This window comes from Paenibacillus sp. FSL W7-1279 (assembly GCF_037969845.1).
Lineage (GTDB): Bacteria > Bacillota > Bacilli > Paenibacillales > Paenibacillaceae > Paenibacillus_AQ.
On the sequence record NZ_CP150215.1, the window covers coordinates 2,767,573 to 2,882,915 of the forward strand.

The window sequence follows — 115,343 nt, forward strand, 5'->3', positions numbered from 1 at the left end:
ACATTTCCGAACACATTGAAGGGAACTGGCAAAAAGTACTTACCGTAAACCAGGAAAAACTGCTGAAGGCATACAACGAGGCTGGAGATGCGGCGTATGGGACGTTTTTGAACCTGTTATTCTTACCGATTCATAAACAATTAAAGGAGATGGGAATACGTCCTGAACCTAATTTCCCGGGTAACTTCGACATCTCAAGAGAATGGGGAAGTCAGGAAGGGACAGACCAACAGCGCTGGATGTGGAGCACGGTTTATTCGCCGGTGAAGGAGCCGCTCGGCACCATCGTTACCGTTGTATATCATGACCATACACAGTTTCGCGTCCCAAGGCAGCCTCGGATCATAGCCTTGCATGAGAGAGGAAAAGAGGAAGTCGTCGCGGCCCTTTCGCTTAAATCCCCGGATTTTAGGGAAGCGCTCGAGTTTACGGTTGAATATGAAGCATATCTTCGGGGTGTACAGGAGTAAGGAAGGAAAGCTCTGTCAGCGCGATTATTCTACCCGCCGGGAGATGATTCGCGCTTGCGTAGAATATCAGACGGGTCATTAACCTATAAAAAGCGCCTTGAGCAGGATGAAAATATCCTGGCACAAGGCGCTTTTAACATTTAGATTGAAGCCAGCTGATCGATCGTTAGGTCTAACCAGTCTAATTCTTCCCTCGTCAGCTGGATGGTTGAACCCTCATCACAGGATTTTAATTCTTCCGCAGACTGCGCACCGATCAGCGCACAGGTCGGGAAGGGCTGGTTCAGCACGTAAGCGAGCGCAATCTGTATGGCCGTCGCATTCTTCGAAGCGGCCAGCTGCTTGGCACGCTCTAACCGTTCCCAGTTCGCATCGCTATAAAATACCCGCACAAGATCCGCATTGTCCCGAATTTCCGGTGTGAACCGGCCGGTGAAGAATCCTCTCGCTTGGGAAGACCAGGAGAGCAGCGGAAACTGCTCAGCTTCATGCCACGCAATCGTCTCTGCATCGGCTGAGACGCAGCCTTTCCAGAACGGCTCGTTTGGTTTGGCCAGACTGAGATTCGGGCTGCTAAAGGAGAAACCGACCAGTCCATTCGCTTCGGCATAGGCATTGGCATCCCGGATGCGCTCCCACGTCCAGTTGGATACCCCAATGGCGCCAACGCTCCCATCGGCAATGTACTCATTCAGAGCTTCAATAACTTCACCTGCCGGAACCTCCGGGTCGTCACGGTGAAGAGCATACAGATCGATGAAATTCGTCTTCAGTCTCTCAAAACTCGTTGTGATGTCGCTCTTGATGTCTTTTTTATTTACGCGCGGACCATTCTGGTCATGATGGGCACCTTTGGTCAATATGACGATCTGATCCCGGTTACCTCTTTCCTGCATGTATCTGCCGATCACTTCTTCGCTTTGACCTCCACAGTAGATGTGGGCGGTATCAACGGAATTGCCGCCGATAGCCAGGTATGCATCCATATTCGCGGCTGCTTTCTCATACGAATCATGATAAAAGTAGTCCGTTCCTTTCATTAGCGCAGAGACAGGTTTGTTTAATCCCTTGATTGATATATATTTCATATTCATATCCTCCTTGGGTGTAATTACAACACAATTCGCTTCCGTTCATGGGCAGATTGCAGACAGGCGTCTATGACTTTCATATTGTGAACGGCATCCTCTGCAGAGTAGCGGAGAGGCTTGTTGTTCAAAATAGCTTCGGCCATATGGTCGCCTTGTTCACTGTATGCGTTTGCACGAGGGACCTCGATTTCTTTGCGTCCGTCGCCGGTCGTTAAGAAGAAGTTCGCTCCGTCCTCAGGCAGGCTATAGGCGTAAGGGACTTCAATCAGGCCATCCGTGCCCACAATTTCAAGAGGATTGCGATACGCCGCCCACATTCCGCAATCAAATGTCAGCGCTACATTTCCTCCAAATTCGATTAATCCGGATGCCATCATGTCGACATGATCATGCTCAGGGGAGAAGAAAGCTTGAACGGTAACAGCTTCCGGCTCTTTATCCAGCAGGATGCGCGCGGCGTTGATCGGATAACAGCCGATATCATAAATCGAGCCGCCGCCCCAATCCTTGCGAAAGCGGACATTCCCGTGATTGGCGGAACTGTTGAAGGTAAACGCGCTGCGTATGCCCCGAATGTCCCCGATGGCACCAGCGTTGATCATTTCCTTCAACAAGTCATACCGTGGGTGATACCGATACATAAAGGCTTCGGCCAGCACTACCCCGGCTTTAGCTGCTGCTTCCGCCATTTCAGCTGCTTCTGCTTCCGTAAGCGCAAGCGGTTTTTCGCATAGAATGTGTTTACCGGCTTCCGCCGCACGGATGCTCCATTCTTTATGTAGATGGTTTGGGAGCGGAATATAGATCGCATCTATGGAAGAATCCTCGAGCAAGGACTCGTAACTGCCGTATGCAGTCGGGATATTCAGTTCCTCTGCCGTTTGCGCTGCTTTTGCCTGATCGCGGCTGGCAATGGCAACGACTTCATTGAGACGGGATTGCTGTAAACCAGGTATGACCGAGCGTTTGGCAATGCTGGCGCAGCCAAGGATTCCCCAACGAAGTTTTTGAGTCATGTTCATCAGCTCCTATACAACTTTTTAAGATTATATTGCGATTATAAAAGACAAGAAATAAAATTGATATAATATTATTTTGTAGTACAATACAACAATATTGTCATTCGAGGAGTATTATGATGAAACGACAAAGTCATCTGCTGACCCTACCGCAAATGCCATTCTTCTGCCTGCCTGAGTCGGTTGGGATATACCGGGATGAACCGGACCATACCGTTACGCGGGCAGCCGGGTCTCTGAACAATTTCAATATTCATTATGTGGCTTCCGGTAAAGGGTATGTTGAAATCGAAAACGTAGTCCATACGCTTGGCCCAGGTGAAGCCGTGCTGTATTTTCCAATGCAGGCTCAGCGTTATTACACCAGCGAGGACGATCCGTGGGATGTGCGTTGGTTCCACTTTTATGGCAGCGGTCTGCAGAACTATTTCATCGAACGCGGATTTCATAAAAGCCAGCTGTGGAGCATTCGGCAGCCATCAGCCTTTGAGGAAGCGCACGAAGCGCTGTTATATGAGGCGGAGACCCATCGGATGCTCAAGCCTGCGCAGCTGTCCACGCTAACGTATTCCTTGTTAGCCGTATTCGTGGAGCAGGCATCCGCTTTATCGGACAATAAATCAAACAACTCGGCCAACCGGATTCTTGAACTGCTGCCGATTATGCAGCAGGAAGCGGCACAACCGTTTATTTTGGAGGAGTGGGCGGACAGACTCGGCGTTACCACTTACTATTTCTGTAAATTATTCCGCAATGTCATGGAGATGACCCCAATGGATTTTGTAACGCGCTGCCGGCTTCAGATGGCAAAGCAGTGGCTGCTCGACCATAAAGAAAAAACCATCGGACAGATTGCAGTGGAAGCGGGCTATCCGAGCGTCAGTTATTTTAACAAGCGATTTATGGAGCATGAAGGCATGACGCCATCTTCCTATCGTCGCTTATATGGGGTATAGTTATGGGTATCACGTCGCCAGGTCAGTTGAGAACTCGACTTAGGTCTAGGTCTTATTCACACCTATAGTCGGTTATGGAAACGGCTTGCCTCTACTACAATGGAATTAACGAAGGATTTGACGAAATCCGGCTTCAATGAAATATGTAATTAAGTATGTGGGGGAAAGCAAATGTCCGATAACCAAAATATATATGTTCTTCTGACTGATACGGGTACGATGTTTACCAAACTGATTAAACGAATTACGGCAGCGCCCTATAATCATGCTTCGCTGGCGCTGGATGAGAACTTGAATGAAGTGTTCAGCTTCGGCCGGAAATGCGCCAACAATCCCTGGATAGGGGGATTTGTTGAGGAGGATGTATACGAAGGAACCTTCCGTCACTTTCCCGGCACGCGCTGCGCTCTGCTCCGTCTCAAGGTCACGCGGGAGCAATTTGAGGCAGCGAGACGCGTGATTCAAAGCTATAAGGATGAAGAGGATGCTTACGGCTACAATCTTATCGGCATGTTTGGCGTGCTAATGAGACTTGATATTACGAGGGAAAGATCGTACTTCTGCTCACAATTCGTAGCGGAGGCAATGAAGCAAAGCAGAATTCATCTATGGGATCGCCCTTCCTCCGCAGTAACCCCGAATGATTTCTTTCAGCATCCGGCATTCGAGGTTATATACGAAGGCATGTTATATGACTATCCATTACTTGATCAATCCAAGTTGGCTGGATTCCAATACCCGTTACAAACAGCTTCAAGTTGAGTTGATTTTTGATCTAATTTGTTGCATATCGAACCCTAACTTCTGCCCGCGGCAGAAGTTATTTTTATAGCGGGATTCTTAAAAACGTTATTTAAATTGGGCATTTGCGCGCGCGATGATCGACTCGATTTTTTGTTCGTGACTGTAGATGCTTTTCTTTTTCGTCAGGATCTGACCGGAGAGTGTCAGCAGCCTGGACAGGGCATCGCTGGTTCGGGCCGATTCATTGCTCTTTACTGCGGCTTTGAAATTCTTCCACTCGGTTGCCATCAGTTTATTCGGCGTGGAGATTGCGCTTTTATCGCCTTTGATTTTGCTTTTGTAGGATTCAATCTCGGACAGGATGGAACGGACTTTAGCCGCTTTGGAAGCTTTCTCTTTCTTGGCCGCCGTAAGCGCCGCCTGCTTAGTTCGAATATCATCACGTCCCAAGGATACCAGGATCTTCATGCCACTGGCCTGTGACTGCAGTATCTTGGAGAGCGATTTGTCTTTGAGTTTTTTGGCTGCGGCGATTTGTTTATTGAGCGCGGAATAGGTATTAAACAGCGGCTGGTACTTGGTTTTGGCTGCTTGCAGCTGATCCTCCAGCTTGCGGATTTTATCCTTATCGATTTCGCTGATTTTTTTGCGGGTTTCTGAAGCTTTGGCTTCATTGGCATAGCGAAGGGAAGAGATTCGATCATCCAAATCCATTACCTGGTTTCGTTCGGATTTGAACTCATCAAACTGTTTGATGAGTGTGGTACGTACGGATCCGCCAGCCCGGTCCGCCGTGGCTTTCAATTGGGCTTGAACCGTATCGGTGAACTCGATCGCGGCTGCATTCGCGAAAGGCATGGGGATGAAAGAGAGTAAAAGTGCCATCACAAGTGATGAGGTGAGTAATCTTCTAAACATAAACATCGCTCCTTAAATAACTAATAATTATCATTAGCGGTATTCGCATCATGACAGAATGGCCGGACCCACGACAAAAAGCACCCGTTAGAAAGGCGCATTCAACGCCAGACTTACGGGTGCTTCCTTCGTAAGAGTTCCGATTCACTTTTTGTAAATATACAGGTAAATTTTGGATTTGTCAAACACTTATTCCCCTGAACTGAGCGAAAATTCTCTAAGAATGGTCATCCAAGCCTCCGAATCTCCTTCCCATGTGGGCCCTTTCGGTATTTGCTTGATGAGAACCCGATCCGAGAACGAAGGGAGATTTACAATTTGGGGACTGCTGCTGAGCATAATAAATAACAGGTTTACGTCCGCTTTGGGATAGGCTTCGCGTATTGCTTGATCAATCGTCTCGGCATCCTTGGTATTCGCGATGATCCGCACGAGCAGAGTCTTCTGTTCAGAATTCAAGCAGCGGTTAAAGCGTTCGATTCTTCGATCCAGCCGCTCGCGAAACGCGGGGTAGTCATATAACGGAGGCTCCTCTGGATTGTTCTTGAAATCATGAAAGGATAAACAGGAAGATCGTTTATCACGCACATAGTAACAGTTCACGGATTTGCCGTATATGTCGAGATTATCCCGTAGCATGAAATCGCTGAATTGACGTTTAATGACTTTACAAAATTCATGGGTCGAAGCGAAGTTGAACCAGTCCAACGGGCCAGCTGCATGACGCAGCTGGTTTCTTCTTAACTGGGCGGCAACCTGACAGTTGTGACCCAGACTGAAAATGGCATCAAACTCCACAGGGGTTGTCATGCTACCAGACCTCCTTGAATCTATCATTAGATATCATATGCAGATCGATAGAGTTGGTATGGAGCAGTGACCAAGGGTGGGTGTGGAGTGCGGTTCATAGCCACCGTGCAGCATAATCGGAGGTGGGCCGGATTTGAGGGGAACGGAGTGGTGGGAAAATTACGGACCCGACCCTCAAGGACTCAAGCTATATTTTGAATGAAGCTGCCATATTAATTCCCTCCGGCTGTTGACGCCGGTTTTAACAAATATGGACTTTAGATGATCCTGAATCGTGTAGGGGGAGATAAACAGGGATTGAGCAAGCTCCTTGGTGGATAATCCTCGCAGAATTCCGCTGATCACTTCGTTCTCGCGCTCCGTTAATCCCAACGCATCCGAGATAAGCGGCAGCATATCCGTTGTATTGGCAGGCTCAAGCGTGACTGCAAGCTTGGCAAGAGAATCGGGACCATACAGAAGGCATGCCCGTATGCTGGCAAAGGAGCCATTACTTAGCCTGACGCGAGTATGAGCGCCCGTCGAATAGGCCGTACCTCGGGAGCTCTCGGACAAAGCTCGGAAGCAGACTGCCCGCAGCGGGCGAGGGAGCGAAGCGGCATCCATACCCTCTGCATCCTGGAGCAATGACATCCACTGCCGTGCAGAAGCATTATATGAAAGAATATCGAGCGTTTCGGATAACACCAATAAACCAGGCTCAGGCATGTGATCCATTCCATCCATAGGGGATCGCGGAAGACTTCGATCACGCAGCATGGACGCCATGAATGGCGCCAGGGAAGAGAGCAGCTGCCGTTCCTCCTCGCTAAAAAAGGGCTGGCCCTCCTTACGGAATATCGTCAGATATCCCCAACACATGCCGTCCGCTACCAATGCGGCACGCATCTCATCATGAAAGCCTGCCGGCTGCAGGACGTTCAGATAACGAGGGCTTGTGTTCAGAGCCCCGTTCGTAGCTCCGCTTAGCGTAGCCACCTTCTCCATGGAGTTCGCCAGTTCATGAAAGTGATTGTAATCGCTGTGCAGATATTCATACTCGAACAGGCGATCATGGATTGCCTCAATGTCTTCATCCGTGATCGCACCCGTCGAGAGCAATGTACGTGGATCTACCGTCGTAAAGCAAGCCGATTCGAAAGGAATCCAGCAGCGCAATTGCTTCATGAGTTCGCTCCGGTAGGTTTGGGAATTTGATAAAGCCCCGCCAAGTGCCATTATTTTATTCAATAAGCTGTTAAGCTGTGTGCCCATATTCAGTCACCTTTTTCGTCGGTCTAAGGAAAACCCCACATTTCTGGGATAGGGTTATCGTTCTCCATCCTTATAATTGAGAATGATTCTTATTATGTCATGTATGTAGAAGGAATGAAAGAGACCCTGCATATTGTGCATCATGATGGAACAAGGGAGGTTTACCCATGGAAAAAGTGAAATCAGGGCTTGCTTCGCTGAGGATTTTCAAGTCTGAGCGGGGGCTCGTTACTTATATAGATTTTTTTAGAGATGGAGAGGAAGTATCATGAAGGAACGTATTGTGGTTGTAGGCGGATATGGGCATGTAGGAAGGATTATATGCGAGGAGTTAGGGGAGAAATATCCCGGTCTTGTGTACGCTGCAGGAAGAAGTTTGGAAAGAGCCGAGCGTTTCAGTCAGGAGACAAGCGGGAAGGTGCTCCCCATGCGATTGGATATGGGGCAGCCACTCATGGCGAGTGAGTGGGAACGGATCAAACTCGTGGTCATGTGTCTGGATCAGGCGGACGATGCCTGGGTCGGAGCTTGCATCCGGAGCGGGACCCACTATGTGGATATATCGGCAAAAGCCGAGTTTTTGAACCAAGTGTCGAAGTGGAAGGACGCAGCCGAGGAATCCGGGTCGTCAGCTATTCTGAGTGTAGGCCTGGCCCCGGGTTTAACCAATCTCATGGCAAGCTGGGCGAGCAAAGGTCTGGATGTAACAGAGTCGGTTGATATCTCGATTATGCTGGGATTAGGGGATCGGCACGGCAAGGCTGCCGTAGAGTGGACCGTGGACAATCTACTGTCCACCTTTCAGGTGATGGAGAACCATCGCGTTAAGACGGTTGCGAGTTTTTCGGATGGAAGGTCGGTTTTTTTTGGCGAAAAAATAGGACGTAAATCCGTGTATCGTTTCCCATTCTCGGATCAATCCACATTGCCCAACACCTTGGAAGTTCCCACCGTATCGACCCGGTTGGGTTTTGATTCTTCCCCTCTAACTACCATGCTTGCAGGATTCCGTGCATCCGGTCTGCATCATTTGCTTAAGGTTAAATGGATACGGAACGCTGCCGTGAAAGCTTTTATGAATATACGGATGGGATCCGATGATGTTGCTCTAAAAGTTGAAGCGCAGGGCAAGCGCCGTGGTAAAAACAGTACAGTTGAATTTTTGCTGGTCGGGCGGGATCAGTCCAGATTAACGGCTAAGGTAGCGGCGAGTGTTGCGGATGCTGTATACAGTGGGAATATCGCGTGCGGGGTGTTTCATATTGAACATGTGTTTGAATTAGCGAGTATGAAGGGGTGGCTTGAGAAAGAGGTTCGCATGGAGGTATGGCGGGATGGGAAGAGAGGGAGTATGTAGCCGCCTTCTAAAGGCGCAAACATCATGTGAATGCTCCTTTGCTTCTATATCATTATATTTTTCGTCTTCCTCATCCGTATGTTATATTAAGCCTTAGAATATTCAAAGGAGGATTATTGCATGCGGCAAAAAAGATGGATTTGGGTACAAAATTTGAGGGAAATCGCATCATTGACCCTATAAACTGCGTATTCCCCTAAATTTATGGGGGCACTACCAAGTGGAAGAGATTACTCAACCAAGTCAAAAATTACGGATCACAAATGTGAAAGGCGCGTTTGCCTGGCTGGGATTTTTGGTGTTTTTCAGCGTTTTGAATGAAACCGTGTTTAATGTGGCACTGCCGGATATCGCCAGGCAATTTCATGTGGAGCCATCGACGGCCAATTGGGTCAATACAGGCTTTATGCTGACGTTTGCCATAGGTTCATTTGTGTACGGAAAAATATCGGATCTGTACGGGATCAAAAAAATGCTCATGATAGGTATCGTAACGTACGGCAGCGGCTCTATGCTGGGATTAGCGGGACATGCCTATTTACCTGCTGTGATTGCGGCAAGATTTATTCAGGGGGCGGGAGCCTCTGCCATCCCTGCGCTGGTCATGGTCATGATTGTACGTTATTTCGATGCCAATCAACGCGGAAGAGCGTTTGGTCTTATAGGATCACTGGTTGCAACGGGCGAAGGCATCGGGCCTGTCATCGGAGGCGTCGTTGCCCATTATGTGCACTGGTCCATGTTGTTTGTTTTTCCTCTTATGACACTTGCCACGATTCCTTTCTTCTTAAAAGTGCTACCGGATGAAACTGAACAGAAAGGGACCATTGATGTTACGGGGGCAGTTCTGCTCTCGGTTGGCGTAGTGCTATTTACCTTGTTTACGACCAATGAACATTGGATGTATCTGGCTGGCTGTTTATCAGCGCTCGTATTATTCGCCTTACGTATCAAGCGGGCTTCCAATCCATTTATCGAACCGTATTTATTTGTAAGGAAGAAGTTCATCGCCGGGACGATCACGGGCTGCGTTATTTTGGGCATGGTAGCCGGATTTCTATCCATGGTGCCTTATATGATGAGAAGCGTCCACCATCTGTCAACGGGCATGATTGGCGCGGGGGTTATGTTTCCTGGTGCCATGAGTGTCATGCTGTTTGGCATATTAGGGGGCACACTCGTTGATAAGAAAGGTCATCATCTTGTGTTCTATATAGGCACCTTGATGATTATCGGTGGTTTTTTAACTATGGCGATGCTGAAGGATCAATCACCTTGGATTGTTACGGCCATGCTGATTTTTGTATTTGGAGGCCTTTCTTTTGTGAAGACGGTGATTTCAACCGTCGTTTCCGATTCTCTTGAAGAGAAGGAAGCGGGAGCAGGGATGGGAATGCTCAATTTTGCATGCTTCTTATCTGAGGGAATCGGAGTGGCAATTGTAGGAGGTTTGCTTTCCAGAGGATTGCTGGAATTCCCACTTCTTCCGATGTTACGGAATGCTGGGGCAGACTTATACAGCAACTTGCTGCTTCTGTTTTCGTTGGTTATCGTAGCTGGAAGTATGATCTATACATTGACTTATGTCGGAAAAAGAAGCAGACGAATCTAAAGCATAGAAGCATATTTGTGCTCCAAATCCCGATCTCTCTTGTAACAACGGAGAGAGCGGGATTTTTTTGGTAACAAGCTCTTCATACGCCATTGTGCCGCTTCTGTATTGATCATTGGGGGAGAATAGTCTGGATAGCTGTCGAAACGTCTTCGTCAAGTCCAGACTATCATGTTGCTCCGTTTAACAGCGGATTACGGTCATTTCCTGTGGCTTGCATTCGTTGACAGAACTCGGGTCTGGTGATATCCTCCAATCAAAGACGGGGTTTATCCGGGATCAAATGAATTAATCCGTATTGTCCCCTTGGCGAGGGAGTGAGCTCTCCCAAGCGACGGTTGCGGCAGCCATTTCTGAATACCGTAAGCCTAAAGCTCTTCGTTTGAAGAGTTTTTTTCTTTTATATTACAACGAAAAGAATGTGATGACAGATGTTGGTTCGATTACGAACCCAAATGAACGGTTTGCTTCAACATCATTTATCCGGGGAGTCGATGGACTACCGGCAGATTTTCGCTTTATTTTTTCCGATCTTGATTGATCAGGCATTCATCATCGGTTTGAATCTGGTCAACACCGCCATGATCAGTTCGTCGGGCGTATCGGCGGTCAGCGCCGTGAACATGGTGGATTCCCTGAATATTTTCCTGATCAATGTGTTCGTGGCGGTAGCAACCGGGGGCACCGTCGTCGTTGCACAATATAAGGGAAGCGGCAATGCCATGATGGTATCCCGGGCTTCTGCGGCTACTGTTACATCCGTGGCGATGATCGCTTTAGCGATCGCGCTGCTGATCATTGGGCTTCACCAGCCGGTGCTGAATCTGCTGTTCGGCTCAGCGTCACCCGAGGTGCTGGAGAGTGCGCGAGTATATCTGATCGGAAGCAGTACTTCCTTCATCGGAATTGCCATCGTGCAGGCGGTTTGCGGCGCGCTGCGGGGGATCGGCAAGACCCGGGCTTCACTGGCATTGTCGTTAATCATGAACCTGCTCTACGTTCTGCTCAACATCGTGTTCATCACCCTGCTGAATATGGGCGTTATGGGCATGACGCTGGCGATTAACATCGCCCGCTTTGCCGGTGCGGCCTGCGCGCTCTATTATCTGTTCAGAGTGGATGCCACGCTGCATATCCGCCTGAGAGATCTGTTTCATTTCCCGATATCCATGCTGCGCAAAATTATGTTTATCGGGCTTCCGTTTGCAGCCGAACAGATGTTTTTTAACGGGGGAAAGCTGTTAACCCAAGTGTTTATCGTCAGCTTGGGTACGTACGCCATAGCAACGAACGCGATCGGGTCTTCGCTTGCCGCCGTATTTCAAATTCCAGCCAGCGCGTTGTCCTTAACGATTGTGACCGTTGTCGGTCAATGCATCGGCCGCGGCAATATAGCGGATGCCCGCAAGTTCATCAAATCCTTTCTATGGCTTGGCGCAATCTCGCTGGCCCTGATGGGGCTGATATTGATGCCGCTCTACCGGCCGTTGGTAGGACTGTTCAACCCGCCTCCGGAAATCGTGAACGATCTGTTCGTGGTGCTGTTGATCAACACGCTCGTGCAGATTCCGTTGTGGTCGATAAGCTTTATTCTGCCTTCGGCGCTGCGTGCGGCAGGCGACTCGCGTTTTACCTCTATCACTTCGATGCTGACCATGTGGCTGTTCCGGGTGATTCTCGGTTATATTATGGGGATCGTTCTGGGCTGGAGCATCCTTGGCGTATGGCTGGCCATGAATTGTGAATGGGGAGTGCGGGGAGCGATTTTCCTATGGCGCTTCCGAGGCAAGAAATGGTATGCGCATAAACTGATTTAAGCCATTATCTTTTGCATATAAAGATGAAAAGCCCCGGATTTTCCGGGGCTTTTCTGCATGTTTTTTGATGTAACCAGCAAATCCATCGATTCCTGACAGATTTAATAAGGAGCGTTTATGATGGCTTATAAACCGCTGCGTATGTTTTCCAGCCGCCATCCAGGTTCTTCACCCGGAATCCATGCTCGGTCAATATCCGCGCCGCCAAATATCCGCGCAGCCCAACCTGGCATGTTACGTACAGCGTTTCATTCTCCGGCAATTCCTTCAGTCGGCTGCGCAGATCGTTAAGCGGAATGTTGATGGAACCTGGGATATAACCGGCTTCCCTTTCCTTAGGCTCACGGACGTCGATCAAGGTAGCCCCGTTTTCAACCAGATCGTCGATTTCGTGCCATTGTACCGTTTCCACCAAGCCATCCAAGATGTTGGTGGCAACATATCCGGCATAGTTTACCGGGTCTTTGGCGGAGGAATAAGGGGGCGCGTAGGAGAGCTCCAGTTCCGTCAAGTCCCATACGGTGAGATTCCCCTTGATCGCTGTAGCCATGACATCGATTCGCTTATCCACGCCATCTGCTCCAATCGCTTGCGCCCCATAGATTTGACCTGTTTCCGGATGGAATAACAGCTTCAAGGAAATGGGATACGCCCCGGGGTAGTACCCGGCATGCGACGAGGGGTGAATATGGATAGCTTGATAAGGTGCACGTATCTGCTTGAGACTTTTTTCATTGATACCCGTAGCCGCAACCGTCAGATCAAAGACTTTGGCGATCGACGAACCGAGTGTGCCCTTGTAGCTATTGTTTTTCCCATAGATATGATCTGCAACAAGCCGCCCCTGCCGGTTGGCAGGACCCGCGAGCGGAATAAAGGCCTGGCTCTGGAGAACGAAATCCTTCACTTCGATGGCATCGCCGATCGCATAGATGCTCGGGTCAGCAGTCTGCAAATACTCATTCACCTGAATTCCCCCGCGATTATTGACGGGGAGATCTGCGTCTACCGCGAGCGAATTTTCGGGACGGACGCCAATCGATAGCAAAATCATATCGGTTGATATTTGGTTGCCGCTGGAGAGTTCGATTCGTTGGCCGCCGTCATGAAAAGCTTGAACTCCGTCTTCCAGAATCAAACGAACGCCCTTTTCCTGAAGATGCGAGTGCACGATAGCGGCCATCTCATAGTCGAGCGGTGCCATAACTTGGTTCGCCATTTCAATGACTGTTACGTGAACGCCGCGATCGGTAAGATTCTCCGCCATCTCAAGGCCAATGAACCCGCCTCCAACAACAACGGCTTCCTTCGGGTTGTTATGGTCTATAAAATGTTTGATTCGGTCTGTGTCCGGGATATTCCGCAGCGTGAATACATTGCGGGCTTCGGACAAGCCGGGAATATCCGGCACCACGGGATTTGCGCCGGGCGACAGAATTAGATAATCATAACTCTCAGCGTAGGTTTCTCCGGTAGTAAGGTTTTTAATCGTAACCATTTTCTCATCACGCAGTATGGACGTAACTTCGCTAAGATTCCGTATATCCAGCTGATAGCGGCTGCTGAGACCGGGCACGGTCTGCACTAGCAGCTTATTGCGATCTTGTATTGTTTCACCTATATAGTAGGGGAGACCGCAGTTGGCAAACGAAATATATTCACCGCGTTCCACTATAATAATGGTAGAGCTCTCATCCAATCTCCGTAGTCTGGCAGCTGCCGAGGCCCCTCCAGCCACGCCGCCGACAATGACGATTTTTTTGCTCATAGTATATTCCTCCCTAAATTTGGAATTTATTATGGATTGATTAATATATACCCCATGGGGTATTATAACATGTATCAGCACCGAATGGTGTGACAAATATCAGACATGACATGTACACAGGCAGGAGGGATTCGAAATGAAATACGATGATCAGATGAAGAATCGGGTAAAACGTATTGAAGGTCAGCTGCGCGGCATTCTGAAGATGATGGAGGAGAACAAAGATTGCAAGGAGGTCATCACCCAACTGTCGGCAACCCGGTCGGCTATAGATCGGACGATTGGCGTTGTAGTCAGCTCCAATCTTGTCGAATGTGTACAGAAAGCCGCGGAGAGCGGGCAGGACACAGAGAAGCTGGTGATCGAAGCGGTAAATTTGCTCGTTAAAAGCAGATAACTATAGGAATGGTTCCTACACCTTCCTGAAAGGGAAAATGAACCAGATTGACATGATATTCGACATCGTTTAACATACCCCTGTGGGTATACAAAATATGAACGTCCATTAATCGAAGGAGGAATCATATCATGAACGCGGATAAAGTATTGGATGCAAAGGGCTTGGCATGTCCCATGCCAATCGTGAAAACCAAAAAAGAAATAAAAGAGATGGAGTCGGGTGAGATCCTGGAGATTCATACAACGGATCAAGGTGCAAAGAGCGATCTGACGGCATGGGCCAAATCGACAGGCAATGAATTGCTGGACTATCAGGAGGAAGGCGATGTACTGAAATTTTGGATTAGGAAAGGATAATTTTTTTGAAATGCAATATACCCTGTGGGGTATGCTAATTGTGTGATCCAAGAACGGAATTCATTATTTACTTTATAGGGGGAGATTTTAAGGTGACGGATACAAAAAAGACAACGATTGTTTTATTTAGCGGAGATTATGACAAAGCCATGGCTGCCTACATCATTGCAAACGGGGCGGCTGCTTACGATCATGAGGTCACGATCTTCCACACCTTCTGGGGATTGAACGCCCTGCGTAAGGACGAAGAGGTGCTGCTGCCCAAGAAGAAGAGTTTCATGGAAAAAATGTTCGGGAAGATGATGCCGCGCGGTTCCGATAAAATGGGACTTTCCAAAATGAATTTTGCCGGCATGGGTCCCAAAATGATCAAGGATGTGATTAAGAAGCACAATGCTGTTCCGCTTCCGCAGCTGATCGAGCTGGCGAAGGAGCAGGACGTGAAGCTGGTTGCTTGCACCATGACGATGGACCTTCTCGGTCTGCAAAAGGAAGAGCTGTTTGAAGATATTGAATATGCGGGTGTGGCAGGTTATTTGGGCGATGCCCAGGATGGAAATGTGAACTTATTTATCTAAAAGTGCCTGGTCTTAAATTTATTAGAAGGGGTGTTTATTCACATGAGAGAGATTTCACCAAAAGAAGTAGAGCAGAAACTGAATGATAGGATCGCCATAAATATTATCGATGTGCGGGAAACGGAAGAAGTTGCGGAAGGGAAAATTCCAGGCGCCGTCAACATTCCGCTCGGTTTGATTGAATTTCGCAAGCAGGATCTCGATCCATCGAAGGAATATGTTATGGTATGTCGTTCCGGTGGCCGCAGTAGCCGGGCAGCGAAATATTTGGAGGGTCAAGGCTATCAAGTCATCAATATGGAGGGTGGCATGCTCGCATGGGAAGGCCCAACAGAGTAGCTGCATGCACGTTGAGTAAGAATAGATGTATTTGATGCATCTTTTTTTGAAATGAAATATACCCCGGGTGGTATAAAAATATACAGGAGGTTCGATCTGATATGACAACAATGGATTCCAATGTAAAGCTTGACGCAAAAGGGCTGGCATGCCCGATGCCCATCGTCCGCACGAAAAAAGTGATGAAGGATCTGGAGGCCGGTCAAGTGCTGGAAGTCGAGGCGACCGACAAAGGGTCGAAAGCCGACATGAAGGCGTGGGCGGAAAGCACAGGGCACCAATATCTCGGAACGATTGAAGAGGGGGAGGTGCTGAAGCATTATCTGCGCAAATCTTCCGGCGAAGAAGCAGTAGAACGGACCTACCCGCATGTAGCGTCTAATGTGCAGCTGGAGGAAAAACTGCGGTCCTCCGACGTCTCTATCGTTGTTCTGGATGTGAGGGAAGCGGCGGAGTTTGCCTTTACGCATATTCCGAATGCGGTATCCATTCCGCTTGGCGAGCTGGATCAGCGTATGGATGAGCTGAACCGGGCAGACGAAATATACGTTATCTGCCGTACCGGAACCCGCAGTGACATGGCCGCGCATAAGCTTGCAGCTAACGGCTTTACCGGCGTTGTGAACGTTGTGCCCGGCATGAGCGATTGGAGAGGTCCAAGCGAAGGGCTGGGTTCATGAGCCTGATTTAAAATAGAAGGTCTGTCTGTAAAGATGCATGCGAGGCGATTCCAAGCCATTACAAATGAAGGCTGAAGAGTCTGTGAATCATAACTGAACTTACTAGGGAGGAAATACAACATGACAGTAAGAGTAATGCAAGCGCAAGAAGTGGCCATGAAGGCGATTCGCAAAGAGAGCCTGTTCATATTGGACGTGCGGAACCCATCGGATTACGAGGACTGGAAGATTGAAGGCGAAGGAATTCAGCATTTGAATATTCCCTACTTTGATTTGATTGACGGCGTGGAAGAAATTTTGGATCGACTCCCGAAGGATCAAGAAGTGCTCGTCGTATGCGCCAAGGAAGGCTCGTCGGTGATGGTGGCTGAGATGCTGGCCGAGCACGGCCGGCATGTGGCGTATTTGAAAGGCGGCATGAAGGCCTGGAGTGAACACCTTGTTCCCCTGAAGATCGGCAGTTTGGCAGATGGAGGCACGCTTTATCAGTTTGTTCGTATAGGCAAAGGCTGCTTGTCTTATATGGCGGTATCGAACGGTGAAGCGGCCTTGTTTGACGCAACCCGTATGACGGAGGTATATCTTGATTTCGCAAAAAGCCTGAATGCAAACATCAAGCATGTGTTTGATACCCATCTCCATGCGGACCATATTTCCGGAGGACGATTGATTGCTAGGCAGACAGGAGCCGTATACTGGCTTCCGCCAAAGGATGCCGGCGAGGTGGTGTTTAAGTACGAACCGCTCAAGAACGGAGGCGAAGTGGTGATCGGCGGAAGCACAATTCGCATTGAAGCGCTCCATTCTCCGGGCCATACCATCGGGTCCACCTCGTTTGTAATTGATGATCAATATTTGCTGACAGGCGATATTCTGTTTATCGATTCCATCGGCCGTCCGGATCTGGCGGGGCTGGCGGAGGATTGGGTTGGCGACTTGCGGGAAACGCTCTATGCCCGCTACACCCATCTATCGGAGGATCTGACCGTGCTGCCGGCGCATTTCATGGTCATGGACGAACTGAATGAGGACGGAACCGTCGCGAAGAAACTGGGCGAGCTTTACCGGGAAAACCATGGACTCAACATCGCCGATGAGGCAGAGTTCCGGACGTTGGTCACGCAAAATCTGCCGCCGCAGCCTAACAGCTATCAGGAAATCCGCCAAACGAACATGGGGAAAATGAATCCGGATGCGGAGCAGCAGCGAGAGATGGAGATCGGGCCGAACCGCTGCGCGGTACGTTAATCTTGACAATGGCGATCTGATGTTAAGAGGTAGAAATATGAATTATAAAGCGCTCATGTTAAGGATCGCTAATAAACGGATGAAACTAGAGAAAAAGAGATCAAGGGGAACCAGACAGGTTCCCTTTTCTAAAGAGAAATAAGGGGGCAACACGATGGAACTAAGTTTATCCTTCATCATTACGATATTTTTAATCGGGTTCATTGGCTCTTATATATCAGGAATGGTTGGCATTGGAGGCTCGATCATCAAATACCCGATGCTGCTGTATATCCCGCCGTTATTCGGCCTTGCGGCTTTCACGGCGCATGAAGTATCGGGCATAAGTGCCGTACAGGTATTCTTCGCCACGATCGGCGGCGTGTGGGCATACCGTAAGGGCGGATATCTGAACAAAACGCTCATTATCTATATGGGTTCGGCCATACTGCTGGGCAGCTTCATCGGCGGTTTCGGCTCCAAGATGATGAGCGAAGGCGGCATCAATCTCATCTACGGCATATTGGCGCTGATTGCGGCCATTATGATGTTCATTCCGAACAAAGGGGTGGACGATATTCCGCTGGATCAGGTCAAGTTCAATAAATGGCTGGCCGCTTCGCTGGCTCTTGTGGTCGGTATCGGAGCTGGCATCGTCGGGGCGGCCGGGGCGTTCCTGCTCGTTCCGATCATGCTGGTTGTATTGAAAATACCGACGCGAATGACCATTGCGTCCTCGCTCGCAATCACCTTCATCTCATCCATCGGTTCTACGGTAGGGAAGCTGACGACGGGACAAGTGGATTATATCCCGGCCCTTATTATGGTTGTTGCCAGCTTGATCGCTTCTCCACTGGGAGCGGCCGCGGGTAAGAAGATGAACACGAGGATCCTGCAGATCATGCTGGCCGTTTTGATCCTGGCAACGGCTATCAAAATTTGGCTGGATATTCTATGATGACGGACTCCAGAAATCACTATGGTTAATCCTGACCGAGCCCAGTGGAGATTACGCGCAAAGAGGCTAATTCCCGAACCATTCGGATGTCCCGCTAACATCGATGCGGCAGGAATGGTAAGATGGGGATGAGCTTTTGTGTGTACAGAATGGCGTTGATTTTAAAGAAAGAGGTGCTAAAACGATGAATCCATGGAATGAGCGGTTTCAGGGAGATGAATACGTGTTTGGAACGGACCCGAATGTATTTATTGCCGATATGCATAAGAAATTAGGCTTAACGGGAGACGCACTGGCTATCGCAGAGGGAGAAGGACGGAATGCGGTGTTCCTGGCCGGGGAAGGCATGAACGTTACCGTATGGGATTACGCGGAATCCGGCCTGAACAAAGCCATTCGACTGGCGGAAGCAAGCGGTGTGCAGATTCGCACGGAGCTTGTGGATCTCCACGATGCGTTGTGGAAGCAGGACCAATGGGATGAGATCATTTGCGTGTTTGGACATTTTCCCAAGGCATTGAGAACGAGGACTTTAGAAGGCGTGAAGACAGCGGTGAAGCCGGGAGGATATTTCCTCACTGAGGTATATTCACCGTACCAGATTCCTTATCGCAGCGGGGGACCGCAGGATCAGCAGTTTTTATACGTGCCTGAGGATTTCCTCGAGCCCTTTGCAGATTGGCGCATAGTCCACTTTTTTATGGGAGAGGTCGTTCGTCATGAGGGCCAGGGGCACCAGGGCTTGTCCCATGTCATCCAGTTTGCGGGGCAGAAGCCGTTAAAAACATGAATGAAGACGAGCGAGGATTAAGTGAACAGCATGGACATATCGGACCGATCGTCTTGCTGTACATAGTCGGAGGGCGACAGGCCGGTATGTTTTTTAAACATTCGATAAAAATAGGACGTGTCATAATAACCCAAATAGTGGGCGATATGAGCGATGGTCATGTCCGAATGAAGCAGCAGGCTGCACGCTTCCAGCACGCGCAGCTGATGCATATACCGGATCGGTGAAAGACCGTATACCTCTTTGAAGAGGGCTGCAGCATAACTCGTAGAGCGATGGATTAGTTTCGCTAACCGATCGATTTCGATAGGTTCGCGGTAATGCTCCAGCAGATACGATTTGATGGTATCCGCGTAGTTTCGTTTGCTGGGTGCCAGCTCATTCTTCTCGAGCTCGCGGGCCAGCATGCCGATGAGCTCCTGCATAATGCCCTGACAGATCATGGTACGGTAGCTTTTTCCACCCCGCATTTCCTCATACAGGCGCTCACAGCGCCGGTAAACATATTGGATATGAGAGAGATTGAATTTCATGAATCGACCCGCATCCAGAAATGGAATTCCTGTGGGTTCTTGACGATCCAATGTAAAGAGAATGGTATGCTTCTGATGTGAAGTGTCCTTCCAGTTGCCTCCGCTTCGTCTCGTCGACTGAGGGATATAGAGTACGTCTTCTTGCTCGGCAATGATGTCTTCCCCGTTGATTTCGTATCTCACCTTGCCTTCTCTAACCACAACAAGGACATTGTACTCAATCGTCTCCAGCTGGGTTCGCCAATTCGGTATGTAATCATCAAAATTCACGCTCATCAATTGGATCATAGGACAACACCCCGCAGTGATTTTATACCTATAGCCTAGCACAATAATGCTTCATTTGAGTACTCATTGATTCGATTATGTGATCCTGTTATTTCAAATCGGAGTAGAATCGTACAACATAGTGACAAAATGTACATCGACTCTGCAGGGATCGTGGCCTATAATTTCAAACAAATGCAGAAAAATTGTAAACGCTGACATGTGAAGTCTTGAGAAATATCAAGTGAATTCAGATGAGGAAGGAATCGATGAGGATATGAGAGTATTGTTGCTGGATTTGGATTCGACAAGGCCGGATCATTTAGGCTGTTATGGCTATCATCGGAATACGTCGCCGAATATTGACCGAATTGCGGCGGAAGGCGTGCGTTTTGACAATTACTATACCTCGGATGCTCCATGTTTTCCTTCAAGAACCGCATTGATGACAGGTAAGTTCGGCATTCATAACGGTGTCGTCGGTCATGGAGGCACGGCTGCCGATGTGCGCCATGAAGGTATCACCCGTGACTTCCGCGACAAGCTGGGGTCGGAGAGCTTTCCAGCTATATTCCGCAGGGCCGGCATGAAGACCGCTTTGATCAGTCCGTTCGGTGAACGTCATTCGGCTTGGACCTTCTACGCGGGCTTCAATGAAATGTATAATACGGGTAAGGGCGGGTTGGAGTCGGCAGAAGAAGTATCTCCGGTCGTGCTGGATTGGCTGGATCGCAACGCCGATGAAGATAACTGGATGCTCTATGTGAACTTCTGGGATCCGCACACACCGTATCGGGCACCCCAGTCGCTGGGAAATCCTTTCGAGCAGGAACCGCTTCCCGATTGGATTACCGAAGAAGTGCTTCAAGAGCATCAGAAGAAGGTCGGACCGCATGGGGTGAACGAAATTAACATGTATAATAGTGAAGTATCCCCCGATTATCCGCGTCATCCCGGAGAGATCAGGACGATGGAGGATCTGCGGACCATGGTGGACGGCTATGATTGCGGCATTCGCCATATGGACGAGCATATCGGTGCGATCTTCGAATTGCTGGAGAACAAGGGAGTAATGGATGATTTGGTTGTCATCATTACCGCGGATCATGGTGAGAACATGGGGGAGCTTGGCATTTATGGAGAACACGGAACAGCGGATCAGGGCACTTGCCGTATCCCGATGATCATTCGGGGGCCTGGCATCGTGAAGGGGGGAACGGATCCCGAGCTCCACTATCATCTGGATATTCTCCCTACGATGGCGGAATATTTGAACGTTGCGCCGGTACGTAGCTGGGATGGCATCAGTTATGCGGAGAGCCTGCGGACCGGTAAAGGCGGCGGCAGGGAGTATCTGGTGGTTTCTCAATGCGCCCATGTCTGTCAGCGAAGCGTGCGATTTGGAGAATGGCTCTACATTCGAACGTATCATGACGGCTATCATCTGTTCGACAAAGAAATGCTGTTCCATATCACCGAGGATGTCCACGAGCAGTACAATCGGGCAGCTGAAAGACCGGATCTGTGCAGGGAGGCTGTATACCTTCTGAATGAATGGCATGATCATATGATGTCAACGATGCCGTATGACGTGGACCCGTTGTGGACGGTCATGAAGGAGGGAGGACCTTACCATGCCAAAGGTCATCTGCCCCGGTATATCGAGCGTTTGAAGAATACAGGCCGAGGGGAAGCGGTGCCGGAATTGATGCGTCGCCATCCCCAGGAATTCGTATAAAATAAATAGTTAAAGTGAAGCAGGATAACCGCTCCGGTAGTGGTTGTCCTGTTCTCTGTATCTAGCATAGGAGGAACGAACATGGGAGAACAACATTCTTGCTGCGCCGGCGTGAGAGCGAAAGTACAGTTGGGAGAAGCCGATCCGAAGGATCATCAAGACAGTCTAAGTGAAGGCCAATATCATGACCAGTCTCATCTTGAGCTACATTCCAACATGATCACGATCCCTGGAGGGACGTTTACGATGGGCACGAATTCACATGAAGGGTTCCCGCGTGACGGCGAGGGTCCGGCTCGCAGCGTGACCATTTCCGGATTTGAAATCTCACCGTATGCGGTTACGAATGAACAGTTTCAACGGTTCGTGGAAGATACCGGTTATGTCACGGAAGCGGAGCATTTCGGATGGTCGTTTGTATTTGAACTGCTGGCTACGGAGGAGACCAAGGCAAGTGTTGCACAAGTTCCGCAGGAAGTGCCTTGGTGGCTGGTGGTCGAAGGCGCATACTGGGCTGCACCCGAGGGAGCGGATTCGAGCATCGAAGACCGAATGGACCATCCGGTTGTACATATATCCTGGAACGACGCGGTTGTTTATTGCCATTGGGCCGGTGTGCGGCTTCCCACAGAAGCGGAGTGGGAGTATGCTGCGCGCGGCGGTTTGGAGGGCAGGACCTATCCTTGGGGAGATCTGCTGAAGTTGGACGGAGAGCATCAATGCAACATATGGCAGGGTAAATTTCCAGTTAAAAATAACGCAAGTGATGGATTTATCGGTACCGCGCCGGTAGATGCCTATAAACCGAATGGTTACGGACTATATAACATGTCCGGCAACGTATGGGAATGGTGCGGCGATTGGTTTAGCCCGACTTATCATCAAATGACCTCGGCCATCAATCCGTTCTTTGGTGAGTCTACGGGTAGAAGGTCGATGCGCGGCGGTTCGTACCTGTGCCACAGATCCTATTGCAACCGTTATCGAGTCGCGGCACGCAGCGGGAATACGCCCGACAGCTCGACGGGCAATTGCGGTTTCCGTGTGGTGAGGGATAGAAAGTAGAATATGAAATATGTTGTATTATGATGATGATGCACATTCAGGATTATGCGCGAATGAGGACGCATATAAATTAATAAAACGGAAGAATATTACTTGAAAAGCGGAACATAAATGAATATAATCAAGCTGTGAAGTGGGAATAAAATGAATAAACGGGAGGATAATTGTATGGTGCAAGATCAATCAGGAATGTTTGCCGAGGAACGTCGTCAGAAAATTCTTGCTTTGCTGCATCAAGATAAACGGGTGATTGCCAAGGACTTGGCCGAGCGGTTTGAAATATCGATTGATTCGATTCGTCGGGATTTGACAATCATGGAGGAGCAAGGTTTACTCCAGAAAACGCACGGAGGCGCCATCCCCTCCATGAAAGTCAGGCAGCCGCCCTTGGCTCCGGAACAGCGGTATGGTGAAGGCTCTCCGGAAGGGTACGCCATTGCTCAATTAGCCGTTTCATACGTCCGAGAAAGAGATACCTTATTCATTGGCAGCAGCTCGCTTACCTACTTACTGCTGAAGTTTCTTCCGGAACAGATGCCCTTGACAATCGTGACCAACTGCATGCGTGTAGCGGATGCCCTGCGAGAGCGCGAATGGATTGACACTTATTTAATTGGCGGACGGGTGAAGCCTTCCGGAAATATCACGGACGTGCTGGCTAACGAATTTATCCGTCAATTTAAATTTGATATCAGTTTCGTTAGCGGAGGCGGTATTTCCGATGAGGGAATATTCGTCGCTACACCAGAAGTTGCCGCTTTTGGACGCGCGGTCTCTGCCGTATCCCGCCGCAGAATTGGCTTGGCAACGCATCGGATCCTTGGACAGGATGGTTTTGCCAGAGCTGGTGCCGTCGAAGATCTGGATGTGTTAATTACCGATCAGAAGGCGGATCAGGAGGTTATGGACCGGATTCAGGAGCTTGGCGTAAAGGTCATTGTGACGAAAACGGAAGAAGTTGCACAGACATGACGATCCATTCGATATAACTTTATATAAGATAAGATTTAACAGGTAAGCGAGGTAAAATCATGATTCAACAGCTTCTGCAAGCGAACTGGCCGGAGTGGGACGGTCAACTGGCTAAAGGTCCTACGGGTTGGAACAATACGACCCATTTTATTCATAATGAACAACGCCGTTCGGTCATGCGCATTTACAATACACATCGAGACAGGGCAAGAATCGAATTCGAGTTTGCGGTACTGGACTCGCTGCAGCGGGTGCCGCTGAGCTTTAAGATTCCGGCTCCTATTCCATCCATGTCTGGCGATAAGATGGTTCGGGTTCAGGACGGGAGTGAGCGTTACGCCTGCCTGTTTACCTACATTGAGGGAGTACGTCCGGAAGAAGGCAGCATTCAAGCAGCGTATTCCTTCGGGGAGAAGACGGGGGAACTGGTGAATGCCCTGGCGGTTTGTTCAATCGAAATGAAGCCGGTGTACCCGCCGTATTACGAGCTGCTTCAGTCTTATCCTGTGTGCAACAAGACGTTCATACTTGATTTTTGCATGCAGCCGCCACCGGCATTCAAGGATCAAGGAGAGGCACTCCATTTGCTAAAAGAAGCATACATCGATATATGCAGCAGCCTTGAATCGCTAAAAAATCTGCCGCAGCAGTTGGTTCATGGCGATCTGAACTTTTCGAACCTGCTGGTAGACGCAGAGCACCCGCATACGGTCACCGCTTTGCTTGATTTTGAATTTTGTACACAGGATGTAAGAGCGATGGAGCCTGCGGTCGTCATATCGGGGTTTATGGGAATGGCGGACGAGAGGGAGGCCATCAGGCGGTTTTGCGAAGGATTTGCCAAACGTGTACGGCTGAGCGCCGAGGAGATTGTCGCAATACCGATTCTCATGCGCTTGCGTATGGTGGATGTGTTTCTTCATTTTTTGAGCCGCTATCGGGAAGGGACCGATGAGTCTCATGTGTTAGTGGAACAAGTGGATATGCTGGCTGCCGGATTTAAGCGGATGGAATACAGCCAGGAGTGGCTGGATGATATGTTGTTTCAGTATTTGCTGTGAAAATCTCTCATACATCGGAAAAGCCCGGCTCTAAGAGACCGGGCTTTTCCGATGTATTCTGGAACATGCTATTGGGAAAGTAAGAGTTTCCAATCACGGTTATTTTTTCAGCAGATTAATATGGTCCAGCTCTGTGCTGCTGTTAAAGATGAACTCTAATTTGTACTCTCCCCGGTTGTAAGTGAGCTTGGTTTGTTTGATTTTTCCGGTTTTGAAAGTGGTTGTGGCATCCGGTGCAAACCAATTCTGCTTCAGCATTTTCATGGTGATGCCGCCGATGTTGGTCTGCCGTTCCACGTTCGTGCCAAAGTAACGCATTTCGCGGATTTTGTTCAGTTTATAGGAAAAGGCGTAGCCAGGATTCCCCATGTTTGCCCCGTATACATCGAAGGCATCGGCATGCTTGCCGGGCACGGAAGGCTCGCCAATGGCTTTGTACACGTCCTGCTTCGTGCTTTTGCCAATCGTTAAACCGCTGACGGCTCCAGGGAAATGTCCCTTTAAAGCGGGTTTATAGAAGCTGTTAAGTGTCTTGAGCGCTTGCTTTGCGGCATAATCGCCGGTATTTGCGGCCTGGGCGGCTTCTGCTTGCTGAAGCGGAAAAACAGCATGATTTACGCCGATTGCACTTACGCCGAAGACGCCTGCCATGGTCAAGGCGACGATTGCTTTTTTTGCTGGATGTTTCAAGTTCATGTTGCATCCTCTCCTTTGTAACAACTAATTACCACATGCACTGTGCATCAAACAAGTGTGTCAAACTTATCTTCCCATAATAGTGGAGGCGAAGCGGCATTGGGTTACGATTCTATGAAGATGAAATATCAGAATTGATACCCGGAGTGGATCGAGTTCTGCCCACCATGTATGTTTCATCGGGGAGAATGGGGTAATGATGCTTGAGGTGATATGAATTATTGGAAAAATCGTGTAATCTATATAGAACCGACTTTTTCAGGAGGAATTATGGAAACCGAATCATTACTCAAGGTGGAGCAGCTTGCTCTCAAAAAACACAAAATTTTCAAACAAAGCCATCTTCGTTACATCGCCCGCTCCATGCTTGCCAGCATGTTTATCGGCTTCGGTGTCATTGTTGCGTTTAAGACAGGCAACTTCTTTTATCTGGAACATTCCCCTCTGACTTACCCGATGGCCGCCATTACATTTGGCGCGGCGATCATTCTAATCGCATATGGGGGAGGGGATTTGTTTACGGGGAATACGTTCTACTACACGTATGCCGCTCTGCGCAAGAAACTAAGGTGGCTGGAGGTCGTCAAGCTGTGGGTATTCAGCTACGCGGGGAATATTTTGGGGGCGTGCACGTTTGCGCTGCTGATATTTTTGACCGGGCTTTTCATGGATTCATCCGTGAACGGTTTTCTGCTTGATGTGGTTGAGCACAAAATGACCACCCCGACGGTGCAGCTGTTTTTCAGGGCTATTCTCTGTAACTGGCTCGTGTGCCTTGCCTTTTTTATCCCGATGTCATTGAAGGGCGACGGGGCCAAAATGTTTGCCATGATGCTGTTTGTATTCTGCTTCTTCATTTCAGGATACGAGCACAGCATTGCCAATATGTGCACCTTTGCCATTGCGCTCGTACTGAACCATCCCGGCACGATTTCATTGGAAGGCGTACTGCATAACCTGATTCCGGTAACGATTGGCAATTTGATTGGCGGCGTGCTGCTGATGGGTTTTATGTATTATTTTGTGAACAAACCATTTCTGGATGCCAATGAATCCCCGGATGAATAATCTTCCGCGGTTTATGTACAACCTCTAACGCAAATGAAGCTGGTTCTTTAATAATGAGTACACCCGCGTATCGTGCGCCACGCCATTTTGATATATATACTGGCGAAGAATACCTTCTGCTTCAAAACCGAGTTTGGTCAGGAGGGCATGGGAAGCCTGGTTCTCGATAAAAACAACGGCACCGATGCGCGTCAGACCAAGCTCCTTAAAACCATATGCGATAACGGCAGAGGCGGCTTCGCTTGCATAACCTTGTCCCCAGAATGCAGGATGTAATTCATATCCGATCTCGGCCCTCTTATGCCGCGGGGACCATACGTTATACCCAATCGTGCCGATGAGACCCTGGGCATCTTTCCTTTCGATGCCCCATCGAATTCCGCGTTTCTCCCTGTAATTGTTAGCGAAGAGCTCAACGAAATGGAGAGCCTGCTCGAGGGTGGTCAGTGTGTCTTGTCCGTAATAGCGAGTCACGTCATCATTCGAGAAGCAGCTGTAGATAGCCCCGGCATCCTGATGCTGGATCTCCCGCAGTCTTAATCGTTGGGTCTCTAGTATTGGAAACATGTACATCCTCCCAAGTAGATAATAAAATATTATATAACAACGGGCTGGCCTTAAAAGGACCAGCCCATTTAAATTGCATTCATTTTAATGTTAGTCGTCCGCTTTAGGATTGCCCAGCACTTATCGTATCGGAATCCGACTTAAACTGCCTCCGTCTGCAAATAAACGCTTGATGCTGCGTTCGACCTCTTCATCCGGTATTAATGGCGGGGCCTGATGCGGCTTCGTACGGGCATCGATAATGACCGTATCACAGCCCCAATGCTTGTGCTCATAGCGGCTGTTCACACCGTGAATGTCATGGGAAGGATTGCTGCGCGTAAAGGTTGCCCACAGAAAATTATTCACGGTCGCACTCATGAATTCACTGTCATCGCACAGAATGATCATCGGACAAGACGGGAGCGAACCTCGCTCGCGAATTGCATCGCTTAGGCTAGCCATTTCCTGCTCCACTTCGGCATAACTCGCAAAAGGGACTCCCTGGATCGCAACAATGCCGGGCATGATCCATTTTGCTAGCGTGTATCCCGGGAGATCCTTTAGGGCTTCAGGCACCTCATGGCACAAATCCCTTTTTTTATCCCCGACTGCCGCGAATACGACCTTGCTGCCGGTGTTGAGTCCGGTCCCGGAATAATCGAGTGTATCGATCGTGGTATTGGTCTGAAAATGGATGTCCCGCTGCAGATCGATGCGTTCCAATATATAGGTCAAGAAGTCCTCGATGCGATGTGTGCTTAAAGGCTCTTTCTCTTCCGCCGCGATGAACAAATACTTGGCTAAGCTTAATTGACCCGTGCCCAGTATCCGATTGGCAATCGTGAGAAGCTCAGCCGGTTGTTTTACTTGTTGATAAGGGGTATATCGTTCGCTGCCGATGGCAAAGAGCAAGGGGTGTACTCCTGCAGCGTCCACTGCATGCACCTCTTTGACACCCGGGATTTCTTGCCGGATGGCACCGCCGGTCAGTTCATGAATCAGTTCGCCGAAGGACGTATCTTCCTGAGGCGGTCTTCCGACTACCGTAAATGGATAGATTGCCTGCTGTTTGGCGTAAACCTTGTGCACGCGCATGACGGGAAACGGATGGACCAGGCTGTAATAGCCCAGATGATCGCCAAAAGGTCCCTCGGGCTTGGTTTCGCCGGGATGGATCTCCCCTGTTATGACGAAATCCGCATCGTGGCTAATGCAGTAGCCGTCAACATAGCTGTACCGGAAATGGCGTCCGGACAGCAAGCCGGCAAAGGTTAGCTCGCTCATGCCTTCCGGCAGCGGCATAACCGCTGAAATCGTATGGGCAGGGGGGCCCCCGATGAAACAGCTTACTTTAAGCGGCTGCCCCAATTTATTAGCCTTCGCTTGATGAATGCCGATGCCCCGGTGGATCTGGTAATGGATGCCGACTTCCTTGTTCGTTTCATATTCGTTGCCTGTCAGCTGCACCCGGTACATGCCCAGATTCGAATTCATGACGCCGGGCTTCTCCGGATCTTCCGAATAGACTTGAGGCAGCGTGACAAAAGCACCGCCATCGTCCTTCCAGTGTTTAATTAGCGGCATATCAGAAATTTGGATTTCCTGAAACCCAGGTGGCAGCCCCCCCGTTTTTTTGATAGGTAACGCGGTTTTAGCTGCTAATCCTGTCCCGACATATTTGAACGGATTTTTGAGCGCCTTCATCGGATCGTTGCGCAGCGCAATGACGTCTTGCGTGGATGCAAAGGTTTCCCGAAAAATGAATTTACTGCGCTCGATCGTCCCGAACAGGTTGGAGACCGCGCGGAACCTCGAACCTTTTACATTTTCAAACAGCAGCGCCGGGCCGCCTGCAACATAAACCTTCATATGTATGGCTGCCATTTCCAAATGAGGATCAACCTCTTCATGTATACGAACCAAATGCCCATGTTTCTCCAGATCCATAATGCATTCTTCCAGATTATGATATTTCATTACATAGCTCCAATCCCTTGAAGATAGTGAACTTATTCTACTATCTACTATTATCGACAATCTCACAGCACAGGTCAATGACACCCGATATAGACTGGAAGAATGGGAAACGGATCTTGATAGAGTGCGGGGCAGGATTCATGCCCGTTGTTCTGCGCCCCCATAATGATCGACAGCGAAGCTGAACAATACTTTCAGCATAAACAGGGTGCCGGCCAATAACATGTAGGGCTGGATGTTGGACAGCAAGAACGTACCCCCTATGCCGATCGATAGGAGCAAGCCTCCTACAAAATGCTGCGATGATTTCCCGATCAGCGCATTCACGATCACAGCTCCAGCGATGGTATATGCCCATATTCCCACCGCATACACCATGTCGGTATCCAGCAATACGGCGACCAGGAGGATATGAACGTGAATGGCGATGAACACAATCCGCTGTTTTTTACGGGCTGCATAGAAATTACTGGTCGAGCGGGTGAAATTGGCGATACAGCCGCAGAAAATATCGAAAATAAGCAATAAAGCAAGGATACCTCGCCATAAAGGCAAAGAATGCAGGATATCCGGAAAAACAAGGCTTACCGCTAGGGTCAGACACCCGCCGAACGCCAAGATGACAAGAATCGTGCCAACGGATTGCTGTTCACCGAAAACCTCATGCAGAATCGAAGGAATCTTTATTGCTTTCATTTCTTACCGCCCTCATTTCTTCGTAATTTAATTTGAAGTTATGTAGTAAATAAAGCGATGTACTACAAAAAGAGTATAACTTCGAGTAGGTGAATGTCAATTGTTTTGTAGTGAGAATATTGAATCACTCTAAAACTTGGTTTATACTTCATTTGAGGTGGAGAACACATGAACGGGTATGAACGCAGAAAGCATAAAAAAATGGAACAAATCTACGCTGTCGCTTTCCAGCTTTTTTCGAGGCACGGTTACCAAAAGGTTAGCGTCAACGAAATCGCCCAACAGGCAGGCGTGTCGCCTGCTACGATATATAACTATTTTGGAACCAAAGATCAGCTCTATATGGATATGATCATGGATTGGACGGACAAGCAGTTGGCGCTGTATGAGCGCATTCTGGATTCCGGGCGCACATTTGCCGAAAAGACCCAAGAAATCATGCTGCTGGAGGCTAAAAATCTGACCTTTTTATCGGAAGAGTTTCGGAATTTCCAAACCTCCGAGGAGCGCGGCATAAGTCAGACCATCCAGCAGTATAGCGAGGAGAAGGTGAAAGATTTTTTTATGAAGTTTGTCGCGCTGGGGAAACAAGAAGGGTATATTCATAAGGACCAAACCAAAGAGGTCACGATGCTGTATTTCTCGATGTTCATGAATGAGCTGGGGCGGCGCTGGAATTCGGGGAACCGGGAATATGTCAGCGACACCATGGAGACCTTGATGGAGCTTTTCTTTTATGGTTTAGCCGGACAAAAACATGAAGGCAGTTGATACCGAGGGGGGAGCGGTTGAATAAGTCTGAGAAGGAATTTATTCGGCGCTGGGTCGATGACAAGAAAGGAGCCGTACATGAACGAATTAACGAAAGCGCAAATCGTTGATCTGGTGACAAGTCTGTATAATGGGGAAGGCAGCGAGGAAGAGGTGGGGGAATGGATCGAATTGCTGCAGCGGAATGTTCCCCACCCCGACATTAGCAATTTGATTTTTTGGCCGGAAAAAGATCTGACACCTGAGGAAATCGTTGATAAGGCATTGAATTATAAACCAATCGTACTATGAGCTCGTTGATGATCGTGCATTTGGTGCCTCGGCTGTACGCGAGTAGGGGGTATCATATGTACGAACTTATCTTAGGTAATCAAAAAAGCAGCCGCTTCGCATATTAGCGAAGCGGCTGCTTTACGATATATGGTATTATTGCTGAACGATTGCGATAATTTCGTCTTCCAGCTCAAGTCGTACTTGCTCACTGTAAGCGCGGATATTGTATTCGGAGTATAGGTAGCGGAGAATAGCTTCGATGAGGTTAGCCTCAATCAAATATTGCGTTCTTCCGCCGACCCATACTTCAGCTGTATATCCGGTATCTTCGTCCCAGCTAAGCTCAAGCGATACATCGGTTGGTTTGACGCCTCTGCGTTCCGCCTGATGAAGGCAGACCGCATTGACGATTTCGTCCATGCTTAGAACCATGGATTAGTACCGATTATTGTTATTGTTGTTGTCGCGAGGCTCGTTTTGTTTACGGCGATTCTTCACGGAGCGTACAACAGCCATAACGATCATAATCAAAGCCCAGATTGCGATCAGGTTAATGAGCAATCCCATGATTTCGCCCATGAAGCCCATGCCGGCGAACATGCTGCCGAAGAGCAAGCCAGCCAGACCACCGATCATAAGTCCTTTCATCAAGCTGCCGCCGCTGAAAAATCCTGGTTTTTTCGTGTTGCCGGCTGCCCCTGTATTGGAACGGTTGTTCGTTTGTTGAACATTATTAGTATCCTTTTTCGGAGTGCTGTTGTATGACTTGGTCCCGGATTTGAAACCTCCGCCACCTCTTCTGGCATCTGCGGAATCAGGCGTCAGCGCTACAAAGAACAGTGTAATCGCTACAAGAATCGTCAATACTTTTTTCATCGTGTTCTGTCGAACCTCCCAGTAAATTTAGAGTAATAAAGAGTAATACGGACGAGTCACGATAAGGTTTCAAAATTTGTGCGACCATGTTTTGAGGCTGTTGTGTGCTGCTGCTGTCTCAGTAATTCCAGTACCCAATCACACCATTTCAGCTCGGTTTCAGCCATCATCAGCCCTTTGGTAGCGAGTACATAATTGCTGAAAGCCTTGCTTCCAATCTCGCGGGTATCCTCCGGAATTCCCTCTAAAATCTGCTCATAATAACGTTTTTTCTCCAGATACCCGATTCTGCGGTCCTCGAAAATATCGACGGCGATGCCGATCTCCGTCAGCCACAGGCAAAAGGTTCGAAGAGAAAGTTCATCCTTGGTGACTGCAGGCGCGATTGGTTGGTACATCCATTCACGCAGCTTCTGCATGCCTTTTTCTGTAATCGCATAAATTTTCTTGTCCGGTTTATCACTTTGCTGAACCCAGTGCGAGGACAACAGCTGTTTCTCCTCCATGCTGGACAGCAGGGGATAGATTTGACTGTGTTTGGCCTGCCAAAAGGGCTGTATTCGAAGCATCAAATCATATCCTGATGATTCTCTTCTTGCTAGTAAGCCTAACAAGCCGTATGACAACGTATTCATGGACATAACTCCCTTTGAAACGCATATCGTGGACGCTAAGGCGTGGATGGTCATCCGCCTATCGGTCCGGTTGTTAAAAAGTGTACACTGAAACTGTATGGTTTGACAACTGGGGGAGGGGGCTTTCTCTCTGCTTTTGGCAAAATTGTGACTAAAAAAGCACAAACGCGTATGCGTTTGTGCTTCCATTTGACTTTGATTGAATTATTCGTTCTCGTATCCTTCTACGACCAGATCAAGCGCGCCGGTGTTAGGGTCGATGACCATGCCATGAACGGGAACGTTTGGAGGAAGAAGCGGGTGGTTTTTAATCAGGCTCACCGTATTTTTTACGCCGTCCGTAATGTTATCGAAACCGCGAAGCCATTTGGATAACCGGATGCCGGAGTTTTCCAGCGTGGATAACACTTCATCGGATATGCCGCGGTCTCTCATATGCTGGATCATATCATCCGCGTTCAAGGAAGCCATGCCGCATTCGTAGTGACCCACAACGATGACTTCTTCGGCGTGCAGCTCGTACAGTGCAACCATGACGCTTCGCATAACACTTCCGAAGGGCTGTGAAATGATCGCGCCGGCATTTTTAATGATTTTGACGTCGCCATTTTTGAAATTCATCGCTTTAGGGAGCAGTTCAACCAATCGTGTATCCATACAAGTAATAATGACGAGTTTCTTCTCAGGAAAACGCCCTGTCAGGTAGGATTCGTACTCTTTATTCTCTACAAAGCTGCGATTGTGTTCCAGTATGCTGTTAAGGTGTTTTTCCATCGATTTTCTCTCCTTTGTATCTATAATTTATTTGTTGTAGTTACGCTCTGGCATCTAATACTTGAATATTGGTGCCATAGTTCTGTCCGCTGCTGTCCAGCCGGAAGGAGTAAGTGGCTGGATCTGCATCGAGCCTCATCTTCTCTTCGAAAAAAACGGCCTGCTTGCGGTTTACGATAAACGGCACCGGGCTGCCTGTCTCGACAGCGATATCTTCCGTCGTCGGCTCATCTACAATACGCAGGCTTGGGACGCCGTTGACGGCACATCCGCATCCCTCCGTGTCATAGATCAGCCTGATTGCGCCCGGCTTGTCCCCGAGCTTGTCCTTCAGCTTCAGCTCGGCTTGCCGGGTGAGTTGAATATTCACGGCCTCCTGACACTCCTTTATATGTATGTTGTTATTTATTCTTTCTGGAAGTTGATTATATACCTTGTAAAAAGTATCATCAATAGAGTAAAGAAAAATCCTAATATAAAAAAAGAAGGTGTGCCGGAATGGCAGTACAACATTTACCACAATGGGAACAATTTGATCGATTGGTTCGCAAAATTATGAGTTATTACGAAGCTATTGGCCTACTTCATTGGGATTTACGGACGGGTGCTCCACGCAAGGGAACCGAAATCCGTTCAGAAACGATCGGGGTTTTATCTACAGAGGCATTTAAACTGCAAATATCGGAAGAGATGGGTCAGCTGTTATCATTTTTTTCGGAGCCGGAACAGGTGCAGCAGCTGGATGATCGCAAACGCCGCATGATTGCGGAAGTGCGGAAGGTGTACGATCAGAGCAAATCCATTCCGCCTGAACGCTTTCAGGAGTATTCCATTCTCGCCGCCCAATCGGAGACGAAGTGGGAGGAAGCGAAGAAGAACAGCGATTTTGAAGGTTTCGAACCTTACTTAACGAAGATCGTTGCGTTCAAGCAAGAGTTTATTGATTATTGGGGCGTGAAAAACACCAGATACGACACACTCCTTGATATGTATGAGCCGGATTTAACGGTGGAAAAGGTGGATGCTATCTTTGACCGTCTGAAAGCGCGCCTGGTACCGCTGGTTCATGCGATCCAGAAATCGCCCTACAAGCCGAGAACGGACTTCTTGAAGCAGCTGTTCCCGAAAGAACAGCAGGAGAAATTCAGTTTGTTCCTGCTGGAGCAGATGGGCTACGACTTTGAAGCGGGACGTTTGGACGAGAGTGTGCATCCATTTGCAACGGGCTTAAACCCTGGAGACGTGCGCATTACGACCATGTATCTTCCGGACGATGTGCTAAGTGCGGTATTCAGCTCTTTGCATGAGGGCGGGCATGCCCTTTATGAGCAAAATATCGATAAAGAGCTTGCAGGAACGCCGCTCTCCGGCGGTACCTCGATGGGCATCCATGAATCTCAATCCCGTCTGTGGGAAAATATGATTGGTCGCAGCCGTCCGTTCTGGCGCCGTTATTTCGCGGAATTGCAGCAGCACTTCCCAGAACAATTGAAGGACGTAGACATCGAGGATTTCTATTTGGCCGCGAACAAGGTAGAGAACTCTCTGATTCGAATTGAGGCGGATGAGCTTACTTATAACCTGCACATCATTATTCGTTATGAGATCGAGAAGAAACTCTTTAACGAAGGTTTGGCCGTGAAGGATCTGCCGGAGACCTGGAACGCGAAGTATAAAGAATACCTCGGCATTATGCCGCCAAATGACGGAATGGGCGTTCTGCAGGACGTTCACTGGTCCGGCGGGGATTTCGGATATTTCGCTTCGTATTCCCTTGGCAATATGTATGCGGCTCAGATGCTTCACACGATGCGTAAAGAACTGCCGCACCTCGACCAGCTTATCGAAGAGGGGAACCTCGCCCCGATCAAGGAATGGCTGACGGACAAGGTTTACAAGTACGGAAAGAGCGAGAAGCCGTCCGAGATCATCGTGCGCGTCACCGGAGAAGAATTGAATCCGGACTATTTGGCCGATTATCTCGAAGAGAAGTATAAAGAGATTTACAAACTTTGATCCACATTATAAACGCAGCCCAAGTGGCTGCGTTTTTTTTGTATTAAGACAGTATACAACTCTGAAGCTTCAATCCTTATCTCGCTAGAAAAGCTTCCACTAGCCGTGGTCTGTCTTCCGACAAAATACGTTGATAGACGGTTTACGATCGATCATGCCAAATGAATAGCCCCCAGCATATCTATCAGGCGTTTAACCTTTGGGCAGGCACATGCATATGCTGAAAAGAAACAAAGGGTCAATGGGAATGGAGGGTTACGATGAAGCGTCAAAAATGGTGGGGGCTGGCGTTAACCATGCTGCTTGTTTGCGGAGTGGCGCTTGCCGGGTGCCGTGGCGGCGGATCGGCTACGAAGGTCAAGATTGGCGAAGTGACGCGCTCGATCTTCTACGCGCCGCAGTATGTCGCATTGGAAAAAGGATTTTTTAAGGAAGAGGGGCTTGATGTCGAGCTGCAGACGACCCCTGGCGGAGACAAAACGATGACGGCCCTGCTGTCAGGAGCCATCGATGTGGCACTTGTCGGCTCGGAAACTTCGATTTACGTGTATCAACAGGGCTCTGAAGATCCGGTCATTAACTTCGGACAGGTGACGCAGACAGACGGGACATTTTTGATGGCCAGGGATGAGGGCGCTTTTGACTGGAACAACCTGCAGGGTAAAGTATTCCTTGGTCAGCGTAAAGGCGGAATGCCGCAGATGGCAGGCGAGTTTACGCTCCGTAAAAAAGGGATCGATCCGCACTCGGACCTGGAACTGATTCAGAATATCGATTTTGCGAATATCGCCTCTGCTTATGCTTCCGGCACCGGTGAATTTGTTCAGCTCTTTGAACCGCAGGCCTCCATCTTTGAAAAAGAAGGCCGTGGCAAAGTGGTGGCTTCCTTTGGCGTAGAAAGCGGACGACTGCCATATACCGTATTCATGACAAAACAGAGCTTTATCGACAAAAACGATGCCACGGTGCAGAAGTTTACGAATGCCCTGTACAAGGCACAGCAATGGGTGGATGCGAGCAGCCCCGAAGATATCGCGGATGCAATCATGCCTTATTTTAAGGATAGCGACCGCGACATCGTAGTGTCTTCCGTTAAACGCTACAAGGAGCAGGGCAGCTATGCGACCGATCCGATCGTGGACGAGGCGGAATGGAACAATCTGCTGGACGTGATGGAGCAGGCCGGGGAACTGAAAGAACGTGTAGCGCCTGAAACAATCGTCAACAACAGCTTTGCCGAGAAAGCGAAACAAGCCAAATGATGAAATAGCCTAATCCATAGAACGAAGGGAGAGAGCACCAATGGTACCGGTAGTTGAATTGAATGATATCGCTCACGTATATGTCACGGATCGGGAAGCCTCTCTGGCTGTGGAAGGGATTCAATTGAAGGTGGAACCGGGGGAGTTCATCAGCCTGGTTGGGCCTAGCGGCTGCGGCAAGACAACGATTTTGTCTGTCATTGCCGGCTTGCTGCAGCCATCCAAAGGAGCCGCTTATGTGAACGGCAAACCGGTAAACGGGCCGTCGCCGGCGGTCGGGTACATGCTGCAGCAGGACTATTTATTTCCTTGGCGCACCATTATGGATAACGCCTTAATCGGCTTGGAACTGACGGAGCGGTTGAATCCGGAAAGTCGCGGTATCGTACAGAGTTTGCTCAAGGAGATGGGCCTTGGGGACAGCGGCAACCTCTATCCCGCCCAGCTGTCAGGCGGAATGAGACAGCGGGTTGCACTTGTAAGGACCTTGGCGACGGATCCGGGCCTGCTATTGCTGGATGAACCTTTCTCCGCACTCGATTATCAGACGAAGCTGCAGCTTGAAGATCTGATCGTGGACACCTTGAAGGAGCGCGGGAAGACCGCCATCCTGGTGACCCATGATTTGTCCGAAGCCATTGCGATGAGCGATCGGGTCATTCTCCTGAACCGCAACCCGGGGAGGATTCACCGAATGTTCAATATTCCTGAGAACATACGTCAGGTACAGCCTTTTTATGCTCGTAAGGAGCCGGGGTTCAACGAATTGTTTCATGAGATCTGGGGCGAAATGCAAACGATCGGGAAGGAGTGAAGCCTATGACATCAAGGGATGAGCCTCATGCTTCTTCTTCGAAGGGCTGGCTCCAGGATATTTATGTAAAACACATGAAGCGCAAGAAAAGTTTACGCAGACGCGTGCTGACCGTCCAGCTTAGCATGCTGCTGCTATTCTTTATCTGGTGGGAAGCGGCGGGGAGATTCAAATGGATAGACGTGCTGCTCTTCAGCTATCCGACCAAAATTTTTGCCAACATATGGGGGAATATGATCAGCGGCGAGTTATGGGGGCACTTGGGGATCACGGTAGGGGAGACGGTTGTCGGATTCCTGCTCGGTACGCTGGTAGGCACGCTGCTCGCCGTATTCATCTGGTGGTCACCGTTTCTTAACAAGGTTCTGGATCCCTATATGGTTGTGTTCAACAGTATGCCGAAAGTAGCGCTGGGTCCGATATTTATCGTGATGTTTGGCGCAGGTTTTACGGCTATTGTTGTCACTACGTTATCCATCACGGTCATCGTGACCACGCTTGTTGTATACAACAGTTTTCATGAGGTGGATTCCAATCTGATCAAGGTCGTCCGGACGTTCGGCGGAACCAAGCGCCAGGTGTTTCAGCGGGTTATTTTGCCAGCTTCGTATCCGGCGATCGTATCAACGCTCAAGGTCAATGTGGGCATGGCGTGGGTCGGCGTTATCGTCGGCGAATTTCTGGTCGCCAAATCGGGTCTCGGTTACTTGATTATGTACGGGTTTCAGGTATTCAATTTCACGCTTGTGCTGTCGAGTCTGCTCATTATCGCCGTCGTGGCAACAGCCATGTATCAAATGGTGGTATATATAGAAAGGAAATTGCTGACTCATCGTTAATGGGCTTGGTCTATTGCCCCCAGGCATGGTTGTTTATGGCATAAAAATAAGCTAGGATGAAGATACCTTATATATGTGGTCATATAAAAAGAAACATATATAGTCATCATCAACTCGCCTGGAGGCTCTTCATCACATGGGATTTCGTGTCATCAAAACGGCTGCGGCAAGCCTGCTTGCCATCTTAATTACAGATGCCTTGAACATACCGGGGGCTACGTCCGCCGGTCTTCTTGCTATACTTGGCGTTGACGTCACGCGAAAACGGAGTGTGCGCTCCATATCGTCCAGATTGTTCGCTTCATTGCTGGGTCTGGTGCTGGCGTGTATTCTATTTTATTTTCTCGGATTTCATTATTGGGTATTGGCTCTATACATATTGCTTGCCTTTCCCGCGATTTCGAAGGCGAACTTCAAGGAAGGCATCGTAACCAGCTCGGTCGTGGTGTTTCGGGTGTTCCAGGGGGAAGAGATCGGGATGGACATTTTGCTCACCCAAATTGAACTGTTGATCATCGGTCTCGGATCGGCGATGCTTGTGAACCTGGTTTATATGCCGAACAGCGAGGGAGCGATGATGGAGATCCGCCAGAAGGTGGACGGGCTCTTCTCCGTCATTTTCCGTCACTTCTCGCTTACGCTTCGGGATCCTGAACATATATGGGACGGGAAAGAGCTGATTGAGGCCAACCGGCAGATTGAGAAAGGAATTGAGGAAGCGAAGCGGGCATCGGAGAACCAGATGATTCATCCAGACGGCTCCTGGAACATCTATTTTTATATGCGGAAGGAACAGATGGAGAATATCCAGAGCATGATGCATCAAATATCCCAGGTGTACGAGCGGCTTCCTCACGGTGTGCTGACGGCGGAAATATTCGATCAATTAAGCAAGGATGTCGTTGCCGAAGGATATACGGGCAAGTCCGAAGGATTGCTGATTGAGCTGGAGGACAGGTTCAAGGAGATGGAACTGCCGACGACTCGCGAAGAATTCGAGGTCCGTTCCGCGATCCTGCAGCTATGCCATGAGCTGGAATACTATTTGAATATTTCAAAGAAGTATAAGGCGCCCACGGCAAAAAAACCGCAGAAGCGCGCGGATTCGGCCGTATAGCTCTGGGATTTGCAAAAAAAAATCTGATATTTTTAGCATCATATGAATTTATTTGGACCACTTCATTCAACATTCGCCCATGTCTTGCATACACATGTATGGAATGATTGTATGGAGGAGGTTCGAAGATGTCATTGAGTCATAAACACCAATGTAGAGAAATCATCACGAAGGCGATCTGCGGCAAGGGTCGTAAATTCTCTACCGTAACACATACCGTGACTCCGCCTAATAATCCGACCAGTATTTTGGGGGCTTGGATTATAAACCATCAATACGAGGCGGTTGCCGCCGGAGACGGAATTGAAGTTATTGGTACTTACGATGTTAACATCTGGTATTCCTATGACAAAAATTCACAGACCGATGTGGCGAAAGAAACGGTATCGTATGTAGAACGCGTGCCTCTTTCCTATCTGGATCCGAAGCATCGTGCATCCACGGTGGAAGTGTCGGCTGAAGCGACACAGGAGCCGAGCTGCGTTGAGGCCAGCGTATCCTCGAATGGCACGAGTGTCATTCTGCGGGTAGAGAGAGAGTACGCGGTGGAGCTGATTGCCGAGACCAAGGTCGTTGTCAAAGTATGCAGCCATCATCATGGCGATTACGAGGACAAAGAATTCGATTACGTCCTGGGAGACGAAGTCGATGATTACGAAGACCTTGATTACGAAGGTCTGGAGGATGAACTGTAAGATAACCCTCCTGTAGGAATGATTCTAATCTTAGCATATGCAGTGAGGGCAGCTTTGCGGAGGGCGGATGCCCTCTTTTTTATTTTTTTTACAGGGGGACTAGGAGATGGCTCAATTTAAAGTAAAACCAGCTGCTGTAAAAGAATATGTACCCTTGAAGGGAGCTGCTGTGCTTCTCGCGCAGGCACGTCTGTCCAGATCCGGAATACCGTCCCTTCTGGGCTTGGGCTCGGTTGAGGAAAAGCATTACACGGCCAGGTTCGCGGTTCATGTTGAGCAGCTGTCCGTAGTCTCGATCCGCTCCTATCAGCTCGGCGGCGGTGAAGTCATGTTTAAGCCTGACCCCGAGACCGGGAGGTATGAGGATGGCCTGCATCGGCGATTGGAGAAAGCGGCCCTGCGGTCGCTGTATACGCTGGGCGTGGATGAAGGAGAGGTTATCATCATTGCCCGACCCGGGCGAAGATATGTAGTCGAGGACATCCGCATGAAAGCGGGCCGGATTAAAACCGTCATGAGTGCGAAGGGGATGCCGGCGGCAGGTTTTCCCGCGCATAACGAAGACAGTGAATCCTCTTTGGCTGCGCCGCTGCTCATGGGGATGGATCCCGAGTTTGTGCTGATGAAGGATAACGGGGAGATTGTGTTTGCATCCGAATTTATGGAGCGCGGCGGATCGGTCGGCAGTGACGCCGTTCGTTTTCGGGGGGAGGTCATTTACCCCATTGCCGAGCTCAGACCGTTACCGAGAGCGAATCCGAAGGCGTTAATGATTGAAATGCAAAAAGCTCTGCGTCAAGCCCAGAGCCTGATTACCGATCGTTCGCTGACATGGAGGGCAGGAGCGCTGCCTTATGGTGATTTCCCGCTAGGCGGTCATATTCATTTCAGCGGAGTACCGCTCTCCCTGTCCCTTCTTCAGACGCTGGACAATTATCTGGCTCTGCCGCTGGCGCTGCTCGAAGACCCCAAGGGACGTTCTCGCAGACCGCGTTATGGGTTCCTGGGGGATTTTCGGAGGCAGCCGTATGGCGGGTTTGAATACCGTACGCTCCCCAGCTTTCTCGTTTCCCCGCTTGTCGCGAAGGTGTCACTGTATGTTGCCTACCTGGCAGCTCGATACAGCGACCGTTTGCTGGCGAGGCCATTCAATACGGAGCGTTACCATCGCGCCTATTATGAAGGCGACAAGTCCGTGCTTAAAGAATGTATCGCAGGCTGGCACAGGGATTTATTAGCGCTGCCGGAATATTCGGACTTTGCCCGCGAAATCGAACTTGCGCTTGCTCACATGGAAGCGGGGCGGGCCTGGGATGAAAGCAGAGATATCAGGCCGCTGTGGAATATTCCCGTTTAAGAGGTTATTCAAAAAGTCCGATTTTGATAAGAAAACCAATCGAGGCCAATCAAGGATGAGCGACCGCGATTCAAAGGTAGGTTTTCTTGCGATATAGAATTTCATCAGCTCCGTTGATAACTTATAAATCCTATATCTAACACGAAGTGAATTAAGAAGCAACTCGGCATCGAATCTTGAATTCAGCCGGGCCTTCCGGTGCTCACGTACAAACTACGTACGCTCCGCTCCTCACTCCCTAGCTTCATCCAACTGAAGCGTTTTGAACAAACGCACATCGGAAGCATAAGCTTCGGTGCTGAAAACCGACCTTTTTGAACGCGCACGTTAAACCGTAATGCCTTGCGGTCAATTTCTGTTATAATGGAGGTCAAGCTAGAAGGTAATGGAGGTACGTCATGGCTAAATATACGCCGATGATTGAACAATATTTGAAGGTCAAAGAACAAGCGCGCGATGCGTTTCTTTTTTTCCGCTTAGGCGATTTTTACGAAATGTTTTTTGATGATGCAATCCTTGCATCGAAGGAATTGGAGATTACGCTGACCGGCCGCGAAGGCGGCGGTGCAGAGAAAATACCGATGTGCGGAGTCCCTTATCATTCCGCGGAGGGTTATATTCAGCGGTTGATTGAGAAGGGGTACAAAGTCGCCATCTGCGAACAGATGGAGGATGCTTCAGTCACCAAAGGCATGGTGCGGCGGGAAATCGTTCGGGTCGTCACGCCGGGGACCATCATGGACGGCAAGGTTGTGCACGACAAGTCGAACAATTACATGGTGTGTGTCACGGAAACGGGCGGCTTGATGTCTTTATCGGCATGCGATCTGTCAACCGGGGAGCTTTATGTGACGTCAGTTCCATCTTCGGAGGAATGGCTGCGGGATGAGATTGGCCTTTATGAGCCTTCCGAGATTATTGGGGACGCGGCGCTGCTTGATATCATTTCATCTCAGGCGCTTCCAGGCAGCCGCAACATCGTCTATACGGCATGGGATCGTAGGGAGGACGCATTGGTACGCACCCAGTTCGGTGAGCCGGCTTGGGCCCGCCTGGAAGAGGAGCGAAGAGCCTGCATATCCCTGCTAATCTCGTATTTAAGCGAGACGCAGAAGCGGTCGCTGGGGCAGCTGACGCAGATTGCTTCCTATGAACCGGGACAATACATGGTTCTGGATCCGTTCACCAGACGCAACCTGGAGCTGGTTGAGACGGTTCGTGAGCGTTCGAAGAAAGGTTCGCTCCTGTGGCTTCTGGATCGCACGGAAACCTCGATGGGAGCCAGACTCCTGCGGCGGAGAATCGATAAACCGCTGCTGTCCCGCAGCCGGATTGAAGAGCGGCTGGAGGCTGTTGAGCATTTGTATAACCAGTACATACTGCGTGAAGATTTGCGGATGGCGCTTAAAGAGATATACGATCTAGAGCGATTGGTCGGCCGGATTGCGTTCGGCAGCGCGAACGGACGGGATTTGAACGCGCTCAAGCTGTCATTAAGACAAATTCCTTCTCTGAAAGAGCTGTGTGCCGAGTCTGCTTCCGAGACGCTGCGCCGGGTGGCTGCGGATACGGATATTTGCGACGATCTGTGCGAACTGATCGAGAATGCGATTGTTGACGAACCGCCGGTATCCGTGCGTGACGGAGGCATCATCAAGCCGGGTTATCACGAGCGGCTGGATGAGTTTCGTGAAGCGAGCACCAGCGGCAAACGCTGGATCGCCGAGCTGGAAGCCAAGGAACGCGCCGCTACGGGGATCAAGTCGCTGAAGATCGGTTACAACAAGGTGTTCGGCTATTATATCGAGGTGACGAAGTCCAATCTGTCGTCCCTGCCGGAAGGCCGGTATGAGCGCAAACAGACGCTGGCGAACGCGGAGCGTTATGTCACGCCCGAGCTGAAGGAGAAGGAAGGATTGATCCTTGAGGCGCAGGAGAAGATGGTGGATCTGGAGTACGCTCTCTTTACCGAGCTCAGGGACAAGCTGAATACCCAAGTGAGCCGGCTCCAAAAGCTCGCGGAGCGCATTGCCGAGATTGACGTCTATCAATCCCTGGCCGCGGTCAGCGCGGAATACCGGTTCGTGAAGCCGGAGCTGAGCGAAGGGTATGATTATATCGTTGAAGGCGGTCGTCATCCTGTCGTGGAAGCCGTCATGAAGGATTCATCGTTTATCGCGAACGGGACGGATTTACGCAAGGACGGCTCCTCGATCCTGCTGATTACCGGTCCGAATATGGCTGGAAAAAGCACATACATGCGCCAGGTTGCCTTGTTATCGATTTTGGCCCAGATGGGCTGCTTTGTTCCGGCAGAGCGCGCGGTTATCCCGCTGGTGGACCGTATCTTTACCCGCATTGGAGCGGCAGACGATCTGATCGGCGGCCAGAGCACTTTTATGGTGGAAATGGCGGATATTCAGGTCATGACGGAAAAAGCAACGCCCCGCAGCCTGATTATCATCGACGAGCTGGGACGCGGTACGTCGACGAGTGAAGGCATGGCGATTGCGCAAGCCGTGATTGAGTATGTGCATGACCATATCGGCTGTAAGGCATTGGTATCCACGCATTTCCATGAGCTCGCCCATCTTCAGGAAAGCCTTGGCGGTCTCAAAAATTATTCCATGGCGGTTCAGGAAAGCGGAGACAAAGTGCATTTTCTCCGCAAGCTGATCCCTGGCGCGGCTGACAGCAGCTACGGCATTTACTGTGCGAGATTGGCAGGATTGCCCGGCAGCATCATTGACCGCGCCTATGGGCTCCTGCAGGGCCTGGAGATGGCCTCGCTGGCCGCGGTGGCATCGGAGCAAGGGATTGTGATTCAGCGCGAGCAGCCAGCTGCCGCAGCTCCTTCCGATGAGAGACGAAGCGGATCGGAAGCTGTATATGAGCATCGTGATGATAAGATGCCGTATACCGAAAGCTTGAGCGGCGCCGACCGGAAGGGCGGCGTGGTGCAGCTCTCCATTTTTGGCGAGGAGGAAGTGCCTGAACCGAGTGTTAAGCCTGGCAAGGATCAGCATTCCATGGCGCAGGAAACTTCTCAAGATCCTGCCGTCAAGAGCCTCATTGCTGCCGTTAAAGGCGCGGACGTGATGAATATGACGCCGCTTCAGGCCATGCAATTCCTGAACGACCTGAAGCTTCAAGCGAAGGATATGTGATTTTGGCATGGGGATGAAATGAAACGGAGGTAGGAACGATGGGGATTATTCGGATTTTGGACGAGCATATTGCAAACCAGATTGCTGCCGGTGAGGTGGTGGAGCGGCCTGCCTCCGTTGTGAAGGAGCTGGTCGAGAACGCCATTGATGCCGGGAGCACCAAGATTGACGTAACGGTCGAAGAAGGCGGACTGGACAGCATTCGCGTAACGGATAACGGCGCCGGCATTGATCCGGAGGATTGCGAGACGGCTTTTTACCGCCATGCGACAAGCAAAATCGCTGAAGGCCGCGATCTGTTTCAAATCACCAGCCTTGGATTCCGGGGCGAAGCCCTGCCATCCATCGCGGCCGTATCCAAGGTGCGTCTGGTTACGTCCAATGCTCAGGATGGCCGCGGACGGGTGCTCGAAATCGAAGGCGGTCATCTGCGCGTGAACGAAGAAACGGCTGCACCCCGAGGAACGGATTTTCTCGTGAAGGAATTGTTCTTCAATACGCCGGCAAGGCTGAAATATATGAAAACGATCCAAACCGAGCTGGGGCATATATCCGACTATATGTATCGTCTGGCCCTTTCCCGGCCGGATATTGCTTTTACGCTCAGGCACAATGGAAACTCGCTGCTGCAGACGCTGGGCAACGGCGATGCCCTTCAGGTCATTGCGGCCATATACGGTACCCAATCGGCCAAAGCGATGCTGCCGTTTGAAGCGGAGAATATGGACTACACGCTAAGCGGATATATCAGCCGCCCGGATTATACCCGGGCAAACCGTAACGGCATGTCGCTGATCATCAATGGGAGGTATATTCGGAACTACGGCTTGATGCAGGCGATTTTGAGAGGTTATCATACGCTGCTGCCAATCAACCGGTTTCCGCTCGTTGTCATTCAGTTGTCCATGCACCCCTCTTTGATTGATGTGAATGTGCATCCCTCCAAGCTGGAGGTGCGGTTCAGTAAAGAGCAGGAGCTGTTCGCTTTGGTGGAGGAAGAAATTCGCAAGGTGCTGCAGCAGGAAATCCTGATTCCACGCCCGGCCAAACAAAATATTGGCAAAAGCGACAACGCCTATATCCAGGAACAGCTGCAATTTTCTCCTGCGCAAAGCCATGCCTCGCCGAACGGCAGCAGCAGTGAACGGGATATCGCGATCCCCGGAAGCGGCGAGCCTTCAATTGGCGGAAACATGCCTCTCAAGGCGCCACCTGCAGCGACATGGCCGGAGGGGCAGGTCTTCACCCGGTCTGAGCCGGATATCAAGCGCGCTTATGGGTCCGGAGCAGCAGGTACATCCGCCACCTCGCAAATGCGGGAAACGGCAGCAGCTTCTTCTTATCGCAGTGAATACCGCAATGAGACCAGGGGGAATGCCGGAATTCCTGCCGTAACGAAAGAGTGGCTGCAGGCGGCCTCAGGACCAGCTCCAGAGATCCCGCCATTTCCGGAGCTCACGCTTATCGGCCAGCATCACGGTACTTATCTCATAGCGCAGAATGATACCGGGCTGTACCTGATTGATCAGCATGCCGCGCATGAGCGGATTAACTACGAGTATTACTACGAACAGTTTGGCAACCCGGCAGACGCATCCCAGGAGCTGCTGCTGCCGATTACGCTGGAATTTACGCCCTCGGAATCGGAAAAGGTGAAGGAACGGCTGCACTGGTTTGAAAAGGTTGGCGTGTATATGGAGTTTTTTGGCGGTCATACCTTCCTGGTGCGCTCCCATCCGTTCTGGTTCCCCAAGGGCGACGAGAAGGCCATTATCGAAGAGATGGCTGAATGGGTGCTGAGCGAACGCAATATCGATATCGCCAAGCTGAGAGAAACCTCGTCGATCATGTGTTCCTGCAAGGCTTCCATCAAAGCCAATCAGAAGCTGACGGAGCAGGAGGCGATGACGTTGATACAGCGTTTGGGCGCCTGCCGGCAGCCGTACACATGTCCGCATGGACGACCGATTGTGGTTTCGTTCTCGGCTTATGATTTGGAGAAAATGTTTAAGCGCGTTATGTAACAGCAAGGAGGACCTTCATGATTATAACAACTGGAGAAGCGGAAGCGCCGGACATTGTGGAGCGCGCGATAAGTTTAGCCCGGGAAACCGGCTGCCGTTATGTCCAGCGCGGCGGTCATTCATTGCGAAAATTAGCACGCAGGTCCGGAGATGACGACGTGTTGGTCGTACTCAACGGACATGTGCGTCTAAGCGGACCGGACGGATCGGTCATGGAATTTCATCCGAGTATGGGGTTTGTCCGATTGAAACGCGTACTGAGCGGAAAACCCGATCCCATGCTGGAGGCTTCCGGAATGGAGGAAGGGGATTCCGTACTGGATTGTACGGCGGGGCTTGGAGCCGACTCCCTGGTATTTTCGGGCAAGGGCGGCCCGAACAGTCGGATCACTGCTCTGGAAAGCTCGCTTCCCTTGTATGCGCTGCTGAAAGAAGGGCTTCGGACCTATGAAAGCCATCTGGAGGCCAGTGATCAGGCGATGAGGCGAATCGAGGTCAAGCACAGTCATCACCTGGAATATTTAAAGTCGCTGCCGGACCGAAGCGTAGACATTGTTTATTTTGATCCGATGTTCCGTGAACCGATCGCCGAATCGGCTTCCATCCATCCTTTGAGACATTATGCAAACGGGGAGCCGCTGGAAATGGAAAGTGTGAGAGAAGCGGTCAGGGTCGCGCGCAAAACCGTTGTCATGAAGGAAGCGCGATCCAGCGGAGAGTTTGAACGGCTTGGCTTTACATTGCCTGAACGGGGAAAATCGAAAATAACGTACGGAGTGATTTCCATTGACAGTTGAAACCAAACCGAAACTGCTCGTTCTTATTGGACCGACAGCTGTAGGTAAAACCAAAATGAGTATTGAAATTGCGAAGGAATTCGGATGTGAGATTATCTCCGGCGATTCGATGCAGGTATACCGGGGAATGGATATCGGAACAGCCAAAATTTCAGCCGAAGAAATGGAAGGCGTCCCCCACCATCTCATTGACATTCACGAGCCCGATCACCCCTATTCGGTAGCCGAATTTCAAGAGCAAAGCCAAAGGCTCATTACGGAGATCACGCAGCAGGGAAAACTTCCGTTCATTGTTGGCGGAACCGGCCTTTATGTGGAGTCGGTGTGCTACGGCTATCAGTTTAGCGAGACCGGAGCGGATGAAGTTTTTAGGGAAGCGCAGTTCCGCTATGCCAATGAACACGGAGCCGAGGCTCTTCATCAAAAATTGGCAGAGGTTGATCCTGAAACGGCCGAACGGCTTCACCCTAATGACCTACGTCGGGTCGTTCGTGCTTTGGAAGTATACCATATGACCGGCGTCCCACTTTCGGCCCAGCTGGCGCCCCAAACCAAGCAATCTCCCTATGACTTATGCTTGGTCGGTTTGACAATGGACAGGCAAATGCTATATAACCGTATTGAAGAGCGAATTGATCTTATGCTGAGCCAGGGACTTGTTGATGAGGTGGCGGCGCTCATGGACAAAGGGTTCGCTCCGGGACTTGTATCCATGCAAGGGTTGGGTTATAAGGAAATCGTTTCATACCTTAACGGAGAATTCAGCTACGAGGAGGCCGTCGTGCTGCTCAAGCGCGATACACGCCGATTCGCTAAGCGGCAGCTATCTTGGTTTCGCCACATGAAGGACATCGAGTGGGTAGACGTCACCGACTCGGGAAATTTTTCTGCAAACTATCAAAAAATCCGTGCTATAATAGCAGGAAAGTTTCACTGAAATCTTGAATATATTTTCAAAACAATCTAAATGAACCATTGGGGGTACGGCTAATGAACAAGTCCATTAACATCCAAGACACGTTCTTGAACCAACTGCGCAAAGAGAACATTCCGGCCACGGTATACCTTACAAACGGCTTTCAGATCCGTGGAACGATCAAAGCTTTTGACAATTTTACCATCGTGATTGACAGCGACGGCCGTCAGCAAATGGTGTACAAGCATGCTATCTCCACGTTCATGCCGCAGCGTAATGTGTCCCTGATGCAGGATAACAGCAGCGATCAATAGATTTTAGAATGGTTTTATAAAGAGCAGAATCATACCGTCAACTGATTAATTTGAAACTTTTTGGTTTATAATTCGTTTAGCTTATAAGGAGTGCAGAGAGCAACCTGAGAAGGTTGTTCTTTTCTTTCCGAGGCACGACTTAAAGTCAGAAGGCTTGATCCCGCAAGGGAGTAAGGAGGGGGACAAATGGCTGGAAAAGATAATCAGATGTCACGGTTGAATAAAAACAAAGACAACTCGAAGACATCCAAAACCACGAAACCGAATGCGAAGAAGAAAAAGGGCAAGGGAAAGCGAATCGCGTGGGCGTTGTTTTTCACGGCCGTCATTGCGATCTTCTGTGCGCTTGCAGGTTATTTGTTCATCCTGATCAGCGGTGAAAAGCTGCTGGAGCAGAATCAGGATAAGCTGACCGCATACGGTACTTCCAAGGTATATGACCGTAATGGCGCGCTGATGGGCGAACTATCCCTCCAGAAGAGTGATCCCGTGAAGTACGAGGATATTCCTGAGAAATTGATACAAGCATTCATTGCAACAGAAGATAAACGGTTCATGGAGCACAACGGCGTGGACATGTGGTCGATCGGCCGCGCAGCGGTAAAGGATATCATGGCCCGTTCCATGGTTGAAGGCGGAAGCACGATCACACAGCAGCTGGCGAAGAATATATTCTTGACCAGGGATAAAACCTTCTTCCGGAAGGCGACGGAAATGTCGATCGCGCTGGCGCTTGAGCGTCAGCACAGCAAACAGGAAATTATCGAGATGTATTTAAACCGGATTAACTTCGGAGGACCTTATTACGGCATCAAAGCCGCATCCGAGCGTTATTTCGGCAAGTCGGATCTGAACAAGCTGGATTTATGGGAAATGGCGACACTTGCGGCAATGCCGAAGGGACCGTCCCGATATAATCCGCTTAAGAATCCTGACCTCTCCAAAGAGCGTCGTGCGGTCGTATTGACCCTGATGGAACAGCAGGGGTATATCACGGCCGAAGAGGCAGCGGAAGCCAAAAAAGTGGACTATGCTTATACACCGCCTGAAAGACAGCAGAAATATACAGCGTTTATCGATTATGTCATGGAAGAGGCAGAAGAGAAGTGGGGCCTTACCGAGGACGACGTTAACATCGGCGGTTATCAGATTTACACCACGATGGACGTGAATGCCCAGACGGCAATGGAAGAAGAGTTCAAGAATCCGGAAAACTTTGAAGAAAGTCCGGACGACGTGCCGGTTGAAGGTTCTATGGTCATCATAAACCAGGAAACCGGCGGTATCGTCGCCATGTCCGGTGGACGGGAATATACGCGCGGCGGGTTCAGCCGGGCTACCGACAGCCGTCGTCAGCCGGGATCCGCCTTGAAGCCGATTGTATCGTATGCACCGGCGCTGGAATCCGGGAAGTTTACGAAGGACTCCAGATTAAGTAATAAAAAGCAATGTTTTGGCAGCAATTACTGTCCGAACAACCTGCACGGTTACTCGGAGACCATTGGCATGCCGGAAGCGATTCAGCGTTCCGAGAACATTCCGGCCGTATGGCTGTTGAACCAAATCGGCGTAAAAGCCGGATTCGAGTTTGCACAGAGTCTCGGCATCAAGATGACCGAAGGCGATGCGAACTTATCCCTGGCCCTCGGCGGAATGGATACAGGTACGAACACATTTGAGATGGCACAGGCTTTCAGCGCTTTTGCCAATGGCGGAGAATTTAAAGAGGCTTTTGCGATCAAACAGATTAAGGATAACAAAGGCAAGGTTGTGCATGAGAATAAAGGCAGCAAAGGGAAGCGCGTAATGAGTGCTTCGACGGCTTCGCAAATGACAGACATGATGAAGCGCGTCGTAGAGGACGGAACGGGTAGAAATGCTCGAATCAGCCGTCCGGTAGCCGGTAAGACCGGAACCACGCAGAGCGGCTATAAGGGCGTCAGCTCAAACCGCGACGTATGGTTTGTCGGATATACGCCGGAGTTAACGGCAGCTGTATGGATGGGTTATGACAACCCTGACCGGCAGCATCTGCTGAAACGAAGCAGTTCGATCTCGGCTTCCCTATGGGGCAAAGTAATGGAGAAGGCGGTTCAGGGATATGAAGCCAAGAGCTTCCCGAGTACCGAGCCGGTACAGCCGCCTGTAGAAGAAACGACATTAACTGCAGTCAGCGGTTTGACGGGCTCCTATAACGGGGAGACTCAGACTGTATCACTGAGCTGGAATCCGGTTCACGGCAACATTCAATACCGCGTGTACCGTAAGGAAACGTCGGAATCGGAATACACCCGCATTCTCGATTCCTTGGGAGGAACCGCTATCGAGGATATGAGTGCGATGGAAGGTTTGACTTACGATTATTATGTGACGGCCTTCGATCCATCAACCGGCGATGAGTCGGAACCTTCGAACATTTTACAAATCGTGGCTGTTTCCGAGGAATTGCCGCCTGAGGATCTGGAACCCGATCCGGGAGACATCCAGGAACCGCCTCCGGTTGATGAAGGTGACAACGGAGCAGGCAATGAGTTCCCTCCTGGAAATGAGAATGGCAACGGGAACGGAAACGGCAACGGTAATGGCGAGCCAGGCAATGGGAATGGTGAAGGCCCAGGCAATGGCAACGGAAATGGTAATGGTAACGGTAATGGAACGAATCCTCCTGACAATGGAAACGGGGCCGGGAATGGCCAAGATGGTCAATTTCCTGGCGATGGATCGGATGGCTCGGGAGATGGATCTAACAATGGCGACACAGGCACTGGAGGAACCGAAACCGATTCGGGCAATATTCCTACGGTACCGGGAACCATTGTGGAGCCGTCGGATCCGGTTGACGGATCTGACGAGTCTCAAGACAGCCCATAATGAATTTGAAAGCCTCCGCATGATTGCGGAGGCTTCTTTGTTTTGAGTGTGAAACCCAAATGTGGTAAGCTGGGAATACGAATGGGGAGGAAAAGTTCCATGAAACGTAAATTCGGAGATCGGGCGAATTGGCGCCGTATCACCCGCCGGCACTTCACTTCCCGGTATGTGGAATGTGAGCAATTTACAGGGTATCTCACGTTATATACCATATATGGCCTGAAAGAACCGTTGTGGAAGACGTATGGCCGTCATACTTACCGAATCGCGGACAAAGGTTATTCATGGCTGCAGTATTATCCGAAGGACAGCCATTTCATCGTGACAGCCATGTTTGATGACAAACGAAATATTGTTCAATGGTACATCGATATTTGCAAGAAACAAGGGGTAACGGATCAGGGTGTCCCTTGGTTTGATGATCTGTATTTGGACGTTGTTGTCGTCAAAAATGGTGAAGTGTTCTTGCTGGATGAAGATGAGCTTGAGGACGCCTTAGGGCGGAATGACATTACGCGGGATGATTACAGGCTTGCCAAGGTGACCGCGCGGAATCTGCTTCGGGCCATCGACGCGCATGAATTCCCTTACTTTATGATGTCTCTGAAGCATCGCGACCAGTTATTTCATAACGGAGAGTTCAGGAGGAAGAAATAATGCGTCAGGAAATACATAAGAGTCTGCCACGAGCAGGCACTAAGAAGAGAGCATGGTATCGGAGAGGGATGATTACCCTGCTCTCTCTCGTTGTTCTTGGAGTGCTATGGTCAGGTTATGCATATTGGAAGATCGAAAGCGCAGTCAGCAGTCCGTCGGAAAAGGCGGATGTCGGCATCATCTTGGGCGCTTCCATGTGGGGAGATCAGCCAAGTCCTGGGCTTCGCGAACGGCTTGAGCATGCACTGGTTGAATACCATGCAGGCCGTTTTGATACCTTTATCGTTTCAGGCGGCCTTGATAAGCCCGGGTATCCATTTACCGAAGCCGAAGGGATGAGAAATTTCTTGGTCGACGCGGGCGTACCCGAAGAACAAATCTTCCTGGAGAACGAAGCTACGAGCACTTACGAGAATTTGCTCTTCAGCCAAGCAATAATGGAGGAGCATGGGTGGAAGACCGCCATTATAGTAACCCATGACTATCACGGGACGAGGGCGATGGAGGTTGCGACAACCCTTGGTTATGATCGTCCTTCTATATCGCTGACGGAATCTACCGTTTTGCCAATGGCCAAACACAAGTCTAGGGAAGTGCTGGCGTATACGAAATGGACGGCCGATCGGCTGTTGATCGCCATGGGTGTCCTATGAGGACGAAACTTCTAATAAGCAGGCTGTAAATAGAATACATTGGAATAGATAGTCAGCCCTTTGGATAAAGAGGTGAGGAGCAATGAACGGGCGTGTAACGGCCGCTAACGGCCGATCTGAAGGACGGCCATCCAGGCAGATTAATGTCGTGCTCCGCAGCGCGGAACCTCCACTCATCAGCAGTGCGGTTCCAGAACGCGAACCGGCCCCTTCGCCAAACCCTGTTTCCCAGCACAGTCTATTCCAGGAAATACAGAAAGAGCTGGATCAACTGGTAGGTCTTGAACAAATCAAAGACCTGGTATTTGAAATCTATGCTTTGCTTCAAGTGGCCCAGATGCGTTCGGAAGCAGGCTTATTAAGCGGCGGTCATGTGTACCATATGATTTTTAAAGGAAATCCCGGAACAGGGAAAACAACAGTCGCCCGTATCGTGGCAAAGCTGTTTCAGAAGATGGGCGTGCTTAATAAGGGTCATCTGGTCGAAGTGGAACGGGCGGATCTCGTAGGTGAATATATCGGTCACACGGCACAAAAGACCAGAGAGCTGGTTAAAAAAGCGCTTGGAGGGATCCTGTTCATCGACGAGGCTTACAGTTTGGCGCGCGGCGGCGAGAAGGATTTTGGCAAGGAAGCGATCGATACGCTGGTCAAGGCGATGGAGGATCATAAAAACCAGTTCATTCTTATTCTGGCAGGCTACAGTGATGAGATTGATTTTTTTATGGATTCGAATCCCGGCCTGTATTCCCGTTTTCCGATCCAGATGGACTTCCCGGATTACAATCTGGATCAATTGATACAGATTTCGGAGCTGATGGCGAAGGAGAGGGATTATATCTTGATGCCACAGTCGCTGAGCAAGCTCAAGGAACACCTGCAGATGGAGAAGGATCACGGACTGCACGCCTTTAGTAATGCGCGTTATGTACGGAATGTCATCGAGAAATCGATAAGGAATCAATCGGTTCGGCTGCTGAATCAGTACGTAACCGGTAATCCCGGCAAGCTGGAGCTTATGACCCTGCGGCCGGAGGACTTTAAGTTAAACGGAAAAATACAATGATTTTAAGCTTGTCTTCGAACATAATGAAGGGGTAGCGCTGCTTTCTTTGGATCATAATGTTTATTGCGGGCAGCAGCGGTTAGTTAAATTAGGAGACGTAATGTTAGAAGGAGTTGGCTATATGACAAATATAACGCATGATACCCGGACAGAGATCGAAGATAAAGCCGTTTTGGTCAGTTTGGTGACGGATGCGGTTAAACGCTCGGGAATAAACCCGGAACACTCGCTCCAGGAGTTGGTTCAGCTTGCTGAAACCGCAGGAGTGGAGGTGCTGGATGTCATTACGCAGAATCGCGAAGTTCCGGATTCCAAGTGGTTTATCGGCAAAGGAAAGGTCGAAGAGCTGCGCATGGCAATTGAAGGCTTGGGCGCAACAACGGCCATATTTGATCAGGAATTATCCGGTGCGCAAGTTCGGAATCTGGAAGAAACGCTCGATGTAAAAATTATCGACCGGACTCAATTGATACTGGATATTTTCGCTCAGCGGGCGAAGACCCGTGAGGGGATTATCCAGGTGGAATTAGCGCAGCTTACTTATTTGCTCCCGCGGTTGTCGGGACATGGCAAGAACCTGTCCAGGCTAGGAGCAGGGATCGGGACACGCGGACCGGGGGAGAGCAAGCTTGAAACCGACCGCAGGCATATTCGGGACAGAATCAGCGACCTAAAGCGGCAGCTGGATGAAGTCACCCGGCACCGGACGCTCCATCGGGAGCGCCGGAAGAAGAGCGGGGCCGTGCAGGTTGCTCTCGTCGGTTATACCAATGCCGGGAAGTCGACATTGTTGAACCGTTTAACGGCAGCAGACGTATATATTGAAAATCAATTGTTTGCTACGCTGGATCCCACTTCGCGCGTGCTGGAGCTTCCGAGCGGCAAAGAAGTCGTCCTTACGGATACCGTAGGATTTATCCAGAACCTTCCTCATGATCTGGTAGCGGCGTTCCGTGCGACGCTGGAAGAAGCCAACGAAGCCGATCTGATCCTTCATGTGGTAGATGCTTCTTCGCCTATGCGGGACGAACAGATGGCTGTCGTTCAATCCATCCTCCAGGATCTGGGGGCAGCGGATAAACCGCAGATCGTTCTGTTTAACAAAAAGGATGCTTGTGAGCCGGGCCAGCTGGAAATGCTGCCGACGGGGGATGGACAATTAAAGATCAGCGCGTATGAGGATCAGGATTTGGAAACGGTACGCGAAGCGATTCAGGACCAGCTGTCCGGAGGGAACGTGACGTTCCGGATTCCGGCTGACCGCGGAGATCTGAATTCGGTTGTATACCGTGTCGGAGATGTACTGGAGCAGTCTTTTGATGAGAATGATATCCTCTATGAGGTTCGGATCAATAAAGCGGATTATGAGAAAATGGGTTATTTGCTCCATGATTACGTTCAGAATGGATCTTAGTCATAGGTAGGAAATGCAATATAAGCCCCTGTACAGGGGCTTATATTGCGTGTTCAGGGCGGCTCGAGGTGGATGAGTTCTATGCAACAAAAATATATGTTAAGATGTGAGACATCATGTGTATAAGAGGAGAGAGCAGTTAGTCATGGCAAGATTTTCGCAAGATATACTCGAATTGAGCAGTGAGATTGAGTCCAAAATCGGTCAGCGTATACGGGAGATCGACGCTATTGTTGATTTTAATCAGTGGAAGGTAATCGATGCTTTCCAGAAGTTTCAGGTGAGTGATTTTCATTTTGCGGCTTCCACCGGGTATGCATACAATGATCGCGGCCGTGAAGTGCTGGATGAAGTCTATGCGGACGTATTTGGAGCCGAATCTGCCCTGGTAAGGCCGCATTTTGCTTCCGGTACCCATACGATCTCAACAGCACTCTTTGGTGTGTTAAGGCCTGGAGATGAGCTGTTGTATATTTCGGGCCGTCCCTATGACACCCTCCATAAAGTGATTGGCGAACCCGGGGACGGCACCGGGTCCCTTCGAGATTTCGGAATCGGTTATCAGGAGGTTGCGCTAACCGAACAAGGGGAGATTGATTGGGAGCGGGTAGAGAGGGCCATCACGCCTTCAACTAAGGTGATCGGTATCCAGCGTTCCCGAGGTTATGATTGGCGTTCTTCGTTCACGGTATCGCAGATTGGTGACATGGTCAGCCGGATCAGGTCTATACGCAAGGGTTTGATCGTTTTCGTTGATAACTGTTACGGCGAGTTTACGGAGCGATTGGAGCCGACGGAGGTGGGCGTTGACCTGATGGCAGGTTCGCTTATCAAAAACCCTGGCGGCGGCATTGCTGAAACCGGCGGCTACATATGCGGTAAAGCAGCCTATGTCGATAAGGCGGCCTATCGGCTGACTGCTCCCGGCATCGGACGAGAAGTGGGGGCTATGCTGGGAACGACCAGAGGGATCTATCAGGGATTATTCCTGGCACCATCCACGGTTGGACAAGCGGTTAAGGGCAGCATTTATGCTGCCGCGATGTTTGAGGCGGTAGGATTCACAACCAAGCCGGGCTGGCAGGATGAGCGAACCGATTTGATTCAGGCTGTATCGTTTACCGGTGCGGATCATCTGATCGCTTTTGTTCAAGGGATTCAGCAGGCCGCGGCGGTCGATAGTCATGTGGTGCCTGAACCTTGGGATATGCCTGGGTATGAACATCCCGTAATCATGGCGGCAGGTACGTTCATTCAGGGAGGAAGCCTCGAATTATCAGCGGACGCGCCGATCCGATCACCTTATATCGGTTATATGCAAGGCGGCTTAACCTACTCCCATGTTAAATATGGTGTGCTTATGGCCCTCCAAAGCATGAAAGATCGTAAATTGTTGTGAGTTATCCTTACATGCGGTTGACGTGGTTGATCAGGAAATGTACAATAGGATCAGAATAGACCACTTGGAAGGTTGATGAGATATGGGTGATGAGATTCGGAGGAATATGGCGTTATTTCCGATAGGCATTGTTATGAAGCTTACGGATCTATCTGCCAGACAAATTCGCTATTATGAGCAGCATAACTTAATTGTCCCAGCCCGTACGTCGGGCAACCAACGCCTGTTTTCCTTCAATGATGTGGAGCGACTGCTAGAGATTAAGGCTTTGATTGAAAAAGGTGTTAATATCGCCGGCATTAAGCAAGTAATGAACCCTGTCACGAAGGAGTCAGAAGAGGCTACCGTCATTACTCCTGATACCGAGAACAGACGCCGTGAGATGTCTGAGTCCCAGTTGCGACGTTTGCTGAAGCAGGAATTGATTACCGCTAAAAGACCGGGTCAGGTTTCATTGATTCAAGGGGAATTATCCCGGTTTTTTAATAAATAAGGATTGCCATGCTGTAATTCATCATTCAATCTAGTTTTTATTTAAAAAGGAGAGGATAAAGTGAGTTATACCAGAGAGGACATTCTACGCATTGCCAAAGAAGAAAATGTTCGATTTATCCGCTTGCAATTTACAGATTTGCTTGGAACGATTAAAAACGTTGAAATTCCTGTCAGCCAGCTGCCTAAAGCGCTTGATAATAAAATGATGTTCGACGGTTCATCCATCGAAGGTTATGTACGGATCGAAGAATCCGATATGTACCTGTACCCGGACCTGGATACCTTCATGATTTTCCCTTGGGTATCCGAGGATCGCGTTGCGCGTCTGATCTGTGATGTCTACATGCCTGACGGCACACAGTTTGCAGGAGATCCGCGCGGCATTCTGAAGAGAGCGCTGAAAGAAGCCGAAGAGATGGGCTTCACTTCCATGAATGTCGGTCCGGAGCCTGAATTCTTCCTGTTCAAAACCGATGAAAAAGGCAACCCGACCATGGAGCTCAATGACCAAGGTGGATACTTTGACCTCGCGCCTACGGATCTTGGCGAGAACTGCCGCCGCGATATCGTATTGACACTGGAAGAGATGGGCTTCGAAATCGAAGCTTCTCACCATGAGGTTGCTCCCGGCCAGCACGAAATCGATTTCAAATATGCAGATGCGATTAAAGCAGCTGACCAGATTCAAACATTTAAATTGGTAGTGAAGACGATCGCTCGTCAGCATGGACTGATTGCAACATTTATGCCAAAACCGCTATTCGGTGTGAACGGCTCCGGCATGCACTGTAACCAATCGCTCTTCAAAGGCGGAGAGAACGCGTTTGTCGACGAGAGTGATGAGCTTGGCTTGAGCGTAACGGCTCGGCACTATATGGCGGGTATTCTTAAGCATGCACGCGCGTTTGCCGCGATCACGAACCCAACGGTTAACTCGTACAAGCGTCTCGTGCCTGGTTACGAAGCACCTTGCTACGTTGCATGGTCTGCAAGTAACCGCAGTCCGATGATTCGTATTCCTGCGTCCCGTGGTCTCAGCACGCGCATCGAAGTGCGTAACCCGGATCCGGCGGCTAACCCGTATCTGGCTCTGGCTGTCATGCTGAAAGCAGGCTTGGACGGCGTTAAGCGCGAGCTGTCGCTCCCGGCTCCAATTGACCGTAACATCTACGTGATGACGGAAGAAGAGCGCATTGAGGAAGGCATCCCTAGCTTGCCTGCAAACCTGAAGGAAGCACTCAACGAGTTGATCCGCAGCGAAGTCATCTCCGATGCACTCGGTGATCATGCGTTGGCTCACTTCTATGAGCTGAAAGAAATCGAATGGGACATGTACCGCACGCAAGTTCACCAATGGGAACGCGATCAGTACATTACGATGTATTAATAGAGGAATCCCTTGCGCCGTAAGGCGTGAGGGGTTTTTGTTTTTGGGGGCAGATGGTGGTGGAATGATAGTTATTCTTGTTTCACCCCCAAAATGCCCCTATTTTAGAATGGGTAGCTCATTAATAATAGTAATCATTTTGACTTATGGTTATGGAGAATCGTTCATAGAATGCAACTACTACAGAATCACCCTCTATAAGGGGAGATTCTTTTTTTTGTTTTTTTCGGAAGAGGGGAACCTTTGCTGACCTCCATGACTCTAATTAGATGAGGTGAATCGGTTGGAACTGGAATACTTGAAGCAGATGACGGTGATGGACACACAGACACTGGATAAAATCATGAGCTTGTACGGAAATGATATCTGGAATTACGCTTATTTTCTGACCAAACAGCAAGCACTGGCAGACGATATTGCTCAAGATGTGTTTATTAAAGCTTATTTTGGCATACATACATTTCGCGGTCAGGCGTCGTTAAAAACGTGGCTGCTCACGATCACACGACATACCGCGTTCCGGTACAAACAGGCTTTTTTCTTTCGGAAAGTGACCCTTAAGGACAGACTGCACATCGATGCGTCAAGTCGGTCCGCGGAACTGGAGTATCTGGACGGGCAGTACACGGATGAAATATGGGCCATGATTATGACTTTACCCAGGAAGTTTAGGGAGGTGCTCATCTTGGACCTTTACTATGAGATGTCAATCAATCAGATTGCGGAGTTCCTTAACCTAGCGGCGGGTACCGTAAAATCCAGACTGTATCGGGCAAGGAAAAAAGTGCAGAACCTGTTAAAGGAGAATGGAGATGAATGAGGATAAACCAGACTGGTATTCCCGGGTTTCAAAGGGACCTTTTCCAAATGATAAATTTACGGCTGAAATGAAAAAAAACGTCCAGATGTCCGTGATCCGTGACGAAGGTAGGCCTAAGCGCCGAAAGTATCTACAAGTTGGCTTTACAGGCGTGCTGCTGCTTCTGGTTATGTTACTTGCCATACAGCTGCCTTTTGACGTTGAGGAACAACAGAGAGCTGGGGATGTACCACCACATAACGAGGAGACAATTCGGGCGCAAGGCTTTACAGATCAGGGAAGGCTCAGTGTGGTTGCTGTGGAAAAGGAAAAAATCACGACACTGGGAGCTCCTAGCTGCTTCGGTATCGAAACGGACCAATCGTTTACCGGAAACTACATCGTACGATATAGCTATAATGAAGTTACGGATGAAGTAACCACGCTGGATGATCTTACTTTTATTCAGCCAACTTCTGCAGCTGTCCATATGGTTCGATTGCCGTTTCAGGATGCGGATGTATTTATACTTGCACCGCAATATCAGGACTGTCATGCCATACAGATCTACGCATTCGCCGTGGAGCATGATACGGGCAAGGCTGTGCAGCTCAGGTTTCAAGATGAATTAACGGTGTCCTATACTTCCTATTACAGACCAGGTACTGCACCCATGGTGAAAGACAATAAGCTTGTTCTGCAGTCCACGGAGGGACCGGGTGGGGAAGGCTCGCCGGATTATAAACCTACACGGATGTATCGGCTGGATCTTAAACAAGGCATTATGGAGCATACAAACTAGCTATGATCAAGTTTCGTGATCTGTATAGAAAAAGCAAGAGGTTACCATCCAATTAAGGGAGGTAACCTCTTATTCATAGATCTATGAGATTAGTGGACATCCCGGAAGAGTCCGATTACTTTACCGAGAATCGTAACATGGTTCAGGCGCAGTGGCTCGTAGGTAGGATTCTCCGGTTGCAATCTTACATGATCCTTCTCCTTATAGAAGGTCTTTACAGTTGCTTCGTCTTCTTCTGTCATCGCTACTACAATGTCGCCATTGTCTGCAGTTTGCTGCTGGCGCACAATGACATAGTCACCGCTGTGAATGCCAGCTTCGATCATACTGTCACCGACAACCGACAACATGAAAACCTTATCGTCTCCTACATAATGCTGCGGGAGCGGGAAATAATCTTCAATGTTCTCCATGGCTGTAATAGGAACACCTGCAGTGACTTTACCAACAACAGGCACTCTGGCAATGGTGTGGGTAAACAGATTCGCGCTATCGGACTCTTCTTGGCCAAGCAGCTCGATTGCTCTTGGTTTCGTAGGGTCACGGCGAATTAGGCCTTTCTTCTCCAAACGGTCAAGATGTCCATGGACCGTTGAACTGGAAGCTAGTCCGACAGCCTCTCCGATTTCCCGGACAGAAGGCGGGTAACCCTTGCTACGAACTTCGTTGCGGATAAACTCTAAGATCGCCAGCTGGCGGCTGGATATTTTCGACATGCCGTATCAACCCCATTTAGTAACGTTTGGGAAAATTATAACATAGAACTTCCGTTCGTACAAACATAAGTTCTAAATAAAAATAGAACAAATGTTCTTTTGGGTATTGAATCAAACAAGTGTTCGTGTTAATATAAATCCATAAGAGAACACTTGTTTGGGAGATGATGATTCCATGTTGAAATACAGTACATACCGCAGCATTTATGAGAACGTTCCAGTGCAAACGATGAAGTCCCCGGAGACTTGGATCCACCAATTAAAGTCCAGAATGGCATCCATTCCTTTTATAAAGCTTTTATTCATCCTGTTGATCGTAGCTTCTTTTTGGACAGGGGCATACTCTGTTTTTGCCGGGGGGATGGACAAGCCTACTGGGGAGAAGCAGGTTATTGTTCAATATGGTGATAGTTTGTGGCGGATTGCTTCCCTTCATAAACCGGCAGATATGGATACACGAGTATATCTGGATAGCATCCGAAGAATGAACGGATTGAAAGGTCCGGATATACAGGCCGGAGAGGTGTTGTCTTTACCAGTCTGGTAATGGGATGATACTACGAGAGGCTCTTTCCTTATATATGTCTCAACTTCTCGCTTCATATTTGTAGTCTTGCCTGACGATGTGATTTCACGCAGTATAAGCGTGTTTATAATAGACGAGTATTGATTTCTTAACAATGAGGAACCCATATATAGGCATCATATGTTCATATTTGTTCTTAATAAGAGTTTGTAAGGGCGCTGTTGCCTTGACAAGCTCTTTTTCACATGTTTAAGTTATACATGATATCGGAATTGGAGGAGAAGTCATGGACATCGATACTTTGGTTGAACGCATCAATGTACTAGCAAGAAAACAGAAGAGTGAGGGATTGACCGCGGAAGAGCTCAAAGAACGGGCTGAGCTTCGGGAAATATACCTTAACAATATTCGCAGTAACTTTAGACAACAGCTGGAATCGATCGAATGGGTTGATGAAAATGAACAAAAAGGCGGCCCGCGATTAAAGCATTAGTCGATGAACTGGCATCTGGATCTACAACAGTGGATTCAGAGACCAGATAGAAGGATAGAATTATAATACTTGGGGTGCCGATTATTCGTGGGAATCGAATACGGTGACCCCAAGTTTATATGAATTGGTAATATTTTGAAATTGAGTCCAGGGGGAACCATATGTCACGATCATGGGAAAGAAAAGTCAACAAAAATATGTCACAGCTCAACAAGCAGCGTAAGAAGCAGGGGCTGACCTCGTACCAAGGCTCTGCCGTTAATGATAAGCATGACGTGTTTAAAGGGCGTAAGTATGTACTTCCGTTAGTGCTTGTTGCATTGGCTGGTTTGTATGCGCTTCTCGGAACGGCGACGTCACAGGCAGCCGGCGGAAGCAATGACGTGTTGAATTGGGTTGGTGTCAGCTTGTATATTCTGTTGGCGCTTATGATTTTCTTACGCAAGCCTTACCTGAAGATTGAGCGTGCTTCCGTATCCACGATGAAGTTCAATCGGGAACGTCGTTTGGCTGTATCCGATATCGAGAAAATCAAATTGGCTTCGGGCTCTGTTGTGATTCAAGGCAAGGGAAAAGCAGGCAACTGGGTATTCTCGCGCATGATGAATTTTTATGATACGAAAGCGATGGGCGAAAGATTGGAAGAGTTCGCAAAGACTCATCAAATTCCAGTGGAGCATAATTAACAAATAGATCACAGTGTATATGAGGAGTGGGAGAGACATGCCGATAGCTGCGGTTTTGTTGGATTTGGACGATACGTTGTTGTGGGATGAACGTAGTGTGGAAGAAGCGTTTGAAGTGACTTGCCAGGCCGGAGCGGACGAGACCGGCGTTGATGCCAAAGCACTGTTGGCCGCAGTACGGGAAGAAGCGAGAGCATTATATGAATCCTATGATACCTTTGCTTTTACCAAAATGATCGGAATTAACCCTTTTGAAGGCTTGTGGGCTAATTTTACGGCTGGATCACAGCCTGAATTCAGACAGCTGCAGGAGCTGGCACCCGTATACCGCAAGGAATCATGGCGGCGCGGACTTCAGCGCCTGGGCGTTGATAATGAAACCTTGGCCCAGACGTTGGCCGAACAATTCGCTGCTGAACGCAGAACAAGACCATACGTATATGAAGAAACGTTTGAAGTTCTGAAGGAACTGCAGGGGAATGTAAAGCTGCTGCTTCTTACGAACGGAAGCCCGGATCTGCAGCAGGAGAAGCTGGACGGTGTTCCAGAACTGGTTCCTTATTTTGATCATATCATCATATCTGGCGATTTTGGCAGAGGAAAGCCGGATGTTTCCATCTTCCAGCATGCACTCGACTTGTTAGGTGTCGAGGCGGATCAAGCCGTGATGGTAGGAGATAAGCTGACCACAGACATTAAAGGCGGAAATGCGGCTGGACTGCATACCGTTTGGATCAATCGGGTAAACCGACCACATGATCCTTCCATTCAACCGAAGTTTGAGATCAAACATTTATCGGAGCTGCATGCCATCATAGCATCCCTATAAACCATGCAATAAAAAGCCTACACCCTTGGTATTCGATTGTACATAGGAACAGCCATAACTGCGGAATTCTGCGGTTATCGGCTGTTTTTTGTTGGTTATACGATCGGACTTCAACCTTGCAGCTGGCTATGATAAACGTCACACAATTGTAAGCTGCATGAGATAGAAGTAACAGAATAATGAGATATAATGGAATAGGTAACTTAACGAGGTTTGGAAATGACCATTACGTGAATGAACCAATACATAACCCTATTGTGTAAAAGAGGTGTAGAGCATGAACCGAAAAAAAATGGCGCTAATTGCAGCTATGGTGCTGATGGCAGTTGCGCTTGCCGCATGCAATGACAGCAAGGCAGAATCCGGTGACGATGTGATGGCCGAACCCATCATCGTCGAGCTGTCACTGACACCGGAGAGCATTAAGGCTGGCGAGAAGGTATTGATCGAAGCGAAGGTAACGCAAGCCGGAAGTCCGGTGGAAGATGCGAACGCTGTGGAATTTGAAGTCACGCTGGAAGGCGGCGGCGTTCAGGCGAAGGTCCCGGTTAAGCATGATCAAGGCGGGGTATACAAAATGGAGAAAACCTTCGATGAGGCAGGAACCTATCGGATTGTTTCACATGTCACGGCGAGAGGACAACATTCCATGCCGTTAAAGGAACTGAAGGTAGCAGAGTAACGCATCGTTAATAAATAAGGCAGCGCATGATCCGGGAAGCGGATTGTTGCGCTGCCTTATTCCATTTTCCTATTCAATCAGCTTCCATGGGCCCTAAGGCTTATTGGAATTGAGGATCTTCTACCGGTGTGGCTACCCACCCGTTCTCCTCAATGAAAAGACGAACGGCGATGATTTGCTTGTTCTCCATCAATGTGAAGAAGTGAGGCGTGTTTTCCGGTACGGAAATGACATCGCCTGGCTCAAGCTCTACATTAAAGTAACCGACATCGTCGGAGCCCTTAATAATGAAGATTCCTTTACCGCCGACAATCGCACGGATTTCGTCTTCCGAGTGGGTGTGAACCTCTTCGAATTTTTTCAGCAGGTCCTCTATATTAGGCGTGGACTCGGATAGTGTGATGACATCCCAGATTTTGTAGCCGCGTCTTGCAGCCAAGTCACGAATTTCTTCATCAAAGATGTCCAAAATGCGCTTCTTATCGTCATCACTCAGCTTGAAATTTTCTTGAAGCGCTGCCGGGAGTTTTTCCATATTCCAGTGCTCGTAAACAACCTCTTGGTTATTCAGGAATTCCCGAACATTCTCTTCCCCAGTAATGCGTTCGTTCGTATTGCGAATCACAATCTCTGCCATAGCTTTAACCCTCTTTCTCCCGTTGGATTAATATGTATTATAGCCCCCCTCACAGCATTTGTCATCTGCAAATGTGGATTTGTACCCATTGCAACGCAATATTTCGGCTTTTCTATTGAAAAATATTCTGATACACTAAGATTTAACGTTTTCGGGGGAGGTTTACGAGTTGAACAAGCCTAGCTTACAAGAAGTACTTAAAGAACGAATATTAATTCTTGATGGTGCCATGGGCACGATGATCCAGCAGGAGGACCTCTCAGCTGAAGATTTTGGCGGTCCGGACCTTGATGGCTGTAATGAAATGCTGGTCATTCATCGGCCGGATGTCATTCAGAAAATACATGAACAATATCTTGAAGCAGGTGCCGACCTGATTGAAACCAATACGTTTGGCGCAACCTCGGTTGTGCTTGCTGAATACGATATACCTGAACTTGCCCGAGAAATTAACCTGAAAGCGGCTCATTTGGCCCGTGCAGCGGTTGAAAAATATTCCACGCCGGACAGCCCGCGTTATGTGGTCGGAGCGATGGGGCCAACAACGAAGACGCTTTCGGTTACCGGCGGTGTGACCTTTGCCGAATTGATCGAGAGCTACGAGGAGCAAGCCGTTGCCTTGATTGAAGGCGGCGTTGATGCGCTTTTGCTCGAAACATCGCAGGATACATTAAACGTGAAAGCCGGGAGCATTGGGATCCGCCAAGCGTTTGATAAAACGGGCGTCACGCTCCCAATCATGATATCCGGAACGATCGAGCCGATGGGCACGACGCTGGCCGGACAAAATATTGAAGCTTTCTATATTTCATTAGAACATCTGAATCCCGTATCCATTGGCCTAAACTGTGCGACTGGCCCGGAATTCATGCGTGACCATATTCGCTCCTTATCCGAAATGTCCAGAAGCGCGATCAGCTGTTATCCTAACGCGGGTCTCCCGGACGAGAATGGGCAGTACCATGAATCTCCTGAATCGTTGGCTCAAAAGATGGGGGCTTTTGCTGAAAAAGGCTGGCTTAACATTGCCGGCGGTTGCTGTGGGACAACACCGGACCATATTCGCGCATTAAAACAAACGATGGATGGCTTCTCCCCACGACCGCTGGATGGTGGACATTTGCCGGCATTATCCGGTATCGAGCCGGTATATATCGAGCAGGAAAACCGACCGTATATGGTAGGGGAGAGAACGAATGTTCTGGGCTCCAGAAAGTTTAAGCGTTTAATCGTAGAAGGTAAGTACGAGGAAGCCTCCGAGATCGCCCGTGCACAGGTTAAGAATGGCGCACATGTCATTGATGTGTGCGTACAGGATCCGGATCGTGAAGAATCTGAAGATATGATTAAGTTCCTGGAGCTCGTAGTTAAAAAGGTTAAAGTGCCGCTTATGATCGATACGACGGATCCGGCAGTAATTGACTTGGCGCTGCAATATTCGCAAGGGAAAGCGATTATTAACTCCATTAACCTTGAAGACGGTGAAGAGAAATTTGAGCATGTGATCCCGTTGGTGCATAAATACGGTGCCGCGGTTGTCGTTGGAACTATTGATGAGACCGGTCAGGCAATCCATCGCGATGACAAGCTCAAGGTGGCCCAGCGTTCATATGATCTGTTGGTGAACAAATATGGGGTCTCGCCAGAGGACATTATTTTCGACACACTTGTATTCCCGGTAGGTACGGGGGACGAGCAGTATATCGGATCAGCCAAGGAAACGATTGAAGGCATCCGCATAATTAAAGAAGCCATGCCAAAAGTGCATACCATTCTCGGCATCAGCAACGTTTCCTTTGGATTGCCGGAAGCGGGTCGTGAAGTCTTGAACTCCGTTTATCTGTACGAATGTACGAAGGCCGGATTGGACTACGCGATCGTGAATACGGAGAAGCTGGAGCGTTATGCCTCGATCCCTGAAGAAGAGCGTCGTCTAGCCGAGGACCTGATTTACAGAACCAATGATGAGACGCTGGCGGCTTTTGTCGCGGCTTTCCGGGATAAGAAGGTAGAGAAGAAGGTTAAGGTATCCAACCTGACGCTTGAGGAGCGACTTGCATCCTATGTGGTGGAAGGTTCCAAGGAAGGCCTCATTCCGGATCTAGATGAAGCATTAACCAAATACGGCGCGCTGGAGATCATTAATGGACCTCTGATGGCCGGGATGACCGAGGTTGGACGTTTGTTCAACAACAACGAACTGATTGTCGCGGAGGTGCTGCAAAGCGCCGAAGTGATGAAAGCCTCCGTGGCGTATCTCGAATCCTTTATGGAGAAGAACGAGTCGTCGGTCAAAGGGAAAATCATGCTTGCCACCGTGAAGGGGGACGTGCATGATATCGGTAAAAACCTGGTGGAGATCATCTTATCCAACAATGGTTACCAAATCATTAATTTGGGTATAAAAGTACCACCGGAGCAAATTATCGAGGCATACCGCCGCGAACAGCCCGATGCTATCGGCTTGTCCGGATTGCTCGTGAAGTCAGCCCAACAGATGGTATCCACCGCCCAGGATTTGAAGAACGCGGGCATTAGCGTTCCGATCATGGTAGGCGGGGCGGCTCTAACACGGAAATTCACGAAGACCCGCATTCGTCCCGAGTATGACGGCATGGTGCTTTACGCGAAGGACGCAATGGATGGTCTTGCGTTGGCCAACCAGCTCAGCGATCCGATCGAGCGGACGAGAATCGCCGAAGAGATCAAGGCAGAGCAGGAAGCCGATGCTGCTGCTCCGCAAGTGGTTAAAGTAATGCCAAAGCTGTCAGAAGGACTGCGCTCCAAAATTTCGACCGATGCTCCTGTATATTTACCACCAGATATGGAGCGGCATGTGCTCCGAAATTATCCGATTTCGCATATTCTGCCATATATCAACATGCAGATGCTGTTAGGACATCATTTAGGTCTGAAAGGTTCAGTGGAACAGCTGCTTAAAGCCAAGGATCCCAAGGCGGTATCGCTTAAGGAAACCGTTGATGGCATTCTGGAAGAGGCCGTTCAATCGGGGATCATACAGGCGCATGCGATGTACCGTTTCTTCCCGGCACAGTCTAGAGGAAATGACATTCTCATATACGATCCAAAAGATACAACAAAAGTATTGCATACCTTTACGTTTCCGAGACAGCAGGTTGAGCCGTACCTGTGCTTGGCGGATTTCCTGAAATCCGTAGACAGCGGGGTTATGGATTACGTTGGATTCCTTGTCGTTACGGCCGGTCACGGCGTCGGAAAATTGTCCGGGGAATGGAAGGACAAGGGTGACTATTTGCGCTCCCATGCACTTCAATCGGTCGCGCTGGAAACGGCAGAAGGGCTGGCGGAGCGGATTCACCATATGATGCGGGATACTTGGGGATACCCCGATCCGGCAGACATGACAATGAAACAGCGCTTGGGTGCGAGATACCAAGGCATTCGCGTATCCTTCGGATATCCGGCCTGTCCGGATCTGGAGGATCAGGAACCGTTATTTAAATTGATGCAGCCAGAGGATATCGGCGTTCATCTTACCGAAGGTTTCATGATGGAACCGGAGGCATCGGTATCCGCTATGGTCTTCAGCCACCCGGAGGCTCATTATTTTAACGTAGATAAAGCTTAACATTTGAATACCGGTACAGCCGGTTTGAAATCCTCCGAATGTTTCGGGGGATTTCTCCGGTTTACAACCGAAAGGGGAGAAGAGGGATGGAACTCTATTTTTTAGGGACAAATGCGGGGGTTCCTACGCTGCAGCGTAACGTGACCTCGATTGCACTGCGTTTGCTGGAAGAGCGAAGAAGTCTGTGGCTGTTTGATTGTGGAGAAGGCACGCAGCATCAAATATTGAAATCCCCGCTCAAGCTGTCCAAGCTTGAGAAGGTATTTATTACCCATATGCATGGTGATCATGTGTTCGGTTTGCCAGGTTTGCTGTCCAGCCGAGGTGCTCAAGGGGTAACTTCGCCCCTGACGATATACGGTCCCCCAGGTATAAAGCCCTTCATTGAAACTACGCTGAGCATCAGCCAATCGCGCGTACCCTATACGATGGAGGTCATTGAGCATACCGGAGGCATGTTGTTTGAGGACGATCACTTCCTCGTGGAATCAGCAAAGCTGGATCACAGGGCCGAGAGTTACGGATACCGTATCGTGGAGAAGGATCTTCCCGGCAGTCTGGACCTGAAACGGTTGGCGGATTATGGACTCAAGCCAGGACCGCTTTATGGCAAGCTGAAAAGAGGGGAAAGCGTGGAACTCGGCGACGGACGATGGATTCATGCCTCAGATGTGCTCCTGACACCGAAAAAAGGGAGAGTGGTCACGATTCTCGGGGATACAAGGCCATGCCCTGGGGTGGAGACTCTGGCCAAAGGCGCCGATTTGTTGGTTCATGAAGCCACTTTCATGGAGGATCTGTCTGAACTCGCGCACGAATACTATCATAGTACGGCTAAACAGGCAGCAGAAGCAGCGAAACGGGCTGAAGCAAGATCGTTATTCCTGACTCACTTCAGCTCCCGATATAAGGATATAGAGCATTTGCAGCCGCTGCTCAAGGAAGCGCAGGAGATTTTTGCGAATACACGCTTGGCAGAGGATTTTGGCCTGTACCCCATCCAGCGCAAATCATGAGCTGACACCGCTGTTATTTACAGGGAAATATCGAGTGATTGAGTGAATTATTTTCCGGGAAAGCGCAGGAAATGACAAAGCGGTTTATAATCACTAACCCTTGGACAGTCTTCGATCTCTTTCGACTATTTAGACGCCGGACTGAAGAGCTGTCCACGAACCTTGCAACCGGAAGTAGCCTTCTTTACAATAATACTAACCGGGGTTTCTACGTAAGCAAACATCTGCACAGAGCATGAACCATGGTTATACATATTTATTTTGAAATATGACGATGAGTAACGACACGGCGATGCCGAGAACGCTAATACTTTAATCAATGAATCATTTATGGCGTGAAGGAAAGAAATAAAGAAGGTGCTATCAATTCATGGGAAAACCAAAACCAAAAGGATTGCTGATTGACCTGGATGGAACGCTGTATCATGGCCGTTATCGGATTGAGGGGGCAGACCTTCTCATCGAGCGGCTGAAGGAATTGCAGATTCCATTTCTGTATGTAACGAATAATTCATCACGAACACCGGAGCAAGTGGCGGCGCATCTGATGGAGATGGGAATACCCGCCTTGCCGGAGGAAGTATGCACCTCCTCCCTGGCTGCTGCTAAATATATCGCTGAGGAGTCGCCGGGTGCCAGAGTGGCAATGCTTGGCGAAGAGGGGCTCCGTGAAGCGCTCTTGTCCGCAGGTCTGAACATCGTGGAGCAGTCCCCTGAATATGTCATTCAAGGAATCGACCGCTCGTTCCATTACGAGAAGTTAACCCGTGCCGTTCGCTGGATTCAGGAGGGAGCCGCGTCGATATTGACCAATCCGGACTTGCAGCTTCCATCGGATACCGGCTTGATGCCCGGTGCAGGATCGCTCGGCGCTGCGATCGAAGCTGCTTCCGGAGTGAAACCGACGGTCATCGGAAAGCCGTCCTCGATATTAATGAAATTTGCTTCGGATCGCCTTGGTTTGGCTCCGGAGGACACTTATGTAATCGGAGATAATATACGTACGGATATCGCGGCTGGCGCGCATGCCGGCTGTAAGACGGTGCTCGTTATGACCGGAATCACGACCGATCTTAATATGGAGGCCCATATGGAAGCCACGGGTGTCACACCGGATTTTGTCTGCCGGGATTTAAGTGAAGTGAAAGATCTGCTGTGTTCATAATGAGTGAGAGTGTACATATAAACTTTTGTGATTGACGAAAGGGAAGATGAATGATGCCGGAACTGCCGGAAATGGAAAATTACCGAAGATTGTTATCGCAGAGCATTTTGAATGTGCCGATTACAAATGTCGTCGTGAACCGTGAAAAATCACTGAATGTGACCGTCGATGAGTTTACTTCCGTGTTAAAGGGAAGCAAGGTCATTTTTGTGGAACGTAGAGGCAAGCACCTCATATTCCATTTGCATAACGGAGGCAGACTGCTGCTTCACCTTATGCTGGGCGGCATTTTGTATTTGGGGCATAAAGATGAGGAGCGTCCATCAAGGTCGACCCAGGTCGAGATCACCTTTGGCGATCAGGTGCTGTATTTTATCGGGCTGCGTCTGGGTTACTTGCATTTCCTGACAGCCAGAGAGACGGAAAATGCGCTTAAAGAGCTTGGTCCTGAACTTCTGGATCGGCGAATGACCAAAGCGCGCTTTGTCGAACGGATTGGAAAACGGCGGGGCGCTTTAAAAACTACGCTGGTCAATCAGCAGGTTGTCGCCGGGATCGGCAACTGTTATGCGGATGAGATTGCCTTTGATGCCCGCATTCACCCGCTGTCCAAAATCCAGGATTTATCGGAGCAGTCTTTAGAGCAGTTATACGAGAGTACCGTTAAAGTGATGCGCGAGGCGACGGATGGCGGCGGATATATGGAAATGCCGTTTCAGGAAGGGGATACCCTGACGGGGGCATACAATGACGAGTGCAAGGTGTACGATCGCGAAGGAGAGCCTTGTGTTCGCTGCGGTACGCCGATCGTGAAGATGGAGCATACCTCGCGCAAAGTGTTCTTTTGTCCGAACTGTCAGCATGAAGTCTAAAGTCCGAATTGGGAGCCATGTCAGCACACGGGGCGGATTTCTCGCAGCAGCCCAACATGCAGCCGGGATCGGTTCACTAGCCTATCAGTATTTCCCGAAAAATCCGCGCAGTCTTCACTTAAAGATGCCGGACGTCCCCAATGCCGCCGCCTGCTCCAAGTTTTGTCAGGAACAAGGACTCGTTTCGATCGCGCACACCCCATATCCGACGAATATGGCGGTTGGCTTAACCCGGGGCGAAGCGTTTTACCAGTTGACGGTAGATTCCCTGAAGAATGATCTCATGATTGCCGAGGCTTGCGGATCGCTGGGTATCGTGGTTCATTTTGGGCATCTCAAGAGCCAGGATATCCTTGAAGGGTATCAGAATATTATCCGCTGCATGAATGATGTGTTGTCTTTCTGGACGGGAAGGGCTAAGCTGCTGATCGAGAATCAGGCGGGGGATCATGGATCTATGGGGATGACGCTTGAAGAGAGCGTGAAGGTCAGACAGCTTGCTGATTATCCGGAGAAAATAGGCTTTTGCCTGGATACCTGCCATTTGTTTGCCGCCGGAGGTTGGGATATTTCGAATACGGATGAGCTCCTTGCCAGGGGCAAATCGCTGGGCTATTGGGAATCTACCGTTGCCGTTCATTTGAACGATTCGAAATATGGGGCCGGCTCAAGAAAAGATCGCCACGCCCGCATCGGACAAGGTATGATAGGAACAGAAGCGCTGAAACGTCTGGTTCTGGCACCGGAACTTGCAGGCAAGGCATTTGTCCTGGAAAGTGAAAAAGGGGCTGACGGCACGCATAGGGAAGACATCGCCAAGGTGCTGTCCTGGTCCTGATCAAGGGAGAGAGTAATATGATTCATCTGTATTTAGACGACTGGCGCCCCAATCCGAAAGGATTTGCGCTGGCACGAAGCGGGGAAGAGTGTTTGCTGATGCTCCGTGAATGTGAAGTGGATGTTCTGTCCCTTGACTTTGAATTGGGACATGGCCAAATGAACGGCGGAGACGTGGTTGCAGCCATGATCGCCGAAAATCTGCAGGCCCGAGAAATATATTTGCATACCTCAAGCCCATCTGGCAGAAGAAAAATGTATGAGCTGCTCTATGAGCATATGCCGGAAAGCGTCCGGGTTCACAATGGACCGATGCCGGAATCCGTTCTGCGGGAAGTCGCCCAGGGTTCAAGATGATAGAGGTAACGCAGCGTGAATTGACGGAGAGGCTTGAATGGCACGAGCGCCTGACGAAACGGGATGCGAATGCGGACCCAGTCATCGTATTTTTGCATACGCCATTATGCGGCACATGTGCCGCTGCGCGTAAGATGATCAACATTGTAGAACATGTGGTGCCGGATGTACAGCTGCTCGAAGCCGATGTGAACTTTCTTCCGGACATTGTGGAACGGTATCAAATCCGCAGTGTTCCTGCATTGCTGGCTATTCAGTCGAGTCCCCTCCCCGCACCGGAGGTGCTGTACCGGATGGGTTCCGTGCAGGATATCGTGAGTTTTGTGAGGAGCGTGAAGCCATGATTTCGCTACAGCATTTGTCGCTCGTCAGAGGGAGCCGTCAGATTCTGGATGATGTTAGTATCGAGATGAAGCCGGGACAGAACTGGGCCATCTTGGGCAGGAACGGATCAGGCAAAACGACGCTGCTGGAAATGATGACAGGATATATGTTTCCTTCCAGCGGGCGTGTGGAGGTCCTTGGCCATGTTTACGGACAATGCGACGTTCGTGAGGTCCGCAAATCGATCGGCTATATTAGCCAGTCGTTATTGGAGAAATTGACGCTGAGCGACCCGGTCTGGGAGGTTGTGGCAACAGGGGCTTACGCCTTTCTGCGCTTCTACCAAGACATACCGGAAGAGGCCAGGAACCAGGCCCATGCCCTGTTGAACGAAATGAATTTCGGCCATCTGGCGGAGCAGCCTCTCGGAATATTGTCACAAGGTGAACGTAAAAAGGTAATGCTGGCACGCTCCCTCATGGCCGATCCGAAGATTCTGATTATGGATGAACCGTGTGCGGGCCTGGATTTGTATGAACGGGAGAAGATGCTGCAGGAGATTGACAAGCTGAGGCAGCGCGAGATTACGGTTGTGTATGTCACGCATCATATCGAGGAGATTGTCCCTTTATTTACTCATGTGGCGCTCATGAAAGACGGCCGCTTAACAGGTGCGGGAACAAAAGAAGACGTATTAAACCATGAACTTATCAAACAAACTTATGATATCGACGCTCAGCTGGAATGGGATGGCGGACGTCCCTGGATCAAAGTTATTTCTGGAGGTTAATCCGTTTGGATGAATTAAATGTTATGCAAGAGCTTGAGGAACAGAATCAAAGTCACCGGGATTTTCACAGCAAGTGGGTATGTACGGCAAACCATGGGTTTGCTCCTTACGCCCAAGAAGAGCTGCGCCGGATGTTTGGCAGTATAAAGAGCACGATGATGATACCGGGTGAGGTGTTTTTGGCGACAGTCGGCAGCTCCGAAGATGAGGCGAAGCGGCTGATTACGTCTTCCCCGCCTATTTTTCTGCGGCATTTGTTTCCGGTGCATCTGGAGGTGACAGCCGATACCGCTGACGATGCATTGCATGCTGTCGTTGAGCATGTCATGAAGCGGGAGGAAATCGGCCGCAGCCGTGTATCCATCCAGATCCGAAAGACGGAGAACAGCTCGTGGAAGGAAAACCCCGCGGCCCTTCGGGATGAATTACAGCATCGCTTGGCTGCGCTGGAACTTGAATACACGGTACAGGCACCGGAGTGGATCATTTCACTATTCGCTGCTGACAGTGTCTGGTATGTGGGCGTGTCACGGCCGGAGGACAACCTGTCGGATTGGAACGGAGGCGCCGTCCGCTTTCAGCGGGAAGAGGGACAAATCTCAAGAGCCAAATTCAAGCTCCTTGAGGCGGAGAAGCAGTTCGGAATTCCGTTTGATTCCTTCCGCAAGGCTGTCGATATCGGAGCAGCGCCTGGCGGATGGACCTCCTTTTTATTGGAGCGCGGCCTGCAAGTTACGGCCATTGATCCGGCGAAAATGCACCCATCACTCGATGGTCACAAAAACCTCCGCGTGATTCACAAGAATGCAGCGGACGTATCGTTTAGAGATTCTGAGTTTGACCTGTTGGTGTGTGATATGAGCTGGAGTCCTAAACAAATGGCCAGAATGGTAACCGGGCTGCTGCACAGTCTTCAGACGGGCGGCACTGCTGTCATTACGGTTAAGCTGCTGACTAAGAAACCGATGGCGCTGGTGAAAGAGATCATGTCGGTGTTTGAAGAGTCCAGAATGCAGATTCAGGGAGCAAAGCAGCTGTTCCACAATCGGGACGAGATTACGCTTTATATGATTAAGTATTAAAAAACTCTTTACAAGTCAATGTATCTTGTTCTATAATGATTCCAAAATTAACCAACGACAACGATAGGGAAAGCATCCCGCTATTCATCACGATTCAGTGATGTGGCGGAGTGCTTTCCTTTTTTTGTTGTGTTTGTAAGTCAGGGGAGAGGGCGTTGAAATGAATCAGCCTTGCAGATTTGTACATGGGGAAGTGTTGGGCGAGCGTTACGTGATTGACCGCGTGATCGGTGAAGGGGGCATGAGTTGTGTATATCTGGCCGAGGATCTGAAGCTGCCCGGGAAGAAATGGGCAGTGAAGGAGAGTTTGTCTGAACCCGGTATGCAGCGCACCGTTCAGGACGAGGCACAACTTCTGATTAAACTCAGTCACCCGCGTCTGCCGCGCATTGTCGATTTTTTTCATGCACAGGCTACCGGCTACACCTATTTAGTTATGGATTATATTCAGGGCATGACATTGGAGAAGTACTTTCGGGGATATCGAGGGAATGTGAATCCGGACTTCATCATGGAACTGACGGAGCAACTGCTGGATGTTCTGGAGTATCTCCATAATCACGAACCTCAGGTTGTATTCCGGGATTTAAAGCCATCAAACATTATGCTGACCGATCAGCTGGAGGTTCGACTCATCGATTTTGGAATCGCCAGAAGCTATAAACAAGAGAGTGGGGAGGATACCGTCAAGCTGGGCACGGTTGGATTTGCGGCGCCGGAACAGTACGGAGGTAGGCAAAGCGATGCGAGATCGGACCTGTATGGGCTTGGAGCGCTTCTGCTATATCTCTCAACCGGCGGTAAATTCAGTGAATGGATAACGGGCGTGGAGCGACATATCCGTGGCGATTTGCCAAGAGAACTTGTACCCGTTATTCGAAAGCTGCTGCAATATGCTCCGGAGCATCGATATCAATCCGCGGCAGAAGTTCGTTCAGCGCTCAGTCGGCATCAGTCGATCACTGCGAATATATCAAGTGCTCAGTCCAACACGCTAGCCGGGACGCTTGTGACAGCCGTATTGGGGGCATCATCCGGTGTAGGAACAACCCATAGCTGTATCGCATTCGGGCATTACTTGGCTTCAAGGTACGGGAAGGTAGCGATCGTAGAAATGAGCGCAAAATCCACCGCCTTTACCCGGATTCAGGAAATTGCCGAGGGCGGGAAGCTGGGGTCTATCCGAAAGTTCGAAATCAACGGGATTCACTTTTGGCGGCAAACAGCCAGAACGGAAGTTATTTCGCTGCTCGGGGGCAGTTACGATGCGGTGGTGTTGGATTTGGGAGCATACCGGGACAGCGAACGGCTCGAGGAGTTTCTTCGGGCCGATCTCCCTATCGTTATCGGATCAGGAGCGGAGTGGCGACAGCATGATGTGGTAACGCTGGCCCGGATGCTGTCAAGACATCCTCAGCCGGCCAGGATCTACGCACTGCCTCTTGCTGGGGAAGAAACGATTCAAGAGATGAGAAGAACGCTAGGAACGAATAGAGTTCATTCCTTGCCCCTGCAATTGGACCCGTTTGAATTGCCTGACAGCAGCCGGGAGGCATTTGCACAGTTATTTCTGGATTACCTGCCGCGGGCAGAAAGGAAGCGAAGATTCAGGTTTCTAAAGAATTAACTGCATATGAACTGAAGGAGATGAAGCAATGCCAATTATCAGGAGGCGCAGCCGCAAACTGATATTTGCTGGCTTAGCCGGCGCAGCCGTAACAGGTGCCGTATGTGCCGGCGCAATGTTGTATTATGTGCACGGCTATAAAGAGCAGCAGAGTATAGAGCGTACTAAATACGAGCAGCGAATCAAGGAGCTTGAAGAGACGCAGCTTCAGCAGCTCAATTCAATGAAGGTTGCATGGGTCCCGTTAAAAGATATTCCGCCTGGTCATTTCATCGATGCGAAGGATATTAAGGAAGTGCGTTTGCCTGATGATGGTTCTTCCGGCAATCTGTTCTCGGCCAAGGAAGAGATTGCCGGGAAGGGGGCCAAGATCGAGCTGCTGCAGGGCACACCGATTACCCGCTCGATGCTCTTTGAAGAAGAGCCGACACCGTCTGATCTCCGTCATCGGGAGATGAAGTCCGTATATCTGCCAAGCAATTTACGCCAAGGGGATGTGATCGATGTAAGGGTTCAATTTCCTACCGGACAGGATTACATCATTTTATCCAAGAAGAAGATCGACAAGCTTCAAAATCCGGCGTTCTGGACGACGTTAAGCGAACAGGAGATTTTATTGCTTTCCAGCGCTTTGGTGGATGCTTATCTGCATGATGCAACGCTTTATGCACTCACCTATGTAGAGCCGGAGCTGCAAGATAGAGCGATTCCTAATTATCCTCCGAACGCTGAAGTAACGAAGCTGATTGCAAGTAACCCGAATATTGTGAAGAAAGCTGAGAAGTTTTTCGAGGTTACGCTGCGAAACACGCTGGATGAGGATTTAAAGAAGCTTCAGCCGAATCAGCAGGCTCAGGTATCCGACATGCATCACAACTCCATCTTCGCTAGTGGGGCAAGAAGTCCAGACTCCTGGAGTCCTGCGTCCAATTTAAGCTCCCAAACGAAATCTTCAACGGATACAAAACGGAATACTGCTGACATCCGTCTTGACGACGAGGATCCTACAGAGACTCCGCTCCGTGAAGAGAGGGATTCAGAAGCGGAGCAGATTCTGGGGTCATCCGGACCGCCAGAAGCCGAGGCGGGCAGTGATAAGGAATCAGAAGAAGCGGAGTTGATATTCTCAAGTCCTTAGTAAAGACAAAGCTAAGCCCTAAGAACAGATGAGCAATTGAAGGAGTGTAATCAAAGTGAAGACGTGGATATTTACAGGCATCTGTGATAAGAGCGACATGCTCCTCTACATGTGCAAAATATTAGCCAATGGAGACAATAGGGTACTGCTCGTGGATGGTGCGATGGATGCGAAGTACAAACATTGCATAGGCGTGATGCACCCGAAGTTGCCGGTTATGGAGTTTGCCGGATTCGACGTGGCAACCGGATTTGAGAATTATACTTCACTCATGGACTATCTGGAAGAAGCAGACGAGAAGAAGTACGACTATATCGTCATGGACGTGGAGAAGTCGGAATTCCTGGACAAGACGCAGTGGGATACAGCAGATGCCCATGTTTGGGTTAGCGGGTTCGAGGTAACCGGACTGCGCAAGAGTACGGCTTTGCTTGATGAACTAAGAGCCGCAAGAACAGATGATCCGCTCCCTCCTTTCCATCGGGTATATGTTCAGGTCATTGAAGACTTGATGGATGAGTCCTATATAGAAGGTTATCTGGAAGACAGCCGGATTCAGTGGCTGGGTCCTCCCGTGAAAATGCCGTGGGATGAATTGTTCTTTGCCTTGAAAATAAAAAATGAACATGCAGGAAGACTGGGTATCAAGCCATTATCCAGACAGTATAAACGATCGCTTACCGAACTTCTCCGCCTGTTAACGGAAATGGAGCAGCGGCATATTCGCCGGGCACTTCGGCAAGCAGGAAGGAGGCATGCATGAGTCTGATTGCTGTATGGAGTCCCTTGAAAAGCGGCAGCGGCAGTACGATGCTGGCCTCGAGTTTACCTATCGTATTAGCGTTTGAATATCAGGTCAAAGTGCTGCTCGCCCATGGTGGACATGCAGGGGAGCGAGTGGAACAAGCTTTTTCCTTTAAGCAGGAATCATTTGATTTTATGACAGCATTTCAAGATACCGGAATGGATGCCTTGGAAAGACTTTGTACAAGCGGGAGGCTGAACCCGGAGAATGTACGCAATTATACTTTGCCGCTCCTGTCTGATCGGCTAGATCTTTTATGTGGACCGAAACTAATGTCCGCCGATGATATACAGACCACAAGCAGTGCGGAGGACAGAAAACAGGCGGAACTTATGACCAGAGTTATGGAGTTCTCCAAGCGAAGTTACGACGTCACGGTGGCCGATGCAGGTAATGGAGTTCCGGGAGCGGTAGATCGCGCGATACTTCAAGCTGCCGACTTCATCGTGGTTGGTTTGAATCAAAATTTGCATGTACTGGAGAATAAGCTTGAACAGGAGGGGCTACCCCCTGAACTGAAGGACAAGGCAAGCCTGTATATCGTCGGCAAATATGACCGGGAGAGCCATTGTACACTGCAAAATATCAAGCGCCGCTTTGGCATCAAAACGACGGTGCTTGGTGTTCCATATTGTTCCGGCATGACGGATGCATGGAATATGCGCTCCGTTATGCCTTATATGCAGCGAAGTCGGAGAGGCGCTGACCTGAAACGGATGAGCTCACTGTATGTTGCCGTTTGTAACTTGGCGGATGCCGCGGCTGAACATCTTGGTCTTCCTTCCGGCGGTTCGAAAGCGGGAGGCCAGCATGCTCTTGGGTAATTCCTTTAATACGATATGGATCATCATCATTATTTTGTTTGTACTGCTGTTTGTATATCTGCGTTATTTGGATACCCGAAAACCGACCGCTGCTATTTCGCGGGGGTCCGACCCTTATTCTCTTGAAGCCATGACTGCGTTTGTTAAAGAAAGCCTCCATCAGCTGACGCACAGCCAGTTGTCTGATTTAGGGCTGCATGAAGAGGAGTATCGCCGAAGGCTGAACAAGCGAAGTGAATTGAGAAGTGCCCTCAAGGGCTGCGTATCCGGAGATGTGCTGGATAAAGCTTATGTAAAGGATTTTTTAAAGCAGCTGCTGGTCAGAGATCTGGGTTTGAACGAGTCCAACATTCATGCGGCCATTCCATTCGAAAACCTGACCGAGTTAACAGCCCAGGATCAATTCGAGATCATCTTATACCTGTATAAGCAGAGGCACGGAGAGAATGCTTTATCCGTACTTCTTGAGACGTATGATCTTGCAGGGCCTCGCGTGATTCCCGGTTATGGAGAGGGCAGCGTATATGCGGTAACCGCAGAGGATATTGCGTATATCTATGAGTCAGAGCAGCGACCGCTCTTGTTTCCGGAGAAGCTTGATATCGTCGTTCAGCGCATTTATCAGCAGTACAAAGGCTTTTCCGTCGTGGATGAAATCAGGGATCAACGGATCGACGGGATCAGTGGCGGGGTAAGTGGCATTTCTGTCAACCGTGACAGCGGACAGTATATCTTTCACGACCAGGATGAGTTTTTGGGGCTTGGCTTTTCAAATATCGAATCACCAGCAACAGGCTGCGAGAGTGTCTGGATTTTTTATCGAGGGGTGTCGCTGCATCTAGCTTTTTTATCGTTTGGTTCGATGCTGGAACTGAAGAGAGTATGTCAAAACATATACAAATACAATCATCCCGGGCAGCTTTCAGAAGCCAGCGGTTATAAAGTGAATGAGATGAAAGATGGCTCCAGGGTCGTTGTGGTTCGGCCCCCGTTTGCCGAGTCCTGGGCGTTCTTTGTCCGCAAGTTTGATCTGCCCAAGGCTTCGCTTGATCAGTTAATTACGGGAAACGGTTCGGAATTGGTAATCGGTTTGTTGAGGTATTTAATGAAAGGCAGCCGGATTACGGCAATCACCGGTGCGCAGGGTTCCGGAAAAACAACGCTGCTCATGGCGATGGTGGGTCATATTTATGCCTCCTATACCCTTCGGGTGCAAGAGATGGCCTTTGAGCTGCATTTAAGGAAAATCTATAGCCGCAGAAATATTCTCAGCTTCAGGGAAACCGAGCATATTAGTGGGCAGGCCGGTCTGGATCTGCAGAAGAAGACGGACGGTACCGTTAATATTCTTGGTGAGGTTGCCAGTGACGAGGTAGCGTCATGGATGATACAGATGTCTCAAGTGGCAAGTTTGTTTACCGTGTTTACCCATCATGCCAAGACATTCAAAGACCTTGTACAATCCTTGCGCAACTCCTTGCTCAAGAGCGGCGTTTTCAGGCAAGAGCATATTGCAGAGCAGCAGGTGGTCAGCGTGATCAACTTTGACATTCATCTAAGAAGAGACGCTTACGGTAACCGCTACATAGAACGTATTACAGAGTGCATCCCGGTTGAGAAGGGATCCCTGCCACCATTCGAGGGAACTTCAGAAAAGCGCTGGAAGAACAGTATGGAGGAATATTTTCAGTTAAGTACAGAACATATGCGGAGATTGAACGAAGTAAGTTATTTCGTATCTCGTAATGTGATTGAATACCGGGACGGTAGCTATATCGCTGCCGCCAAGTTATCCGAAAGCAGTGTTCGCGAAATGACGGAGCATATGCATCCGGAAGATGCCGAAGAATTCAGAGTGTTTCTGGCTTCGGGTTGGGGGGAACAAAGTGTCCTCTAAAGATGTATTAATTCTGATTTTAATCATATCTTTGGCACTATTTTCCATCACATTCGGTATCGTGTCGTGGATGAACAGAAGACGAGGGTATGGTGAGGTAGCTGTCGTAGAGGTTGATGCGGGCGAGGTAAGGTCATTGCGCGGGATGTACCGGCAATGGTTTCAATTGGCCTATAGGTATGGAATGAAGCTTCCTATAATCAAAGCCTATCTTAAACGGATCAGACAGCGGATCGCGATCATGCATCCCTATGACGAAATATCACTCCGGTTTGAAACCGTGAGATTAGCCTTCGCGATTACCGGTACGATCGGGTTAACCGCCATGCTCCTTATATGGAGTCATCCGGACCTGGGGTTTATTGTCATTGTTATTCTTGCAGCAGCGGTTATTAACAATATGCTTGTTGAGATGTTCATTAACCGACTGGAACGAAAAATACTTGTCCAATCGGTTGATTTGTTCTCCTCCGTCCGCCATCACTATCAGCAGCATGGAATGGTAGAGGAAGCTTTGTACGAGGGAGCGGAGACTTCAGGGCATGAAATTTCTATGCATGCTCATCGGATCTATAATGCCTTGGTATCCAACGATCCTGATGACGAGTTGGAGAGGTATTATGAGGTAGCGCCGAACCGATATCTTAAAGCGTTTGCGGGTATTTCACATCTTGTCATGGAGTTTGGTGATCATGCGAGAAAACAAGGCTCTATCTATCTGCATGGCCTAAGCGGGTTGACCAAGGAGATCCAATTGGAAATATTGCGCAGAGACAAGCTGGATTATTTAATGAAGGGCTTGAATGTGATTGCGTTGGCTCCGGTCTTTTTCACCAAACCGATTGAACGCTGGGCCAGGAGCAGTTTTCCGTCGATGGATGAGTTTTATATGAGCAAGCTCGGGTTTATGACCAAGATATCGATTTATATCATCATTCTAATCTCTTACATCTTGCTTCAGAAGCTCCAGCAAAATCGGGAAACGGATTACCGCGCAGAGGTTCAGAAGATGACCCTGGAAGAAAGAATGTACCGGATTGCTGTTATGCGCTGGCTTGTGAAGGTAATGGCTCCGACACCCGGTACGGTGAAATATGACAGGCAGGTACGCTTACTAAAGGAAAGCAACGCGAGAATCAAGTTCGAATGGCTCTATATCAGAAGGGTGACGTTCTTCTGCCTGGCTTTCTTCCTGTCGCTATCGCTGGCTACAGGTCTGCATGTGCAGGCTAAACATCATCTGCTGTATGTCCCCGTTTCTTTGAATCATTCCCTGTTCGGCCAGATGAATGAGATCGAGCGTCGGCAGGCAGAGGAAACGGTTGAGCGCGATCGGCTGCTAATGGAACAATTGCATATGTCGCCGGAAGTGACCGATGATCAGGTCAAGCAGATGATTAGTGAGACAGATCCTACTTCATTGACCAAGGAACAAGTTGAGATCATAACCGATCGAATTATGACTAAACTGCAGCGCTATGACAGCGAGTATTTGAAATGGTGGGAGCTGCTGCTATCCTTTCTGGCAGGTGTGGCTGCATATGCGGCGCCATTATGGCTGCTGCATTTTCACCGGAAAGTACGCAATATGGAAATGAGGCATGAAATTTATCAATTTCAAACGGTCATATCCATACTGCGCGGAATGGAGCGCATCTCGGTTGAGGCCATATTGGAATGGCTTAATCGGTTTGCTGTTATTTTTAAGATTCCCATTCAAAAAAGCTTGCTTCATTACGAACATGGCGCCCAGCTGGCATTGCTGGAGCTGAAGGAAGACGTCTGGTTTCCTGAATTTCAGCGGCTGGTGGACAAGCTGCTGCTTGCGGTAGATAAAGTACCGATCAAGGATGTTTTTGATGACCTCGATGGAGAAATGATATACAGTTTCGAGCGACGCAAGCAGGAGTACGAAGCGATGATCGATACGAAGGCCGCATGGGGGCGAATGATCGGTTTTACTCCGATGTATGCGTTGATCTTTATGTATCTTGTTATCCCGCTTATCGGCATGAGTTTCTCCCAGATGGAAACGTATTATGAGCAAATTCAACGATTATAACAATACGTGGATTGGCTCAACTGGAATCATGATCGACAGGATCAAAAAATAATTGAAAGAATGAGGGAGATTTCAATGAATAATGCGTCATCCGCTTTAAAGGTTGCAGCAGGCATATTTCTGACCATAGCACTGATTACCATTGTTGTTATTTTGTTTATTTCGGCGCAGGAGGCAACCAAAACCGCTCAAAACAATTTTTCAGATATTCAGACTGAGTTGTCCCAGGCAGCATTTACCGTGTATGACGGAACAACCATCAGCGGTTCTCAGGTGACAAACGCACTGCGCAAATACAAGGATAAGGATCAATTTGGAGTTTTCATAGCAACAGGGAAAAATAAAGCAGGGCAATGGTACGGCAATGTGTTGGAGAAGGACGGTTCGATTCTCAATCCGGATTCAAGACAAGGGAATATCGAACTCGTCATGGATGAGAAAAGCCCAGAGTACGTCAATCCAAGCGGCAAATTTAAGGCGACCATCGTTAAGGATGATTCTAACGTAATCAGAGGCATTAAATTCGATCAATAGTTATGAATGGAAAGGTGACTTGCCTTGCGTGGACAAACGATAAGCGCACTTGAATTGGCAGCAGCAGTGGCATTATTTCTTGGCGCAGCCCTGTATGCCTTCCATATTCAGACGATGGTGGATGGCGGTATATCAGCCGTAGGCAGAATGACTCAGGAGCAGCATGCGGGTGTGATCACCGTAGAGATGACGAACGAGAACAGAAAGCTCATTTATAAGGGAAGCGAAGTCTTATTCACGCTGCGAGAGGTTCAAGCTGGCGGCTTCAATATGTATGTGGATGGCGTGCTGTTCCAATCAGGCAGTAATCCGGAGGAACTGGATCTTTCGATCATAGATATGGAAGCCCATTATGATGCGGAGTACGTTCGGAGGATCGATGGAGAAGTGGAGAGCATCCAGTTTGTAAAAGTGAGGTAACAACAATGTCAAACTCGGTTTCGAAATGGTTTGCTGCCTTTCTGGCCCTTCTTCTGCTGTACTTGGTTCCCGCAGGCGAGATGGCCAGAAGACAGGATGATCTGTCACGACTCGTTGTTTATCAATCCGTTACCAAATTCGTGGACAGTGTTCGTACGAAGGGGTATATTACTCCGATCATGTACAATGACTTCCTGCAAGAGCTGGCAGCCACCGGGAACATTTACAATGTGGAAATGGAACATCATCATAAGAAATACCACCCGGAATATGCCGATCCTTCAGATCCTGGAACATTCTTGAACCGCTATTCCGTCGTATATGATGCTTATTATCAGGAAGATGTTATGGGTTATCTATTCCCGGAGTCAAATGTTGATAAACAGGATGACAGACGCCGATACCGTCTAACGGCTGGAGATCACTTTCAGGTAAGTGTCAGTACTCTGAATCGAACACCCGGATTGATCATGTTCGATGCGTTGACCGGATCAAATTCTGGTGGCAAAGCAGCAATCGCATTTCCATACGGAGGTTTGGTACTGAATGAAGATTACTGATCTTGCCATCGTATTTACCGCCGTGTTTTTCCCCATGTTTATAATTCTGGGCATGCGTGCCGAGAGTTTAGAGGATGTCCGGTACGTAGAAATGAAATATTCGGCTGCTCTGCGTACAGCCGTTCAAGACGGCGGGATGATGCTGAACGATAATGAGACCCAGGACAAAGAGTCGGCATATGATTCTATAAAATTTATGCGTGCGGATAAAGAACGAGCGCTGGAGTCCTTTTCCCGGACGCTGTACATCAATATGGGGATCGCGGATGATCCGGCTGCTCAGTCTGCTCTGTGGTGGTATATTCCTGCTATCGTTGTTCTGGATTATGACGGGTTTTATATGTATGTTTCACAAACCTTCACCAACGCGTATGGGGAGGAGCTCATGGAGCATAGATGGACACCCAAAATCCCTTATGCCTGGAATGATGGCAGGGCCAACAGCATCCAGTTTACATTGGATTCCTTCGTTCAGGTATATGAATCAGGCGGAGGATCTTCCATCTGGCACTCCGGCTATCGGGAGGATCTGAGTGGCAGGACGGGTATAGCTTTGCTGGAAGACAAGGATAGGTTTGAACAAGTCAGACGGATCACGATTGTGAATTGCGTTCAAGATCATCTTGCTTATTACATACAGCGGCACAACCAAGTGGCGCTCCGAAACGGAGTAACCTATACGTTCGCGCTTCCGTTGATATCCCAGGAAGAGTGGGTGAATACGATGGATGACATCGGTATGATGGCGTTCATTCAAGGCGTCCCCATGGGCGATCAGTATTATAATAACTATGCCCTTGGAGGAGGCAGACTTGTTAAAGCTCCTGTTTATTTTGGAGGGGTGGATAGTAGGGGGTTCAAATATTATTACCGTGATGTCTGTCAATTCAACTATCGCGTGGAAGAAGTGTTCCCGAGTGCCAAAGATGCAGCGGCAGCAGGATATCAGGAGAAAAGCTGTTCTAATCCCGGTGTCCTCTAATCCCTGAAAGTTATGGTTTCTGCCGGACTCCATGATGTGATACAATAAACTCTTGACTGTGTATATTTCGCTAAATTAACATGAAATAAGTTCATTTTATACAGACAGGAGTTACTATAGCCATGAGTTTATTGACTGTAGAGAACGTATCACATAATTTCGGGGAACGTACTCTATTTAAGAATGTATCCTTTCGTTTGCTGGCAGGCGAACATGTTGGTTTGGTTGGAGCAAACGGCGTAGGCAAATCAACACTAATGAATATTTTGACCGGGCAGCTGTTAAAAGACAGCGGCAAGGTGGAATGGACACCGAAGATCCGGTACGGATACCTGGACCAGCACACCAAGCTGACACCTGGCAAAACGGTTCGCGATGTGTTAAAGGATGCCTTCCTGCCTCTACTGGAACTGGAAAAAGAAATGATGGAGATCACCAATAAGATGAGTGATGCTTCTCCTGAAGAGTTGGAGCTGCTGCTCGAGCAAATGGGTGAAATTCAGGAGCAGCTGGATATCGGGGATTTCTACATGCTGGACGTAAAGGTTGAGGAGATGGCGAATGGTCTTGGATTATCCGTCATCGGCCTGGATCGCGATGTCGCAACTTTAAGCGGGGGACAGCGTACCAAAGTATTGCTTGCGAAGCTTCTTCTGGAGAAGCCGAATGTACTGTTGCTGGACGAGCCTACCAACTATCTGGATGTTGAGCATATTGATTGGCTCACTCAATATTTGAAGCAGTACCCATATGCTTTCATTTTGATATCCCATGATACGGAATTTATGAACCAGGTGGTGGATGTGATCTATCATCTGGAATTTGCGAAATTAACTCGCTATACAGCGAACTACGAGAAGTTCCTGGAAATGGCTGATATCAATAAGAACCAGCATATTGATGCTTACGAGAAGCAGCAGGAGTTCATCAAGAAACAGGAAGACTTCATTCAGCGGAACAAGGCCCGTTATTCCACCTCTGGGCGGGCGAAGAGCCGGGAGAAACAGCTGGATCGGATGGAGCGGATTGACCGTCCGGAGGAAGCGGCTAAACCTGTGTTTAACTTCAAGGAAGCCCGTGCCAGCGGTAAAACGGTATTTGAGGGAATCGACTTTGAGATCGGATACGATCGGCCATTGCTCCCCAAAATGAATATCCTGATCGAGCGTGGAGAGAAAATTGCTATTGTAGGATGTAATGGCGTAGGTAAATCAACGCTGCTGAAGACCATACTTGGCAAAATTCCAGCGCTCTCGGGGAAGACCTATCAGGGGGATTTCCTGGTGCCTGCGTATTTTGAGCAGGAAGTACGTCCAGGGAATATTACGCCGATTGATGATGTGTGGAACGAATTTTCCCATTTGAACCAGCACGAGGTTCGTGCAGCGCTTGCTCGCTGCGGGCTCAAAAACGAGCATATTACCCGTCCAATGAAGGCACTTAGCGGCGGAGAGCAAGCCAAGGTCCGTCTGTGTAAGCTTCTGATGCGCGAAAGCAACTGGATTCTGTTTGACGAACCGACGAATCACCTTGACGTTGTGGCTAAGGAGGAACTAAGACGTGCTTTGAAAGAATATAAAGGCACGATTCTGCTGGTTTCCCACGAACCTGAGTTTTATGAGGATTGGGTGACCAAGATCTGGAACGTCGAAGATTGGTCCAACCAGAATTCCTGATTCAATTCAGAATCCCCATCCTGCCCTCAGCAGGATATATGAAATGAAAACTTTGATTAGAATGAATGTATTAGTATTTTTATAAGGAGGATGGGCAGATTACTGCCTGTCCTCCTTTGGTATATCCGGTAAGATGGACATTCGGTTTATGGTTTATTTGTGATATGCTAGAAACAACCTGAAATGAACGGAGGAGATGTTGATGGAAGACATGGACTTATCCATCGGGGCATTATTATATGAAGGGGATTCGCATCCATAGCCCCGTTAACCCGTGTAATTCCCTTCTGAAGGGGAGACGTATTTAAAATGAATTCGGAACATAACTCCAGTCAGGGAGAGGACGTCGTGCTTTCTCCTGAAAAGTCGGTTGTACGGCAGGGCCAGATTGTGTACCGCCCATCGGGACCTTGGACGCCGGCTATACACTCATTGTTGCGGCATCTGAGGCAAACAGGGTTTACGTCGATTCCGGAAATTATAGGCTCTGGATGTAATGAGAAAGGCCAAGAGATGTTAAGTTACATCGAAGGCGAATTTGTTCATCCCGGGCCCTGGAGCGACGAAGGCATCATCGAAGTAGGACAATTATTGCGTAAACTTCATGACGCTTCGTCTACATTTAAACCGCAGCCCGGGAGTGTCTGGAAGCCGTGGTTCCTGCGTGAGCTGGGTGACAGCGGACTTGTATACAGCCATGGTGATATTGCACCTTGGAATATGGTTACCCGTGATGGGATGCCAATTGCGTTAATTGACTGGGAATACGCCGGACCTGTACATCCGCTCGTCGAATTAGCCCGTGTGTGCTGGCTCTTTCCGCAGCTGCACGATGATGATGTTGCGGAAAGAGTCGGTTTGCCGGATGCTAATACCCGTGCAAGGCAGCTCCGTTTAATGGTTGACGCCTATGGCGTCGACCCGTCCCTTCGAACGGCCCTGTTTGATATGATCGTTGAGGTGGTCGTTCGGGAAACGGCAGAGGAAGCGACCGAGCTGCAGGTCACGCCGGAATCGGAAGGCCCTCTATGGGGATTGGCCTGGAGGGCGCGGAGTGCAGCCTGGATTATGCGTCATCGCGGTGTCCTGGAGAAGGCGCTGAATACAAGGTTGTTTTAGGCTGAAATAGTAAACAGCCCATCCTCTTCGGGGGATGGGTATTTCTAATCATAGGTTGTCATTTAAAAACTTCGTGAAGTCTTCTCTTATTCGTAGAAGATTTGCAGATATTGATCGGAGGATAATTCATGTCTCGTTTAAAGGATAACAGGGAGGAAGTAAATCGTACGTTGCCTCACTTCATGGCAGCCTCGGAGTCCACGGACCGCGGTGTAACAGTTCCTATGGAACGAGAGGATCGATATTCTAGGCAAGAGCGGTTTACCCCATTTGGAAAAGAAGGTCAGCTTCGCCTCCGAAAGAGCCATGTGCTCGTTCTTGGTGCCGGGGCACTGGGAAGCGCCGTAGCGGAAACTTTGGTTCGCGCAGGTGTCGGGCATGTAACCATCGTGGATCGGGATTACGTGGAATGGAGCAATCTGCAGCGTCAGCAGCTGTTTACCGAACAGGACGCGATCGATCGATTGCCGAAGGCCGTAGCAGCGGCTAAGCGCTTATCTGCGATTAATTCAGACGGTATCGTGGACGGTATCGTTATGGATGTACGTGCGCAGGAACTGGCAGTACTCAGTCAAGGCGTTGATTTGATGATGGACGCTACCGATAATTTCGGAACCCGGCTGATCCTGAACGACATTGGATTTAAGCATGGAATCCCGTGGATTTACGGAGGCTGCGTCGGAAGTTCAGGCATGAGTTACACATTTTTACCGGGAGAGACGCCATGCTTGAACTGTCTGCTTGGGACGATTCCCTTGGGCGGCGACACCTGCGACATTAACGGAATTCTTCCGCAAGCGGTACAGATGGTCGCTGCCCATCAAACGATGGAAGCGATGAAACTTTTATCGGGGCATCGACATGTTCTTAGAAAAAAGATGCTGTCCTTCGATTTGTGGCGTAATGAACGGGTGGAGTTTGGCGTAGACCGAGCGAAAAAATCGGACTGCCCCACATGCGGGGAGCATCCGAAATATCCTTACTTGACGGCTGAACACGCGGATAAAAGCGAAGTCTTGTGCGGTAGGGATACGGTGCAGATCAGGCCAGCCAGACCCCTGCAGCTTCAATTGGACGAAATGGCTGAGCGATTGAACAAGCTTCATCAAGGAAAAGCAACCGTAACGCCGTATATGATCATCTATCAGGTGAATCCACATCGTTTGGTTATATTCCGGGACGGCAGAACCCTGGTGCATGGCACATCGGATATCGCCAAGGCCAGGTCGTTGTATAATCAATATGTTGGTGGTTAATCTGAAACAAACCCAACGTTACTTATCTAATCCGTCAATATCAAAAGGAGGAGTCGCAATGGACTCCTCCTTTTTGTGATGTTTAAGCCGGGTTATTGCACGATTAATTGAAAACCGTTCTGAATGAAAAACAAATCGGGATGAGCGATGTTCTGCGTGGTCAGATTGTTAAATGTTGCCGACCCATTGCCCGTATAGGTGTAAATTGCCGCACCTGGATGAGGATTCGAGAATCTGGAGGATGTGACCCCGTCAAGCCCCGTACCGTCAATATGGATGTTGTTAAACACGATGTTCTGAAAACCGCCGCCATAACCAAGCTGAACGGCACTGCGCTGGGTGTTCAGGATATCGATGTTGGTAAACGTGACATTGCGGATCGCATCATTTGACGCTTCCAGATCGATGGCGCCGCGCTCCCCATCGTACAGGTCTTTACTGGTTCCACTCCCAATGATCGTGGTATCGGAGAACAGAATGCCGGTATTGTTCTGGAAATGGTAACCCGGGAACACGGTATTCATTCGAATACCGGAACCGCCTACGGTGTCAACAATCAGGTTGTGAGTAGCCTTATGACCGCTTCCCCCAAAGAATGCGATAGCTGCCGCACGCCAATTATTTTCGATGGTGTTATAAGAGAAGTTGTTGTTAACGCCCGCAGGCGCGCCATTCACGTTACTCGTCCATACGGCGAGACCATCGTCTCCGTTATTACGAATGCTGCTGTTACGTACAGTTGAATGGCTGGTTCCTTGGGCAAAATTAACACCGTCGGCAAGATTATTGCGGATCCGGCTGTTTTCAATGATCAGCCCCTCCGCGATGATGGCTGGGGTGTGCGCATAATCGCCTACCCAAAATCCACACTCAAAATGTTCAACCCACACATTGTGGATTTTGGAGTTGGTGCCGAAGTTATCCATAAATCCCTTGTAGACTGCGTTTTGATTATAACGTGAACGCAGATTTGAGTTGAGGTAGATATGGCTGAAATCAAGCTGACCCGCGATCCGAAGCGATATCCCGCCAGAAGCGGCATTCGGGTTGGTAAATTGAATGTTTGTATGCCAAATGCCTGCCCCTATGATCTTGATGTCATCAAGCATATTCCCAACCGAGCCGATCTTCCACATGTTGCCCAGATGGAATGTCCCCTCAGGAATGTATAAGGTTTTGCCGGTTGAAGCGGCAGCCTGCACAGCATCTTCAAACGCCGATAGGTCATCTTGGCCGTCGTTCGGCGTTGCACCGAAATCCGTTACGGATACCGAGTTAGCCGGGCGGGCGATTGCCGCGGGGACCGGCTCGATTTCGATAAAATCAACGCCATATTCCAGGTTATCCGCATTGGATTTCTGAATACGGATTTTGTCACCCGGCTGGAGCGGCGTATCCATCTTCCAGTGTACTTCATCGAACCGGAAGAGCGGGCGTCCTCCACCTGGGGCGTCTGCAGGATGATCGCTGGAAAAATATTGCCAGCTGTAGTAAGAAGTTAATGGAACGGTTTTTTTCTTCGCACCATTTACATAAACGTCGAGCGAGCCGGTTAACCCCATGCCGTTTGATGAGTCCGGCATCGTATAGCGCATAGTGACGCCGGCTCCGCCCTCACCTGGTCGAACCGTCCACTCCAGATTGGACCCGTTGGAAGGAAGCGCGACATAACGCTGCCCGGATGCTTCCGATGCTGTGAGCGCTTGATCGAATGTCGGTGCCGTCTTCAGCTGAGCTCCGCCGCCGCGTAATGCATCATCCGTATCGTATCGGGTATATGGCATACTGGCACCGCGAGCGGAATATACCGTGAGATTCGCCTGGCTGACGTTGTTCTCCCGTTTGAGGGGTACTTCGTTTGTGTCGGGTGCCACGGTTGTTGTTACTGTATAGCTGCCATTTGCCGCTGTCCATGTGCCCGGAATATGGATAGAAGCAGAGGAACCTGCAGCGAGGGCGCCATCATAACTTCCGGTTAAGGTTTGAATCGTTGAACCGGCCGGATTCTTCAGAGCGACGGATATCGCATGGGATCCGCTTGCCGTGGCTTTGTTGCCCTGGTTCTTAAGATTAACGGTAAAGGCTACTGCGTTCCCTGCGACTGGAGTGGCGGGTGTCCATTGTACAGTTCCTACCAAATCGGAACTTTCAACGGCACCGATGACGAGCGGGGACGCATGCGAATAGCTGTTATTTTCATCATTCTGTTCCATGATTTCATTATCCTCATCAACCTTGGCACTGACGGAATAGGATCCAGCGGCCTTGGTACCGACTTGTAGAGTTACCGTGGTGGAAGCACCTGCCGCGAGCGGAGCTACCGGGGAGGAGCCTGCTTTATCCGCATTTAAGTAATAATTGAGCGTCGTAGCCCCGGCTTCCACGGCCCCAATGTTTTTAACCGTAGCACGGAGTGTAATGTCATCGTTTTCAATCGGAGAAGATGGGGTCCATGACATATCCGTAATGGTCAGGTCCGGATTCTGGGCGGCTGTGCCGTAAACTTCGAATTCCGCAATCTGCCCGGCCGGTGCGCCGGTATTGGACGTTATGTTTAATTGAAGACGTTTCACGGTTGCCGTTACGGGAATCGTCACAAAGTTGCCGGACGCGGGGTTGAACGTATAGGACTGCGTCGATACCAAATTGCTAAAATTTGTTGTGCTCTGATCATGTCCGAGCACTTGTATGGTTTGCGTGCGCGTGCTCCATGCCGGAGAAGGATTCAGCTTCAGTACGATGGAGGTGATATCGTGATTCGTTCCCAAGTCGAGCGTCAGGGTGCTTGGATTGCTTCCGCCTTCCCAGTAGGTTTGGATGTCGTTGTCGTTAGCTTGGGTTGCAGTGTACGTAAAGGTGCTTGAGGAGGCGGTAATCGGTTTGCCGCTGGCGATATTGTTTCCCGTTGGAGGCGTTGGCGGGAAGACCGATGGTCCATAAATCTCGAACTCAGACAGCTGCGCAGCCGGCCACGTCGTGTTGCTGGTTACGGTCAGGCGAACATATCTCGTGCTCGCTTCATCAAAACGGATGGTCACCGAGTTTCCTGATGTAGAGGGGTTAAATTCATAGTCGGCCGAGTCCGCCAAATTGGAGAATGTCGAACCGTTCGAGCTGCCTTGTACGGTTAGCGTTTGTGTCCGAGACTCCCAGGTGGCAGGAAGTTTAAGAACGACCCGGTTGATGCTGGTGTCAGCGCCAAGATCGATTTGAATCCACTGCGGAAACGCATGATTGGTGCTTTCCCAGTACGAACCCTGATTGCCATCGATAACGTTAGCTGGCCCGTAGGTTTGGGATTGACCGCTTGCTGTTACGGCTTTGCCAAGCGAGAGGTTGGTTTCGGCTGCTGCCGAAACCGGGGTTGGCGGCACTGCGGCACTGCATACGATAGATATCAGCATAGCCATGTCAAGAGGCCATACCACGAGTTTGTTGCGCATGTTATTTTCCTCCTCCAGAGTGTTCACTCGATACTTTTCGATTAAATGAGCTAATCGGCGAAAATATCCCCCTTTCCTAATCCTTTATCCCATTATAAAAATAGCGCCGCTTCGGAGATAAGATGTATTACTACGGAAAACGTGCGTGATCCGAGCATCTTTTGGAGTGAAAGCAGGATGAAACAGCCATACTTACATTATTAAGCGTTGAAAGCGGGGGGGAACCCGTGGAGAAAGTAATACTGATCGCGGCAGATCATCAAGATCGGGTCCAGAGCGTTATGGAGATATTGGAACAATCGGGCTATAAGGTTAAACATGTCATGAATTATTCGGAAGTGGTCGCCGTTTTGCAGCGTTCAGGCGCAGACCTGCTGCTTATCGACAGCAGATTGCCGGGTATGAGCGAATTCAATCTCGTGGAGCGATTGACGGGCAAAAGGGAACAGATCCCGATCATCATCATCGGAAATGACGGTTCTGATGAAGCCATTCAGGCATTGGAGGCAGGTGCCCATGACTACATCCCTAATGATAGAGATACAAGGGAGCTGTTGGCGCGTATTGCCAATTTACTGAAACTATTTCAGACTGGTCGCATGGAACAAGAAGAAGTCATCCGAATCGGAGATCTGGTGATCGATCCTCTGAGCCGGAATGTATCCCGAGCAGAGGAAGCGATCGAGCTGACTCATCGCGAATATGATCTACTGTTGTTTTTGGCTAGAAGGCAGGGGCAGGTATGCACGCGTGAGGATATATTAAAACAGGTGTGGGATTACGATTTCCATACAGGCACCAATGTGGTAGATGTTTATATTCTTCATCTGAGAGAAAAAATCGATCGAGGACGCAAACAAAAGCTGCTGCGAACGATTCGGGGAACCGGATATAAACTGCTATCGGAGGAAGAAATCAATGCTGCAAGCAAAAAAGACCGCCTTCCGTGAGAGGAAGACGGTCTTTGATATAATTCTAATTCCTTAGTAACAATGGACTAATTAAACTACTACAGTACGCGACGAGCTTTCAGGTAAGTTTTGCTCCAGTTGCCAGACAGGCTGGAGATGGTTACGCCAGGCTTGCCGTAGGTGTGCAAAATTTTGTTGTTACCCATATATACGGCAACGTGAGTCACGTTTCGGCCATTTGCACGGCTTCCGCTCGAGAAGAATACCAAATCGCCGGCTCTCAGGTTCGATTTCGATACCGCTTTACCCACTTTGGATTGAGCAGCAGATGTACGAGGCAGATTCACGCCGTATTTTTTGAAGATATGCTTCATAAAGGAAGAGCAATCAAATACTCTTGTAGTGGATGTAGATGCTCCGAATTTATAAGGTGTTCCCATATATTGTTTACCGAAGTTAACGACTCGAGTTCCTGTGCTTACCGATGCTGCTTCTACAGGAGCTGGTGGTGCAACAGTAAGAACTGCCCCTACACCCAAAGTTGCGCTCAAGCTGATTACTACGGCCTTCTTAATCCAATGCTGTCGATTCATGTTGTTATTACCTCCAAGCAGTTTTGTTTTTTGCGATGAACCGAGTATATCAGATTTGAAACCGACTATATTTTGGTTAATCGGCGCAAACCCTTGGGCCGCATGAAATGAAAGCGGATTATTAAAATATCATTAAAAGTTACAAAATATTAAGAAATGAGTGCAGTCGATGAGTTGGGAATGAGAAAAAACCCTTGATAAACAAGGGTTTTTAGCGATGAATTTGATTGTTAACATTACCGTATCAAAGATGACAAAATAGTAACGATTAGCGGTCCTTACTCTGAATAATAAGGAGCAGACCGCCTTCGATCCGGACCGTCCCTTTGTCCTCAGCCAGCTTATTGCTGACTCCTAGTGACTGCCCCAATCGCAATGTGGCGTCGTGGAGCGGGTACTCGAATCCTTCGAGATTAATCCCGGTAACTTCCGTAGTCAGCGGCAGCAGGGAGACATATGTAAACCCTTTGTTCTCGACAATGCAGCTGGAGCCTGTCAGGGTAATAAAATTGTTCTCATCTAATATAGAACACGGAATATGATGTTGGAGTCCGCGAATCAGCATGTGGATATTAGCCAGCGTGTGATCGAGGCGTGTCCCTGTTGCTCCCAGAATCATGATGGATTCGGGGGAATGCTCCAGTGCCAGCTCGAAGGCAAGCTCGGTGTCGGTTAAATTTTTATCGATCGGATCACAGTCAATCACCTTGCCGCTATTGGAGCGTATTTGATCCATCTGTTCTGGCGGAATGGAATCGAAATCTCCAACGGACAGGTCAGGTTTCATCCCATGTTCAATCAAGTAGAGGGCTCCGCGATCAGCCCCTATAATGAAGTCCCCGTTTTGAACCTCATCCAGGAATCGTGGTGACAACTCCCCACCTGTAAAGATCAGGACGCGAGTATGTTTCATTATAATTCCTCCTTTTTCGAGAGAATTGTCATTGTATTCTAGTATAGAGCAGTTTTCATGCTTGCACAATTTTAATAGGCACGGCTACAATGTAGTATGTAAATTGACGGGGGAGCGGGGGAACTGAATTTTGGACATGCATGTGTTTGACGTATTCAGTATCATTGGCACCATTGCGTTTGCCATGTCCGGAGCTTTTGTAGCTATGGAAGAGGAATACGATATTCTGGGGGTTGTGGTATTAGGTTTAGTAACAGCCTTCGGCGGGGGTATTATAAGAAACGTACTGATCGGCGTGCCGGTTACCACCTTGTGGGGACAGGGCGATTTAATCATGCTCGCGATGATTTCAGTATTTGTAGCGTTTGTGCTGCCGCTCGGCTTGATTCAGCACTGGAAGAAAACGGAGGCGCTGTTCGATGCGATCGGACTATCTGCCTTTGCGATTCAAGGGGCTCTATATGCTACGCAAATGAATCACCCCATGAGCGCGGTGATTGTGGCTGCTGTGCTTACCGGAAGCGGCGGGGGAATGGTCCGCGATTTATTGGCAGGGCGGAAGCCGCTGGTGCTCCGTGATGAGATCTATGCGGTGTGGGCCATGATAGCAGGGGTCGCCATCGGCCTTGGCGTGGCCACCAAGACTTGGGAGCTGCTTACTCTGTTTGTAGTGGTGATTGTATTCCGGATGCTGTCCGTGCTTTATAAATGGAGACTGCCCAGAAGGTCGCTGCACGAAGGCCATCCTACAGCAGCCAGTGGAAAAAAAGTCAGTTCAGGTTAATGGATGGTAGGTAACGTCATGCATGAATTAGAATTTCCTCGTGAAATGACGATGAATTATAGCGTGAAGGAGAGAGGATTATGGTATCCGTCTTGTTTGTATGTTTGGGCAATATCTGCCGCTCGCCGATGGCGGAAGCGGTGCTGCGACATAAAATTGAACAGCGTGGACTGCAGGATAAGATCAGCGTGGATTCTGCCGGCACAGGAGATTGGCATATCGGAAGCGTTCCCCATGAAGGAACCCGAAAGCTGCTGGACAGTTGGCAAATCAGCTACGAGGGAATGGTCGCCCGCAAAGTGGTAAGCCAGGACCTCGTCAAGTTCGATTACGTTATCGGCATGGATGATTCGAATGTGACGAATTTGCGCAAGCTAGCGGGAGGCGACCAGGCCGCGATTCTGAAGTTTATGGATTTGCTGCCTGATGAAAAGCTGCGTGAGGTGCCGGATCCGTATTTCACTGGAAATTTTGATGAAGTGTATCGTCTTATTGATGCGGGGTGTGACATCTTACTGGACAAAATCATGAAAGAAAAGCTATAATCGATTCGAACAAGCGGTGAGTCTACCGCTTTTTTGACGAGAATAATTGAAAGCGATACCAAGAAGAACGGGCTGCTGAACATAAAAGATGAACAATGCACATTCCAGAAAAAATGCGCGGTTGTTCATCTTTTTTTGAAGTGAAGCAACAAAGAGCGCATAGCTTGCGCTTCCTGTTGCATCATAGGTATTCTTTTTTGCCAACTGCTTTAAAGCGTAACGCGTAAAAAGTCCCCAGTGGGACAGGCCATGAACTTTGCTGTAACAGGTCATTTAGATAAGCCAACAGATTTTGCCAATCAATCGATTAATCCAGGAAGTACATAAGAGCAGCAGGGAGCTCTTTTTGCCAGAATCCCCAAAGGTGACGGCCGTCTTTTTCAAGATAGGATATTGTGGCACCCCGTTCTTCCAGCAACGCCTTTGTTGAACGATTCAATTCAACGAAGTTATAGACACCTGTATCGGTTGCATAGTTGTCTTCTTGCAAGCCTACAATCATATAGATGTCGAGCCAAGACAAATCCTTCTCTTCTCTGATCATATTCTGGGACTTCTCATAGAAGGCGCCGGACAAGCTGATGATTCGGGTGAAGAGATGGGGGTAACGCAAGGCCAGATGCACGGATACGCTTCCGCCAAGGGAGTCGCCGGCGAGTACTCTTTCGGCAGGCTCTTTGCGCACAGGATATTTTTGTTCGACGAAGGGAATAATCTCTTCGGCGAAGCAGGATAGGTAAGCGTCGAACCGGTTGCCGAATGGCGCGTACTCCTCGGTGCGAACTTTGGTTTTCACTTCCACGCCTACAATGATGAACGGCTCCACGCCTTCTTCGAGAATGAGCTGGTTGGCCCAAGTCGCGATGCGACCAAAATTGAAGAATTCCTCTCCATCCTGACAGTACACGACGGGATAGCTGAGAATTTCATTGTATCCGGGAGGAAGGTAGATGCGCAGCGTTCGATTCTCCTGCAGAAACTGGCTTTCAATAACTTCTTTTACGATGGTTCGCTTCAATAAACGTTCATTCGTCATCATTCGTCACCTTTTTCGGGTTAGTTTTTGAAATGCGGTAAACAATAAGTTAAAATTACCCTGACATGTTGAAGTTGGCTGCTGTTCTATGATGTTTGTCATACTGTTATAGTATTATCCACAAACTGTTATACATACAAACGTTAAGAAATGTGAAATTTTATCCCGTATTTCTTTGACGAATGGAGTAAAACAGGTGTATAATAATTCTATAACAGCGGAACTTGATATTCAAATATTTATTGAGGTGAAAAAAATGACCAAGGTTCCTTATGAAGTATATACCGAGGAAGTCGATACTCTATCTGTACTTTCCCCGGATGGCAAAATCGTAAACAAAGATCTTCTGCCTGAATTGTCAGACGATCAACTGAAAGAAATTATGTACCGTATGGTATTTACCCGTACTTGGGACGACCGTGCCGTAAATCTCGGCCGCCAAGGACGTCTCGGTTTCTATGCTCCTGTATCCGGTCAAGAAGCAACGATGGTAGGTAGCGAATTCGCGCTTGAGAAAGACGACTTTGTCTGCCCGGGCTACCGTGATATGCCGCAAATCGTATGGCATGGACTTCCGCTTTATCAAGCATTCCTCTATTCCCGCGGACATCAGCATGGCGGACAAATTCCGGAGGGTGTTAACGTATTGATGCCTCAGATCATCATTGGCGCGCAAATCTTGCATGCTATGGGTATCGCTATGGGTTACAAACTGAAGAAGCAAAAACAAGTGGTTATTACGTATACCGGTGACGGCGGCTCTTCCGAAGGCGATTTCTACGAAGGCTTGAACTATGCAGGCGTGTACAAACTGCCGGTTATCTTCTTCGTGCAAAACAACGGTTATGCCATCACGACTCCATTCTCCAAGCAGACTGCAGCATTGTCGATCGCACATAAAGCTGTAGCAGCTGGTATCAAGGGTGTTAAGGTTGACGGCATGGACGTCCTCGCTGTGATCAAGGCCGTTCGTGATGCTGCAGAACGCGGCCGCAATGGCGAAGGCGCAACGCTTATCGAAGCTGTGACATACCGTTTCCGTCCGCATTCCCTGTCTGACGACGCTTCGAAATATCGTACGAAGGAAGAAGAGGGCGAGTGGAACGAGAAGGATCCGATCGCACGTCTTGCGAAGTACCTGGAAGCAAAAGGCCTCTGGACAGAGGAAGATACAGCTCGCGTGAAAGAAGAAGCGAAAGCGAAAGTCAACGAGCAAATTAAAAAAGCAGAACAAACGGAAAAAATGACAGTACCTGGTTTGATCGACAGCATGTTCGAGCAAACGCCGAAGCATCTGGAAGAGCAGAAAGCTGATTTCCAATAAAAATGACGGCCGATGATTGTCAAAGGTTTGATCCTGGATAATCATCTGGTTTTGTCATGGCGGCATCAGGTCGGTTTTTGAACGTTTTGACATCGATATATACACTGGAATTTTTAGTGAACTGTATTTCTTAAGGAGGAAATGAAGCAATGGCACAAATGAACATGAAAGAAGCGATTCGCGACGCCATGCGCGTTGAATTGAGCCGTGACCCTAACGTTGTCATCTTCGGTGAAGACGTAGGTAATGTCGGCGGTGTTTTCCGGGTAACGGAAGGCCTTCAAAAAGAATTCGGGGAAGAGCGCGTATTCGATACACCGCTGGCTGAGTCCGCTATTGGCGGTTTGGCGGTAGGTCTCGGTATTCAAGGCTTCCGTCCGATCGCTGAAATTCAATTCGTTGGATTTATCTTTGAAGCGCTCGACCAAATCGTCGTTCAAGCAGCGCGTATGCGTTACCGTTCCGGTGGACGTTACAACTCCCCGATCGTATTCCGTACGCCATTCGGCGGCGGGGTTAAAGCGGCTGAGCTGCACACCGATGCACTCGAAGGTTTGATCACGCAAACCCCGGGTATTAAAGTTGTAGTACCTTCCAATCCTTATGATGCAAAAGGACTCATGATCGCAGCAATTCGCGACAATGACCCTGTGTTCTTCATGGAGCACTTGAACCTGTATCATGCGTTCCGCGCTGAAGTTCCTGAAGGTGATTACACGGTTGAGCTTGGTAAAGCTAACGTGGTTCGCGAAGGAACCGACGTAACGATTATCGCTTACGGTTTGATGGTTCATACCGCAACGAAAGCGGCGGACGAACTTGAGAAGAACGGAATCAAAGCGGAAATCATCGACTTGCGCACGATCTCTCCAATCGACATCGATACCGTGCTTGCTTCGGTTAAGAAAACCAACCGTGCCATCGTGGTCCAAGAAGCGCAAAAGTCTGCAGGCGTAGCCGCAGAAGTTATCGCTCAAATCAACGAGAAAGCGATTCTGCACCTGGAAGCTCCAGTGCTTCGCGTGACTCCGCCGGATACCGTGTATCCATTCGCGCAAATCGAGGACACTTGGTTGCCTACTCCAGCACGTATCGTGGATGCCGTCAATAAAGTAATGAATTTCTAATAGCAGCAATTTCTAGGGAGGTTTTTCAGTTGGCAAAATTTGAATATCGTTTTCCAGAGCTGGGTGAAGGTCTGCATGAAGGTGAAATCATCAAAATGCATATCAAGCCAGGCGACAAAGTAACAGACGACGACATCATCATGGAAGTACAGAACGACAAGGCGGTCGTAGAAGTTCCTTGTCCCGTGAACGGTACGGTTCAAGAAGTTTTTGCCAAGGATGGTCAAGTATGCCGTGTCGGTGAAGTGGTAGCTATCATCGATGCTGAAGGCGACATTCCTGAGCAAGAGGCTCCTGCTGAAGAGCAGTCTGCGCAAGAAGCTGACGCAGCTAAAGGCAGCGCGGATACAACTTCTTCCCCGGCTCAAGATGCACCGGCTGACGCTAAACAAGGCGGAAACGGTGGAGCAGCAGCACCAGCAGCACCTAATCGTGAAGTTCTGGCTACTCCTAGCGTGCGTAAATTCGCGCGTGAGCAAGGCGTAGACATTGCACAAGTGCAAGGCTCTGGCAACAACGGTAAAGTGACTCGCGAAGATGTTGAAGCCTTCAAGAACGGTGGAGGCCAAGCAGCAGCTCCAGCGCAAGAAGCGGCTTCCGAAGCGAAAGCAGCTCCTGCAGCAGCATCCACAGCGGTGGATACTCGTGCAGAAGAAGAGCGCGTACCATTCAAAGGTATCCGTAAAGCGATCTCGAACGCTATGGTTAAATCGGCTTACACAGCTCCTCACGTTACGATCATGGACGAAGTGGACGTAACCGAGCTGGTAGCGTTCCGTACCCGCATGAAACCGATCGCGGAGAAGAAAGGCACGAAAGTTACGTATCTGCCATTCATCGTTAAAGCACTCGTTGCGGCTAGCCGTCAGTTCCCGGCATTGAATGCGATGATCGACGAAGAAGCGAACGAAATCGTGTACAAAAAATACTACAACATCGGTATCGCTACGGATACAGACAACGGTCTGATCGTACCGGTTATCAAAGATGCGGATCGTAAGAGCATTTGGATGATCGCTGACAGCATCCGTGATCTGGCTGCTCGCGGCCGTGAAGGCAAACTGTCTCCTAACGAAATGAAGGGCAGCACGATTTCCATCACGAACATCGGATCCGCAGGCGGTATGTTCTTTACGCCAATCATTAACTTCCCAGAGGTTGCTATTCTCGGTACCGGCCGCATCAGCGAAAAGGCGGTTGTGAAGAACGGCGAGATTGTAGCAGCACCTGTTATGGCATTGTCCTTGAGCTTTGACCACCGTATCATCGACGGCGCAACGGCTCAAAACTTTATGAACTATATTAAACAACTGCTCGCTAACCCTGAGCTGCTTGTTATGGAGGTGTAACTAATGGTAGTTGGAGATGCTTCTTTAGATATTGATACTCTAGTCATTGGTGCTGGTCCTGGTGGTTATGTGGCGGCGATTCGTGCCGCCCAACTGGGTCAAAAGGTTCTGATCGTTGATAAATCGGAACTCGGCGGTGTTTGCTTGAACCGTGGTTGTATTCCTTCCAAGGCTTTGATCGCTGCAGCTCATCAGTTCGAGTCCGCTAAGCATGCCGATGCATTCGGTATTTCCGTGGAGAACGTAACGGTTGATTTCGCGAAAACACAGGAATTCAAAAACGGCGTTGTCAAAAAAATGACTGGCGGCGTAGCCGGTTTGCTGAAAGGCAACAAAGTGGAAGTTTTCAACGGCGAGTGCATGTTCATCAACGAAAACGAAGCGCGTGTATTCAATGATCATGAATCACCGCGTTACCGCTTCAAGAACTGCATCATTGCTACAGGTTCCCGTCCAATCGAACTGAAGCCATTCCCGTTTGGCGGACGCATCCTGTCTTCTACCGAAGCATTGAACCTGCCTGAGGTACCGAAGAGCATGATCGTAATCGGTGGCGGCTACATCGGTGCCGAGCTTGGTCAAATGTACTCCAAATTCGGTTCGAAAGTAACGATCATCGAAGGTCTGGACAGCGTTTTGGCTGGCTTTGACAAAGACATGACAAGCCTCGTTACGAAAAACATGAAGAAAACCGGTATCGAAATTATCACAGGTGCTAAAGCTGAAAGTGCCGAGCAAAACGATAAAGAAGTTACCGTGAAATACTCCGTGAATGGCGAAACCAAAGAAGTAACAGCAGATTACCTGCTGGTTACGGTTGGCCGTCGTCCGAACACGGATGGAGAGCTTGGCCTTGATCTGATCGGCCTCGATATGGATGAGCGCGGATTCGTGAAAGTCGACCATCAAGGACGCACAAGCATTCCTCATATCTTCGCGATCGGGGATATCGTATCCGGTCTGGCGCTTGCACACAAAGCTTCCTACGAAGGTAAAGTGGCTGCTGAGGCCATTTCCGGAATGCCGTCCGTCGTGGATTACAAATGTATTCCAGCCGTTGTGTTTACGGATCCAGAATGCTCCAGCGTAGGTTACACCGAAGCTCAAGCGAAGGAAAAAGGCCATAAAGTGAAAGCAGGCAAATTCCCTTACGCAGGTAACGGACGTTCCGTATCCTTGAACCATCCGGAAGGCTTCGTGAAGATCGTAGCTGAAGAAGGAACAGGACTTATTCTCGGAGCGCAAATCGTAGGTCTGGAAGCTTCCAACCTGATTGCAGAGCTCGGTCTTGCTATTGAGATGGGCGCTACGCTTGAAGATGTAGCCTTGACCATCCATGCGCATCCGACGCTTGGCGAAATCGTAATGGAAGCTGCGGAATTGGTTATGGGTCATCCGATCCACATCATCGCCCGTTAATCCAAACGACGTTCGTTTTTTCGAGTCATTATATATTCGGCCAGGAGGCAGAGAACGCGCAGGCGGTTTTCTGCCTCCTGTTTTTTTATGTGGATGCCGCAAGCGATATCCGGCCTCTTTCGGCAGGGTTATTTTAAGCATCCCAATCATTCCACGAACATGGTAGACTGTTGATATGAGATTCTAGTGAGGTGACTATACATGAAACAATACTTGGAGCTGCTGCAAGACATTCTTGATCATGGCGTAGAGAAAGGGGACCGCACGGGGACGGGAACGTTATCCGTATTTGGAAGACAGCTGCGGTTTGACCTTTCTAAAGGCTTTCCTCTGATGACAACCAAGCGGATTCACTTAAAATCGGTGATACACGAGCTTCTGTGGTTCTTAAGCGGGGAGACGAATATCCGGTATCTAAAAGAGAACGGCGTGCGGATATGGGACGAATGGGCAGATGAGAACGGCGATTTGGGACCGGTCTACGGCTCGCAGTGGCGAGCGTGGGAAACGCCGGATGGACGCCATATCGACCAGATTGCCAACGTCATCGATTCGATTAAAAACAATCCCGACTCCCGGCGGCATATCGTCAGTGCCTGGAACGTGGCAGAGATCGACAACATGAAGCTGCCTCCATGCCATTTTGTATTCCAATTCTACGTGGCGGGCGGGAAGCTCTCCTGCATGCTTACCATGCGTTCCGTGGACAGCTTCCTCGGGCTGCCGTTCAACATTGCGAGTTATGCACTGCTTACCCATATGGTTGCCCAGCAGTGCGGCCTGGAGCCAGGTGAATTCATCTGGTCCGGTGGCGACGTCCATATCTATTCCAATCATATGGAACAGGTCAGAACGCAGCTTGAACGCGAGCCTTATGAGCTGCCGAAGCTGGTCATCAAGCGCAAGCCGGAGAGCATCTTTGATTATACATTCGAAGATTTTGAATTTGAGGGTTACCAGTATCATCCAACCATTAAAGCGACCGTAGCTGTGTAAATAAACAAGTGGTACCGATATTCGGCGCAATCCATTTGTACAAGGAAGGAGTGACGGTGTAATGATATCGATGATTTGGGCAATGGGCAAGGACCAGGTAATCGGGCTGAACGGCACCATGCCGTGGCGATTGCCGCGTGATATGGCCTTCTTCAAGGAGACGACCCTGCACAAAACGATTCTGATGGGGCGCAAGACCTGGGAGTCCTTTGGCAGCAAACCTCTGCCTCACCGAAAGAATATCGTGCTGACGAGAGACCGAAGTTTCACGCTGACGGACGATCAGGGCATCGTGATCCATGATATAGATGAAGCCCTTCCCTACGCGGAGAACGCAGAGCTGATGGTGATCGGCGGATCCCAGATTTATGAATTGATGCTTCCGAAAGCGGATCGGTTGTACTGCACGTTTATTGATGAAACTTTTGAAGGGGATACGTTCTTCCCTGAAGTGAACTGGGACGAATGGAAAATTATCGAAGAAGTTCCCGGCATAACGGATGAAAAAAACCCGTATGCCTACCGGTTTGTTACGTTCGAACGAAAATAAAGAGCTTGATGACGAGCTTTGAAGGGATAGACATACTCCAATCCATCCATGTTGACAATGTTTTGTTAGTAGGATAATACAAATGATCATGCATATAGTCCATTTAACAGGAGAAAAGCGAAATGCTACTATATTTTTAATGTTTATACAAATCGCTGCTTAAATAGCCGCTAATCATGGGGATTCATGCTCTGATAAAAAATTTTTTAGCATAAATAGAAAAAATAAATCAGACTGAAACCTGTTTCTTGGGTCATCTGAAGATCGATGTCGGATGATTTATGATATGATAAATTGTACATGGTAACCAGCATGGATAGAACGGATGGGGGTAAAGCAGTATGTCTACACCAACAGGATTTATGGAATATCAGCGCCAGCTTCCGGCAGATCGGAGCCCGGCCGAACGAGTTAAAGACTGGGAAGAGTTTCATAAACATTTAGAAGAAGAAGAGCTCCAGACCCAGGGAGCACGCTGCATGGACTGCGGTACGCCATACTGCCATACAGGAATCGATATGCTCGGCGGCACTTTGGGCTGCCCGATTCATAATCTGATTCCGGAATGGAACAATCTTGTATACCGGGGCTTGTGGAGAGAAGCCTTGGAGCGTCTCCACAAAACAAACAACTTCCCTGAGTTTACCGGACGCGTATGTCCTGCTCCTTGTGAGGGTTCCTGCACCGTCGGTTTGATTGGGGAGCCGGTCACGATAAAATCCATCGAGCAAGCGATCATCGACAAGGGCTTTGAAGAAGGCTGGGTCGTTCCCGAGCCGCCGGCGAAGCGTACGGGACGCCGCGTAGCCGTTGTCGGTTCTGGTCCGGCAGGGCTGGCTGCGGCTGCTCAATTGAACAAAGCAGGCCATTCCGTAACCGTCTATGAACGTGCCGACCGTATCGGCGGATTGTTGACTTACGGGATTCCATCCATGAAGCTGGACAAGGGTATTGTTCAGCGCCGTGTAGATCTGCTCGCAGCTGAAGGCGTCGAATTCGTTGTCAACACCGAGATCGGCAAAGACATTCCCGCCAAGCAGCTGATGGAAGACTATGATGCCGTCGTACTGTGCGGCGGTGCAACAAAACCGCGTGAATTCAATATTGAGGGAAGTGACCTCAAGGGCATTCATTATGCGATGGACTATCTGAACGGAACCATCAAGAGCCTGCTGGATTCGGGTCTCGAGGATGGCAACTACTTGTCGGCAAAAGACAAGGACGTTATTGTCATCGGCGGCGGTGACACCGGCTCTGACTGCGTCGCAACAGCGCTTCGCCACGGCTGCAGCAGTGTTACCCAGTTCGGCACGCATAAACAGGCTCCGCTGCAGCGTGATCCGATTGCGAACCCTTGGCCGCAGTTCCCGAACGTGTACACGCTCGATTATGCACACGAGGAAGCCAAAGCGCTGTTTGGCAGCGATCCACGCGAATTCTCCATTATGACCACGAAATTTGTCGGGGATGAAGAGGGCAATCTGAAGGAGCTTCATACCGTTCAAATCGAGCGTATTGTAGACGAAACCGGCCGTAAAGTGTATCAACCGATTCCGGGCACGGAGAAAGTATTTCCTGCTCAAATGGCGTTCATCGCCATCGGTTTTGACGGACCGGAGCATACGCTGGTCGAGCAGCTTGGACTTGAAACGGATCGCCGTTCCAATGTGAAAGCGCCGTATGGCAAATATACGACCAATGTAGATAAAGTATTTGCCGCCGGAGACATGCGTCGCGGACAAAGCCTCGTGGTATGGGCGATCAACGAAGGCCGCGAGGTAGCGCGCGAGGTAGACAAATATTTGATGGGTGCGACCGTACTGGTTTAATCCTTCTCCTAAATATGCTATCATATGAATAGTAGTTAAAAGGACTTCGCGAGAGCGAAGTCCTTTTTGGAGTTAGCCACCGCGCCATGGTTACTCATCGGGGAGGAGAATGTCATTTGAAAACGTTGGTCATTGCCGAAAAGCCGGATATGGGACGGAACATCGCTGCGGTCATCGAGCCGCGGGCCAAGAATAACCGTACATATCTTGAAGGTGAGCAATACATCATAACTTGGGCTATCGGACATCTGGTTGGGCTGGCGGAGCCGGATGCATATGATCCGAAGTACAAACGCTGGAATTTACGGGACCTGCCCATCATTCCGGAGCAATTCATAATCATCCCGAATCCGAAAACCAAGGATCAGCTGAAGGTCATTGGAGAGGTCGCCAAGCGCTGCAGCCATATCGTAAACGCATGTGATGCGGGACGAGAAGGACAATATATTTTCGCTCTTATCCAACAACAATTAAAATTGAAACAACCTGTAAAAAGACTATGGATTTCGGATTTAACGGCGGAAAGCATCGCCCGTGGGTTTGCGGAGCTGAAGGATGGGGTTGAATTCGAGAATTTAACGCAGGCTGCGCGCGCACGCAGTGAAGCCGATTGGTTGATCGGCATGAATGCTTCGCGTGCCTTTACGACCCGCCATCAGACTTTACTGTCGGTTGGGCGGGTCCAGACGCCGGTTCTGGCTCTGATCTATGACCGGCAGAAGGAAATTGAAGCCTTTGAGTCGCAAACGTTCTACGACGTGAAGGCCGTGTTCAAGCAAGAGCAGCTGGAGTATACCGGAACATGGCAGGGAGAGCGGCTGACCTCGCAAGAGAAAGCAGAGACGATTGCAGCCAAGGTTAATGGGAAGAATGGGCTCATCACCAAATATGAAGTCAAAGAAACGAAAGAATATCCGTTTAAATTGTATGATTTGACCCTTCTTCAGCGAGAAGCCAATGCCAAATACGGATACTCTGCCAAAAAAACGCTGGATCTTGCGCAAGCATTGTATGAGCGTCACAAGGTCATTTCATATCCGCGTACCAACTCCAATTACGTGAATGAACAGAATATCGAAGGCATGCACAAGGCACTTCACATGTTGAAATCGACCTCCTATGCATCGATGGCGGAAGGAGCGGATCCTAGCCGGGTGCACATAAACAATAAAGCGGTTTGTAATCCGCAGCGGGTTGAGGATCACCATGCCATCTTGCCGACGTTAAAGCGTCCGGGCACGCTCAGCAAGGAAGAGCAGCATATTTACGATCTGGTCATCATCCGGTTTCTCTCGCATTTTTACCCGCCGGCCATGTACAAGCAGCATACGGTGCTTACCGAGGTCGAGGGCGAAACGTTCAAGACGGGAATTAAGGAACTGCTGTCGCTTGGCTGGAAGGTGCTGATTGCCCAGGATAAAGAGCAGAAGAAAGCCAAGTCTTCCAAGAAGGGAAAAGAGGACGAGGAAGAGGAGACCCAGGAATGGAACGACCGTTCCTTTGATCTGTCCCCGGATGAGCCGGTGCACTGCAAGAAATCCGAAGTGAAAGAAAAGGCAACGCAGCCGCCTAAGAGTTATACGGAAGGAACGCTGCTGAAGGCGATGGAAAGTGCCGGAAAATCCATCGAGGATGAAGCGCTTCGGGATGCGATGAAAGACAGCGGGCTTGGAACGCCGGCTACCCGTGCAGCGACCATTGAACGCTTGAAGAAGGTCGGATACATTACGATGCAGGGCAAAAGAATCACGGTTACCCAAAAAGGGAGGACGGCGGTGGAGCTGATCCGTCATGCAGGCGTAGAATTACTTGCTTCGCCTGAGATGACGGGCCAATGGGAACGGCGCCTTCACCAAATATCCAAGGGCGAGGCTTCCGCCGACGTGTTCATGCAAAACGTGCAGAAGTTTACCATTTCGATCATCAATAAGGTATCCTCGCAGCGTCCCGCGCCTTCGTCGCTTTTCGGTGGAGATGAGGACAAGTCCAAAGGAAGAGGGAAGCGAAGCACGGGAAAAGCTGCCGCAGCCCCACGCGACAAGGAAGAACGAGCGGCTAAGCGGATTCCGAAATCCAATGCCGCTGCTTCAAACGATACGTCGTCCGTACGTTCTTCATTAGGCCGATGCCCTAGACCCGGATGTGAAGGGCATATTATTGAAGGGCGCAAAGGCTATGGCTGCGCAAATTTTAAAACCGGCTGCAGCTATGTCATCTGGAAGGAATTTGCCGGTAAACAGGTTTCGCATGCGATGCTGAAATCCTTGCTGCTGCAAGGCAAGACCCAGGTATTATCCTTTAAAAACGAGGACGGCAGCACGTATAAAGGCAGAATTGTCCTAGCTGCTGAAGGGAACGGAAAGCTTGCTGTTCAGGCAGAGGACTCGAGTGAAGCCGTGAAATCGTGAAACGGCACTGTTAAATAAAAAAACCGAGCCAACCAGGGTTACCACCCTTGATCGGCTCGGTTTATTTTGATTAATCTAAATGCTCTTCAATGACTTCGGGCACTTCGGTCAGCGCCGATACGGTATATAACACGTTATGAGGCTCCTGCTTCAGCTCGACCAGGTTATATTGCCATTCGCGCTGCTGTTTGATATAGATGCTGTTGATGCCGGCCGTCAGCGCCGGAACGACATCGGTGCGAAGTGAGTTGCCGATCATCCAGGTATCGGAGCGGGAGAATGTCCCCATCGTGAGGATTTCTTCCAACGCCGCAATATTTTTATGCTGGCGAATGTAGATTCGGTCTTTGAAGTAATCGGCCAGCTTCATCTGTTCGATTTTCCGCTTCTGAATCCGGGTCTCGCCTCCTGTGTAGAGATGGAGACAATGGCCATCCTGCTGGAGATTCTCGAGCGTCTCAACCATGCCGGGGTAGGCTTCGATTTCCTGCTCATATACACTGAGTCCTAATTCGTAGAGAAGCTCTTCTTCCTTGGGCGAGCTTTCTCTTCCATGAATACCGCCGAAATAATGATACGTATCGATAAGGGATTGCGGGAAGTTCGCACTTGCAAATCCCAGCTTATCTATGCCGGCTACGTCGACCTCCATCTGCTTGGCTCGGACTTCTTCGGTAGTCAAGCCAACATGTTGAAACCATTCGGTCATCCACTCGAAGTAATCGCCAAGAATCAGATCGAAATATTTGTTGCAATGTATTAATGTGTCATCCATGTCGAAGATAATATGCTGCGATGTTTTACTCATGGTTCACTCCTTCTTACTATGAAAGTCGAATGTATGACTCCAGGAACATCTGAAGTTCGGCAGCCCCATCCGGTCGCAGGCTGAATCTTTCGTTATTCTCGGATTTCAGATGGGAGCGCAGCAAGCCGGCTGCCCTCAAAATCATCAGATGGTGCATCAATTCCTCATAAGGCTGACCCAACTCGGAAGCCATTTCGGACACGGCCTTCGGTTCATCGGCAATATATCGCAGGAGACGCAGGCGTTCCGGGTCCGCAAGAGCCTCGGTCATGCGGAGGAGAACGACGGGCGGCTCATCTTCCTCTTCTTCCGGGACATCGATCGGATACTGCAGCAGGAGTACGTTCTCATAGAAGCAATAGGTATTGATCGGCCGGAAATGCGTGCCCGGGAACAAGACTACGTTCTCCTGGGGCACGTCGTCGAGTATAACGCCGCTAGAAGCGTATTCGATTAAATTTTCGTCGTCCATTTTCGGAAGGAGCATTCGCTTCTCTTCGGCATCTTCTTCCAGGAGCTGGTACAGTTCAGGCTCCACTTCCGAGAAGTAGTGCTCATGCCACAACTTCATCAACGGTGTGTAGTTTTCTCGAATTCTAGATGTTTCATCCAGCGAGAGGGACGGCAAGTGCGGCAGCAGCAGGTCATGCAGCTCTTCCACGGCGGAAGATTCGACCCAATTCAGAAAATCCGGGATTTCAATGTGCTCTCCCCGAAGCATGATCAAGGCGTATAACACATCATAATCCGCTAGTGGCCATGAACGGGCTCGACTGAACTGGACACGAACAGGTTGAGGTAATCGCTCGTCCATCTCCGTTATCAGCTGTTTTCCGATATCCAGGTTATCGGTCCATTTCCTTGTTGCATATATCATGAAGCTGCCCAGCAGCTCGTAGACCATAGATACATCGATACTGACTTTATATTTCATTAACGGATACCCTCCCAATTGATGGCATTGTTATTATTATGGCTTGTATGGATTGGGCTTGTCCACTATAATGTTCATCTGACTGTTTAAATTCATCGTTTTTTCACATTAGAGGAGGACTATATTTCAGTGACAGAAGCTGTAACCCCCCGTCAGGGGAGAACTCATTATTTCATTTTAATTGCCGTCGTGGTTGCGGCTGGTTTAAGCCAGGGACTGTTATTGCCGGTGCTGGCTATTTTTTTGGAACGGATGGGCATTTCATCCTCCATGAACGGATTGAACGCGGCGGCCTTATATGTAGGCTCATTTGCGATGACGCTTGTTGCGGAAAGACTTCTCGGCTGGGTCGGTTTCAAAAAACTGATCATTTCGGGACTGGTCCTGGTGATGCTGTCACTGGTCGCCTTTCCGCTGATTCCGAGCGTGGCCGTCTGGTTTGTCCTGCGCGTGCTTGTGGGTATTGGGGACAGCGCACTTCATTATGCGGCACAGCTATGGGTGCTGATGATGTCAACGGCGAAGAACCGGGGGCGAAGCATATCCTTTTACGGCATGTCCTACGGTTTGGGATTCAGTATAGGACCGCTGGGCATTCCGCTGCTAAAGTATGGCGAAGCGGTACCGTTTATAATTCTGGCGGTGCTGTTCTTGTTCATTCTGCTGGTCGTGCTCTTTAAACTTCCGAACCTGAAGCCGGAAAAAAGCGAGAACGGGGAGCAGCAGCCGGCTGGACGATATCTCAAAAGCTACCGCCTGGCCTGGTTTGCATTGATTCCCGCGTTTCTCTACGGCTATATGGAAGCAGGAATTAACAGCAACTTCCCGGTCTACGGTTTAAGAAGCGGATTTACATTGGGCGAAATATCAGCATTGCTTCCTTTTGTCGGCATCGGCGGTCTGGTGTTGCAGCTTCCGCTCGGCATTTGGAGTGATAAATTCGGCCGCAAACGGGTGCTGGCGATTGCCGGTATTGTGGGCGGATGCTGTTTCTTGCTCATTCCCGTGGCGGGAACGAATTTCTGGGCAACCTTAATATTGCTAACGCTGGCCGGCGGACTGGTTGGTTCCTTCTTCTCGCTTGGTTTGGCTTATGCGGCGGATATCCTTCCCAGAGTGCTGCTGCCGGCTGCCAACGTCGTAGCTTCCTTCCATTTTAATGCGGGCAGCATAGCAGGTCCGAATGCCGGGGGCGCCATCATGGAAACGGGGTGGAACGGGGGGATCTTCGTTCTGCTTGGAGGATTGTATATTCTGTTTGCGTGTACGGGATTATGGTTTAAAGTCAAAACTGCATCAACACAGGGATAGAACATCTGTTCTCATGGCAATTGCTTTCGCTTTCTTCTAAACTAGAGAGTAGGAATATGCACTTGACGGGGAGAGACGATAACATGATTAAAGTGGATCGGCTGAAGAAAACGATGGGTCCTGAACGCACACCGGTGTTAAAGGATATCACTTTTCAGATGGAGCACGGGGAAATGATCGGTCTGATCGGTGCTAGCGGAAGCGGGAAAAGCTTGTTAATGAGCTGTCTATCCATGCAGCAAAAATGGGACGGCGGCAAATTAACGATTGATGGCGAAGATATGATGAATCCTGCGGGAAAACGGAGAATTCGCCGGGAATGGGCTTATCTTGAGCAGAACCCGTCCTTGAATGTTAATCGAACGGCACTTAAGAATGTATTGATCGGACAATCCAGCCAGACACCGCTATGGCGAATGGTAACCGGGATGGTCCGATCTGATGATTATATGGGAGCTATGGATACGATTGAGCACCTTGGGTTGTTGGACAAGGCCAAACGAAAGGCCGGCGAGTTAAGCGGCGGAGAGAAGCAGCGGATAGCTATTGCCCGCGCACTTGTGCATGGTGCCAAGGTGATTTTGGCGGACGAGCCGGTCACGGGACTTGATCCAGCTTCGGCCGAGCATGTATTGAAGACACTTAAAACCTTGTGCGAGGAAGAACGTTTAACCGTATTTACCGTGATACCCTTGGAGCTGGCCGAGAAGTATTGCACCCGGATCATGGGTCTATCCGGCGGAGAGCTGGCCGTGGATGTGACCGGAAGACGTTTAACCCATGGCGAGAAGTCAAGACTGTAATTATCGATCACCAAAAACGCCAGGTGAATGAATAGAAATGAGTTGATACTTATTGAAATATAGAGTGATGCAAGCCCTTTTGGCAGGCTTGTTATTATTGATCATAAGCGGCTGTACGTTTATTCAGGAGGACCCGGTCTCCTTAATGAAGAAACCGGATTTGCCGACGGATAAAGCGACGTTGAATGGCGCCATCCAATCTGCGCTTCTGAAGAATAAGCTGGAAGGCTCCATTGTCCGGCCGCGAAGTGACGTGGATAGCAGTTCCATCCGTATTCATGACTTGGACAATGACGGAATTATGGAAGCTGTCGTCTTCTATCAGACGCCGGACGATGAAGTGAAAATCCATGGCATGATTATGCAGCAGCAAGGCGATACATGGGTGAAGAAGCTTGATTTCGACGGAGAAGGGACGGTATTGGAGTCTTTTGATTTCGTCGATTTTACGAATGACGGCAAGGTCGACATCGTAGCCGGCTTCTCCCGCGGAGACGAGAATCTTCAGAACCTGCTGGCCGTGTATTCATTCTCAGGGGATTCACTCGAAAAAATACCGGCTTTGCCATATTCGAACTTTAATATCGGAGATATGAACGGTGATAAGATCAACGATATTACGGTTGTCTATCTTCAGCAGAAGGAGCTCTCATATATCAGCACCTATCAATACGACAAATTCGAAGATGCCTTTGTCGAGCTGAACAAGCTGGATCTGGGACCCAATATCGAAAGTTATTACAATGTTGTAGCAGGTAAAGTGGCCAAGGACAAAGAAGGTATCATCTTGGACGCTTCGGTTGTGTCTAACTCTTCTTATTCCAAGCTCATCATTATGGAGGATAACGAGTTTATTGACGTCCTCCAGGATGAATTGCTTACCTATAAGGAACTGCCTGTTGAGAGCGAAGATGTGAATGATGACGGTATTCTAGAGTTTGGTGTTCTTACAAGACCAAGCGGCTGGGAAGATCGGCTTATCCTGGATGAGATCCCGTTCTTCACCACGTACTTCCAGTGGGACGGAGAAGTACGGGAGAGCAATGAAAAAGAAGGGCTTCAATTCGTACTCCAGCGGTACTACGATATGAACAATCGCTTCTATCTGGACTTTCCGCCCGACATGTACAATAAGATTACCATCACACCGGAATCCAATAAAAATGCTTATTTAAACTTTGTCATGACCGACACGGGAGAGTCCGTTGCCGAGATTAAATTCTTTTCAACGGCCCAGTGGGGGAAAGCTGAATCCGATTGGGATATTTTGGTGAAGGAGAAGAACCGCGTCATTGCTTATCGCAGTCATGGCGATCTGAAATTGAGTAAAAAAGATAAAAAGCCAAACAGCAATAATGTGGCTCCTATCGAAAGAAAGGGGAACTAGACCTTGAGTAAAGTGCTCATATTAGAAGATGAAGAATCTATCCGCAGTTTTATCGTAATTAATCTGAAACGAAACGGCTTTGACGTCCTGGAGACTGGGGATGGCAACGAAGCCCTTCGTTTGCTGCAAACGACGCCAGATATCGATATCGCCTTGCTTGATGTCATGGTACCAGGGATTGACGGATTTGAAGTTTGCCGCAGAATTCGGGAAACGAACGAGCGGATCGGTATTATTTTCCTGACGGCAAAAGTTCAGGAGCAGGATAAAGTGTATGCCCTCTCCGTCGGGGCCGATGACCACGTAAGCAAACCGTTCAGTCCGACGGAGTTAATCGCTAGACTGCAATCTCTACTGCGGAGGGTGAATGTCCAGCGTGCGGGAACCGCCAAGGTATCGTTTCAATCAGGTCCCTTTACGCTGGATCTGATCTCCAAGCAGTTTAAGAAGAACGGGCAGCCGGTGGAACTGACGCCTACTGAATTTTCACTGGTGCAGTTTTTCCTGGAGAAAGAAAACACGCCGCTTAGTCGTGATGTGCTGCTCGATCATGTATGGGGCAAAGAATATATGGGTGACCCCAAAATCGTGGACGTGAACATTCGGAGATTACGCCAAAAAATCGAAGGCAATCCTTCCGAGCCGGAATACCTCCAGACGGTATGGGGACACGGCTATAAATGGAAGGGTCAGGGACAATGATCATCAAAAAAGGCATTCGGCGGCAAATCGTGCTGCACTACTTCCTGGTAGTGTTCATCGCCTTGCTGCTGATTGAGGTTATATTTCTAATCGCTTTACGATCGTATTATTACGATACGGTATACAATCATATTGTGAATCATATAAATACCGCCAACGCTTTTTATCAGCCCTTCCGATTGACGTCAACGGACAACGTCAACCAGCTGAGTGAGATGATTCGTCATTTTGAATTGTATACAACGGAGCTTCAAATTTTGAATCCGGGTGGTCAAGTTCTCTCCACATCCACCGGTTTCGAAATCGAGCAGACCATCAAGACCAGTGATGTCACCCAAGCGCTTGCAGGCAATACGGGCCATTGGATTGGCAAGCAGCAAGGTACGGGGCAGATCGTAATGGCTGTATCTCAATCCGTTTCGAACGGATTTGAGAAAACGTACATTCTTCGCTATGTGACTTCGCTTGAGTTCATTAACGACAAGCTAATGAAAATCACGCTGTTTGCCGTCAGCATCGGTGGGGCCGTGCTAGCGCTCGTGCTTGCCTTCAGCATCGGGCTGGCCAACTCCATCGTAAAGCCGCTCAACAACATTACCACGGTATCGGCGCAGATGGCCAAGGGCAGGTTTAACGTGAGAATCAAAGGCGATTATAAATACGAGCTTGGTGAGCTGTCGTCAACCCTGAACT

General features: G+C 49.3%; 110 protein-coding genes (2 of these 110 only partly in view). 86 read left to right on the forward strand and 24 right to left on the reverse strand.

What is annotated here, in order from left to right:
* Window positions 1–470 carry the 3' portion of a DUF6022 family protein gene (locus MKY82_RS12235; protein WP_339296159.1) on the forward strand. Its footprint begins 73 nt before the window's first position, so the window shows 470 of its 543 coding nt (coding positions 74–543); its start codon lies off the left edge, out of view; the stop codon is at window positions 468–470.
* 140 nt (window positions 471–610) lie between these two features.
* Here the strand turns inward: MKY82_RS12235 and MKY82_RS12240 are convergent, their stop codons facing one another.
* Window positions 611–1,558 carry an aldo/keto reductase gene (locus tag MKY82_RS12240; RefSeq protein ID WP_339296160.1) on the reverse strand — a complete coding sequence of 316 codons (948 nt, stop codon included), beginning with the start codon at window positions 1,556–1,558 and terminating at the stop codon, window positions 611–613.
* A 23-nt stretch (window positions 1,559–1,581) separates the two neighbouring features.
* A complete protein-coding gene (locus MKY82_RS12245) occupies window positions 1,582–2,577 on the reverse strand; it encodes a Gfo/Idh/MocA family oxidoreductase (protein ID WP_339223158.1) in 996 nt (331 codons plus the stop codon).
* Between the two features lie 122 nt (window positions 2,578–2,699).
* On the opposite strand from MKY82_RS12245, the gene MKY82_RS12250 reads away from it, so the two are divergent.
* Both MKY82_RS12250 and MKY82_RS12255 read left to right on the forward strand, forming a co-directional pair.
* Window positions 2,700–3,536 (forward strand): AraC family transcriptional regulator, encoded by an 837-nt coding sequence (locus MKY82_RS12250; protein WP_194545133.1) that lies wholly within the window; start codon window positions 2,700–2,702, stop codon window positions 3,534–3,536.
* Between the two features lie 171 nt (window positions 3,537–3,707).
* Complete coding sequence (locus MKY82_RS12255; protein WP_339296161.1) at window positions 3,708–4,298, forward strand: hypothetical protein; 591 nt, start codon at window positions 3,708–3,710, stop codon at window positions 4,296–4,298.
* An 87-nt stretch (window positions 4,299–4,385) separates the two neighbouring features.
* Here the strand turns inward: MKY82_RS12255 and MKY82_RS12260 are convergent, their stop codons facing one another.
* From MKY82_RS12260 to MKY82_RS12270, 3 genes are all read right to left on the reverse strand, one after another.
* Window positions 4,386–5,198 (reverse strand): hypothetical protein, encoded by an 813-nt coding sequence (locus MKY82_RS12260; RefSeq protein WP_339296162.1) that lies wholly within the window; start codon window positions 5,196–5,198, stop codon window positions 4,386–4,388.
* 189 nt (window positions 5,199–5,387) lie between these two features.
* Window positions 5,388–6,008, reverse strand: a complete 621-nt coding sequence (locus MKY82_RS12265) for a DUF1796 family putative cysteine peptidase (RefSeq protein ID WP_339296163.1) — start codon at window positions 6,006–6,008, stop codon at window positions 5,388–5,390.
* 174 nt (window positions 6,009–6,182) lie between these two features.
* On the reverse strand, window positions 6,183–7,262 hold the full coding sequence (locus MKY82_RS12270) for a LuxR C-terminal-related transcriptional regulator (protein WP_339296164.1): 1,080 nt from the start codon (window positions 7,260–7,262) through the stop codon (window positions 6,183–6,185).
* A 268-nt stretch (window positions 7,263–7,530) separates the two neighbouring features.
* Between MKY82_RS12270 and MKY82_RS12275 the strand changes: the two genes are divergently transcribed.
* The 3 genes from MKY82_RS12275 to MKY82_RS12285 all read left to right on the forward strand — a co-directional run bounded on the left by MKY82_RS12275 (window position 7,531) and on the right by MKY82_RS12285 (window position 12,048).
* On the forward strand, window positions 7,531–8,619 hold the full coding sequence (locus MKY82_RS12275) for a saccharopine dehydrogenase NADP-binding domain-containing protein (RefSeq protein ID WP_339296165.1): 1,089 nt from the start codon (window positions 7,531–7,533) through the stop codon (window positions 8,617–8,619).
* Window positions 8,620–8,848: 229 nt separating this feature from the next.
* On the forward strand, window positions 8,849–10,231 hold the full coding sequence (locus MKY82_RS12280) for an MFS transporter (RefSeq protein WP_339296664.1): 1,383 nt from the start codon (window positions 8,849–8,851) through the stop codon (window positions 10,229–10,231).
* A 431-nt stretch (window positions 10,232–10,662) separates the two neighbouring features.
* Window positions 10,663–12,048: an MATE family efflux transporter gene (locus MKY82_RS12285; RefSeq protein WP_339296166.1), complete on the forward strand. Its 1,386-nt coding sequence runs from the start codon at window positions 10,663–10,665 to the stop codon at window positions 12,046–12,048.
* A 115-nt stretch (window positions 12,049–12,163) separates the two neighbouring features.
* Here the strand turns inward: MKY82_RS12285 and MKY82_RS12290 are convergent, their stop codons facing one another.
* On the reverse strand, window positions 12,164–13,816 hold the full coding sequence (locus MKY82_RS12290) for a CoA-disulfide reductase (RefSeq protein ID WP_339296167.1): 1,653 nt from the start codon (window positions 13,814–13,816) through the stop codon (window positions 12,164–12,166).
* A gap of 136 nt (window positions 13,817–13,952) precedes the next feature.
* Here MKY82_RS12290 and MKY82_RS12295 point away from each other — a divergent pair, with 136 nt between their 5' ends.
* From MKY82_RS12295 to MKY82_RS12330, 8 genes are all read left to right on the forward strand, one after another.
* The gene (locus tag MKY82_RS12295; RefSeq protein ID WP_339296168.1) at window positions 13,953–14,213 is read left to right on the forward strand and encodes a metal-sensitive transcriptional regulator; all 261 of its coding nucleotides are present in this window, start codon (window positions 13,953–13,955) and stop codon (window positions 14,211–14,213) included.
* A 131-nt stretch (window positions 14,214–14,344) separates the two neighbouring features.
* Window positions 14,345–14,572: a sulfurtransferase TusA family protein gene (locus tag MKY82_RS12300; protein WP_339296169.1), complete on the forward strand. Its 228-nt coding sequence runs from the start codon at window positions 14,345–14,347 to the stop codon at window positions 14,570–14,572.
* Window positions 14,573–14,664: 92 nt separating this feature from the next.
* The gene (locus tag MKY82_RS12305; RefSeq protein ID WP_339296170.1) at window positions 14,665–15,150 is read left to right on the forward strand and encodes a DsrE/DsrF/DrsH-like family protein; all 486 of its coding nucleotides are present in this window, start codon (window positions 14,665–14,667) and stop codon (window positions 15,148–15,150) included.
* Window positions 15,151–15,192: 42 nt separating this feature from the next.
* Window positions 15,193–15,489 carry a rhodanese-like domain-containing protein gene (locus tag MKY82_RS12310; RefSeq protein ID WP_339296171.1) on the forward strand — a complete coding sequence of 99 codons (297 nt, stop codon included), beginning with the start codon at window positions 15,193–15,195 and terminating at the stop codon, window positions 15,487–15,489.
* A 101-nt stretch (window positions 15,490–15,590) separates the two neighbouring features.
* On the forward strand, window positions 15,591–16,169 hold the full coding sequence (locus MKY82_RS12315; RefSeq protein WP_339296172.1) for a sulfurtransferase TusA family protein: 579 nt from the start codon (window positions 15,591–15,593) through the stop codon (window positions 16,167–16,169).
* 120 nt (window positions 16,170–16,289) lie between these two features.
* Window positions 16,290–17,417 carry an MBL fold metallo-hydrolase gene (locus MKY82_RS12320; protein ID WP_339296173.1) on the forward strand — a complete coding sequence of 376 codons (1,128 nt, stop codon included), beginning with the start codon at window positions 16,290–16,292 and terminating at the stop codon, window positions 17,415–17,417.
* A gap of 154 nt (window positions 17,418–17,571) precedes the next feature.
* The gene (locus tag MKY82_RS12325; RefSeq protein ID WP_220685779.1) at window positions 17,572–18,354 is read left to right on the forward strand and encodes a sulfite exporter TauE/SafE family protein; all 783 of its coding nucleotides are present in this window, start codon (window positions 17,572–17,574) and stop codon (window positions 18,352–18,354) included.
* Between the two features lie 184 nt (window positions 18,355–18,538).
* A complete protein-coding gene (locus tag MKY82_RS12330; RefSeq protein WP_339296174.1) occupies window positions 18,539–19,144 on the forward strand; it encodes a class I SAM-dependent methyltransferase in 606 nt (201 codons plus the stop codon).
* A 17-nt stretch (window positions 19,145–19,161) separates the two neighbouring features.
* Here MKY82_RS12330 and MKY82_RS12335 read toward each other — a convergent pair whose 3' ends face one another.
* A complete protein-coding gene (locus MKY82_RS12335) occupies window positions 19,162–19,965 on the reverse strand; it encodes an AraC family transcriptional regulator (RefSeq protein ID WP_339296175.1) in 804 nt (267 codons plus the stop codon).
* A gap of 256 nt (window positions 19,966–20,221) precedes the next feature.
* On the opposite strand from MKY82_RS12335, the gene MKY82_RS12340 reads away from it, so the two are divergent.
* The 4 genes from MKY82_RS12340 (at window position 20,222) to MKY82_RS12355 (ending at window position 24,780) form a co-directional block, all read left to right on the forward strand.
* The gene (locus tag MKY82_RS12340) at window positions 20,222–21,682 is read left to right on the forward strand and encodes a sulfatase (protein WP_220685777.1); all 1,461 of its coding nucleotides are present in this window, start codon (window positions 20,222–20,224) and stop codon (window positions 21,680–21,682) included.
* Between the two features lie 81 nt (window positions 21,683–21,763).
* The gene (locus MKY82_RS12345; protein WP_220685776.1) at window positions 21,764–22,747 is read left to right on the forward strand and encodes a formylglycine-generating enzyme family protein; all 984 of its coding nucleotides are present in this window, start codon (window positions 21,764–21,766) and stop codon (window positions 22,745–22,747) included.
* A 189-nt stretch (window positions 22,748–22,936) separates the two neighbouring features.
* Complete coding sequence (locus MKY82_RS12350; protein ID WP_220687466.1) at window positions 22,937–23,719, forward strand: DeoR/GlpR family DNA-binding transcription regulator; 783 nt, start codon at window positions 22,937–22,939, stop codon at window positions 23,717–23,719.
* 59 nt (window positions 23,720–23,778) lie between these two features.
* Window positions 23,779–24,780 (forward strand): phosphotransferase, encoded by a 1,002-nt coding sequence (locus tag MKY82_RS12355; RefSeq protein WP_339223174.1) that lies wholly within the window; start codon window positions 23,779–23,781, stop codon window positions 24,778–24,780.
* A 99-nt stretch (window positions 24,781–24,879) separates the two neighbouring features.
* Here MKY82_RS12355 and MKY82_RS12360 read toward each other — a convergent pair whose 3' ends face one another.
* A complete protein-coding gene (locus tag MKY82_RS12360; RefSeq protein WP_220685774.1) occupies window positions 24,880–25,476 on the reverse strand; it encodes a YjgB family protein in 597 nt (198 codons plus the stop codon).
* Window positions 25,477–25,746: 270 nt separating this feature from the next.
* On the opposite strand from MKY82_RS12360, the gene MKY82_RS12365 reads away from it, so the two are divergent.
* The gene (locus MKY82_RS12365) at window positions 25,747–26,544 is read left to right on the forward strand and encodes a formate/nitrite transporter family protein (RefSeq protein ID WP_220685773.1); all 798 of its coding nucleotides are present in this window, start codon (window positions 25,747–25,749) and stop codon (window positions 26,542–26,544) included.
* A 24-nt stretch (window positions 26,545–26,568) separates the two neighbouring features.
* Here MKY82_RS12365 and MKY82_RS12370 read toward each other — a convergent pair whose 3' ends face one another.
* From MKY82_RS12370 to MKY82_RS12380, 3 genes are all read right to left on the reverse strand, one after another.
* Window positions 26,569–27,111: a GNAT family protein gene (locus MKY82_RS12370; protein ID WP_220685772.1), complete on the reverse strand. Its 543-nt coding sequence runs from the start codon at window positions 27,109–27,111 to the stop codon at window positions 26,569–26,571.
* A gap of 120 nt (window positions 27,112–27,231) precedes the next feature.
* Complete coding sequence (locus tag MKY82_RS12375; RefSeq protein ID WP_339296176.1) at window positions 27,232–29,070, reverse strand: UbiD family decarboxylase; 1,839 nt, start codon at window positions 29,068–29,070, stop codon at window positions 27,232–27,234.
* Window positions 29,071–29,208: 138 nt separating this feature from the next.
* Window positions 29,209–29,766 (reverse strand): hypothetical protein, encoded by a 558-nt coding sequence (locus tag MKY82_RS12380; RefSeq protein ID WP_339296177.1) that lies wholly within the window; start codon window positions 29,764–29,766, stop codon window positions 29,209–29,211.
* Window positions 29,767–29,934: 168 nt separating this feature from the next.
* Between MKY82_RS12380 and MKY82_RS12385 the strand changes: the two genes are divergently transcribed.
* Together MKY82_RS12385 and MKY82_RS12390 are read left to right on the forward strand one after the other, a co-directional pair.
* Window positions 29,935–30,537: a TetR/AcrR family transcriptional regulator gene (locus MKY82_RS12385; protein ID WP_339296178.1), complete on the forward strand. Its 603-nt coding sequence runs from the start codon at window positions 29,935–29,937 to the stop codon at window positions 30,535–30,537.
* Between the two features lie 78 nt (window positions 30,538–30,615).
* On the forward strand, window positions 30,616–30,828 hold the full coding sequence (locus MKY82_RS12390; RefSeq protein ID WP_194542034.1) for a bacteriocin immunity protein: 213 nt from the start codon (window positions 30,616–30,618) through the stop codon (window positions 30,826–30,828).
* A 135-nt stretch (window positions 30,829–30,963) separates the two neighbouring features.
* Here MKY82_RS12390 and MKY82_RS12395 read toward each other — a convergent pair whose 3' ends face one another.
* The 5 genes from MKY82_RS12395 to MKY82_RS12415 all read right to left on the reverse strand — a co-directional run bounded on the left by MKY82_RS12395 (window position 30,964) and on the right by MKY82_RS12415 (window position 33,465).
* Window positions 30,964–31,242 (reverse strand): YxcD family protein, encoded by a 279-nt coding sequence (locus MKY82_RS12395; protein WP_071218258.1) that lies wholly within the window; start codon window positions 31,240–31,242, stop codon window positions 30,964–30,966.
* A gap of 3 nt (window positions 31,243–31,245) precedes the next feature.
* On the reverse strand, window positions 31,246–31,686 hold the full coding sequence (locus MKY82_RS12400) for a hypothetical protein (protein ID WP_113056815.1): 441 nt from the start codon (window positions 31,684–31,686) through the stop codon (window positions 31,246–31,248).
* Window positions 31,687–31,742: 56 nt separating this feature from the next.
* A complete protein-coding gene (locus MKY82_RS12405; protein ID WP_113056814.1) occupies window positions 31,743–32,321 on the reverse strand; it encodes a PadR family transcriptional regulator in 579 nt (192 codons plus the stop codon).
* 204 nt (window positions 32,322–32,525) lie between these two features.
* Complete coding sequence (locus MKY82_RS12410; protein ID WP_071218255.1) at window positions 32,526–33,095, reverse strand: carbonic anhydrase; 570 nt, start codon at window positions 33,093–33,095, stop codon at window positions 32,526–32,528.
* A 40-nt stretch (window positions 33,096–33,135) separates the two neighbouring features.
* A complete protein-coding gene (locus MKY82_RS12415) occupies window positions 33,136–33,465 on the reverse strand; it encodes an iron-sulfur cluster biosynthesis family protein (protein ID WP_216531065.1) in 330 nt (109 codons plus the stop codon).
* Between the two features lie 128 nt (window positions 33,466–33,593).
* Here MKY82_RS12415 and MKY82_RS12420 point away from each other — a divergent pair, with 128 nt between their 5' ends.
* From MKY82_RS12420 to MKY82_RS12525, 22 genes are all read left to right on the forward strand, one after another.
* Entirely contained in the window at window positions 33,594–35,111 is a 1,518-nt protein-coding gene (locus MKY82_RS12420) for a carboxypeptidase M32 (protein ID WP_339296179.1), read from the forward strand.
* Between the two features lie 260 nt (window positions 35,112–35,371).
* The gene (locus MKY82_RS12425; protein ID WP_339296180.1) at window positions 35,372–36,373 is read left to right on the forward strand and encodes an ABC transporter substrate-binding protein; all 1,002 of its coding nucleotides are present in this window, start codon (window positions 35,372–35,374) and stop codon (window positions 36,371–36,373) included.
* Between the two features lie 40 nt (window positions 36,374–36,413).
* The gene (locus MKY82_RS12430; protein ID WP_194542039.1) at window positions 36,414–37,187 is read left to right on the forward strand and encodes an ABC transporter ATP-binding protein; all 774 of its coding nucleotides are present in this window, start codon (window positions 36,414–36,416) and stop codon (window positions 37,185–37,187) included.
* Window positions 37,188–37,192: 5 nt separating this feature from the next.
* Window positions 37,193–38,026, forward strand: coding sequence for an ABC transporter permease (locus tag MKY82_RS12435; protein ID WP_194542040.1), 834 nt, complete (start codon window positions 37,193–37,195; stop codon window positions 38,024–38,026).
* A gap of 136 nt (window positions 38,027–38,162) precedes the next feature.
* Window positions 38,163–39,143 (forward strand): aromatic acid exporter family protein, encoded by a 981-nt coding sequence (locus tag MKY82_RS12440; RefSeq protein ID WP_194542041.1) that lies wholly within the window; start codon window positions 38,163–38,165, stop codon window positions 39,141–39,143.
* Between the two features lie 128 nt (window positions 39,144–39,271).
* Window positions 39,272–39,838 (forward strand): outer spore coat protein CotE, encoded by a 567-nt coding sequence (locus tag MKY82_RS12445; RefSeq protein ID WP_071218248.1) that lies wholly within the window; start codon window positions 39,272–39,274, stop codon window positions 39,836–39,838.
* 106 nt (window positions 39,839–39,944) lie between these two features.
* A complete protein-coding gene (locus MKY82_RS12450; protein ID WP_339296181.1) occupies window positions 39,945–41,195 on the forward strand; it encodes a hypothetical protein in 1,251 nt (416 codons plus the stop codon).
* A 398-nt stretch (window positions 41,196–41,593) separates the two neighbouring features.
* The gene (gene mutS, locus MKY82_RS12455) at window positions 41,594–44,362 is read left to right on the forward strand and encodes a DNA mismatch repair protein MutS (protein ID WP_339296182.1); all 2,769 of its coding nucleotides are present in this window, start codon (window positions 41,594–41,596) and stop codon (window positions 44,360–44,362) included.
* Between the two features lie 38 nt (window positions 44,363–44,400).
* The gene (gene mutL, locus MKY82_RS12460) at window positions 44,401–46,386 is read left to right on the forward strand and encodes a DNA mismatch repair endonuclease MutL (protein ID WP_339296183.1); all 1,986 of its coding nucleotides are present in this window, start codon (window positions 44,401–44,403) and stop codon (window positions 46,384–46,386) included.
* A gap of 17 nt (window positions 46,387–46,403) precedes the next feature.
* Window positions 46,404–47,183, forward strand: a complete 780-nt coding sequence (locus MKY82_RS12465; RefSeq protein WP_339296184.1) for a class I SAM-dependent methyltransferase — start codon at window positions 46,404–46,406, stop codon at window positions 47,181–47,183.
* Window positions 47,173–48,120 (forward strand): tRNA (adenosine(37)-N6)-dimethylallyltransferase MiaA, encoded by a 948-nt coding sequence (gene miaA / locus MKY82_RS12470; RefSeq protein WP_339296185.1) that lies wholly within the window; start codon window positions 47,173–47,175, stop codon window positions 48,118–48,120. Before MKY82_RS12465 ends, miaA begins: the two co-directional genes overlap by 11 nt.
* A 53-nt stretch (window positions 48,121–48,173) precedes the next feature.
* Window positions 48,174–48,413: an RNA chaperone Hfq gene (gene hfq, locus MKY82_RS12475; RefSeq protein ID WP_071218242.1), complete on the forward strand. Its 240-nt coding sequence runs from the start codon at window positions 48,174–48,176 to the stop codon at window positions 48,411–48,413.
* A 186-nt stretch (window positions 48,414–48,599) separates the two neighbouring features.
* Complete coding sequence (locus MKY82_RS12480) at window positions 48,600–51,284, forward strand: PBP1A family penicillin-binding protein (RefSeq protein ID WP_339296186.1); 2,685 nt, start codon at window positions 48,600–48,602, stop codon at window positions 51,282–51,284.
* A 99-nt stretch (window positions 51,285–51,383) separates the two neighbouring features.
* A complete protein-coding gene (locus MKY82_RS12485) occupies window positions 51,384–51,941 on the forward strand; it encodes a DUF402 domain-containing protein (RefSeq protein WP_071218240.1) in 558 nt (185 codons plus the stop codon).
* Window positions 51,941–52,594: a YdcF family protein gene (locus MKY82_RS12490; protein WP_194542048.1), complete on the forward strand. Its 654-nt coding sequence runs from the start codon at window positions 51,941–51,943 to the stop codon at window positions 52,592–52,594. The genes MKY82_RS12485 and MKY82_RS12490 overlap by 1 nt, the downstream gene beginning before the upstream one ends.
* 82 nt (window positions 52,595–52,676) lie before the next feature.
* Window positions 52,677–53,660 carry an AAA family ATPase gene (locus MKY82_RS12495; protein WP_194542049.1) on the forward strand — a complete coding sequence of 328 codons (984 nt, stop codon included), beginning with the start codon at window positions 52,677–52,679 and terminating at the stop codon, window positions 53,658–53,660.
* Between the two features lie 121 nt (window positions 53,661–53,781).
* Window positions 53,782–55,074, forward strand: a complete 1,293-nt coding sequence (gene hflX / locus MKY82_RS12500; protein ID WP_339296187.1) for a GTPase HflX — start codon at window positions 53,782–53,784, stop codon at window positions 55,072–55,074.
* A 145-nt stretch (window positions 55,075–55,219) separates the two neighbouring features.
* Window positions 55,220–56,473 carry a methionine gamma-lyase family protein gene (locus tag MKY82_RS12505; protein ID WP_339296188.1) on the forward strand — a complete coding sequence of 418 codons (1,254 nt, stop codon included), beginning with the start codon at window positions 55,220–55,222 and terminating at the stop codon, window positions 56,471–56,473.
* Window positions 56,474–56,555: 82 nt separating this feature from the next.
* Window positions 56,556–56,966 carry a MerR family transcriptional regulator gene (locus MKY82_RS12510; RefSeq protein WP_006209652.1) on the forward strand — a complete coding sequence of 137 codons (411 nt, stop codon included), beginning with the start codon at window positions 56,556–56,558 and terminating at the stop codon, window positions 56,964–56,966.
* A gap of 60 nt (window positions 56,967–57,026) precedes the next feature.
* Window positions 57,027–58,355, forward strand: coding sequence for a type I glutamate--ammonia ligase (gene glnA, locus MKY82_RS12515; RefSeq protein ID WP_194542052.1), 1,329 nt, complete (start codon window positions 57,027–57,029; stop codon window positions 58,353–58,355).
* Window positions 58,356–58,638: 283 nt separating this feature from the next.
* Window positions 58,639–59,175, forward strand: a complete 537-nt coding sequence (locus MKY82_RS12520) for a sigma-70 family RNA polymerase sigma factor (protein ID WP_339296189.1) — start codon at window positions 58,639–58,641, stop codon at window positions 59,173–59,175.
* The gene (locus tag MKY82_RS12525) at window positions 59,168–59,956 is read left to right on the forward strand and encodes a hypothetical protein (RefSeq protein WP_339296190.1); all 789 of its coding nucleotides are present in this window, start codon (window positions 59,168–59,170) and stop codon (window positions 59,954–59,956) included. The genes MKY82_RS12520 and MKY82_RS12525 overlap by 8 nt, the downstream gene beginning before the upstream one ends.
* An 89-nt stretch (window positions 59,957–60,045) precedes the next feature.
* On the opposite strand, the gene lexA is transcribed toward MKY82_RS12525, so the two are convergent.
* Window positions 60,046–60,672 carry a transcriptional repressor LexA gene (gene lexA / locus MKY82_RS12530; protein ID WP_006209658.1) on the reverse strand — a complete coding sequence of 209 codons (627 nt, stop codon included), beginning with the start codon at window positions 60,670–60,672 and terminating at the stop codon, window positions 60,046–60,048.
* A gap of 175 nt (window positions 60,673–60,847) precedes the next feature.
* On the opposite strand from lexA, the gene MKY82_RS12535 reads away from it, so the two are divergent.
* The 5 genes from MKY82_RS12535 (at window position 60,848) to MKY82_RS12555 (ending at window position 63,888) form a co-directional block, all read left to right on the forward strand.
* Window positions 60,848–61,219, forward strand: coding sequence for a LysM peptidoglycan-binding domain-containing protein (locus MKY82_RS12535; protein ID WP_194542055.1), 372 nt, complete (start codon window positions 60,848–60,850; stop codon window positions 61,217–61,219).
* 265 nt (window positions 61,220–61,484) lie between these two features.
* Window positions 61,485–61,691 (forward strand): DUF896 domain-containing protein, encoded by a 207-nt coding sequence (locus MKY82_RS12540; RefSeq protein ID WP_194542056.1) that lies wholly within the window; start codon window positions 61,485–61,487, stop codon window positions 61,689–61,691.
* Window positions 61,692–61,852: 161 nt separating this feature from the next.
* Complete coding sequence (locus MKY82_RS12545; protein ID WP_339296191.1) at window positions 61,853–62,377, forward strand: hypothetical protein; 525 nt, start codon at window positions 61,853–61,855, stop codon at window positions 62,375–62,377.
* 37 nt (window positions 62,378–62,414) lie between these two features.
* Window positions 62,415–63,206, forward strand: a complete 792-nt coding sequence (locus MKY82_RS12550; RefSeq protein ID WP_339296192.1) for an HAD family hydrolase — start codon at window positions 62,415–62,417, stop codon at window positions 63,204–63,206.
* Window positions 63,207–63,483: 277 nt separating this feature from the next.
* Window positions 63,484–63,888 (forward strand): FixH family protein, encoded by a 405-nt coding sequence (locus MKY82_RS12555; RefSeq protein WP_339296193.1) that lies wholly within the window; start codon window positions 63,484–63,486, stop codon window positions 63,886–63,888.
* A gap of 100 nt (window positions 63,889–63,988) precedes the next feature.
* Here MKY82_RS12555 and MKY82_RS12560 read toward each other — a convergent pair whose 3' ends face one another.
* Complete coding sequence (locus MKY82_RS12560) at window positions 63,989–64,525, reverse strand: cupin domain-containing protein (RefSeq protein WP_071218227.1); 537 nt, start codon at window positions 64,523–64,525, stop codon at window positions 63,989–63,991.
* A gap of 169 nt (window positions 64,526–64,694) precedes the next feature.
* Here MKY82_RS12560 and metH point away from each other — a divergent pair, with 169 nt between their 5' ends.
* From metH to MKY82_RS12670, 22 genes are all read left to right on the forward strand, one after another.
* Complete coding sequence (gene metH, locus MKY82_RS12565) at window positions 64,695–68,135, forward strand: methionine synthase (protein WP_339296194.1); 3,441 nt, start codon at window positions 64,695–64,697, stop codon at window positions 68,133–68,135.
* Window positions 68,136–68,221: 86 nt separating this feature from the next.
* Complete coding sequence (gene rnz / locus MKY82_RS12570; RefSeq protein ID WP_220685756.1) at window positions 68,222–69,151, forward strand: ribonuclease Z; 930 nt, start codon at window positions 68,222–68,224, stop codon at window positions 69,149–69,151.
* Window positions 69,152–69,521: 370 nt separating this feature from the next.
* Entirely contained in the window at window positions 69,522–70,316 is a 795-nt protein-coding gene (locus MKY82_RS12575; RefSeq protein WP_339296195.1) for a TIGR01457 family HAD-type hydrolase, read from the forward strand.
* A gap of 53 nt (window positions 70,317–70,369) precedes the next feature.
* Window positions 70,370–71,188 carry a DNA-formamidopyrimidine glycosylase gene (gene mutM, locus MKY82_RS12580; protein ID WP_339296665.1) on the forward strand — a complete coding sequence of 273 codons (819 nt, stop codon included), beginning with the start codon at window positions 70,370–70,372 and terminating at the stop codon, window positions 71,186–71,188.
* Entirely contained in the window at window positions 71,178–72,026 is an 849-nt protein-coding gene (locus MKY82_RS12585; protein ID WP_339296196.1) for a deoxyribonuclease IV, read from the forward strand. The genes mutM and MKY82_RS12585 overlap by 11 nt, the downstream gene beginning before the upstream one ends.
* Before the next feature lie 17 nt (window positions 72,027–72,043).
* Entirely contained in the window at window positions 72,044–72,382 is a 339-nt protein-coding gene (locus MKY82_RS12590) for a cyclic-phosphate processing receiver domain-containing protein (protein WP_194542061.1), read from the forward strand.
* Window positions 72,379–72,726, forward strand: coding sequence for a thioredoxin family protein (locus MKY82_RS12595; protein ID WP_194542062.1), 348 nt, complete (start codon window positions 72,379–72,381; stop codon window positions 72,724–72,726). The genes MKY82_RS12590 and MKY82_RS12595 overlap by 4 nt, the downstream gene beginning before the upstream one ends.
* The gene (locus tag MKY82_RS12600) at window positions 72,723–73,496 is read left to right on the forward strand and encodes an ATP-binding cassette domain-containing protein (protein ID WP_220685754.1); all 774 of its coding nucleotides are present in this window, start codon (window positions 72,723–72,725) and stop codon (window positions 73,494–73,496) included. The genes MKY82_RS12595 and MKY82_RS12600 overlap by 4 nt, the downstream gene beginning before the upstream one ends.
* Before the next feature lie 5 nt (window positions 73,497–73,501).
* Window positions 73,502–74,578, forward strand: coding sequence for an SAM-dependent methyltransferase (locus tag MKY82_RS12605; RefSeq protein ID WP_339296197.1), 1,077 nt, complete (start codon window positions 73,502–73,504; stop codon window positions 74,576–74,578).
* Window positions 74,579–74,738: 160 nt separating this feature from the next.
* Window positions 74,739–76,205 (forward strand): serine/threonine-protein kinase, encoded by a 1,467-nt coding sequence (locus tag MKY82_RS12610; RefSeq protein ID WP_339296198.1) that lies wholly within the window; start codon window positions 74,739–74,741, stop codon window positions 76,203–76,205.
* A 28-nt stretch (window positions 76,206–76,233) separates the two neighbouring features.
* Window positions 76,234–77,343 carry an SAF domain-containing protein gene (locus MKY82_RS12615; RefSeq protein WP_339296199.1) on the forward strand — a complete coding sequence of 370 codons (1,110 nt, stop codon included), beginning with the start codon at window positions 76,234–76,236 and terminating at the stop codon, window positions 77,341–77,343.
* A gap of 55 nt (window positions 77,344–77,398) precedes the next feature.
* The gene (locus MKY82_RS12620; protein WP_339296200.1) at window positions 77,399–78,106 is read left to right on the forward strand and encodes a hypothetical protein; all 708 of its coding nucleotides are present in this window, start codon (window positions 77,399–77,401) and stop codon (window positions 78,104–78,106) included.
* Window positions 78,103–78,972: a hypothetical protein gene (locus MKY82_RS12625; protein WP_339296201.1), complete on the forward strand. Its 870-nt coding sequence runs from the start codon at window positions 78,103–78,105 to the stop codon at window positions 78,970–78,972. Before MKY82_RS12620 ends, MKY82_RS12625 begins: the two co-directional genes overlap by 4 nt.
* Complete coding sequence (locus MKY82_RS12630) at window positions 78,959–80,869, forward strand: ATPase, T2SS/T4P/T4SS family (RefSeq protein WP_339296666.1); 1,911 nt, start codon at window positions 78,959–78,961, stop codon at window positions 80,867–80,869. Before MKY82_RS12625 ends, MKY82_RS12630 begins: the two co-directional genes overlap by 14 nt.
* Complete coding sequence (locus tag MKY82_RS12635) at window positions 80,859–82,931, forward strand: hypothetical protein (protein ID WP_339296203.1); 2,073 nt, start codon at window positions 80,859–80,861, stop codon at window positions 82,929–82,931. The genes MKY82_RS12630 and MKY82_RS12635 overlap by 11 nt, the downstream gene beginning before the upstream one ends.
* 75 nt (window positions 82,932–83,006) lie before the next feature.
* Entirely contained in the window at window positions 83,007–83,465 is a 459-nt protein-coding gene (locus MKY82_RS12640) for an ABC transporter permease (protein WP_071218212.1), read from the forward strand.
* Window positions 83,466–83,489: 24 nt separating this feature from the next.
* Window positions 83,490–83,885 (forward strand): hypothetical protein, encoded by a 396-nt coding sequence (locus MKY82_RS12645; RefSeq protein WP_260069496.1) that lies wholly within the window; start codon window positions 83,490–83,492, stop codon window positions 83,883–83,885.
* Window positions 83,886–83,890: 5 nt separating this feature from the next.
* On the forward strand, window positions 83,891–84,445 hold the full coding sequence (locus MKY82_RS12650; RefSeq protein WP_194542070.1) for a hypothetical protein: 555 nt from the start codon (window positions 83,891–83,893) through the stop codon (window positions 84,443–84,445).
* A complete protein-coding gene (locus MKY82_RS12655; RefSeq protein WP_194542071.1) occupies window positions 84,432–85,427 on the forward strand; it encodes a hypothetical protein in 996 nt (331 codons plus the stop codon). Before MKY82_RS12650 ends, MKY82_RS12655 begins: the two co-directional genes overlap by 14 nt.
* A gap of 122 nt (window positions 85,428–85,549) precedes the next feature.
* On the forward strand, window positions 85,550–87,103 hold the full coding sequence (locus tag MKY82_RS12660) for an ABC-F family ATP-binding cassette domain-containing protein (protein ID WP_071218209.1): 1,554 nt from the start codon (window positions 85,550–85,552) through the stop codon (window positions 87,101–87,103).
* Between the two features lie 309 nt (window positions 87,104–87,412).
* Window positions 87,413–88,222, forward strand: coding sequence for an aminoglycoside phosphotransferase family protein (locus MKY82_RS12665; RefSeq protein ID WP_339296204.1), 810 nt, complete (start codon window positions 87,413–87,415; stop codon window positions 88,220–88,222).
* A gap of 182 nt (window positions 88,223–88,404) precedes the next feature.
* Window positions 88,405–89,478, forward strand: a complete 1,074-nt coding sequence (locus MKY82_RS12670; protein WP_339296667.1) for a ThiF family adenylyltransferase — start codon at window positions 88,405–88,407, stop codon at window positions 89,476–89,478.
* Window positions 89,479–89,570: 92 nt separating this feature from the next.
* On the opposite strand, the gene MKY82_RS12675 is transcribed toward MKY82_RS12670, so the two are convergent.
* Complete coding sequence (locus MKY82_RS12675; protein WP_339296205.1) at window positions 89,571–92,921, reverse strand: discoidin domain-containing protein; 3,351 nt, start codon at window positions 92,919–92,921, stop codon at window positions 89,571–89,573.
* Window positions 92,922–93,148: 227 nt separating this feature from the next.
* Between MKY82_RS12675 and MKY82_RS12680 the strand changes: the two genes are divergently transcribed.
* Window positions 93,149–93,871: a response regulator transcription factor gene (locus tag MKY82_RS12680; RefSeq protein ID WP_194542075.1), complete on the forward strand. Its 723-nt coding sequence runs from the start codon at window positions 93,149–93,151 to the stop codon at window positions 93,869–93,871.
* A 59-nt stretch (window positions 93,872–93,930) separates the two neighbouring features.
* Here the strand turns inward: MKY82_RS12680 and MKY82_RS12685 are convergent, their stop codons facing one another.
* Both MKY82_RS12685 and MKY82_RS12690 read right to left on the reverse strand, forming a co-directional pair.
* Window positions 93,931–94,425 (reverse strand): C40 family peptidase, encoded by a 495-nt coding sequence (locus MKY82_RS12685; protein ID WP_071218205.1) that lies wholly within the window; start codon window positions 94,423–94,425, stop codon window positions 93,931–93,933.
* Between the two features lie 268 nt (window positions 94,426–94,693).
* Window positions 94,694–95,338, reverse strand: a complete 645-nt coding sequence (locus MKY82_RS12690; protein ID WP_339296206.1) for a thiamine diphosphokinase — start codon at window positions 95,336–95,338, stop codon at window positions 94,694–94,696.
* A 136-nt stretch (window positions 95,339–95,474) separates the two neighbouring features.
* Between MKY82_RS12690 and MKY82_RS12695 the strand changes: the two genes are divergently transcribed.
* Together MKY82_RS12695 and MKY82_RS12700 are read left to right on the forward strand one after the other, a co-directional pair.
* On the forward strand, window positions 95,475–96,122 hold the full coding sequence (locus tag MKY82_RS12695; protein WP_194545140.1) for a trimeric intracellular cation channel family protein: 648 nt from the start codon (window positions 95,475–95,477) through the stop codon (window positions 96,120–96,122).
* 80 nt (window positions 96,123–96,202) lie between these two features.
* A complete protein-coding gene (locus MKY82_RS12700) occupies window positions 96,203–96,667 on the forward strand; it encodes a low molecular weight protein-tyrosine-phosphatase (RefSeq protein ID WP_071218203.1) in 465 nt (154 codons plus the stop codon).
* Between the two features lie 307 nt (window positions 96,668–96,974).
* On the opposite strand, the gene MKY82_RS12705 is transcribed toward MKY82_RS12700, so the two are convergent.
* On the reverse strand, window positions 96,975–97,703 hold the full coding sequence (locus MKY82_RS12705; protein WP_339296668.1) for an alpha/beta hydrolase-fold protein: 729 nt from the start codon (window positions 97,701–97,703) through the stop codon (window positions 96,975–96,977).
* 256 nt (window positions 97,704–97,959) lie between these two features.
* On the opposite strand from MKY82_RS12705, the gene pdhA reads away from it, so the two are divergent.
* From pdhA to MKY82_RS12745, 8 genes are all read left to right on the forward strand, one after another.
* Window positions 97,960–99,027, forward strand: coding sequence for a pyruvate dehydrogenase (acetyl-transferring) E1 component subunit alpha (gene pdhA, locus MKY82_RS12710; protein ID WP_113056870.1), 1,068 nt, complete (start codon window positions 97,960–97,962; stop codon window positions 99,025–99,027).
* Window positions 99,028–99,176: 149 nt separating this feature from the next.
* A complete protein-coding gene (locus MKY82_RS12715; RefSeq protein ID WP_071218200.1) occupies window positions 99,177–100,154 on the forward strand; it encodes an alpha-ketoacid dehydrogenase subunit beta in 978 nt (325 codons plus the stop codon).
* 29 nt (window positions 100,155–100,183) lie between these two features.
* Window positions 100,184–101,503 carry a dihydrolipoamide acetyltransferase family protein gene (locus tag MKY82_RS12720; RefSeq protein ID WP_194542078.1) on the forward strand — a complete coding sequence of 440 codons (1,320 nt, stop codon included), beginning with the start codon at window positions 100,184–100,186 and terminating at the stop codon, window positions 101,501–101,503.
* 3 nt (window positions 101,504–101,506) lie between these two features.
* Entirely contained in the window at window positions 101,507–102,922 is a 1,416-nt protein-coding gene (lpdA, locus tag MKY82_RS12725) for a dihydrolipoyl dehydrogenase (protein ID WP_009589200.1), read from the forward strand.
* 201 nt (window positions 102,923–103,123) lie between these two features.
* Window positions 103,124–103,918: a thymidylate synthase gene (gene thyA, locus MKY82_RS12730; RefSeq protein ID WP_071218198.1), complete on the forward strand. Its 795-nt coding sequence runs from the start codon at window positions 103,124–103,126 to the stop codon at window positions 103,916–103,918.
* A gap of 61 nt (window positions 103,919–103,979) precedes the next feature.
* The gene (locus MKY82_RS12735; RefSeq protein WP_194542079.1) at window positions 103,980–104,468 is read left to right on the forward strand and encodes a dihydrofolate reductase; all 489 of its coding nucleotides are present in this window, start codon (window positions 103,980–103,982) and stop codon (window positions 104,466–104,468) included.
* A 341-nt stretch (window positions 104,469–104,809) separates the two neighbouring features.
* Window positions 104,810–106,297, forward strand: coding sequence for a glutamate synthase subunit beta (locus MKY82_RS12740; protein ID WP_339296207.1), 1,488 nt, complete (start codon window positions 104,810–104,812; stop codon window positions 106,295–106,297).
* A gap of 116 nt (window positions 106,298–106,413) precedes the next feature.
* Window positions 106,414–108,705, forward strand: a complete 2,292-nt coding sequence (locus MKY82_RS12745; RefSeq protein ID WP_339296208.1) for a DNA topoisomerase 3 — start codon at window positions 106,414–106,416, stop codon at window positions 108,703–108,705.
* A 70-nt stretch (window positions 108,706–108,775) separates the two neighbouring features.
* Here MKY82_RS12745 and MKY82_RS12750 read toward each other — a convergent pair whose 3' ends face one another.
* Both MKY82_RS12750 and MKY82_RS12755 read right to left on the reverse strand, forming a co-directional pair.
* Window positions 108,776–109,513 carry an HAD family hydrolase gene (locus tag MKY82_RS12750; RefSeq protein ID WP_339296209.1) on the reverse strand — a complete coding sequence of 246 codons (738 nt, stop codon included), beginning with the start codon at window positions 109,511–109,513 and terminating at the stop codon, window positions 108,776–108,778.
* Between the two features lie 16 nt (window positions 109,514–109,529).
* Complete coding sequence (locus MKY82_RS12755) at window positions 109,530–110,447, reverse strand: helix-turn-helix domain-containing protein (protein WP_194542083.1); 918 nt, start codon at window positions 110,445–110,447, stop codon at window positions 109,530–109,532.
* Window positions 110,448–110,576: 129 nt separating this feature from the next.
* Between MKY82_RS12755 and MKY82_RS12760 the strand changes: the two genes are divergently transcribed.
* The 5 genes from MKY82_RS12760 to MKY82_RS12780 all read left to right on the forward strand — a co-directional run.
* A complete protein-coding gene (locus MKY82_RS12760) occupies window positions 110,577–111,758 on the forward strand; it encodes an MFS transporter (protein WP_194542084.1) in 1,182 nt (393 codons plus the stop codon).
* 83 nt (window positions 111,759–111,841) lie between these two features.
* Window positions 111,842–112,561 carry an ATP-binding cassette domain-containing protein gene (locus MKY82_RS12765; protein WP_100536497.1) on the forward strand — a complete coding sequence of 240 codons (720 nt, stop codon included), beginning with the start codon at window positions 111,842–111,844 and terminating at the stop codon, window positions 112,559–112,561.
* Window positions 112,562–112,706: 145 nt separating this feature from the next.
* Entirely contained in the window at window positions 112,707–113,948 is a 1,242-nt protein-coding gene (locus MKY82_RS12770) for a hypothetical protein (protein ID WP_339296210.1), read from the forward strand.
* 3 nt (window positions 113,949–113,951) lie between these two features.
* Entirely contained in the window at window positions 113,952–114,650 is a 699-nt protein-coding gene (locus tag MKY82_RS12775) for a response regulator transcription factor (protein ID WP_076321185.1), read from the forward strand.
* Window positions 114,647–115,343, forward strand: partial view of a HAMP domain-containing sensor histidine kinase gene (locus MKY82_RS12780; protein ID WP_194542085.1) — the 5' portion only. It continues 758 nt past the right edge of the window; only the first 697 of its 1,455 coding nucleotides appear in the window; the start codon lies at window positions 114,647–114,649; its stop codon lies beyond the right edge, outside the window. Before MKY82_RS12775 ends, MKY82_RS12780 begins: the two co-directional genes overlap by 4 nt.

Coding starts and splice junctions, on each gene's coding strand:
- MKY82_RS12240 (WP_339296160.1), bottom strand. CDS start 1,558: ATGAAATATATATCAATCAAGGGATTAAACAAACCTGTCTCTGCGCTA.
- MKY82_RS12245 (WP_339223158.1), bottom strand. CDS start 2,577: ATGACTCAAAAACTTCGTTGGGGAATCCTTGGCTGCGCCAGCATTGCC.
- MKY82_RS12250 (WP_194545133.1), top strand. CDS start 2,700: ATGAAACGACAAAGTCATCTGCTGACCCTACCGCAAATGCCATTCTTC.
- MKY82_RS12255 (WP_339296161.1), top strand. CDS start 3,708: ATGTCCGATAACCAAAATATATATGTTCTTCTGACTGATACGGGTACG.
- MKY82_RS12260 (WP_339296162.1), bottom strand. CDS start 5,198: ATGTTTAGAAGATTACTCACCTCATCACTTGTGATGGCACTTTTACTC.
- MKY82_RS12265 (WP_339296163.1), bottom strand. CDS start 6,008: ATGACAACCCCTGTGGAGTTTGATGCCATTTTCAGTCTGGGTCACAAC.
- MKY82_RS12270 (WP_339296164.1), bottom strand. CDS start 7,262: ATGGGCACACAGCTTAACAGCTTATTGAATAAAATAATGGCACTTGGC.
- MKY82_RS12275 (WP_339296165.1), top strand. CDS start 7,531: ATGAAGGAACGTATTGTGGTTGTAGGCGGATATGGGCATGTAGGAAGG.
- MKY82_RS12285 (WP_339296166.1), top strand. CDS start 10,663: ATGTTGGTTCGATTACGAACCCAAATGAACGGTTTGCTTCAACATCAT.
- MKY82_RS12290 (WP_339296167.1), bottom strand. CDS start 13,816: ATGAGCAAAAAAATCGTCATTGTCGGCGGCGTGGCTGGAGGGGCCTCG.
- MKY82_RS12295 (WP_339296168.1), top strand. CDS start 13,953: ATGAAATACGATGATCAGATGAAGAATCGGGTAAAACGTATTGAAGGT.
- MKY82_RS12300 (WP_339296169.1), top strand. CDS start 14,345: ATGAACGCGGATAAAGTATTGGATGCAAAGGGCTTGGCATGTCCCATG.
- MKY82_RS12310 (WP_339296171.1), top strand. CDS start 15,193: ATGAGAGAGATTTCACCAAAAGAAGTAGAGCAGAAACTGAATGATAGG.
- MKY82_RS12315 (WP_339296172.1), top strand. CDS start 15,591: ATGACAACAATGGATTCCAATGTAAAGCTTGACGCAAAAGGGCTGGCA.
- MKY82_RS12320 (WP_339296173.1), top strand. CDS start 16,290: ATGACAGTAAGAGTAATGCAAGCGCAAGAAGTGGCCATGAAGGCGATT.
- MKY82_RS12325 (WP_220685779.1), top strand. CDS start 17,572: ATGGAACTAAGTTTATCCTTCATCATTACGATATTTTTAATCGGGTTC.
- MKY82_RS12330 (WP_339296174.1), top strand. CDS start 18,539: ATGAATCCATGGAATGAGCGGTTTCAGGGAGATGAATACGTGTTTGGA.
- MKY82_RS12335 (WP_339296175.1), bottom strand. CDS start 19,965: ATGATCCAATTGATGAGCGTGAATTTTGATGATTACATACCGAATTGG.
- MKY82_RS12340 (WP_220685777.1), top strand. CDS start 20,222: ATGAGAGTATTGTTGCTGGATTTGGATTCGACAAGGCCGGATCATTTA.
- MKY82_RS12345 (WP_220685776.1), top strand. CDS start 21,764: ATGGGAGAACAACATTCTTGCTGCGCCGGCGTGAGAGCGAAAGTACAG.
- MKY82_RS12350 (WP_220687466.1), top strand. CDS start 22,937: ATGTTTGCCGAGGAACGTCGTCAGAAAATTCTTGCTTTGCTGCATCAA.
- MKY82_RS12355 (WP_339223174.1), top strand. CDS start 23,779: ATGATTCAACAGCTTCTGCAAGCGAACTGGCCGGAGTGGGACGGTCAA.
- MKY82_RS12360 (WP_220685774.1), bottom strand. CDS start 25,476: ATGAACTTGAAACATCCAGCAAAAAAAGCAATCGTCGCCTTGACCATG.
- MKY82_RS12365 (WP_220685773.1), top strand. CDS start 25,747: ATGGAAACCGAATCATTACTCAAGGTGGAGCAGCTTGCTCTCAAAAAA.
- MKY82_RS12370 (WP_220685772.1), bottom strand. CDS start 27,111: ATGTTTCCAATACTAGAGACCCAACGATTAAGACTGCGGGAGATCCAG.
- MKY82_RS12375 (WP_339296176.1), bottom strand. CDS start 29,070: ATGAAATATCATAATCTGGAAGAATGCATTATGGATCTGGAGAAACAT.
- MKY82_RS12380 (WP_339296177.1), bottom strand. CDS start 29,766: ATGAAAGCAATAAAGATTCCTTCGATTCTGCATGAGGTTTTCGGTGAA.
- MKY82_RS12385 (WP_339296178.1), top strand. CDS start 29,935: ATGAACGGGTATGAACGCAGAAAGCATAAAAAAATGGAACAAATCTAC.
- MKY82_RS12390 (WP_194542034.1), top strand. CDS start 30,616: ATGAACGAATTAACGAAAGCGCAAATCGTTGATCTGGTGACAAGTCTG.
- MKY82_RS12395 (WP_071218258.1), bottom strand. CDS start 31,242: ATGGTTCTAAGCATGGACGAAATCGTCAATGCGGTCTGCCTTCATCAG.
- MKY82_RS12400 (WP_113056815.1), bottom strand. CDS start 31,686: ATGAAAAAAGTATTGACGATTCTTGTAGCGATTACACTGTTCTTTGTA.
- MKY82_RS12405 (WP_113056814.1), bottom strand. CDS start 32,321: ATGAATACGTTGTCATACGGCTTGTTAGGCTTACTAGCAAGAAGAGAA.
- MKY82_RS12410 (WP_071218255.1), bottom strand. CDS start 33,095: ATGGAAAAACACCTTAACAGCATACTGGAACACAATCGCAGCTTTGTA.
- MKY82_RS12420 (WP_339296179.1), top strand. CDS start 33,594: ATGGCAGTACAACATTTACCACAATGGGAACAATTTGATCGATTGGTT.
- MKY82_RS12425 (WP_339296180.1), top strand. CDS start 35,372: ATGAAGCGTCAAAAATGGTGGGGGCTGGCGTTAACCATGCTGCTTGTT.
- MKY82_RS12430 (WP_194542039.1), top strand. CDS start 36,414: ATGGTACCGGTAGTTGAATTGAATGATATCGCTCACGTATATGTCACG.
- MKY82_RS12435 (WP_194542040.1), top strand. CDS start 37,193: ATGACATCAAGGGATGAGCCTCATGCTTCTTCTTCGAAGGGCTGGCTC.
- MKY82_RS12440 (WP_194542041.1), top strand. CDS start 38,163: ATGGGATTTCGTGTCATCAAAACGGCTGCGGCAAGCCTGCTTGCCATC.
- MKY82_RS12445 (WP_071218248.1), top strand. CDS start 39,272: ATGTCATTGAGTCATAAACACCAATGTAGAGAAATCATCACGAAGGCG.
- MKY82_RS12450 (WP_339296181.1), top strand. CDS start 39,945: ATGGCTCAATTTAAAGTAAAACCAGCTGCTGTAAAAGAATATGTACCC.
- mutS (WP_339296182.1), top strand. CDS start 41,594: ATGGCTAAATATACGCCGATGATTGAACAATATTTGAAGGTCAAAGAA.
- mutL (WP_339296183.1), top strand. CDS start 44,401: ATGGGGATTATTCGGATTTTGGACGAGCATATTGCAAACCAGATTGCT.
- MKY82_RS12465 (WP_339296184.1), top strand. CDS start 46,404: ATGATTATAACAACTGGAGAAGCGGAAGCGCCGGACATTGTGGAGCGC.
- hfq (WP_071218242.1), top strand. CDS start 48,174: ATGAACAAGTCCATTAACATCCAAGACACGTTCTTGAACCAACTGCGC.
- MKY82_RS12480 (WP_339296186.1), top strand. CDS start 48,600: ATGGCTGGAAAAGATAATCAGATGTCACGGTTGAATAAAAACAAAGAC.
- MKY82_RS12485 (WP_071218240.1), top strand. CDS start 51,384: ATGAAACGTAAATTCGGAGATCGGGCGAATTGGCGCCGTATCACCCGC.
- MKY82_RS12490 (WP_194542048.1), top strand. CDS start 51,941: ATGCGTCAGGAAATACATAAGAGTCTGCCACGAGCAGGCACTAAGAAG.
- MKY82_RS12495 (WP_194542049.1), top strand. CDS start 52,677: ATGAACGGGCGTGTAACGGCCGCTAACGGCCGATCTGAAGGACGGCCA.
- hflX (WP_339296187.1), top strand. CDS start 53,782: ATGACAAATATAACGCATGATACCCGGACAGAGATCGAAGATAAAGCC.
- MKY82_RS12505 (WP_339296188.1), top strand. CDS start 55,220: ATGGCAAGATTTTCGCAAGATATACTCGAATTGAGCAGTGAGATTGAG.
- MKY82_RS12510 (WP_006209652.1), top strand. CDS start 56,556: ATGGGTGATGAGATTCGGAGGAATATGGCGTTATTTCCGATAGGCATT.
- MKY82_RS12525 (WP_339296190.1), top strand. CDS start 59,168: ATGAATGAGGATAAACCAGACTGGTATTCCCGGGTTTCAAAGGGACCT.
- lexA (WP_006209658.1), bottom strand. CDS start 60,672: ATGTCGAAAATATCCAGCCGCCAGCTGGCGATCTTAGAGTTTATCCGC.
- MKY82_RS12535 (WP_194542055.1), top strand. CDS start 60,848: ATGTTGAAATACAGTACATACCGCAGCATTTATGAGAACGTTCCAGTG.
- MKY82_RS12540 (WP_194542056.1), top strand. CDS start 61,485: ATGGACATCGATACTTTGGTTGAACGCATCAATGTACTAGCAAGAAAA.
- MKY82_RS12545 (WP_339296191.1), top strand. CDS start 61,853: ATGTCACGATCATGGGAAAGAAAAGTCAACAAAAATATGTCACAGCTC.
- MKY82_RS12550 (WP_339296192.1), top strand. CDS start 62,415: ATGCCGATAGCTGCGGTTTTGTTGGATTTGGACGATACGTTGTTGTGG.
- MKY82_RS12555 (WP_339296193.1), top strand. CDS start 63,484: ATGAACCGAAAAAAAATGGCGCTAATTGCAGCTATGGTGCTGATGGCA.
- MKY82_RS12560 (WP_071218227.1), bottom strand. CDS start 64,525: ATGGCAGAGATTGTGATTCGCAATACGAACGAACGCATTACTGGGGAA.
- rnz (WP_220685756.1), top strand. CDS start 68,222: ATGGAACTCTATTTTTTAGGGACAAATGCGGGGGTTCCTACGCTGCAG.
- MKY82_RS12575 (WP_339296195.1), top strand. CDS start 69,522: ATGGGAAAACCAAAACCAAAAGGATTGCTGATTGACCTGGATGGAACG.
- mutM (WP_339296665.1), top strand. CDS start 70,370: ATGCCGGAACTGCCGGAAATGGAAAATTACCGAAGATTGTTATCGCAG.
- MKY82_RS12585 (WP_339296196.1), top strand. CDS start 71,178: ATGAAGTCTAAAGTCCGAATTGGGAGCCATGTCAGCACACGGGGCGGA.
- MKY82_RS12590 (WP_194542061.1), top strand. CDS start 72,044: ATGATTCATCTGTATTTAGACGACTGGCGCCCCAATCCGAAAGGATTT.
- MKY82_RS12595 (WP_194542062.1), top strand. CDS start 72,379: ATGATAGAGGTAACGCAGCGTGAATTGACGGAGAGGCTTGAATGGCAC.
- MKY82_RS12600 (WP_220685754.1), top strand. CDS start 72,723: ATGATTTCGCTACAGCATTTGTCGCTCGTCAGAGGGAGCCGTCAGATT.
- MKY82_RS12610 (WP_339296198.1), top strand. CDS start 74,739: ATGAATCAGCCTTGCAGATTTGTACATGGGGAAGTGTTGGGCGAGCGT.
- MKY82_RS12615 (WP_339296199.1), top strand. CDS start 76,234: ATGCCAATTATCAGGAGGCGCAGCCGCAAACTGATATTTGCTGGCTTA.
- MKY82_RS12625 (WP_339296201.1), top strand. CDS start 78,103: ATGAGTCTGATTGCTGTATGGAGTCCCTTGAAAAGCGGCAGCGGCAGT.
- MKY82_RS12630 (WP_339296666.1), top strand. CDS start 78,959: ATGCTCTTGGGTAATTCCTTTAATACGATATGGATCATCATCATTATT.
- MKY82_RS12640 (WP_071218212.1), top strand. CDS start 83,007: ATGAATAATGCGTCATCCGCTTTAAAGGTTGCAGCAGGCATATTTCTG.
- MKY82_RS12650 (WP_194542070.1), top strand. CDS start 83,891: ATGTCAAACTCGGTTTCGAAATGGTTTGCTGCCTTTCTGGCCCTTCTT.
- MKY82_RS12655 (WP_194542071.1), top strand. CDS start 84,432: ATGAAGATTACTGATCTTGCCATCGTATTTACCGCCGTGTTTTTCCCC.
- MKY82_RS12660 (WP_071218209.1), top strand. CDS start 85,550: ATGAGTTTATTGACTGTAGAGAACGTATCACATAATTTCGGGGAACGT.
- MKY82_RS12665 (WP_339296204.1), top strand. CDS start 87,413: ATGAATTCGGAACATAACTCCAGTCAGGGAGAGGACGTCGTGCTTTCT.
- MKY82_RS12670 (WP_339296667.1), top strand. CDS start 88,405: ATGGCAGCCTCGGAGTCCACGGACCGCGGTGTAACAGTTCCTATGGAA.
- MKY82_RS12675 (WP_339296205.1), bottom strand. CDS start 92,921: ATGCGCAACAAACTCGTGGTATGGCCTCTTGACATGGCTATGCTGATA.
- MKY82_RS12685 (WP_071218205.1), bottom strand. CDS start 94,425: ATGAATCGACAGCATTGGATTAAGAAGGCCGTAGTAATCAGCTTGAGC.
- MKY82_RS12690 (WP_339296206.1), bottom strand. CDS start 95,338: ATGAAACATACTCGCGTCCTGATCTTTACAGGTGGGGAGTTGTCACCA.
- MKY82_RS12695 (WP_194545140.1), top strand. CDS start 95,475: ATGCATGTGTTTGACGTATTCAGTATCATTGGCACCATTGCGTTTGCC.
- MKY82_RS12700 (WP_071218203.1), top strand. CDS start 96,203: ATGGTATCCGTCTTGTTTGTATGTTTGGGCAATATCTGCCGCTCGCCG.
- MKY82_RS12705 (WP_339296668.1), bottom strand. CDS start 97,703: ATGACGAATGAACGTTTATTGAAGCGAACCATCGTAAAAGAAGTTATT.
- pdhA (WP_113056870.1), top strand. CDS start 97,960: ATGACCAAGGTTCCTTATGAAGTATATACCGAGGAAGTCGATACTCTA.
- MKY82_RS12715 (WP_071218200.1), top strand. CDS start 99,177: ATGGCACAAATGAACATGAAAGAAGCGATTCGCGACGCCATGCGCGTT.
- lpdA (WP_009589200.1), top strand. CDS start 101,507: ATGGTAGTTGGAGATGCTTCTTTAGATATTGATACTCTAGTCATTGGT.
- thyA (WP_071218198.1), top strand. CDS start 103,124: ATGAAACAATACTTGGAGCTGCTGCAAGACATTCTTGATCATGGCGTA.
- MKY82_RS12735 (WP_194542079.1), top strand. CDS start 103,980: ATGATATCGATGATTTGGGCAATGGGCAAGGACCAGGTAATCGGGCTG.
- MKY82_RS12740 (WP_339296207.1), top strand. CDS start 104,810: ATGTCTACACCAACAGGATTTATGGAATATCAGCGCCAGCTTCCGGCA.
- MKY82_RS12750 (WP_339296209.1), bottom strand. CDS start 109,513: ATGAGTAAAACATCGCAGCATATTATCTTCGACATGGATGACACATTA.
- MKY82_RS12755 (WP_194542083.1), bottom strand. CDS start 110,447: ATGAAATATAAAGTCAGTATCGATGTATCTATGGTCTACGAGCTGCTG.
- MKY82_RS12765 (WP_100536497.1), top strand. CDS start 111,842: ATGATTAAAGTGGATCGGCTGAAGAAAACGATGGGTCCTGAACGCACA.
- MKY82_RS12770 (WP_339296210.1), top strand. CDS start 112,707: ATGAAGAAACCGGATTTGCCGACGGATAAAGCGACGTTGAATGGCGCC.